A 114,481-nucleotide genomic window follows, 5' to 3' on the forward strand; every position below is an offset into this window, starting at 1 on the left:
CACATGCCCGCGCTGCACCAGCTTTTGCAGCACATGGCGGCCGATGAAGCCCGCTCCCCCGAACAGCGTGACGATCCCGCTCATGCCCTGAGCCCCCGGTTATCCACATGCTTGGATATAGTGCTGAAATTTCTTCGCGCACCCCGTATTGACGCATCCCGCCCACCCCTTTATCCACCCGTTCACCGCACTGTGCCCAGGTGGCGGAATTGGTAGACGCGCTGGCTTCAGGTGCCAGTGGCCGCAAGGCTGTGAAGGTTCGAGTCCTTTCCTGGGCACCACTTGCGCGTTTCTCTTACAGGAGAACGCGAACGTGGTTCAAACAAGCTTCCAATCCGGTGTGACTATTCATCTCCATCAGGGCGACCTACCGCCTGATGTGGATTTTGGCGACATGGTCGCGGTGGATACCGAAACCATGGGCCTGGACCACCGCCGTGACAGGCTGTGCTTGATCCAACTCTCATCCGGCAATGGCATCGTGCATCTGGTGCAGTTCGTACCGGAGCGGCTGGGTGGCCGTGGCTATGATTCGCCGAACCTGAAGGCGCTGCTGACCAATCCCGGCGTCCGCAAGCTGTTCCATTTCGCCCGCTTCGATCTGGCGGCCCTGCATGGCGCCTTCGGCATCGACGTGGCGCCCGCGCTGTGCACCAAGATCGCGGCCAAGCTGGTGCGCACTTTCACGGATCGCCACGGCCTGAAGGATCTGTGCCGGGAGCTGCTGGGCGTGGACATCTCCAAGCAGCAGCAGACCAGCGATTGGGGGGCGGCTAACCTCTCACCTGAACAGCAGGCTTACGCCGCCAGCGACGTGCTGCATCTGCACGCGCTGTGGGAGAAGCTGCGCGCCCTGCTGATCCGCGAGGATCGCCTGGAGCTGGCGGAGGCCTGCTTCCGTTTCTTGCCCGCCCGCGCCCGGCTGGACCTGATGGGCTACACTGACCCCGACATCTTCCAGCATTGAGTTACGGGGTCTGATTCCAGGCCCGGGCGAAGCTGCGCAGCCCTTCGAGGCTGACGTCGGAGACCGCCCACAGTGTCATGCCGTCCTGCTGCCAGCGCAGCAGATTGAAGCCTGACTGCTGGGAGCTGGTCTCCGGGCCACGATCGCCCGGCAGCACATACAAGTTGATGGTGTGCTGCATGCTGCGATAGGCCAGGGCCGCCACGGGGCGTCCTTCCAGCACATCCAGCCTGCCGCCCAACAGCGTGTAGCCCGCGGGCTCGCGCACGGGCGGGGCGTAGTCCAGTCGGCCGGTGAACCAGGGCTTCACCTGGTGCTGGTCCGACGCTCGCACATCCACCAGATGTTCCGCCTGTAGCGAGCGCAAATGCGCGTTGACCAGCTGCGATGTCATGTCCGGTGCGCCGCGGGGCAGAATGGCGAAGGCGGCCAGTGCGGCAGCCAGGGCGAACCCTGCCGCGAAGCCGGTACCGGTCCCCAGCCAGCGCCGCCGGGGCGCGGTGGCGGGGGGTGTCAGATTGCTCGCCAGCCGGGCCCGCAGCGCGTCGGGCGCGCGGTGATAGGGCAGGGCGCGCAGCCTGCCGGACAATCCGGACAGATCTTGCCGCAGCTGGGCGCAATCCTTGCAGTTCGCGGCATGGGCGGCCAGTTCGGCGGCGCGGCCGGCGTCCAGCTCGTCGTCCAGCTCCGCCTGGGCCAGCAGCCGGGCCTCGTCGCAATGCAGGGTCATGGTCTCGCCCCTCTCTCGATCAGCGCGCGCCGGGCGCGCCACAGCCGTGACATGACGGTGCCGACCGGCACGCCCGTCACACGAGCGATGTCCCGGTAGGGCATTTCCTCCAACTCTCGCAGCACCAGGCATTCCCGCAACTCCGCGGGCAGGGCCAGCAGGGCGGCCTCCAGCCCCAGGCGCTGCTGCTGGGATGACAGGGCGGCCTCCGGGTCCGGGGCAGGGTCGGTCAGCGGCACTATGTCGTCCCAGGGCACTTCGGCCTTGTCGCGCCGCTCCGCCAGCCAGGCATAGGCGCGGGTGCGGACAATCTGCAGCAGCCAGGCGCGCGGGTTATCGCCTCGCCAGGAAGCGGCGTAGCGCAAGGCGCGTTCCACCGCTTCCTGCACGACATCTTCCGCCGCCGCGCCATCACGCACCAGCCAACGGGCCAGATTGTGGGCGGCGTCCAGATTTTCCAGCAGGGACTGCCGTAAGGCGAGGGTCAAGCCGCCGCTCCGCTATCCAACCACGATACGCCCCTGCATGTGGGGATGCAGGGAGCAATAGTAGCTGTAGGTGCCCGGGCTGGCGAAGGTGAATTCGAACACCTCATCCGTGTCCAGGATGCGGGAGCGGAAGGCGCGCGGGTTGTCGGTGGAGACGACATTGTGAGGCGTGTCGTCCTTGTTGTTCCAGACCACCTTGGTGCCCGGCGCCACGCGCAGCTCACGCGGCGCGTAGTCGTGATCGTCGATGGTGACCGTGGCGGGCTGCTGGGCCTGGGCCATGGGAATGGCAGCCAGCAACGCGGGGGCGCTGGCGAGCAGGAAGCGGCGGCTCTGCATGGCTCAACCTTCCAGCGGAGAGCTGACCACGGCCAGCGCGGCCTGGTTCTGCACCCGCGTCACCCGGTTCACGCCCAGCAGCTTGCGCAGCTCGCCCGGCGGCAGGTCGCGGATCGGGCCGGCGCTGGGGCGGCTGCCCGGAGCCGGCTGCGGGAAGGCCGTGGACATGCCGGTGTGGAAGGCCACATGCCCCTCCACCTTCTGCATGGTCTGGTGGATGTGGCCGTTCAGCACGGTCACGCTGCCGAAGCGGGCCAGCAGGCGCAGCAACTGCGCGCTGTCCTCGGTGCCCCAGCCCCAGGGCTCATGCACCACCCAAAGCGGGATATGCGCGAACACCACGATGGGGGTGGAGGCGCTGCGGGCGGACAGGTCCTGTTCCAGGAAGTGCAGCTGCTGGGCGCCGATCATGCCCATCTTGCCCGCCTGCAGGTTGGTCACGTTGTTCAGGCAGATGAAGTGCACCCCGGCCTGATCGAAGCTGTAGAAACCGCCGGTGCGCGCCCCTTGCGGGAAGCGCTGGAAGAAGTCCTTCCCGTCATCCTCCACCACATCATGCTCGCCGGGGGCATAGTGCGTCTCGATGCCCGTGGCGTTGATGATCTGGGCGGCCCGGTCGAATTCGCCGGGGCGGGAGAGATGCGTCACATCGCCCGTATGCAGCATCATGGCGGGCCGGAAGCTTTTCGCCCGCTCCAGGGACTCCTGCAGCGTCACCGTCGGGTCGGGGTTGGGCGCCATGTTGAAGCCCAGATGCGTGTCGCTGATGTGCACGAAGCTGAAGCCGCCCTGGGCGCTTTGCGCATGGGCCTCTGGTGTGCCGAGCAGGCTGGAGCGGGGCACGCCCCCAGCCACGGTCCAAAGCAGGCCGGAACCGCCCCAGAGCATGCATTCCAGCGCATGCCGGCGGTCCTGGTTGGGAGTGTCGTCTTTCCGCATCGTGGGCTCCTCGGATGGGGTTCCGGGGAGATGACCGCGATGCGGCGGGGTTTATTCGCGGCGGGCGCGAAAAAACTTCAACGGCGCGCTTGGCCGCCCTGGATCCAGGCGCGCAGGCGGCCCAGCGCCTCGGTCAGCAGGGCGTCATTCTTGCAGAAGGCGAAGCGCACATAATGGTCGGGCGCGCTCGGCGCGGCGTAGAAGGCGCTATTCGGGATCGCCGTCACCTTCGCTTCTTCCGTGATGGCGCGGCAGAAGGCCACATCATCCCCGGTCCAGCCCAGGGGGCGGACATCGACGGTGATGAAGTAGGTGCCGCGGGTTTCCAGCACGCCGAAGCCCAGATCGGCCAGCCCCTCACGCATCAGGTCGCGCTTGGACTGCAGCGTATCGGCGAGTGTCGTGAAGTAGCTGTCATCCTTCGCCAGCCCCACCGCCACGCCGCGCTGCAGATTGGGTGCGGTGGTGAAGGTCAGGTTCTGGTGCGCCTTGGCCACATTGGGCTGCAGCACTCGGTCGCAGGTGATGTAGCCCACCTTCCAGCCGGTCAGGTTGAAGGTCTTGCCGGCGCTGCCGATGCGCATGCAGCGCTGGCGCATGCCGGGCACCGACATCAGCGGGCGGTGCTTCCAGCCATCGAAGATCAGGTGCTCATACACCTCGTCGCAGATGGCGTAGCAGTCGTGCTTGCGCACCAGTTCGGCGATGAAGGCCAGCTCGGCTTCGGTGAACACCTTGCCGGTGGGGTTCATCGGCGTGTTGAACAGGATCGCCTTGGTCCGGGGCGAGAAGGCCGCGGCCAACTCCGCGCGCGGCAGATCCCAATGCGGCGGCTGCAGGCGCACCAGCTTGGGCACGGCGCCCAGCAGCCGTACCGTGGGGACATAGGTGTCATACAGCGGCTCAAGGAGCACGACTTCGTCACCCGGGTTCAGCACGGCCATCAAACAGGCAGTGATGGCTTCGGTCGCGCCGGAAGTGACCACAACCTCGGCACTCGGATCCACCTGAATGCCATAGAAACGTTCATTGTGGGCGGCGACGGCCTGGCGCAGTTCCGGCACGCCGGTCAGGGGCGGATACTGGTTGCGGCCGTCCTTCAGCGCCGCGGCGGCGGCGTCGATCACATCGGGCGGCCCGTCGTAATCCGGGAAGCCCTGGCCCAGGTTGATCGCGCCATGTTCGGTCGCAAGCGCGCTCATCACGGTGAAGATCGTGGTGCCGATGCCCGAGAGGATGGTGTTCTGGGGACGACTCGCGGGGCTGTTCGGCGCTGCTTCAGACATGGTGGTTCCGGGGGTTCCTGGATGCGGCCGGGTATTTATCGGGCGCGATGGCTGGCTGCGCAAGAAGGGGCCAGCGATTGCCCATTTTGTGGGCTGCCCGCGTAAGATCCAATCATTCCAGCGCGGTTTCGCGGAGCTAGTCACCACCCCCCGGATTGTGGCCTACTGCACTCCCATGCCATGAGTGCTCGCCCCAAGGTGCATTTGCGTGGCGGGCCAACATTCCGGAAACGCCCCGGCAAGACAGGACGCGATGAAGAAGATCGAAGCCATCATCAAGCCCTTCAAGCTCGACGAGGTGAAGGACGCCCTCCACGACATCGGCCTGCAAGGGCTGACGGTCGTCGAGGCCAAGGGTTTCGGGCGCCAGAAGGGCCATACGGAGCTGTATCGCGGCGCCGAATACGTGGTGGACTTCCTGCCCAAGGTGAAGATCGAGGTGGTGTGCGACGACGCACTCGCCGAGCGCGCCATCGAGGCCATCATGGCCGCCGCCCGCACGGGCCGCATCGGCGATGGCAAGATCTTCGTCTCCACCATTGAGGAAGTGATCCGCATCCGCACCGGCGAACGGGGCGAGGACGCGGTCTGACCCATTCCGGGCGTCCCGGTCGGGGCGCCCAGAACTTTGCCGCGCCGGCTGGGGAGAGCGTCCCGGGCCAGGATCGAGGCAGCGGCGGATATCCGCCGGAACCATCTCACTGGGACGCTGACTAGCAGGAGACCCTCATGGCGAAGAAGCCCAACGACGCCGTTGCCAAGGTCATGGAAATGATCAAGGAGAACAGCGTCGAGTACGTTGACCTCCGGTTCACCGACCCCCGCGGCAAGTGGCAGCACACGGCACAGCACGTGTCCACCATCGAGCCCGAGGTGTTTGAGGAAGGCTTCATGTTCGACGGTTCGTCGATCGCTGGCTGGAAGGCGATCAACGAGTCCGACATGATCCTGATGCCGGATGCGGGCTCCGCCTGCATGGATCCGTTCTCGGCCAAGCCGCAGCTGATCCTGTTCTGCGACATCTATGAGCCCTCGACCGGCCAGCGCTACAACCGCGACCCGCGCTCGACCGCCAAGAAGGCCGAAGAGTACCTGAAGAGCACCGGCATCGGTGACACCGCCTTCTTCGGCCCCGAGGCCGAATTCTTCGTGTTCGACAACGTGAAGTTCGGCACGGGCGGCAACTACGGCATCTACAAGCTCGAGAGCATCGAGGGCCCCGACGCCGGCCTGAAGGACTTCCCGGAAGGCAACATGGGCCATCGCCCGGGCGTGAAGGGTGGCTACTTCCCGGTGAACCCGGTTGACAGCGAAGTCGACCTGCGCGCCGAGATGCTGTCCACCATGATCGAGATGGGCGTGCCCGGCGAGAAGCATCACCATGAGGTGGCGCAGAGCCAGCACGAGCTCGGCACGAAGTTCGGCACACTGGTGAAGCAGGCCGACTTCATGCAGATCTACAAGTATGTGATCCACAATGTGGCCCACAGCTACGGCAAGTCCGCCACCTTCATGCCGAAGCCGATCTACGGCGACAACGGCTCGGGCATGCACGTCCACCAGTCCATCTGGAAGGGCAACAAGCCGGTGTTCGCGGGCAACGGCTATGCCGACCTGTCCGACACGGCGCTGTACTACATCGGTGGCATCATCAAGCACGCGAAGGCGCTGAACGCCTTCACGAACCCGTCCACCAACTCCTACAAGCGCCTGATCCCGGGCTTCGAGGCCCCCGTGCTGCTGGCCTATTCGGCCCGCAACCGTTCCGCCTCCTGCCGCATCCCCTACGCGACGAGCCCCAAGGCCAAGCGCGTGGAGGTCCGCTTCCCGGATCCGACGGCGAACCCCTACCTCGCCTTCGCCGCCATGCTGATGGCCGGCCTCGACGGCATCAAGAACAAGATCCACCCGGGCGAAGCCATGGACAAGGATCTGTACGACCTGCCCCCCGAGGAGCTGAAGGGCATCCCGACGGTGTGCGGTTCGCTGCGTGAAGCCCTGGGCGCGCTGGCTGCCGACCATGACTTCCTGCTGGCTGGCGACGTGTTCTCGAAGGACCAGATCGAGAGCTACATCGAGCTGAAGTGGCAGGAAGTGTATCGCTTCGAGCACACCCCGCACCCGGTCGAGTTCGAGATGTACTACTCCTGCTGATCCCTTCCGGGACCAGAAGACAGAAACCCGCCGGAGCGATCCGGCGGGTTTTTTGTTGCCTGTTCCGCCGCACGGTGTTCCATGCTAACTTGCATGCAAGAATAACGTCCGGGAGAGAACATCATGCGCCGCCGCGCCCTTATTGCGTCCGCATTGGCTGCCCCAGCGCTGGCACAGGCCCAGTCGCGCAGCATCACCATCATGTGCCCATTCGCCGCGGGCGGGCCCACAGACCTGATCTCCCGCCTGATGGCGGAATACATGGGGCCGCATCTGGAAGCGCAGATGGTGGTGGAGAATGTGACCGGTGCCGGCGGCACCATTGCCGCCGCCCGGGTGGCGCAGGCGCGCCCCGATGGCACTACGCTGTTGATGCATCATATCGGCCTGGCCAGCGCCGCCACGCTCTATCGCCGGCTGCCCTTCAATGTGGAAGAAAGCTTCGCCCCCATCGGGTTGGTCACCGAGGTGCCGCAGATGGTGGTTGCCCGCTCCGACTTCCCGGCGGCGAACCTGAACGAACTGCTTGCCAAGATGCGCAGCGAAGGCGACAAGCTGACCATCGGCCATTCGGGCCAGGGCAGCAGCGATCATCTGGCGGGCATGCTGCTGCAGCGAGAGGCCGGCACGAACCTGACCGCCGTCGGCTTCCGCGGCTCCGCCCCGGCCACCACGGAATTGATGGCCGGGCGCCTCGATCTTTATGCCGGCCAGGCCACTATCCTGGCGCCCTTGGTACGGGAGAACCGGGTGCGTGCCTTCGCCGTGGCCTCGGAGACGCGCCTGCCCGGCCCCGTGCTGGATGGTGTGCCCACCGCGCTGGAGGCCGGCCACGGCGACCTGACCATGAGCGTGTGGCACGCCCTCTATGCTCCGCGCGGCACGGATGAGGCTCTGGTGAACCGCTTCTCCGTTGCTTTGCAGCGTGCCCTGCAGGCCCCGCGTGTGATCCAGCGCTTCGCGGAGCTGGTGACGGTGCCGGTGGTGGCGGAGCGCGCCACGCCCGAATACCATCGCCGCTTCCTGGCTGCCGAGGTGGCGCGCTGGCGGCCCATCATCCAGGCCTCCGGCGCCTACGCGGATTGATTTTTGGCGTAAATCCGCGCGCTGCCCGGGTTGGCGCGCGGAGGTTCCGGCATTAGCCTCCGGCGCTCTTTTGCCTTTGAGGATAACGCCATGCCCGCCCTTGCCGACCGGCTCAACGACGTGAAGATGTCCGCCTCCGTGGTGATGGGGGTGAAAGCGCGGGAGCTCGCGGCCCAGGGCATTGAGGTGATCAGCCTCAACACCGGTGAACCCGATTTCCCGTCGCCCGCCCATGCCATCGAGGCCGCGCACAAGGCGGCGCTGGCCGGGGACACGAAGTATCCGCCGCAGGATGGTACCAAGGCGCTCAAGCTGGCCATCCAGAAGAAGTTCAAGCGCGACAACAACCTCGACTACGCGCTGGACGAGATCATGGTCGCCAATGGCGGCAAGCAGATCATCTTCAACGCCTTCATGGCCACGCTGAACCCGGGCGATGAGGTGGTGATCCCCGCCCCCTACTGGATCAGCTACGCCGACATGGCCAAGGTGGCCGGTGGCGTGCCGAAGACCGTGAGCTGCCCGCAGAACAACGGGTTCCGCTTGCGCGCCGAAGATCTTGAGGCGGCGATCACCCCCAAGACCAAGTGGGTGCTGCTGAACTTCCCGAACAACCCGACTGGCGCCGCCTGCTCGCGCGCCGACATGCAGGCCATCGCCGATGTGCTGCTCCGCCACCCTCATGTGTGGGTGATGACGGACGATATGTACGAGCACCTGATCTATGACGGCTTCGAATTCTGCACGATCGCCGAGGTGGAGCCGCGCCTGAAGGACCGGGTGCTGACGGTGAACGGCGTGTCCAAGACCTATGCCATGACCGGCTGGCGCGTGGGCTTCTGCGGCGGCCCGAAGGCGCTGGTGAAGGGCATGATCAACATGCAAGGCCAGGCGACCAGCGGCATTTCCACGGTCAGCCAGGCTGCCGCGGTCGCCGCGCTGGAAGGCCCGCAGGATCTGGTGGCGGAGCGCCGCGAGGAATATCGTGCCCGCCGCGATCTGGTGGTGGAGCTGCTGAACGGTGCCCCGGGCATGATCTGCCATAAGCCGGAAGGCGCTTTCTACGTGTTCCCGGACATCGCGGGTTGCCTGGGCAAGACCTCGGCGGGTGGCCGCAAGATCGAGAGCGACACGGATTTCGCCATGGCGCTGCTCGAGGAGAAGTATGTGGCCACCGTGCAGGGCGCGGCCTATGGCATGAGCCCCTATATCCGCATCAGCTACGCCACGGACCGCGAGACCCTGCGTGACGCCTGCATCCGCATTCAGGAGTTCTGCAAGGGTCTGTCGTGACCATCCGCGCCGGGCAGGATGCGGATGCCGCGCACTACATTCGCCTGATCGGCGACGCCTGGGCGGAATTCCCGGGCGTTGTCTTCGATGTGGATGCGGAACTGCCGGAACTGCACCATCTGGCGAGCTGGTTCGAAGGGCAGGGTGGGCGCGTCTGGCTGGCCGAAGGGCCGGACGGCGTGCCCCAGGGCATGGTCGGCGTGCGCCCGCACGGCTCCGACCAGGCCTGGGAAATCTGCCGCATGTATGTGGACAAGGCGGCGCGGGGCACGGGCCTCGCGCATCGCCTGTTGGACCAGGCCGAAAACCACGCGCGTGAGCAAGGCGCGGAGCGGCTGATCCTCTGGACCGACACTCGCTTCGCCGGAGCGCACAAGTTCTACGAGAAGCGGGGCTTTGTCCGGCAGGGGGCTATCCGGATCCTGGATGACCTCTCGAAATCCCTGGAGTTCCGCTACGCCAAGCCGCTGAGCGGGCTGGTGGTGGATATCCTGGACGCCGCGGCCGCCACGAGCGTGGAGCTGCGGCTGACCGAGATCCTGATGGCCTGCGTGGAGGATGGCGCCTTCGTCTCCTTCTTGAAGCCGCTGGCGAAGCATGAGGCGCAGGCCTATTGGCGCCGGATCTCTGGCGAGGTGGCGGCGGGCGATCGTATCCTGCTGGCCGCCTGGCATGAAGGGCGGATCGCCGGCACGGTGCAGCTGCGGCTGTCCACGCCGCAGAACCAGCGGCATCGGGCGGAGATCGAGAAGCTGCTGGTGCATCCCTCGGCGCAGCGCCTGGGCATTGGCCGCCATCTGCTGCAACGGGCGGAGCAGAGCGCCCAGCGCCTGGGCCGCAAGCTGCTGACGCTGGACACGCGCGCGGGCGACAAGGCCGAGCCGCTCTACCGTGCCCTGGGCTGGACGGAGACCGGGCGTGTTCCGGGCTATGTCATGGATGAAACCGGGCGCGTCTTCGACACGCTGTTCTTCCACAAGACCCTGCCGGTTTAGGCCGACAGGAACTCCAGCTTCTCACCCTCGAATACGCCGCAGGTCAACGGGCCGCCGAACACGGCGCCCGTGTCCAGGTTGACCCGGTTGCTGTGGCGTTCGGGGGTGCGGCCCCGCGTGGGGGTGTGGCCATGCACCACCACCACGCCGTGCTCCGCCTCGCTGTCCAGGAAGGGACGGCGAATGCGCAGCAGATCCTCCGGATCCTGCTCGTCGATCGACACGCCGGGGCGGATGCCCGCATGCACGAACAGATAGCCACCTTGCCGGTGGCTCAGGCGCAACTGGCGCATCCAGGCCACATGCTCGGTGGGTGGGCGCCAGGCGGTGCGGGGGCCCGCCGGGTCCAGCCCCCAGCTGCGCAGCGCGGCATCGCCGCCATAGGCCAGCCAATCGGCGCAGGCGGCCCCTTCGCCCTCCATGGCGGCCAGGGCTGTGGCTTCGTGATTGCCCTTCAGGAAGATGCTCGGCAGGTCGAAGCGCATCAGGGTGCGCACCACGCCCGCGCTGTCCGGCCCGCGGTCGATGTAGTCACCCAGGTGCACCACCAGCGGGCGGGCGATGGGATAGGCCTTCAGATCCGCGCGGATGGCCGCGTGCAGGGCCTTCAGCTTGTCCAGGCAGCCATGGATATCTCCGATGGCATAGATGCGTTCACCACGCGGCAGCATGCGTTCCGTTTACCCGTTTCCTGCGTTGCGGCCACGGGGCCGCAAGCAGGGCGTGCTGTCAACAGGGCTCAGCGCGCGGAGGCGCTGGCCTCGCTGCGGGTGCTGCCGGCGCGTTGCGCCAGGGCGGCGGCCATGAACTCGTCGATCTCGCCATCCAGCACCGCGTCCGGATTGCCTTTTTCGAGGTTCGTCCGCAGATCCTTCACCAGCTGATAGGGCTGCAACACATAGTTGCGGATCTGATGGCCCCAGCCGATGTCGGTCTTGCCGGCTTCGATGCCGTCGCTGATGGCCTCGCGCTTGCGCAGTTCCAGCTCGTACAGGCGCGCCTTCAGCATATCCATCGCGATGACGCGGTTGCGGTGCTGGCTGCGGTCCTGGGTGGAGGCCGCGACGATGCCGGTCGGGATATGCGTGAAGCGCACGCCCGATTCCGTCTTGTTCACGTGCTGCCCGCCAGCGCCGGAAGCCCGGAAGGTGTCCGTCTTGATGTCGGCCGGATTGATCTCGATCTCGATCTTGTCGTCGATCACCGGATAGACATAGACGCTGGCGAAGCTGGTCTGGCGGCGGGCGGCCGCGTCGAAGGGGCTGATGCGCACCAGCCGGTGCACGCCCGTTTCGGTCTTCAGCCAGCCGAAGGCGTTGGGGCCGCTGATCTGTAGCGTGGCCGACTTGATGCCGGCCTGCTCGCCTTCGGATTGCTCGGTCAGCGTCACCTTGTAGCCGCGCATCTCGGCCCAGCGCATGTACATGCGCAGCAGCATCTGGGCCCAGTCCTGGGCCTCGGTGCCGCCGGCGCCGGCGTTCACTTCCAGATAGGCATCGTTGGGATCGGCCTCGCCGGACAGCAGGCTCTCGATCTCACGCCGCTTGGCTTCGGCGGCCAGAAGCTGAAGATCGGCCACGGCCGCATCGGCGGTCGCGGTGTCTTCTTCCATCTCGGCCAGCTCGATCAGTTCCAGCGCGTCGCGCACGTCCTGTTCAAGCTTGGTCACGCCATTGATCTGGGTATCCAGCCGCGTGCGTTCCCGCATCAGCTTCTGGGCCTGATCGGCATTGTTCCAGAGGGTAGGGTCCTCCGCCCGAGCGTTCAGCTCCTCGAGGCGGCGTGTTGCGGCATCCCAGTCAAAGATGCCTCCTCAGCAGGGACACCGAAGCGGTGATCTGCTCGTGCAATTGTGTGGCGTCTGCTCGCATGATCGGCGGTGTATGCGGCCTGGGGGCCGGCAGGGCAAGGGGGCAGAGCGTGAGCCCTGCCCCCGAACACCTGTTACTTGCGCCACCAACCGCCGCGCTTGGGGGCGGTGTCGCTGGCGCTGATCACCTTGGGCTGCACCAGCGTGGCGGAAACAGCCTCCGCTTCCTCCAGCGGAGCGGCCGCGGGCGGCAGCGGAGCGACAACCGGGGCGGGCGCGCTGGCCGGCACCGCCGATTCCGTCACGGCCAGCACCTTGGGCTGCACCGGCGGCGCCACGAGGGGCTCGGCCGAAGCGGATTCCACGGCGGCGGGGGCTGCGACCGGTGCCTTGGCGACCGGCGCGGGCGCCTCAACCACGGGGGCGGGAGCAGTGACCGGAGCAGGCACGGGGGCCGGCACCGGGGTCACCGGACGGCTGGCTGCCTGTTCCGCCGCCAACTCGGCCGCTTCCATGGCCGCCATGATGGGGTCCACGGAATTGGCGAACGGGTCGGCCGGGGTCGGGCCCTGCCAAGTGGGGCGAGGCTCGGGGCGAGGCGCAGGGCGAGGCGCAGGGCGAGGCCGCTCAGGTGCAGCGGTCACCACGGGGGCGGCAGCGACCTCGGTTTCAGGGGCGGGTTCGCCAGCCTGGGCCTCGGTGTCAGCACCTTCCTCGCTCCGGCGGCGGCCGCCACGACGGCCGCGGCGGCGACGGCGCGGGCCATCCTCACCGAAGCTGTCATCGGGGGCGGCCTCGGCGGCGGAGGCTTCCTCGGCCTTGTCCTCCTCGGCGTTGTCCTGCGATTCCTCGCCTTCCTCGGCCTGCGTGTCCTCCGTGCTGGAGGCTTCGGCGCCTTCGGACGGGCCCCGGTCGTCACGGCCGCGACGGCGGCGACGGCGACGGCGGCGGCGGCCCTCGGCTTCGCTCTCGGCGCGCTCCTCGGCCGTGGTCTCGACGGCGGCCTCGGTTTCTTCGGCAACTTCCTCGGGCAGCACGTCCTCAGCCACAGGCTCAGGCGCATAATCCATGCGTACGGCGCTGGCCGGGCGGTCCTCCAAGGGGCGGGTTTCCGTGGCGCGCAGGCGCTCGATGCGCAGCAGGGTGGCGCCGGTCAGGGTGTCATCCACCCCGAACTGCACCGTCATGCCGAAGCGCTCCTCGATCTGGCTCAGCCGCTCGCGCTTGCGGTTCAGCAGATACATCGCGATCTCGGGTCGCACATGCACCAGGATCTCGGCGGCGCGGCGCTTGGCGCCTTCCTCCTCGATCGCGCGCAGGACATGGATCGCGGCACTTTCCGGGCTGCGGACCAGGCCGCGGCCGGCGCAATGCTCGCAGGTGACGAAGGTCTGCTCGATCAGGCTGGGACGCAGGCGCTGGCGCGACATCTCCAGCAGGCCGAAATGGCTGATCCGGCCGACCTGAATGCGGGCGCGGTCATTGCGCAGCGCATCCTTCAGGCGCCGTTCCACCGCCGTATCGTGCTTGGAGGACTCCATGTCGATGAAATCGACGACGATCAGCCCCGCCAGGTCCCGCAGGCGCAGCTGCCGCGCGATCTCGTCCGCGGCTTCGAGGTTGGTGCGATACGCCGTGTCCTCGATGTTGCGCTCACGCGTCGCGCGGCCCGAGTTCACGTCGATGGCGACCAGCGCCTCGGTCTGGTTGATGACCAGATAGCCGCCGGACTTCAGCTGCACCGTGGGCGAGTGCATCGCATCGAGTTGCTGCTCCACCCCGAACCGGGCAAAGAGCGGCATCGGGCCTTCGCGATAGGCCTGAATCTTGCGGGCGTTGTCCGGCATCAGCATGCGCATGAACTCGCGCGCCTGCTGATAGGCGTCCTCGCCATCGACCACGATCTCCTCCACGTCCCGGGCGTACCCGTCGCGGATGGAGCGCTTGATGAGGTCGGCTTCCTCATAGATCAGCGCGGGGGCGATGGATTGCAGCGTGCGCTCGCGGATATTGTCCCACAGGCGCAGCAGATACTCGCAATCCCGCTTGATCTCGGGCTTGGGCCGCTGGGCGCCGGCGGTGCGGACGATCAGGGACATGCCATTGGGCATGTCCAACTCGTCGATCGCCTCACGCAGGCGGCGCCGGTCGGAGATGGAGGTGATCTTGCGGGAAACGCCGCCGCCGCGCGGGCTGTTGGGCATCAGCACGGAATAACGGCCGGCCAGCGAGATGTAGGTGGTGAGTGCGGCACCCTTGCCGCCGCGCTCCTCCTTCACGACCTGGATCAGCAGGATCTGCCGGCGGCGGATGACTTCCTGGATCTTGTAGTTGCGCAGGAATTTCGGCGGCACACGGCGGGAAGGGTCCTCGGAGGGGCCTTCGTCATCCTCTTCCTCGTCGGAAGGGGCGGCCTCGGCTGCCGGGGCCTCGCCGATCACCTCGGGCGGGGCCATGTCCTGCTCGACGGATTCGACACCGGCAGCCGCATCGGCGGTGGTTTCCGCGGCGGGGGCGGCTTCGGCCGGCAGTTCGGGGGCGACAGGTTCCGCGGCTTCGGCGGCCAGGGCAGCTTCCAACCCGACCTCTACAGTGCGGCGCTGTTCGGCGATGGCGGCCTTGCGGGCGCGGCGCTCGGCGGCGCGGGCTTCGGCCCGCTCCTCTTCCTCGGCGGCCTCGCGGGCCTCGGCTTCCTGCAACTCGACCAGCTTCTGCCGGTCCGCGACCGGGATCTGGTAGTAGTCGGGGTGGATTTCGCTGAAGGCCAGGAAGCCATGGCGATTGCCGCCATACTCAACAAAGGCGGCCTGCAGGCTGGGTTCCACCCGGACCACCTTGGCCAGGTAGATATTGCCCTTTAGCGGGAGGCGATGGGCCGCTTCGAGGTCGAATTCCTCAAGGCGCGACCCATCCAGCACCGCCACGCGGGTTTCCTCCGCGTGGGATGCGTCGATCAGCATCCGCTTGGTCATGACAGTAATGCTCCGGGCCCCGCAGGCGCGTGGGCGCTCTACCGGGGCGGCATGGGGTCTCGGAAACCGAGAAGGACCGGCAATGTGTCGTCGGGCAAGCCATGGCGGCGTTGCGCAATCCTTGTTCTCGGGCGGCGCGGCCTTGGGGGGTTGCCCCGGTCCGTACCGGATCACTCGCGCCCGGCCGCGATCAGCGCGACAAGGCGCTTCATGCGGTGTAGCGATGGCAACCAACGGCCCTTCAGCCACGAGAAGGTGGGTGGGCGGGCCGCGGGTGCGTGAACGGGGCGCCTGCTTGGCGGCTCGCGGCAAAATCGGGTTGGCCAAATTTCGGCCGGACCCAGAAGGCCGCGGGCGGCACGGACACCCCCCCGATCCGGGGCGGGCGCCGAGGCCAGCTTGCGCCCTGCGGTTGCATCGCCGGGCCACTCACCATAACAGCGTGCCGCGCCCCCGCAAGGGCCTGATTCCGGGGCACCCCGGGGGAGGAACTCCATTCGGGGGCGGGCATGCGAACAAAGCGGGTGCAAACAGCGGCCCGGCGGCATAATATCCAGGCAGCGTATCGGGGGATGCGCGACCACTCAGGGGACCGGTGCCCGCCATAGGGGTGCCGGATGGTGCAGGGTTTCATGACAGGCGATCCGACATGGTCGCGCAGGGTGTTTCTGGGTGCCGCGGTGGCTGGCGCCGCTCTGGTGCTTGGCTCGCCATCGATGGCCGCTGGGGCGCAGGATGCCCGTAAGCCGGGCGCGCCCTCCCGGAACCGCCGTCCTGCCCCTGCGCCCGCATCGCCGGCCCCTTCCATCCGCGCGGCCTTGCCGCTGGTGGTGCTGGACCCTGGCCATGGCGGCCGGGACCCAGGGGCCACCGGCCGCAACGGCACGGAGGAAAAGCGGATCGTGCTGGCAGTCGCGCAGGAGCTGCGCCGCCGGCTGGAAGCCGCCGGCCGCTGCCGCGTGGCCATGACCCGCACGCAGGATCGTTTCATCCCTCTGGCCGGGCGTGTGGCCTTTGCCCGGCAGCGTGATGCCGCGCTGCTGCTGTCCATCCATGCCGACAGCGCGCCCACGCGGGAAGCCCGGGGTGCCAGCATCTACACATTGTCCGAGACCGCTTCCGACCCCTTGGCGGCCGCCCTGGCCCGGCGGGAGAATCTGGCCGATCAGGTGGGTGGGTTGCGCCTGCCTTCCGTGACGCCCGAGGTGCAGCGCATCCTGCTCTCCCTGATGCGGGATGAGACCCGGCAAGGCAGCGAGCGGATTGCCCGCACCACGCTGGCCGCGATGAACGGGGATGTGCCCTTGCTGGTGAACCCGCATCGGCGCGCGGGTTTCGTGGTGCTGAAGGCGCCGGATGTTCCCAGCGCCTTGGTGGAGCTGGGCTTCCTCTCCCATCCGGTGGATGAGGCGGCGTTGAACCGTCCGGCTTGGCGTGCCCGTCTGGCGGATTCACTGGCTGACGGCATCCATGCCTATCTGGGGCGGCGCGTCGTTACCTGAGCGGCGCTCCCATTTTCCCGGCAGATTCAACGGTGATCTGCGAGAATAGATGATGAACTATGGCGCCGGGCATCCTATCTGGCGTTGCCATGGACCGCTTTCATGAACTGCTGGTATTCCGCCGCACTGTGGAGGTGGGAAATGTCACCCACGCCGCGGAGCAACTGCATGTCAGCCAACCCGCTGTCTCCCGCACCCTGGCCAATCTGGAATCCCGTCTGGGGGTCGAGCTGTTGCGCCGCAGCAAACGCGGCGTTTCGGTCACCGAGGCCGGGCAGGACTTCTATCAGCAGGCGGTAGAGATTCTCGACCGGCTGGATGAGGTGGAAACCGGCGTTGTCGCCCGGCGCGGTTCACTGTCAGGCAATATCCGCCTGGCGACCACCACCATGATGTTCACCGATGTGCTGGCCCCGGTCATCGCCGGCTTCACGGCGCTGCATCCGGACGTGACGGTTGAAAGCCTGCTGGGCACCCAGGCGCTCGACCTGTCGGCCACCAATATCGATCTGGCCGTCAGGGGGGGCCGCCCCGGCGGGCAGGAGCTGGTGGTGCGCAAGCTGGGGGTGGTGGAAATCGCGCTCTATGCTTCCCCCGCCTATCTGGCGCGGCATGGTACGCCCGAAACCCCGGAGGATCTGGCGCGCCACCGGTTGATTGGCGGTACACTCGATAGTGGACGTGGTTACTGGCAGCTGGAAGCCGAGGCGGAAGCTGGGGTGGGCATGAGCCTGCCGGTGAACGTGCACCATCGTGCGGATGAATTGCTGGGTGCCATGGCCTTGGCCCAGGCCGGGCTCGGCATCACGCTGGCTCCGAAATACGGCGCGGCCACCCGCGGCTTGCAGCGGGTGTTGCCGGGTTGGCGGGCGGCGGGGCCCCCGGTCTTTCTCGTCTGGCCCTCCATCCGGCACATGCCGGCCCGGGTGCGGGCGCTGGCGGATACGCTGATCGCCGAACTGCCCGCGCGTCTGCGTGGCATCCGCCCTACGGCAGTCGCATCATAACCCCAGCGTATGATGTGGATGCGCAGGCTCGATTGGAGAGTCTTTTCGTGGAGGTGCATCTGTCTCTCAACGCCGGGCGGCAAGGGCCGCCTCGCCACAGAGAACCGAGACCCAGACCATGAACCGCATCGCTTTCGCCGCCGCCGCCATCAGCCTGATGGCTTCCGCCCCCGCCTTCGCCCAGCAGGCGCCCCGCCTGGAGGGCGACTTCGCCAGCCAGCATGTCGTCTATGACGACGCCTATCGCGGCAACATCGTGGGCGGCGGCCCCGTGACCATCAGCCGCATCGACCAGGGCCGGCCGGTGCTGAGCTACTCCATCCAGGGCCCCGCGCAGCGGGGCATCGCGGGCCAGGTGCCCGTGGTGCAGAACGTCGGCGGCCGTGACCGCACGGTGTGGGTGCCCAGCCGCGGCTGAACCTTCGGCTGGGGCGGCTCTCCCTCCCCCCCAAGCCCCGGCCCTTGAGCCGCCCCTCGCAGGAGGGGCGGCTTTTTTGTGATGGCGATGCGACTTGTCATCAATGCCGATATAAACATATCCTTATGTTATGTCGGTCCTGCGCGAGCAGGCCAAAAGGGAATGCCGTGCGGGGCGCTGCCCTCAGTCGGTGGCTGCCCCAGCAACTGTCGGCGTGAAAGCGCCGGCCCTAGGCCCCATCCAGGGGCAGGCCACTGCGCTGCAACGCGTGGGAAGGTCGGGCCGGAGCGCGGGGTAACCCGCATCGCGCAAGCCAGGAGACCTGCCGGCATCGGTGACCCGCCGCGTGGTTGTTGAGCCATGTGGGCAGCGCCGCAACCTTCAGCCCGGGCTGGGTGCACCGGGTGCCGGAGAATGACAGGCGATGACCATCGCAACCAATCTGGGCTACCCGCGTATCGGGCCCCGCCGGGAACTCAAGACTGCCCTGGAGGCCTTCTGGGCGGGGACGGAAAGCGAAGCCGATCTGCGCGCCACCGCCGCCAGCCTGCGCGCCGCCGCCCGCCGCGGGCAGCAGGGGGCAGGCATTGGGCATGTGCCCAGCGCCGATTTCGCCTTCTATGACCATGTGCTGGAAACCGCGGCCGCCTTTGGGGCAATCCCCGAGGGCCATGGCTGGGATGGCGCCTCGGTACCCTCGCTGGCGACCATCTTCTCGATGGCTCGTGGCGCGCCGGACGTGCCGGCCATGGAAATGACCAAGTGGTTCGACACGAATTACCACTACATCGTGCCGCGCCTGGCTGCCGGACAGCGCTTTAAGCTGGTGTGGAACCGCTGGGCGGAAGCCGTGGCCGAAGCCTACGCCGCCAATATCCGCACGCGCCCTGTGCTGCTCGGCCCGGTGTCCTTCCTGCTGCTGTCCAAGACCGACGATGGTTCGGACCCACTGGCGCTGCTGCCGGCCCTGCTGCCCGTCTATGCCGAGGCGCTGCGGGGCATCGCCCAGGCAGGTGCCGCCTGGGTGCAGTTGGATGAGCCCTGCCTGGCCACTGATCTCTCCGCCACGGCACAGGCAGCCTATCCGGTGGCCATGCGGGCGCTGGCCGATGCGGCGTCCGGCCTGAAATTGCTGCTGACCAGCTATTTCGGCCCGATGCGGGAGAACCTGGAACTTGCCGCGAGCCTGCCGGTGGATGGCTTCCATCTCGACCTGGTGCGCGGCGCTGCCGATTTGGAGCCCGCGCTGGAGCTGCTGCCGCGTGAGGCCTGGCTCTCCCTGGGGCTGGTCGATGGCCGGAATGTCTGGCGCACCGATCTGCGCGCCGCGCTGGGCACCGCGCGCCGTGTGGCGGAGGCAGGCTTTGGTGCGCGTCTGATGATCGCGCCCTCCTGCTCGTTGCTGCACGTCCCGCACAGCCTGAAGGGTGAGACCGCGCTGGACCCGGCACTGCGCCGGCGCCTGGCCTTCGCCGAGGAGAAGCTGGCCGAGATCGCCGCCCTCGCGCGCGGCCTGGATGAAGGGGAGAAGGCGATCGCCCACGCCCTGGCCGAATCCGACGCCGTGATCGCGGAGGCCGCCGCCGATGCGCGGCTGCATGATGCGGCGGTTTCGGCGCGCCTGACCGCCCTGACCCCGGCGATGGAAAGCCGCACCCCTTATGCCGAGCGGGCCGGGCTGCAGCGCAGCGCCCTGAATCTGCCCTTGTTGCCGGTCACCACCATCGGCTCCTTCCCGCAGACCGCTGAATTGCGCCGCATGCGCGCGGCCCATGCGAGGGGCGAGTTGTCGCGCGAGGATTATGAGGCGCTGCTGCGCGGCCTGATCGCGCAATCCGTGCAGTGGCAGGATGAAGCCGGGGTGGATGTGCCCGTCCACGGCGAGTTCGAACGCAACGACATGGTGAAGTATTTCGGCGAGCAGCTGTCCGGCTATGCCTTCACCAAGCATGGCTGGGTGCAGTCCTATGGCAGCCGCTGCGTGGCGCCACCGATCATCTGGGGCGATGTCTCCCGCCCCGCCCCCATGACCGTGCGTTGGGCCGAATACGCGCAGTCGCTGACGGACAAGCCCATGAAGGGCATGCTGACCGGCCCGGTGACCATGCTGCAATGGTCCTTCCCGCGCACCGATATCCCGCGTGAGGTGATCTGCCAGCAGATCGCGCTCGCCCTGCGGGATGAGGTGGTGGAGCTGGAAGCCGCCGGCATCAAGATCATCCAGATCGACGAGCCGGCCTTCCGCGAAGGGCTGCCGCTGCGTGCCAGCGAGCGCGAGGATTATCTGCGCTGGGCGGTGGCCTGCTTCCGCCTCTCGGCGGCCGGGGTGCGGGACGAAACGCAGATCCACACCCACATGTGCTACAGCGAATTCAATGACATCATCGGTGCCATCGCGGCGATGGACGCCGATGTGATCTCGATCGAGACCGCGCGCAGCGACATGGAATTGCTCCATGCCTTCGAGGTCTTCGCCTATCCGAACGAGATCGGGCCGGGCGTGTGGGACATCCACAGCCCGCGCGTGCCCGATGCGGCGGAGATGGCGCGGCTGCTGCGCCGGGCGGCGGAGCGCATCCCGGTGGAGCGGCTGTGGCTGAACCCCGATTGCGGCTGCAAGACGCGCGGCTGGCAGCAGGTGAAGCCCGCGGTGGAGAACCTGGTGCAAGCGGCGCGCGGGTTGCGGGCCGAACTGGTGGTGCCGGCCTGATCCTGTTCCGGGAGGGGTTAGCCCCTCCCGGGCTCAGCCCGGCATGGCGCCGCTGGCGCGCAGCCGGGCGCAAGTCTCGACGCCCAGGATCGCCTCATTGTGCTCCCCGAGCTTCGGGGCCGGGCGGGCCAGAATGGTCGGCGTGGCGGAAAGCCTGGGCACATGCCCCACCATGGGCAGCATGCCGCCCGGCATCTCGTCATCCGGCACTTCGATCAGGGCCTCGCGCTCGGCCACATAGCGGTCCTGCTCCAGGCGTTGCGTGTCCATGATGGGCCCGATGGTCACGCCGGTGCGGTCGAAGTGTTCCAGGTTTTCCGCCAGCGTGCGGCTGGCCACGAACTCCGCCACGATGCCGTCCAGCTCATCGATGTTCTTCAGCCGGGCCGGGTTGTTGGCGAAGCGCGGGTCTGTGATTAGCTCCTCACGCCCGATCGAGCGCAGCAGCTTTTCCGTCATGCCCTGGGTAGAGGCCGACAGGCACACCCAGCCATCGTCGCTGGTGCGATAGGCGTTGCGGGGCGCGGTGTTGGTGCTGCGGCTGCCGGTGCGGGGCTTCAGCTTGTGGGTGACGCGCCAATTGGCCATCTGCGGCTCCAGCACCGCGAAGATCGGCTCGAACAGCGACAGGTCGATCACCTGGCCCTGGCCGGTCATCTCCGCGTGGCGCAGCGCGATCATGGTGGAGCCAGCGCCATACAGCCCCGCATAGGCATCGCCCATGAACATGGGCGGCAGCACCGGCTCACGGTCCGCGAAGCCGTTGATGGCGGCAAAGCCGGAATAGCCTTCGACCAGCGTGCCGAAGCCGGGCTTGTGGGAATAGGGACCGGTCTGCCCCCAGCCGGACACCCGCACGATCACCAGCTTCGGGTTGATCGCCAGCAGGGTTTCGGGCGCCAGGCCCATGGCTTCCAGCACGCCGGGGCGGAAGCTTTCCACGAAGATGGCGGCTGTGGCGGCCAACTCCTTCAGCGTGGCGATGGCTTCCGCATGGCGCAGGTTCAGCGTCACCGAGAACTTGTTGCGGCAGATGGTTTTCCAGCTGGTCTCGATGCCGCCCACGCGCCAGGCGCGCAGCGTGTCGCCCTCGGGCGGCTCGATCTTGATCACCTCGGCGCCGTGGTCGCCGAGCACCTTCGTCAGCATGTTGCCGGCGACGAGGCGGGAGAGGTCCACCACGCGCACGCCATCCAGCGCGCCGCGGGCTTGGGGGTCGAAGCTGTGCTGTTTCATTCTGCCCTGATGTTGGCCCGGGTCGCGACATCGCGGAAGCGGGCGATCTCCGTGCCAAGTTCCTGCTGATAGCTGGCGGCATTGCTGAAGGCCGGGCGCGCGCCTTCCGCGGCATAGATCCGGGCCACGTCGGGTTCGGTCAGCGCATCGCGGATCGCTTCCTGCAAGGTGGCGGACAAGGCGGGCGGCAGGCCGCGCGGGGCGAGCAGCCCCCACCAGATGCTGGCCGTGAAGTCGATGCCGGTGGCGGCCTTCACGGTCGGCACCTCCGGGCCGCCGGGCAGGCCGCCTTCGTCGGTATAGGCCAGGCTGCGAACGCGGTTTTCCCGCACCGCCGCCGAGGCCGAGGCGATGGTCGTGATCAGGAGCTGGATATGGCCGGCGATCAGGTCCGTCACGGCGGGCGGCATGCCGCGATAGGGCACATGGTTCAGCCGCACGCCGGCGGCCAGGGCGAATTGCTCGGTGGTGAAGTGGTTGATGCCGCCGGGGCCGGAGCTGCCGTAATCCGCGCGCCCCGGATTGGCGCGCAGATAGGTGATCAACGCGCCGATGTCGCGCGGTGGGAAATCCGGGTTGGTCAGCACGATGAAGGGGGCGCGGGCCAGCAGGGCCACGGCCTCGAAGCTGCGCTCCGCATCATAGGGCGTGCGCTGCACCACGGCGGAGGCCGCGAAGCTGGAGGAGGTGACCATCAGCGTGGTGCCATCGGGCGCCGATTGCGCGACCTGGCCCGCGCCGATGGCGCCGCCAGCCCCCGGGCGGTTTTCCACCACCACGGGCTGGCCCAGGCGCGGCGTCAGCTTTTCCGCCAGCGGCCGCGCGATCACGTCATTGGAGCCGCCGGGCGGGAAGGGCACCACGAGCCGCACGGGGCGGGTGAACTGGGCCTGTGCCAGACCCGGGGCGAAAGCGGGCGCGGCCAGAAGCCCGCCCAGCAGGACGCGACGATGCATGGATGTTCCTCCGTTCCATGCATCATGCCGCGCCCGCGCGCGGGTGACGACCCCTTTAGGCGGCCCCTGTTTAGGCGGCCTTGGCCTGCCGGCGGCGCTCGGTCAGCACGAACTCGGTGTAGCCGTTCGGCTGCTCGGCACCCTTCAGCACTAGGTCCAGCGCACCCAGATAGGCCGGGCCGTCAAAGCCCGGCGCCATGGGCGTATAGGCCGCGTCGCCGGCATTCTGGCCATCCACCACGGCCGCCATGCGCTGCATGGTTTCGGTCACCTGGGCCTCGGTCACGACGCCATGCTTCAGCCAGTTGGCGATATGCTGGGCGGAGATGCGCAGCGTCGCGCGGTCCTCCATCAGCCCGACATTGTTGATGTCCGGCACCTTGGAGCAGCCGATGCCCTGGTCCACCCAGCGCACGACATAGCCGAGGATGCCCTGGGCGTTGTTGTCCAGCTCCTGCTGGATCGCCTCGGGCTCCCAGTTGGTCTCGACGGCGACGGGCACGCTCAGCAGGTCTTCCAGCTTGCCGCGGCGGCCGCCAGCGGCGATCTCGGCCTGACGTTCCTGCACGTTCACCTGGTGATAGTGCAGGGCATGCAGGGTGGCGGCCGTCGGGCTCGGCACCCAGGCGGTGTTGGCGCCGGCCTTGGGGTGGCCCACCTTCTGCTCCAGCATCGCGGCCATGGCGTCGGGCATGGCCCACATGCCCTTGCCGATCTGCGCCACGCCGCGCAGGCCGCACAGCAGCCCTACATCGACGTTCCATTCCTCATAGGCCTTGATCCAGGCCGTACCGCGCATGTCGTTCTTGCGGATCATGGCGCCGGCTTCCATCGAGGTGTGGATCTCGTCGCCGGTGCGGTCCAGGAAGCCCGTGTTGATGAAGGCCACCCGGTGCTTCGCCGCGCGGATGCAGGCCTTGAGGTTGACGGTGGTGCGCCGCTCCTCGTCCATGATGCCCATCTTCAGCGTGTGGCGCTCCAGGCCCAGCGCGTCCTCCACGCGGGTGAACAGCTCCTCGGCCCAGGCCACCTCGTCTGGCCCATGCATCTTGGGCTTCACGATATAGACGCTGCCCATGCGGCTGTTCAGGCGCTTGCCCTTCACGTCATGGATGGCGATGGCGGCCGTGCAAATGGCGTCGATGATGGTTTCCGGCACCGGGGCGCCATCCAGCGTCACGGCATCGGTCATCATGTGGTGGCCCACATTGCGCACCAGCATCAGCGACCGGCCCGGCAGGGTCAGGGTGGAGCCATCGGGGGCGGTATAGGTGCGGTCGCCGTTCAGCTTGCGGATCAGCGTGCGGCCGGATTTTTCGAAGGCCGCTTCCAGCGTGCCCTTCATCAGGCCCAGCCAGTTGCGATAGACCGCGACCTTGTCGGCAGCATCCACCGCCGCGACGCTGTCCTCGCAATCCTGGATGGTCGTGATGGCCGATTCCATCACCACATCCGCCACCCCGGCCGGGTCGTCCTTGCCGATCGGGTGGTCGCGGTTGATCACGATCTCGGCGTGCAGATTGTTGTGGCGCAGCAGGATGGTGTGCGGCGCCGAGGCATCGCCCAGATAGCCAGCCAGGGCATCGGCCGCCTGCGGGCGGGTCACCACGCCGGAGGCCAGGGTCACGCTCAGCGCGCCATCGACAATGGCATAGCCCGCCGACTGCGTGTGGCTGCCGGTCACCAGCGGCGCGATCTCATCCAGCACGGCGCGGGCGCGGGCGATGACCAGCGCGCCGCGCTCGGGGTCATAGCCGCCGGGCTTGCGCTCGCCGGGGATGGCATCGGTGCCGTAGAGGGCATCATACAGGCTGCCCCAGCGGGCATTGGCAGCGTTCAGCGCATAGCGGGCGTTGGAGACGGGAACCACCAGCTGCGGCCCGGCGATGCGGGCGATCTCGGGGTCCACCTTGGCGGTGTCCACGGCAAAATCCTCGCCCTCGGGCAGCAGATAGCCGATCTCGCGCAGGAAGCGGGTATAGGCCTCGGCGTCGATGGGCTTGGCCGGGAAGGTGCGGTGCCAGGCATCGATCTTGGCCTGCAGCGCGTCGCGCACCGCCAGCAACTCGGCGTTGCGGGGCGCCATCTCCCTCAGGATCGCGGCCGTGGCTGCCCAGAAGGCGTCAGCCTCGATGCCCGTGCCGGGCAGGGCTTCCTCAGCCATGAAACGGGCCAGCTCATCGGCCACCTGGATACCGTGCAATTCGGGCATGACCTGCCTCCCCCACAAACCTTGCCGCATTAAGCGCAAAGAGAGGCGCGGCCAAGGGGTTGCGTGTGCACTCTCATGGAGGAAGCATGCATGTCACAGGAGAACGCGCATGAGCTTCACGCCCGCCGAACATGTCAGCCAGAACTGGCAGATCCGTAAGCCAGCGGCGAGGGGCCAGGGCGGCATCGTCGCCAGCCAGTCCCGGGATGCGGCCGAGGCTGGGCAGCATATCCTGCGGGCCGGCGGCACGGCGGCGGATGCGGCGGTGGCCATGGCCTTCGCTCTTGCGGTGGTGGAGCCCTGGAACAGCGGCTTGGGCGGTATCGGCTTCACCCAGGTGATGAAGCCGGGCGGCACGCCCGAGACCTTCGATTTCGGCCCGGTGTCCCCGCGCGGCCTGGACCCCTCTGCCTATCCATTGACTGGCAAGGTCGCCTCCGACCTGTTCGGCTGGCCCGAGGTCGTGGGGGATGTGAACATCCACGGCGCCAAGAGCTTCGTCATCCCCTCCGCGGTCGCCGGCTACAAGCTGCTGCTGGAACGCTATGGCCGCCTGCCGATCAGCGAGATTCTGGCCCCCGCCGTGGCGCTGGCCAAGCGGGGCCTGTCCAAGGACTGGTTCACCACGCTGAAGGTGGCGTCCAGCGCACATATCCTGAAGCTGTATCCTGAATCCGCGCGGATCTATCTGCCGGGCGGCATGCCGGTGGTCGGGCCGTATCAGGGCTCGCCCGGCTATTTCCGGCAGGGCAGGCTGGCCGACACGCTGGAACGGCTGCAGCACGCTGGCCTCGACGATTTCTACCATGGCGACATCGCGCGGGAGATCGTGGCCGATGTGCAGGCCATGGAGGGCTTCCTCTCCGCCGAGGATCTTTCGCAGTGCGAGGCCCGCGTGCTGCCCGCCCTGCTGCGCGAATGGAAGGGCCGGACGCTGGCGCTGGCCAATGGGCTGACGGCCGCGCCCACCCTGCTGGAAGTGCTGAACCAGATGGAGAAGGTGCCCTATGGCGCCGTGCCGGATGCGGCCTGGTATGCGGCGCTCGCCCGGGCCATGCGGGCTGCCTATGCCGACCGGCTGGCGGGGCTGGGGGATGCGGAACCGGCCTCGGCCGAGAGCTGCACCACGCATCTGACCGTGGCCGACAAGGACGGCATGATGGTGGCCATGACCACCACGCTGCTGAGCAGCATGGGCAGCCGCACTGTGCTGCCGGGCACCGGCATCCTGATGAACAACGGCATCATGTGGTTCGATCCGCGGCCGGAGGCGAAGAACGCCATCGCCCCGAACAAGCGCCCGCTGTGCAACATGTGCCCGGTGATCGCGCTGAGGGATGGCGCGCCGGAGATCGCGCTGGGGGCCTCCGGCGGCCGGCGCATCATGGCCGCCGTGTTCCAGATGTACTCCTATGTGGCGGATTTCGGCCTGGACCCGGAAGCGGCGGCGCATCTGCCCCGCCTGGACGTGAGCGCGCCCGAGGGCGTCACCGCCGACCGCCGCCTGGGCCCCGAGGTTCTGGCCGCGCTCGCCGCCGATGCCGAGGTGGTGGATGTGGAGCACGCGACCATGCCGGTGAACTTCGCCTGCCCGAATGTGATCACCCAGGGGCCCGCCGGCCGCGTGGGGATCACGGATGTGATGTCCCCCTGGTCCGCGGCGCTCGCGGAGTGATCGGGCTCAAGGAGGAAATCGTCCTGCTGACGCTCGAGGATGGCTCGGGTGAGGTGCTGGGCCGCCAGGGCCCGGCGGCCGCACTGGCCTTGGCAGGTGCCGTGCTGATGGAATTGTCCCTGCTGGGCCGGGTGGACACGGACCGTGAGCGCCTGCTGCTGCCCAGCGCAGCACCCACCGCCGATGCGGTGCTGGATGAGGCATTGCGCGCGCTGTCGCTGGACCCGCCCGCGAATACGGGTTTCGCCCTGGCCGCCCTGGCCCGGGGCGATGCCGAACGCCGCGCCGCCCTGCTGGAGAAACTGGTGGCCGAGGGCCTGCTGTGGCGGGAGAAGGGGGGCTTTCTGCGCCTGTTCTCCACCCGCTACCCCAAGGCGGCGGGCCGCGAGGAAGTGGCGGCGGTACGGGAGCGCCTGCGCGCCCTGGTGCTGGGCAGTGAGATTCCGGAGCCGCGCGACGCGCTGCTGCTGGGCCTGGCGCGGGCCACCGGCCTGCTGCCCCTGCTGTTCAGCGCCGAAGAGCTGGCCGCGAGCCAGGGCCGGCTGGAATTGCTGGTGCAGGTCGAGGCACTGAACCGCAGCCTGGCCCAGGCGGTGGCGGATGTGCTGAGCGGGCGGCTGCGCGCCGCCGGCTCAGCCTGACGCCGTTCAGGCCGGCAGCATGCCAACGGCGCGGTAGACGGCCGGCAACTCCCGCATCGTGCGCTCTATATGGGCGGTGTAGGCCGCCGTGCCACGCGTGAAGGGGCCGAGGTTCAGCCGGTTCAGCAGCACCAGATGTTCCGGGTCCTCGGCGGCCTTCAGGAAGGCGGCCTCGAACAGCGCGGTCAGGGCGGGGGCCATGCCGTGCGGCGCGATGAAGCCGCAGGGCAGGTCGGTGACGACGTCGAAGCCCTGTTCGCGCGCCGTCGGCACATTGGGCCAGCGCGGGAAGCGGGCCTCGGCCGCGATGCCGAGGCAGCGGAAGGTGCCGCCGTCGATCACGCCCGCCAGCGCGCCCAGCGCGTCGTAGACGAGGTCCACGTCGCGGGCCATCACGGCGTTGATCATCTGCCCGCCGCCGGCGAAGGGCACGAACAGGAACTTGCTGTCCGTCCGGTGCTCCAGCACGCGCAGGCCGAAGGGCGGGTTGGCCGGGGTGCCGCCGCCGGCGACCGAGACCGTCTCCGGCCGGGCCTTCGCGCGGGCCACCAGATCGGCCATGTCGCGGATCGGGCTGTCGTTCATCACCGCCCAGCCGAAATTCAACGTGCCGGTGGCGGCGAGATAGGTGAAGTCCTTCACCGGGTCATATTGCACCGGCTGGGTGATGGCGATGCGCACGGAGGCATCGGTGATGCCCGCGATCACCGCGCCATCCGGCCGCTGCGTCTTCAACCAAGCCATGGCGACGGCGCCCGAGGCGCCCGCGCGGTTCTCCACCACGATGGACTGGCCCAGATGCCGGGCGGCGATGGGCGCGATCCCGCGCAGATAGGTGTCGGTGGTGCCGCCCGGCGCCCAGGGGCAGATCAGCCGGATCGGGCGGTCCGGCAGCAGGGATTGCGCGCCGGCCGCGAGCGCGGGCAGGGCAAGGCCGGAGGAGAGCAGCAGGCGGCGCTTCATGCGGGGATTCCTTGTGCGGTCAGTTCGGCGCAGGTGACGAAGCGGGCGCCATGCACTTCACGCGCGCGCTCCAGCAGGCGCAGCAGCACGGGCAGGCGCGCTTCCCGCGCCAGGCCTATATCGGCGCGCGGGTGCAGCGTGAGGCAGGCATAGCCGGCGGCGGGCAGCAGCGCGTCCAGTTCCTCTAGCAGGAAGGCCTCGGCGCGGGATTGGGTCAGGCGGCGGCGGAAATGCGTCGCGTCGCACAGCCCCTCGCTGAACGGCAGCGCCACCATGCCGGGGCCGCCATCGGGGCCGAGGTCATAGGGCGCGTCATCGTCCACCGCGCTCGCCTCATACCGGTAGCCGAGGCGGTGCAGGGTGGGGATGGTGGCCGCCGACAGCGTGCCGGTCGGGGCGCGGAAGCCGATCGGCGCGCGGCCCGCGTGGGCGGTCAGCGCGGCGTGGCTTTCTTCCAGCAGCGCCGCTTCCTCGGCGGGGGCCAGGGACATGTGGTCCTCGAAGGCGCGGCCGTGGGCGGCGATCTCATGGCCCTCAAGCACGCAACGGTCGAACAGCGCCGGAGCTTGGGCCAGCTCATAGCTCGGCCAGAAGAATGTCGCCTTGACCTCCAGCGCCTTGAACACGTCCAGCAGCCGGGCGATGCCGCGATGATAGGCGTATTTCCCATGCGCGAAGCGGCCGAACAGGGCGGAAGGCGGCTCCACCGCGGCCTCGGGCCCCTGGCCATGGACGTTCACGGTGATGGCGAGAACGCGGCTCATCGGCGCCACTCCTGCGGCTGCGCGAGGCAATGCCGCGCGAGATCCTTCAGCGTCAGGAAACGCACGCCCGGCAGGCGCTTCGCCTCCGCCAGGAAGGCATCGACCACGGCGGCACGGGCCGGAATGCCGGAACCGAAGCCCGAGCGGGGATGGTAGGTGAGGTGCAGATAGCCCGCGCCGGCATGAATGGCGTGCAGTTCCTGGATCCAGTTCTCCAGCACCTCGGCGGCCAGCGCCTGGCCCTCGCGATAGGCGGGCACATCGTCCAGCGAGACGGTGTTGTTGGGCAGGACGATCATCTCTTCGCTGACCGCGCCACCCACCGTGGCGAGATAGGGGGTGTCGTCGTCCTTTTCCGAGGCATCATAGATGTAGCCGAGGCGGCGCAGCGTCGGCAGCGTCAGCGCGGATTTGCGGCCCGAAGGCGAACACCAGCCGACCGGGGCCTCGCCCACGCAGTCGGACAGGATCTTGTGGGTGCGTTCCAGCAGCTCGGGCTCGGCATCGCCCAGGTCCCAGCCCTCATGCACATAGCCATGGGCGCCGATCTCGTGACCGGCGGCATGGACCTGGCGCATCAGGTCCGGCGCGATCTCCGCATCATAGCCGCACATGAAGAAGGTGGCGGGCACGCCGTGGCGGGCGAGGATGTCCAGATGGCGCGGAATGCCGCGCTTGATGGAATAACGGCCGCGGCTGTGGATGCCGAGGGGCACCTGTTTGCGCCCCACCTCCAGAGCGGGGCCATCCATATGGACGGTGACGCTGATGACGCAGCGGGCGCCATCGGGCCAGGCGGGCTTTTTCGCGGCCAGGCCGCGCAGCAGGTCTTCGCGCAATGTGGTACTCCCAACACGCGAAAACTGCACTTTCGTGACTCAAAGTGCAATAGCGTTTAAGTGGGAAGGCGGCGCCCATTCCAGGACAGTGCCGCGGTGCCGGCCAGGTGGCGGTGCATGCGCTCCGCGGCCTCGGCCCGGTCGCCCGCGGCCAGCGCGTCCAGAATGCCGAGATGCTCGCTGGCGGAGACGCGCACGCGCTCCTGCCCACGCTGCCAGTCGTAGTTGGAGAAGCGGCGAAGCTGGTTCTGCTGCTCGATCGCCTGGGCGATGAAGCGGTTGCCCGAAGCCTCCGCCAGGCCCAGGTGAAAGGCGGCGTTGGTTTCGAAAAAGGCCACGGGGTCCGTCCCGCCCCAATCCCGGGACAGGAAGGCCTCGTGCCTGTCGCGCATGTCTTTCGCCCAGCCTGGGGGCAGGACGAAGCCGGCCTCCATGATCGCGGCGGGTTCCAGCAGCAGGCGGAAGCGATAGGAGGCGGCGCGGTCCTCCGGCGATGCATAGCCGGGCGCGAAACGCCAGCCATGCCCCCGGTTGCGCGTGACGGCGCCCAGTTCCGCCAGGCGCCGCATGGCGTCGGACACCACGGCGCGGCCCAGCGCGTAGCGGGTCTGGAGCTGGCGCTCGGAGACTTCCTCCTCCAGCTCGCCCAGCCGGCGGTCGCGTGCCAGGCGCATGATCAGGGCGTCCGTCGCGTCCGGTGCGCCCTCGCCCCCCAGGCGGGCCGGGTCGAGCCCCGGGTTGCGCAGCAGCAGGGTGCGCCCGTCGCTTTCGACCACGCCCAGCGATTCGAGCAGTGTCATGGCGCCCGCGACCGGCGTGCGGGAGACGCCGAGCTCCTTGGCGAGCGCGAGGCGCGACAGGCGTGCGCCGGGGGCGGCGCCCTGGCTCTGCCAGCGCAGCAGCATGTCCCGCGCCAGGCTGCGATGCAGGGCGGGGGTATCCGAATCCAGGGGCTTGGCCATCAATTGCTCTCTGTGCCACCATAATGCAGCAGAAGCCAGGAGTTTGCCATGACCAGCGCCGCCGCCGAACCCTTCCCCCTGCTGGAACTCCATGGTGCGCCCGAGGCGCGCGGGCGCCTCTATGGCCAATTGGCCAAGGACCGGGTGCACAAGTCGCTCGGCCATTACGGCGCGCAGTTGAAGGGCAATGGGTTGGATGCGGAGGGCGTGCGCGCCATGGCCCGTGCCTTCATTCCCCGCATCGAGGCCTTCGAGCCGGACTATGTGGCCGAAATGCGCGGCATCGCCGAGGGCGCGAATGTCGAACTCGCGGATATCGTGCTGGTGAACTGCCGCACCGAAGTGCTGCAGCTGGCCAAGCGTGCCGCCAAGCCCGCCGAGCCCGATGGCTGCACTGGCGCTATCATCATGCCGGAGGCCAGCGCCGACGGCGCGCTCATCCACGGCCAGAACTGGGACTGGAAGAGCGAGTGCGCTGAGACCGGCGTCGTGCTGCGCATCCGGCGCGAGGACGGGCCGGATATCCTGACCTTCGTCGAGGCCGGCGGCCTGGCCCGCTGCGGGCTGAACGGGGCGGGCGTGGCCGTCACCGCCAACTACCTGGAAAGTGACCGGGACTACAGGCAGGAGGGCATTCCGCTGTCCCTGCTGCGCCGGAAGATCCTGGAGCAGGAGCAGGTGGCGCTGGCCTTCCGCGCGATCTACTGCACGCCGAAATCGGCCTCCAACAACCTGATGCTGAGCCATGCCTCGGGCTTCGGCATCGATGTGGAATGCGCGCCCGACGAGAGCTTCCCGCTGGAACCCGAGGGCGGTTTGCTGGTGCATTCCAACCATTGGCTCAGCCAAGTGGCGCTGGGCAAGCTGAAGGACATGGGCCTGCAGGGCACGCCCGACAGCATCTATCGCGCGGCCCGGGTGCGCGCGGCGCTGGAGGCCCGGCGCGGCAAGCTGACCATCGACGACATGCGCGCCGCCTTCTTCGATGATTGGCAGAGCCCCTGGAGCGTCTGTCGCCCGCCGCGCATGAACCTGGGCGGCAACCTCTCGGCCACGGTGGCGATGATCCTGATGAAGCCGGGCGAGGGGTTGATGGAAATCGCGCCGCTGCCCGCGCTCAACCGGGAATTCACCCGGTATGAACTGAAGCCCGGCGCGATCAAGGCCGCGGCGGAGTAGGCGCCGCCGCCGATCAGAAGGCCGCCAGCATCACCCGCAGCGCCGCGCAGTCCGGCGCGGTGGGGTTGCCGGCGGCCATCTCGACCGGGCCATAGCCATAGGTGACGAAGATGGCCGGGATGCCGGCGCCGCGCGCAGCCATCATGTCGTTCATGTGGTCGCCGATCATCACCGCGCGGCCCCCGCCGGCGGCCCCCATGGTGTGCAGCAGATGCGCGGGGTCGGGCTTGCGGGTGGGGAAGCTGTCGCCGCCGCCGATGGCGCGGAAATGCTCCGCGATGCCCAGCTTGGCCAGCAGGGCGCGGGCCGGCTTCTCGGGCTTGTTGGTGCAGACGGCCATGCGCCAGCCCTCGGCCGACAGATGCGCCAGCAGTTCGGGGATGCCGGCGAAGACGGTGGTCAGGGTGCCGCCTTCCAGGTCCGGGTCCTCCAGGAAGGCGGTCAGGGCGGCTTCCTCGAAGGGGCGCTGGTGCCAGGCGAAGCCGCGTTCCAGCAGCACCCGGGCGCCATCGCCGATCATGCGGGTGACATCGGGCAGGGGGATCGGCGGCAGGTCGCGCAGGGCCATCTGGCGGTTCAGCGCGGCGGCCAGGTCCCGGGCGGTGTCCACCAGGGTTCCGTCCAGGTCGAAGATGGCAAGGCGTGTCATGGGCATTCCGCAGGATGGGGGCGCAACCTAGCCGTGCCGCCGCTGCCCGGCCAGCCATCGGGGCCAGCGCCTGAGGGCAGCAATACGTAATTTATCTTCATCCCCCTGGGGGTTGCGGTGCTGGGGCGGCCTGGGGCACCCATGGGCCATGGCAGCTGCAGTGATCCTGGCCGCGGGAATGGGCACCCGCATGAAATCCGCCCTGCCCAAGGCGATGCACCCGCTGGGTGGCCGCCCGATGCTGACGCATCTGCTGGCCTCGGTGGCGGCGGTGTTCGACCGTGTCGTGGTGGTGGTCGGCCCGGGGATGGAGGCGCTGGCGAAACTGGCCGCCCCGCACGCCACGGTGGTGCAGGAGGAACGCCTGGGCACCGCCCATGCCGCCCGGATGGCAACGCCCCTGCTGGAGGGGTATGCCGGCGATATCGCCGTGCTGTATGCCGACAACCCACTGATTTCAGGGGCCACCTTGCGCCGCCTCGTGTCCGCCAGGCAGCAGGCCGGGCTGGCCATGCTGGCCATGCGTCCGGCCGACCCCGCGCGCTATGGCCGCGTGGTGACGGACGCGGCGGGCGATGTGCAGCGCATCGTCGAATGGAAGGATGCGACGGAGGCCGAGCGCGCCATCGGCCTGTGCAATGCCGGCGTGATCTGCGCCGAGGGGCCTGCCATGCTGCGCTGGCTTTCCGAGGTCACGAACGATAACGCCGCCGGCGAGTACTACCTGACCGACGTGGTGGCCCTGGCCGCCGCCGGCGGCCGCTGCGTGGCGGTCGAGGCGCCGGAGGCTGAACTGGCCGGCATCAACAGCCGCGCCGAACTCGCCGCCGCCGAGGCCCGGCTGCAGGCGCAATGGCGCACCGCCGCGCTCGATGCCGGCGTGACGCTGCTGGCGCCGGAGACGGTGTTCTTCAGCCATGACACGGTGCTCGGCCCGGATGTGGTGGTGGAACAGAATGTGGTGTTCGGCCCGGGGGTTCGGGTGGAAAGCGGCGCCTGGGTGCGGGCCTTCAGCCATCTGGAGGGCTGCCTGGTGCGGCCGGGCGCCATAGTCGGCCCCTATGCCCGGCTGCGGCCCGGCGCGGATGTGGGCGAGGGCGCCCATGTCGGCAATTTCGTGGAGCTGAAGGCGACGACCCTGGGCGCCGGGGCCAAGGCGAACCATCTGAGCTATCTGGGTGACGCCAGCGTGGGCCCGGGCAGCAATATCGGGGCCGGTACCATCACCTGCAATTATGATGGCGCGAACAAGCACCGGACCCGGATCGGGGCGGGGGCCTTCATTGGTAGCAACACAGCCTTGGTGGCCCCGGTGACGGTGGGCGATGCGGCGCTGGTCGCCGCGGGTTCCACGATTACCGAGGATGTGCCGGCGGATACGCTGGCCCTGGCGCGGGGGCGCCAGGTGAACAAGCCCGGAAGGGGATTCCGGGGGAAGGGGAAGTGATGAGCGAATTGTTCCTGCCGTCCGGCCGCCGGAGCGCCGCATAATGTGTGGAATCGTTGGGGTTATCGGCACGGCGCCTGCCGCGCCGCGCCTGCTGGATGCGCTGCGCCGCCTGGAATACCGCGGCTATGACAGCGCGGGCATCGCCACGCTGGTGGACGGCAAGATCGAGCGCCGCCGCGCCGAGGGCAAGCTGGGCCGCCTGGCCGCCGCGCTGGAGGCCAATCCGCTCGCGGGGCTGACAGGCATCGGCCACACCCGCTGGGCCACCCATGGCGGCCCCACGGAGCGCAACGCCCACCCGCATGCCACCGCCCGCGTGGCCGCCGTCCACAACGGCATCATCGAGAATTTCGCCGAGCTGCGCGCCGAGCTGGAAGCCGCGGGCCAGGTCTTCCAGTCCGACACGGACACGGAAACCGTGGTGCAGTTGCTGGACCTGCTGCTGGCCCAAGGCATGGAGCCGGAGGCCGCCGCCCATGCCGCGCTGAAGCGCCTGCATGGCGCCTTCGCCATGGCTTTCCTGTTCGCAGGTCGGCCTGATCTGCTGATCGTGGCGCGCCATGGCCCGGCGCTCGCCATCGGGCACGGCGATGGCGAGATGTATGTCGGCAATGACGCGCTGGCCCTCGCCCCGCTGACCCGCCGCATCACCTATCTGGAGGATGGCGACTGGGCGGTGCTGTCACCCACCGGCGTGCGCTTCATGGACATGTCCGGCCGCGTGGTGCGCCGGCAGGAGAAGCCGACCCAGGTCTCTGGCGCCATCACCGGCAAGGGCAACCATCGCCACTTCATGGAGAAAGAGCTGCATGAGCACCCGGCCGTGCTGGGTGACACGCTGCGGCAGTATCTGGAACCGGCCTCGCGCACTGTGGCGCTGCCGGCGCTGCCCTTCGATGCGGCGCGCATCCCCAGCCTGACCATCACCGCCTGCGGCAGCGCCTTCCTGGCGGGGCAGGTGGGGAAATACTGGATCGAGCAATATGCCCGCGTGCCGGTCGAGGCCGATGTGGCCAGCGAATGGCGTTACCGCGATCCGCCGTTGCCCACGGGCGGTGCCGCTATCCTGGTCAGCCAGTCCGGCGAGACGGCGGACACGCTGGCCGCGCTGAAGCTGTTGAAGGAGCGCGGGCAGTCCACGCTCTCTGTCGTGAATGTGCCCGAGAGCAGCATGGCCCGGCTGGCCGACGCCGCGCTGCTGACCGTGGCCGGGCCCGAGATCGGCGTGGCCTCCACCAAGGCGTTTACCGCGCAGCTGATGGTGCTCGCCTGCCTCGCGATCGGCATGGGCCGGGCGCGCGGCACGCTGGATGACGCGATGGCGGCCCGTCTGACCGCCGCGCTGCTGGAAGTGCCCGAGCACGCCGCCGAGATCCTGGAACGCGACCAGGAAATCCAGGCCCTGGCCGCCGAGGTGGCCAAGGCGCGTGACGTGCTGTTCCTGGGCCGGGGCGCGCTGTACCCCATCGCCATGGAAGGCGCGCTGAAGCTGAAGGAAATCAGCTATATCCACGCCGAGGGCTATGCCGCCGGCGAGATGAAGCACGGCCCCATCGCGTTGATCGACGATGCGGTGCCGGTGATCGCGTTGGCGCCCTCTGGCCCGCTGTTCGAGAAGACGGTGAGCAACCTGCAGGAGGCCGCGGCGCGCGGTGGCCGGATCATGGCCTTCACGGACGCGATCGGCGCCCCGGTGCTGCGTGGCTTCGCGGAACATGTGGTGGAACTGCCGGTGGTGGATTCCTTCGCGGCACCCATCCTGCACGCCATTCCCGTGCAGTTGCTGGCCTATCACGTCGCGGTGCTGAAGGGCACGGATGTGGACCAGCCGCGCAACCTGGCCAAGAGCGTGACGGTGGAATGATCGCCCCGGCCGAATGGCCGCGCGACCTGGATGTGGTGCGCGGCCTGTTCCGAGAATACGCGGATGGTCTTGGCTTCGACCTGGGTTTCCAGGGTTTCGAGGAGGAGCTGGCCGCGCTGCCGGGCAAATACATCCCGCCCGGCGGCCAGGTCCTGCTCGCCCGGGATCAAGGCGAGGCCGTGGGCATTGTGGCCCTGCGACCCGTGGAGGGCCGCACGGGCGAGATCAAGCGGCTCTATGTCCGCCGCTCCGCGCGCGGCGGGCGCTGGGGCAGGCGGCTTGTGGAGGCGCTGTGCGCCGAGGCCCGTGCGCTGGGCTACACACGCCTCTGCCTCGACACGCGCCCCCGCATGGAGACAGCGGTGGCGCTCTATACGGATCTCGGCTTTCGCCCGACCGAGCCCTATGTCTTCAACCCCTATGATGACGTGATCTACCTGGCGCTCGACTTGTGAGGCGCGGCACATGGAGGCAACCTGCCGGGAAACCGGAGGACCCCCATGGCCTACGCTATCCTGGCGCGCGACGCCGCCGACCCGTCCCTGCGCATGAACGCCCGCGGCCGTCACCTGGAGGTGATCACGCGCTGGATCGCCGAGGGGCGCATGGCCTTCGGCGCCCCGCTGTTCGACGCCGCCTTTCAGCCCGCCGGCAGCCTGATGGTGCTGAACGTGCCGGATGAGACGCATGTGAAAGAATATATCAGCGAGGAGCCCTTCGCCCAGGAAGGCGTCTGGGCCAGCTTCGATGCGCTGCCCTTCGCCATCGCTCCGCTGCCCTACCGCCCGCTGCCGCAGCCGGGTGCGCCGGTGGCCAGCACCCGCACCCATACCATCACGATCGGCTGGGATGCCGATGATGCCGAGGCGCCCGCCCGGCGCGCAGCCGTGCGCCCCGCCCATTTCGCCCGCGTGCAGGATGCGGCGCGGGATGGGCTGCTGGTTCTGGGCGGTGCCATCCTGGATGGCCGGGGCACCATGCGCGGATCCATCGCCATCACGGCCCACCCCTCGGATGCCGAGGCGGAGGCCTGGTGGGCCGAGGACCCCTATGTGACCGGCGGCGTGTGGCAGCGGTTGGAACGCTGGGGCACGCGCATGGTGGGCCTGCCCTACCACCCGCTGCCGGGCACCGAAGCCTAGGTCCAATCGACATTCAGGTTCGGGAGGCGGCTGGCTGGGGATTTTTCGCGCCAGGGAGGAAGAAGCCGCCGCCAATGCTGGGGCATTGGCAAGGGTTCTGACGCTGCTGGCGTGGAAAAGCACCGCCAGACGCACCCGCAACTTGATTGTCGATTGGACCTAACCCTGGGGCAGCCGCACCACGAAGCGGGCGCCCAGCACCTTGCCTTCCGCATCGCGCCGGTTGTCGGCGCTGATGCGGCCGCGCAGGCCCTCCACGATCTGTTTGCTGATCGACAGGCCGAGGCCCGAGTGGTTGCCGAAGCGCTCGCCCTGCGGGCGCTCGGTATAGAAGCGGTCGAAAATGCCGCTCAGCTTGGCCTCGGGGATGCCGGGGCCCTCGTCCTCCACCTGGATCTCGATCTCCTGCCCCACGGCGCGGCCGCGCAGCCATACCCTGCCTTCGGGCGGGCTGAAGGAGAGGGCGTTGCCGATCAGGTTGCGGATCACCTGCACCAGCCGGTCCTCGACCGCGAGCGCCATCAGCGGCCCTTCCGGCAGTTCCGGCACGATGGTCGGGTCGTGGTCCTTGCGGGTGGTGTTGTGCAGTTCCGCCAGCACCGACAGGATCATCGAGACATCCACCGGTTCCGGCACCGTGCGGCTGAGTTCGGCATCGACGCGGGAGGCATCGGCAATATCGCCGATCAGGCGGTCCATACGCGTCACGTCATTGGCGATGATTTCCAGCAGTCGCTTCTGGGCGTTGGTGTCCTCGATGCGGCGCAGCGTCTCGATGGCGGACCGCACGCTGGTCAGTGGGTTCTTCAGCTCATGCGCCACATCGGCGGCGAAGCGCTCATTGGCGTCGATGCGTGCCCACAGGTCTCGGGCCGCACGCTGCAGATCCCGCGCCAGGATGCCGATCTCGTCACGCCGGGCCAGAACATCCTCGGGCACGCTGCCCTGGCGGCCCTTGCCCTGACGCATGTCGGCGGCGGCTGTCGCCAGGCGCAGGATCGGGCTGGCCAGGGTTTGCGCCAGATACAGCGACAGCGCCGTGGTCAGCGCCAGCGCCAGCAGAAACAGCGCCAGCACCGAGAGCCGGATCTCGAACAGGCGCTGGTCCACCTCCCGCGCCTCCCGCGTCAGCAGCATGATGCCCACGCTCTGCCCGCCACGCCGGGCGGGTTCGGCGACACTGACCAGCAGCCGGCCTTCGGGCGTGCGGCGGATATAGGGGGTGACGCCGCCTTCCAGCGCCATGCGCAGCTCCTCGCGCCGGTCGGGGCCGAGGGCGGGCTGCCAGTCGAAGCTGTCGGCGTCATTGGCGGTATCGACCACCACGGAGGTCCGGGCATTGCGCGGCAACAGGCGCAGCAGCCGCTCATACAGGCCGGACAGGCTGGTGGACAGCACGGAGCGCTGGGCGGGCGGTGGCAGGGGCTCGGCGACCACGGTGCCGCCGGAACCCTCCCGCACGCGGCTGTCGGCCACGACGAGGCCGGTGATGTCGAAGATGCGCGCCTGGGTGTTGGCCGAGGGCTCCACCAGCCGGCGCAGCAGCGGGCGGGCCAGTTCCGGCACCAGGATGGCGCGGTCGTTTTCCACCCGCACCGCGGCTTCTCCGATCGCGCCGGCATAAATGCGGGCCTGGGTGCGCAGCGCCTCCACATCGGCGGCCAGCAGCCCGTTCTGGTACTGATCAAGATAGAGCAGGGCGGCGGCCAGCAGGGCCGGCGGCAGCGCATTCATCAGCAGGATGCGCCGCAGCAGCGGCGAGACCCAGCGCCGTCGCCGGGGCTTTTCCCCGAGTGTCGCTGGAGTTTGCGGCAGGGTGGCGCCGTCGGGCATGGGTCAGCGCCTCGCGGAAAGCTGGATTTGCGCCATGATGCCACGCGCCAGGCAATCATGCAGCCGGGCCAGGGTGGCGGCGCGGGCCTCGCGGGGGGCGCGTTCCATGTCCAGCACCCCATCCTCGGCCCATTGGCGCATCCAGTCCCACCGGCGGAGTAGGGGCACGGCCTCGGTGGCGGCGGTCAGGCGCATGGCGTCGCGATAGGCATCGATATCGGCGTTGGCGCGCAGGAAGCGGCTGAATTGCGGGTCCATCACCATCACCTCGGCTCCTCCGGCGCGCAGCCGGGCGATGCCGGTGGTCAAGGTGTCCGTCATCGCCTCGATGGGCAGCCCGCGCACGGCTTCCACCGTGCCGGTCTGCCATAGGACCAGATGCGGGCGGAAATCAGGCAGCAGAGGCGCCAGCAGGGCCAGGATCTCCAGCGCATTGGCACCGCGGCGGCCGCGTGCCTCCACCCGCACGTCCAACCCCGGGTAGCGTTCGCGCAGCAGCGCGGCCAGGCGCTGGGGATAGGCGCTTTCGGGGGGGGCGGCCTCCACGCTGGCGCTGCCGCCGACCAGCACGCGGAATTCCGGGCCGCGCAGGGCCCGCGGCAGCCGGGGCTGGGTGGTGGGGTCCAGCAGGTCAGGCGGCACGTCGCAGCTGTTCGCCCAGGCGGGGGCGGCCCACAGCATCAGCAACAGAAGGGCCCAGCGCGGCATCATCAAGCCGTATCCGTGGCGGGCGCGGTGGGCAAGGGTTTCCGCGTGCCCGAGACACGCCGGTCGTACCAGCGGGAGGTCCAGGCCACCCCGGCCATGGCGCCAAGGCCCGCCAGGTTCACCGCCAGCTGCATGGTGCCGCGGTCATTCTCCTCCAGCGCCAGCCGGCCCAGGAAGGACAGGAATATGCCCGCGCAGAACACCGGCAGGGATTGCTGCCCCAGCAGGATGAACAATCGCCCGGGCGCACTGCCCAGCAGCCGGGCCCCGCGTGGCAGCAGATGCGCCGCCAGATAGGCCATGGCCAGCAGCGAGAGGAGCCGCAGCGGATGCAGGGCGGTCTTGTCCACCCCGTCCAGGAAGGTGGACCAGGGGCCGGGCAGTTCGGCCAGCCAATCCGGCGCGTGCCATACGGCCAGCATGGCGGCGGCGCAGGGCAGCAGCAGCAGGGTGCAGAGCGCCGCCCCCCAGCCGCGCCAAGGCAACAGGATGGGGGTGCCGCCGTGCGGCGCATACCCCACGACCACGCCGCACATGTATAGAAACTGCCAGGCGAAGGGGTTGAAGAACCAGCCCTGCCCATTGCTGGCGGGCAGGTTCAACCCGGTCTGCCGTGCTAGCGCATACAGCCCGGCCGACAGCGCCAGCAGCAGCCAGGGCCAGCGCATCAAGGGCATCACCAGCGCGAACATGGCCATCAGCGCCACATACAGCGGCAGGATGTTTAGGAAGGCCGGCTGGAAGCTGAGCAGGAGGGCCTGCAGCAAGGCCTGATAGGGATCGGCCCCGAAGGCATCCATCTGCAACTCGTCCAGATAGGCGCCGCGATCCAACCGCGCGGCGGAGACGCCGACCTGCGCGGTGAACACCACGAACAGGAAGATGTGCGCGACGTAGAGCGTGCCCACCCGCCCCAGCACGCGGGCGGCGGCGAAGACCCATCCCTCGCGTTCCATCTGGCGGCCATAGGCGATGCCGCCGGCATAGCCGGCCAGGAACACGAACAGCTCCGTCGCGTCCGCGAAGGCAATGTTGCGCAGGGTGAACCAGCCCAAGGCATTGCCGGGCACATGGTCGATGAAGATGAACCACAGGGCGATGCCACGGAACAGGTCCGCGCGCAGATCCCGTGTCGTGCCGGCCATGGGCTGCATGATGGGTATGTAACCCAGCCGCGCGGGACATGATACCGGCTTGCGCGGCTCGCCCGGCTGGCGCATGCGGCGGGCATGAACACGGCGAATGATCTGGTGGCGCGCGGTGCGCAACGGCACAAGCAAGGCAAGGTGCAGGAGGCGGAGGGCCTCTATCGCCGGGCCCTGAAGCTGAACCCGAACCACCCTGATGCCCACAACCTGCTCAGCGTGGCGCTGCGCGCGCGCGGCGCGGTGGCGGAGGCCCTTGCGGCCTCCACCCGGGCGGTGGCGCTGGCCCCGGGCCATCCGCTGATGCTGGCCAATCATGGCGCGGCGCTGGCCGAGGCCGGACAATTGCCGGAGGCCATCACAGCCATGCAGCAATGCCTGGCCCTGGCGCCCGGCGATGCCACCACCTGGCGCAATCTGGGCCAGGCCCTGGCCGCCGCCGGCCGCCCGGCCGATGCGGTGGGGCCGCTGACCACCGCGACCCAACTGGCCCCCGCCATGGCCGAGGCTTGGCTGGCCCTAGCCCATGCCCAGCGTGAATCGGGCAATGCCTTCGCCGCCCGCGCCCCCGCGGCCCGCGCCCTGGAACTGTCCGGCCGCGACAAGGGCATGGCCGAGCAGGCCCGCTTCCTGCTCGCGGCGCTGGGCGAGGCCGAGACCCCCGATCGCGCCCCCGCCGCCTATGTGCGCCAGTTGTTCGATACCTTTGCCCCCCGCTTCGATGCGGAGCTGGAAGGCAAGCTGGACTACCGCACCCCCGCCTTGCTGGCCGAGGCCCTGCTGGCCGCCGGCATTCCGGCGGAGGGCGTGCTGGATGTGCTGGACCTGGGCTGCGGCACCGGCCTGTCCGGCGTGGCCTTGGCGCCCTTCGCCCGCCGGCTGGAGGGGGTGGACCTCTCGCCCCGCATGCTGGAGGCGGCACGGGCCCGCAACCTGTATGCCGCGCTGCATGAGATGGATCTGCTGGCCTTCCTGCCGCGCAAGCCGGCGGCCTGGGACATTATCGCGGCCGCCGATGTGCTGAACTATCTGGGCGATCTGGCCCCGGTGCTGGCCGCCATGCGCGCGGCCCTGCGTCCTGGCGGCACCATCGCCTTCAGCCTGGAGACAGGCGAGGCCGTGCCCTTCGCCCTGGGTGAGGGCATGCGCTATCGCCACAACCCCGCCCATGTGCTGGGGCTGGCCGAGGCTGCGGGGTTGAACCTGCTCGCCCAGACGCCGGTGACCTTGCGGCAGGAGCGTGGGCAGCCGGTCGCGGGGGCGCTGCTGCTGCTGCGGTGTTGACGGCGGGGCAGATCCGGGCACACGCTTGCGCACCGGCCCGTCAGAGGCCGGGCCAGGAAATGCCAGAGAGGTTCCCATGCCCGATATCGGCTCTCCAGACTCCTTGCGTGTGACACCCTTGCATCCGCATTTCGTCGCGCGGGTGGAAGGGCTGGACCTGCGCCATCCCTTGACCCCCGCTCAGTCCGCCTGGGTGGAAGCTCAGATGGACCGCCATGCTGTGCTGGTCTTTCCCGCTCAGGATCTGACGGACGAGCAGCAGGTGGCCTTTGGCGAGAATTTCGGCCCGATGGAGGCCGAGACCGCCAGCGTGGAGGTGCATAGGCGCCGCCTGGGCCATGGCAAGATGAACGACATCTCAAACCTGGATGAGAACGGCCGGTTGCTGGCCGCCGATGACCGGCGCCGCATGTTCGCCCTGGGCAACCGGCTGTGGCACAGCGACAGCAGCTTCAAGGCGACCCCTTCCAAATACTCGCTGCTGCATGCTCGGCTGATCCCACCCGAGGGAGGTGACACCGAATTCGCCGATATGCGCGCGGCCTGGGATGCGCTGCCGCCCCGCACGCAGGCGAAGCTGCAAGACCTGGTTTGCGATCATTCGCTGATCTTCAGCCGCGGCCTGCTGGGTTTTGGGGAGTTCACCCCCGAGGAACGGGCCCGCTTCGAGCCAGTGCCGCAACGGCTGGTCCGCCGCCACCCGGGCAGCGGGCGGAGGGCGTTGTTCCTGGCGTCCCATATCGGCCGTATCCAGGGCTGGCCGGTACCCGAGGCGCTGGCCCTGATCCGGGACTTGCAGGAGCATGCGACCCAGCGGCAATTCGTGTACCGGCATGCCTGGAGCACGCATGACCTGGTGATGTGGGACAACCGCTGCACCATGCACCGCGCGACGGCCTTCGAGGACAAGGAATACCCGCGCGATATGCGGCGGGTGACCATCGCGGGGGTGTGTCCCAGCCTGGCGGAAGCGGTCTAACCGGCCGCGCCAAGTTCCTCCGGCGTAGCGGCCACGCGTTTCGCCCGGAGCCAAGCGGAAAACCCCGGTGCCGACGTCACGACGCAGAACGGGATGGCCACGACCAGCCCGAGCGCCCAGGGCGCCAGCCACGCCCAGGCCGCTATGGGCACCAGCGCGAAGCACAGCGCGCCGAACAGCGTGTGCGGCCACAGCAGCCGCGCCGCATCGCCCCAGCCCACGCCGCGATCGGCCCGGTTCTGCGGCGCCCAGCCGCGCAGCCGGCGGAAGGGCAGCACCGCCAGGAACAGGGCCTTGTTGAAGGTGCTGATGGGGTCCAGCAGCGTCGTGAACACCAACTCGGCCAGGGCACCGCGCAGAAAAGCCCCCCGCCCGCCATAGCGTGCGGCCAGGGCCGGTTTGGCCATTACCTCCAGATAGCCGCACAGCTTGGGCGCGTGGATGCAGGCCCAGCAGGCCAGCATGGCGGCGAACAGCGTCGGGCCGCTGGTGCCGGCGCCGCCGCCGGTGGCCGCGTTCAGCACGGCGAAGACCAGCGTCAGTGTCCACAAGGGCGTGCCCGCGAACAGCAACATCGCCTGCACCAGTTGCCAGCGACCCAGCCAGGTCAGCTTGGGCAGTTTCAGCAGCGCCCAGTACTGCATGTTGCCCGCGCCCCAGCGCATGTCGCGGGCCATGAATTCCGGCAGGGCGGGCGGGTTGCCCTCCATGCTGCCGTCCTCGGCCGGCAGGGCCATCACCTTCCAGCCCGCATGGGTCAGTCGGGTTGCCTCCACCTGGTCATGGCTGAGGATGGGGCTGCCGTCGGGCAGCGGTTCCAGCCGGGCGTGCTGGCGGAATGGGGCGATGCGGATGATGGCGTTGTGCCCCCAGTAGGGACCTTGTTCCGCCTGCCACCAAGCCTGGCCGGTGGCCCAGGCCCGCATGCCCGCCCGCATGCCGAACTGGAACAGGCGCGGAAAGGCGGCACTGGCCGGCCGGCCCACGATCAACTGCTGCACAATGGCCAGCTTCGGATCGGCCTCCATGACGGCCACCAGCCGCAGCACTGCGCTGGCGGTCATTTCGCTGTCCGCGTCCAGGCACAGCATGAACTCCGCTTCGCCCGCATCGCGGTCCAGGAAGTCCATCACATTGCCGGCCTTGAAGCCGGTATTCCGGGCCCGACGGCGGTAATGCGCGCCTGGGATGGTGCGGATGGCGGCTTCCTCGGCGATGGCGGCGGCCATGTCCTGGGTGTCCGACAGGAACCATAGGGTGAAAAGCGCTTCCGCCTTGGCCTCGGCCAGCCCGCAGATCAGCCGGCGCAGGGGGGGCAACACTTCGGCCATGTCCTCGTTGCGGATGCAGACGGCTATGACGGTGTGGCCGGCGGGCAGGTCAGGGCGCACCCGGGCCAGCGCGGGCAGCACGGCCCGGGGCGCGTCGCGGGACCCCAGCAACAGGGCCAGTCCGATCATCGCATTGGCACCGCACAGGGCCGTCCAGGGCGCGGTGCCGGCGAAGGCCAGCAGCGTCAGCCATTCCCAGACGGTGAAGCCGCCAGCCGCCATCGCACGGGCCACCAGCGCCACCAGCCCCACGGCCAGCAGCAGCACCAACAGGAAGAAGACACCACGTCGCACAGCCACCATGCCGCTCACATAGTGTCTTCCATGCATGATGGCGATTGCCCGGGTGACAAATCCTGCCCGAAGCGCCATGACATGAGGCAGAGGAAATCCAAGAAGGCTCACATATGTCCGGTAGCCACAGCACCTTACCGCCCGACATGGACCCGAATTCGGTCGATGCCGAAACCGCGGAGCGTCTGACCCAGCTGATCGAGAGCGAGGAGGGGGCCACCAACAATTTCAAGGGATGGCTCGGCTACGCCGCCGTGGGCATCGCGGTGGCGATGTCGCTGTTCCACCTCTGGGCCGCCTGGGACATCGTGCCCACCACCACGCTGCGCTTCGCGCATGTGGGTTTCACGCTGGTGCTGGGTTTCCTGCTGTTTCCGGCCGCGCGGCGGTTCCGTCATCGCTTCATGCCCTGGGATTGGGCACTGGTCGCGGCGGGTATCTATGTCACCTGGTATCTGATCTCGGGCGGCGACGACCTGCAGGACCGAGTGATCTTCCCTGAGCCCATGGACATCGTTGTCGGCTGGCTGCTGATTGCCCTGGTGCTGGAGGCCGCACGGCGCGCCACCGGCTGGGTGATGCCGGTGGTGGCCATCGCCTTCATCCTCTACGCCTTCTTCGGCAATCACCTGCCCGCGCCCTGGACACATCGGGGCTATGACGCGGAACGGCTGGTGCCGCACCTGTCGATCACGCTGGAGGGTATCTTCGGCTCGGCGGTGGATGTCTCGGCGACGCTGATCATCCTGTTCACCATCTATGGCGCGATCCTCTCGGCCAGTGGTGCGGGCAAGTATTTCGTGGATTTCAGCTTCGCGGCGACGGGCGGCAAGCCGTCCTCGGCGGGGCGCACGGTGGTGCTGTCGGCCTTCCTGCTGGGTGGGCCTTCGGGCTCCGGCGTGGCCACCACGGTCACGATCGGCACGGTCGCCTGGCCGCTGATGCGCCAAGTGGGCTACCGCGCCGATGACGCGGGCGGGCTGCTGGCAGCGGGTGGGCTAGGGGCGATCATCTCGCCGCCCATCATGGGGGCGGCGGCCTTCCTGATCGCGGAATACCTCAAGATCAGCTACCTGGAAGTGCTGCTGATGGCGGTAGTGCCCACCGTGCTCTACTACGCGGGCCTGCTGTTCATGGTGGAGCTGGACCAGCGCCGCATCGCGGCCCGCGGCGGCAACCCGAATGCCGCCAAGGGCATTGCGGTGGAAAGCGTGGGCGCGATGTTCCGGCGCGGCTGGTACCATTTCACCAGCCTGATCGCGATCATCGGCTTCATGGCCTGGGGCTATTCCGCCACGCTGTCCGTGCTCTACGCCATGCTGCTGGCGGTGGCGCTGTCCTTCCTGTCCAAGGAACACGCGCTGTGGCCGCGCAAGCTGATCCGCACCCTGGCGGATGGCGCCAACCAGTCGATCGGCATCGCGGCCACCTGTGCCTCCGCCGGCATCATCGTGGGCTGCATCACGCTGACGGGGCTGGGGCTGAAGTTCAGCGACATCGCTATCCAGGCGGCGGGCGGGTCGCTGGTCGTCACCGCCATCTATACGGCGTTGATCGTGTGGGTGGTGGGCCTCGCGGTGCCGGTGACGGCCAGCTACATCATCTGCGCCGTGGTGGCCGCACCGGCGCTGATCAAACTGGGCGTGCCGGACTACGCGGCGCATATGTTCGTCTTCTACTACGCGGTCCTGAGTGAAGTTTCACCGCCGACGGCGCTCAGCCCCTTCGCGGCGGCGGCGATCACGGGTGCCGGGCCGTACCGCACCACGCTGATGGCTTGGAAATACACGCTGCCGGCCTTCATCTTGCCCTTCATCTTCGTGACCGACCCGGAGGGCGTGGGCCTGCTGCTGCGGCCCACCGCCAGCATGGGCTGGACCGATGTGGCCTGGCAGATCTTCCTGGCCACCGCGGGCCTGGCGGCGCTGGCCGCCGCCGCCCAGGGTTTCGCGCGCCACGCCCTGGCTGTGTGGGAGCGCGCGGGGCTGACGCTGGTGGGCCTGCTGCTGCTGTTCCCGGCCCTGTTCGAGGCGGCGCTGAGCCTGCCATACCCGCATCTGTGGGGTGTGGCCGCCGGCACGGCTTTCCTGGCTTGGCAGATCCGCCGGCCCGAGCCATCGCTGGCCTGAATAATAGTGGAGGGGCCTGTCAGGCCCCTCCAGCCAGCAGTCGGGCGAATTTGGAAAACAGGGAGTTGCCGGGGCGCGCAGGAGGCGGTGCGGTCTCCCTCACCCGTTCCGCGGCCCGGTGTGCCAGCCAAGCCTGATGGCATGCGCCGATTGCCTCATAGAGCCGCAGATACACCGCGCGCTCGAAATGCAGGTAGATGTCGCGGTTCACCTCGGCGATGTCGCGGATCAGCGCGGCGGACTCGATGAAGGCGACATTGGGCCGCCCGGCCCCGGCGGCCCTGAAGGCGTCGTTGAGCGCCTTCTGCGGTCCCACATCGGTTTCCTGCCCGTCGCCCAGATTGAAGCGGTGGTTCGGCAGGATGACCACCAGCAATGCATCCTCCGGCACCGCGGCCAGGATCGTTTCGTAGTGCGGGCGGAAATCCTCGATGCTGCCGAAGGGGATCTGGTCGAACTCGCGCGCCAGCAGGCCGGTGATGGCCTGGTGCAAGGCCGCCCGTTCCGGTGTGCGGGCGGCGTGGCCGGGTTGTAGCACGTCCCGCATGCCGATCGGGCAGCTGAAGCCGCTGCCGCGGTGCCGATAGGCCGCCAGCGCCGCATCGGCCGCCGGGCAATACACGATCAACGTGCCCGGCGGGCCAGGATCGAACGCGGCCGTCCGGTAGAACCCGTCATCCATCCCCAGTTGATGCGTCAGGCGCCGTTCATCCTCGGTCAGTCCTCGCAGGGCGTAGCTCAGCATCATGCTGTGGTTGCGGTGCAGGTAGAGCGCCTCCTCCGGCGTCACGACCTCCATCGCCACGTGCTCCGCCTCGGCGCGGAAGAAATGCTCCAGCACCTCAAGCTCGCAGCCGCCGCGGATGCGTACCTCCCCGAACCGGTGGGCCTGGGTTTCTGAACCTTCCTCCGTGCCCGGCACGTTGATCCAGTCCACCGCGTCGCGCGGGTCTGACAGCACCTCGCCCACGACATGCAATTGCGGCCGGCCCAGCAACTCATAGATCCATTGCTCCACCCCCATGCCGAGGATGCGGCAGGAAAAGCAGAAATGGCGCAGCCGGGGCTGGCCCCAGGTGACCAGCCCCTCCAGCATGAAGAAGCCCACGATCCCGTAATCGCCGTAGCGGTCCTGAACCGAGATCAGCCCGGCGCGGGCGTAATAGCGCCCGGCCTGCTCGCGCAGTGCGGCCCGCGCGGCGTCGCGGTCGTCGGGCAGGCGTTCCTTGGTGAAGTTGAGCTGGTTGGTGCGGTTGATCAGTTCCACCGCGCGGTCGATGTGCGGTTCGAAATCATGCAGGATGGAAACGCATATGCGGCTCTGGCGCAGGAAATCCTGGCTGCTGCCGCCGGCGGCCCGCATCTCCTGCTGCTTCTGTTCCAGCAGCTTGTATTGTCGCAGCCGGGTCAGCGCGCTGTCGTCCTTGCCACGGAAGGCCGGGTGATCGAGGAACGCCGCGATCATCGACTCGTCGGCCAGCTGGATGCCGGGCACCGCATCAGCCACCTGGGCGCGGTTGCCGGGGTGGTCGTCCACGAACAGCACACTCGCCGGCCGCAACTGCACCGCCTCGATGATCTCGGCCACGCGCTCGCCCTTGGGCCGCCAGTCCACGCTCGGGAAGATGAAGTAGTCCCACAGCCCGCGTGCCGACAGGATGTCCCGCACCGGGGCCAGGTCGTTCTTCGAGCAGATGGAACTCATGATGCCACGCTCGGCCAGCGCGACCACCAGGTCGTGATGATCCTGCCTGTAGGCGATGCCACCCTCGGTCAGGGTGCCGTCCCAGAACGTCTCGTCGAGGTCCCAGACGACCAGCCGCACGTCATGGAACATGGATCCGGACCCTCGCCTATGCTGCGCCATGGATATCATGGGGTGAAGGACAGGGCGCGGCAAAGGGCGATCGGCTGCCATAACCGTTCGGTGAGGGGAGAGGGGCTTCTCCTGCCCAGGCCGGGATGCAGGAACGCAGATGTCGCATCTGGTCTGATGGCCCCGGCTGGCGTATCCATCGGGGGATGCGTTTCCTGATCCCTGCCGTGACGATGCTGGCTGCCTTGGCCGTGGTGCCGGCGGCTGTCTTGCCTGCCTGGGCACAGAACCGTGCCCCGCAGGGCCCGCGTGCCCTGGGCACCTACCAGGGCTGGACAGCCGCGACCCATACCGAGAATGGCCAGAAGATCTGTTTCGCCTTCACCCGCGCCACGCGGGCGGAAGGCGTGCCGGGCCGCACCACCCAGAATGTGACCCTGATGGTCACCCATCGCCCGCAAGGGCGTGACCAGGTGGCGGTGCGCAACGGCTTCACGCATGGGCGCGGCGCCGAAGCGCGACTGATCATCGCCCAGACCGACCTGCCCGCCTACACCAGCCGCGACAGCGCCTTCCTGCGCGATGGCCGGGCCGCCGTGGGCGCCATGCGCGGTGGCCGGGAGGCGATGCTGCGCTCGCCGGGGCCGAATGGGCGTGGCCAGGCACAGGACATCTTCCCGCTGGCCGGTTTCGCCGCGGCCTATGATGCCATCAGCCGCGAATGCCCGGCGGCGGCGGCACCCGCCCCAGCCCCGGCGGCACCCGCGCGGCGATGAGCGGCACGGCGCCCCACCCCCAGGGCCACAAGGCCTTTCCCACGGCACCGCGCCCGCTCTCACCAGAGGCCTTGCTGAACGAGGAGGAGCGCGGCCGCATCCTGGCCAAATCCGCCCTGTTCGCGCCGCCCGAGGCGAAGCTGCCGGATGGCCGTACCGATCTGGTGGGCCTGTCGCGTGAGGAACTGGCGGCGGAAATGGTGGCGATGGGCGAGAAGCCCTTCCGCGCCAAGCAGCTCTGGCACTGGATCTATCATCAGGGTGAGCGGGATTTCTCCCGCATGTCCACCATTGCCAAGCCCTTCCAGCAGAAGCTGGCGGAGCGCTTCGTGATCGGCCGCCCCGAAATCGGCACCGAACAGACCAGCAATGACGGCACCCGGAAGTGGCTGTTTCGCTTCCGCGACGCCCAGCAGGTCGAGACGGTCTATATCCCCGAGGACGATCGCGGATCGGTCTGCATCTCCACCCAGGTGGGCTGCACGCTGTCCTGCTCCTTCTGTCACACAGGCACCCAGAAGCTGGTGCGCAACCTGGGCGCCGCCGAGATCGTCGGCCAGTTCATGGCCGCGCGGGACAGCTATGGCGAATGGCCCACCCCCAAGGGCGGCGGCGAGGATGATGACGGCCGGCGCCTGTCCAACATCGTCGTGATGGGCATGGGTGAGCCGCTGTACAATTACGAGGCCGTGCGCAAGGCGCTGACCATCGTGATGGACCATGAGGGCATCGCCCTGTCGCGTCGGCGGATCACGCTGTCCACCTCGGGCGTCGTGCCGGTGATGGACATCTGCGGTCAGGAGCTGGGCGTGAACCTGGCGGTGTCCCTGCATGCGGTGCGCAACGACCTGCGGGATGTGCTGGTGCCGCTGAACCGCAAATACCCGATCGAGGAGCTGCTGGCGGCCTGCCGGCGCTATCCGGGTGTCTCCAATGCGCGGCGCATCACTTTCGAATACGTCATGCTGCGCGGCGTGAATGACAGCGCGGCCGAGGCTCGGGAACTGGCGCGGTTGCTGAAGGATATCCCGGCCAAGGTGAACCTGATCCCGTTCAACCCCTGGCCGGGCAACGACTATCAGACCAGCAAGCCCGAAACGATCCGCGAATTTTCCGAGATCCTGCTGGCCGCGGGCATTTCCAGCCCCGTGCGCCGGCCGCGCGGGCGGGACATCCTGGCCGCCTGCGGGCAGTTGAAGACCGCTTCCGAACGCGAACGGCGCGCGTGAGCACGGCGCCCCGGGTCAATATCTGGCTCATTGCCCTGGCGGGCTTCGCCTCGGGCATCGGGATGCGGATGGTGGACCCGCTGTTGCCCATGATCGCGGGGGATTTTCGCGTTCCCACGTCTCAGGCGGCGATCCTGATCGCGGCCTTCCAGTTGACCTATGGCGGCAGCCAGCTTGGCACCGGGCTGATCGGCGACCGCTTCGGCAAGCTGCGGCTGGCGGCGCTATCGCTGGTCAGTTTCGGCATCGTGTCGATCCTGGGCGAATTCGCCACCGGCCTCGACGAGCTGGTGTGGATGCGCATGGCGGCGGGGCTGGCTTCCGGTGCCGTCATCCCCATGCTGATGGCCCATATCGGTGACACGGTGCCGTATCAGGAGCGCCAGGCGGTGCTGGGCCAGTTCCTGATGGGCAATGTGATGGCCCAGCTGCTGGGTGGCCCGCTCTCCGGGTTGATCGGTGAGAATTTCGGCTGGCGCGGCACCTTCATCACCTTCGGGTGCTTCACGGCGGCGATCGGGCTGGTGCTGATGGCGCTGCTGGGCCGGGCCATGTGGCAGCCGATGAGCAAGGGCGGCCCCGGCGGCTTCGCGGGCTATGCGCAGCTGCTGCGCAGCCCCTCCGCCCGGCGTTTGATGCTGGCCGCGGCGCTGGATGGCGCGCTGCTGATGGGGGGCGCCTTTCCTTTCATTCCCTCCTTCCTCATTGAGGATTTCGGGCTTTCGGCCGGCTTGGCGGGGCTGATCGTGGCCAGCTTCGGCCTGGGGGCGCTGACCTATTCGCGCATGGCGCGGCGGCTGGTGGGGCGGCTGGGCGAATCCGGGCTGCTGCTGACCGGCGGGCTGGGGCTTGCGCTGTGCCTGTTCGTCACGGCCGCCGCGCCGCACTGGGGCGTGATCCTGGTGGCGGAGATGGCGTCGGGCTTCCTGTTCTATTCCTTCCACGGCGTGCTGCAGGCCCGCGGTACGGAAGCACTGCCCGAGTCGCGCGCCACCAGCATGGCGGCCTTCGCCATGTCCCTGTTCCTGGGGCAGACGGTGGGGGCGCTGGTCTTCGCCAGCGTCATGGCAGCGGCGGGGTATCGCGTTGCCTTCGCCCTGGCCGGGCTCGGCATGGTGGCGGTGGCCTTCTGGGCCCGGCGGGCGCCTTCGCCCGCCGGATAACGGCGCCTCAGGCTTTCGTCTTCAGCAGGTCCCGGATTTCCTCCAGCAGCGCCTCGCTCTTGGTGGTCTTGGCGGGTTTCGCGTCTTCCCGGACCTTCAGCGCCGTCAGCGCCTTGATCATCCAGAACACCGCGAAGCCCACGATCAGGAACTTGATGATCGCGTTGATGAACTTGCCCACGGCCAGCACGGCGGCGCCGCCCTGGCGGGTCAGTTCCAGGCTGGGCTGGCGCTCACCGGACAGCACGACGAAGACGTTGGAAAAGTCGATTCCACCGATCAGCAGGCCGATGAGCGGGTTCAGCAGGTCTTCCACCGCCGAGGAGACGATGGCGGTGAAGGCCGCGCCGATCACGATACCCACGGCGAGGTCGATGACATTGCCGCGCAGGATGAAGGCCTTGAATTCCTTCAACCAGGCGGGTTCCGCGATCGCGAGGCGGGAGGAAGGTGGGGTGTCGCTCGGCATGGTGGACCTTTTGCGTGATGGCTTCTGTTTCTCAGCCTAACGCAAGGGCTTGCGCGTCGGGAAGCTTTCCCATGACATCAACTGCAATGACCGTGCCCATCATGACCAGTCACATCACCTTCCTCTACGCCGAGAAGCCGGAGCCTTGCTGGGACTTCTACGAGGCGGTGCTGGGCCTGGAAGTCGTCCGCGACCAGGGGCGTGTTCGCATCTACGCCTTGCCGGGCGGCGGGTATCTGGGGCTATGCGAAGCGCGCGCACCGCGCCTGGCGCCCATGGAACGCCAGGAGGGTTCCGTGATGCTGACCCTTCTGGTGTCGGATGTGGCCGCGTGGCATGCGCGCCTGGCGGCCCATGGCGCCTCCCAGCCCGAGATATCCGAGGCTTACCGGATCGAGCACTTCTTTCTGTGCGACCCGGCAGGCCATGTGATCGAGGTGCAGCGCTTCCTCGATCCGCTACCCCAGCAGGCCTGACAGCACCCGCGCCGTATAGTCCACGACGGGAATCACCCGGCCGTAATTGATGCGTGTCGGCCCGATCACCCCGATCGCGCCCAGCACCTTCTCCGGCCTGCCGCCTGGGCCGCTGCCGGGCCCGCCCAGGATCGGCGCCACCACCATGGACAGGCCGGCGGAGCTGAACAAGGCATTCTCCGCCCCGATGAAGATCTGCACGCCCTCACCGCGCTGGGCCATTTCCAGCAGGCGCAGCGTGGCTTCCTGGGCTTCCAGCCGCTCGAACAGGGTCTGGATTTCCTGGATTCGGGCGATGTGGTCCAGATTTTCGAGCAGCCTGGCTTGGCCCCGCAGGATCAGGCTGCCGCTTCCCTTGCCGCTGCCGCCCGCCAGTGTGCCCAGGCCAGCCTCGACCACCTGATTGGTCAGGGCGTCCAGGGCGGTGCGGTTGGCCGAGATCTCCTCGCCCACCAGGCTGCGCAGCTGGTCCAGCGTGTGGCCGGTCAGGCGGGCATTCAGATAATTGCCGGCCTGCACCAGGGCTGAAGGTGGCAGGCCGGGCGGTGTCTCGATGACGCGGTTTTCCACCTGCCCGTCGGCGCCGACCAGCACCACCAGCGCCCGGCCGGGGCCCAGCGGCACGAACTCCACATGGCGCACGGCGGCGTCGGATTTCGGTGCCACCACCATGCCCGCCGCCCCCGCCAGGCCGGAGAGCATCTGGCTCGCTTCCGCCAGCGTGTCCTGCAGGGATCGGCCATGGGCGGCGCAGCGGGCGGAGATGGCCTCGCGCTCCAACTCCGTCAGGTCGCCGAATTCCAGCAGGCCATCGACGAACAGCCGCAGACCGCGCTCCGTCGGCAGTCGCCCGGCGGAAGTGTGGGGGGCATAGATCAGCCCCGCCTCCTCCAGATCGCTCATGACATTGCGGATGGAGGCGGGGGAAAGCCCGAGCGGCAGCCGGCGCGACAGCGTGCGGCTGCCCACCGGTTCTCCGGTCTGGACGTAAAGTTCCACCAGTTCCCGCAGGATCAGGGTGCTGCGGTTATCGAGAGCGGTGCCGGCGGGGGATGCCATGAAGGGCCCCGCGTCGGCCCGAAGCCGGGGCGTGTGCATGGCACAAATGTAGGGAGCTTACCCCCAGTCATGCAAACGCCATGTGCGAATGGCCGATGATGCGTGAGGGGTGGGCTATGCAGCGGCGCGCGCTGGGGTAGCGTGTGCGCCTCGTCGAGGGAGACACAAGCCTATGGATCGCCGTGCCATCCTTGCCGCACCCGCGCTGTTGCCAGCCATGGCCGCCCTGACGGGCCGGTCAGCGCAAGCCCAGGCGCCCCGGATCGTCACCGAGGAATTCATGGTGCCGACCGGCGATGCCGGCATTGAACTGTTCCTGCGCAACAAACGCTCTGAGGCGCAGACCACCTTCACCCCGGGCCGCACCCTGCTGATGGTGCATGGGGCGACCTATCCGGCCAGCACCGCCTTCGACCTGCCACTCGGTGGCCTGTCCTGGATGGACTACATCGCGGGCCGGGGGTTCGATGTCTGGATCCTGGACCTGCGTGGCTATGGCCGGTCCAGCCGCCCGCCGGAAATGTCGCAGCCGCCGGAGGCGAATCCGCCGCTGGTGCGCGGTGAGCAGGCGGTGGCCGACATCGCCATCGCTAGCCGCTTCATCCGGGAAAAGCGTTCGATCCAGAAGCTGCAGCACCTGGGCTATTCCTGGGGCACGGCGCTGATGGGCCGATTCGCGGCCGAGAACCCGGCCGTGATCGAGCGGCTGACGCTGTATGCCCCGGTCTGGCTGCGGCAGAGCGCTTCCCTGGCGGACCCGGGCGGGCAGCTTGGCGCCTATCGCTGGGTGACGCAGCAATCCGCGCGGGAGCGGCGTGGCGCCGGCGTGCCGGAGGCAGCGCGCGCCAATCTGGTGCCGCCCGGCTGGTTCGAGCATTGGGCCGGGGTGACCTGGGCCACTGACCCGGAAGGCCTGCGCCGCAACCCGCCGGCCCTGCGCGCGCCCAATGGCAGCGTGGCGGATGGCCGGGAATTCTGGGCCGCCGGCCGCGCCTTCTACGACCCCGCGAAGATCACCGCGCCCACCTTGCTGGTGCTGGGCGAGTGGGATCAGGATACGCCCCCCTACATGGCGCAGACCCTGTTTCCCTTGCTGACCGCGAGCCCCGGCAAGCGGTTGGTGATGCTGGGCGAGGGCACGCATGGCATGTGGATGGAACGCAGCCGCGGCGCGCTCTACCAGGCCGTGCAAGTCTTTCTGGAAGAAGCACCCGCGGCATGAAGAACATGTTGCGCTGCGGGCGTAATGATTTCCAGGAATGCGATTGACGTAATTTCATGTGTTGATCGATGGGATGGCAGACATTTCCCGCATCCGGCCGCATGGCGGCACCGTAGTGACACGGTGCCGCCACGATTGGACGGCAACCAAGTGTCAGGCGGACTAGCCTAGCCCGTCCCCACAAGCTGGAGGATGTCACTCCCATGATTCGTCGCTTTGCCATGGCCGTCCTGGCCACAGCCGTTTTCGCCTTGCCCGCCGTCGCGCAGTCCAACAACCCTGACTTCCGGTTGGTCAACCGCACGGGCACGACGATCAACGAGCTCTATGTCTCGTCCTCCGCCAACGCCAATTGGGGGCGTGACCGCCTGGGCCAGAATGTCCTGCCCTCGGGCCAGTCCTTTATGGTGGTGCTGCCCGCCGGCCAGTGCGTGAACGACATCCGCGTGGTGTTCGACAATGGCCGCTCGCAGGAGCGCCGGCAGGTGAACACCTGCGAACTGACGGATGTGACGTTCCAGTAGAGCTATCGGGGTGGCCTGGTTTCCGGGCCACTCTCACGCGATCGGGCGATGCCGCCCGGCCGGAAGCACGTTACCAATCGGCCCATCATCTCCCACAAAAGGATGTCTCAGATGATCCGTCGTTCCATCCTGGCTGGCCTGGCTGTCGCCGGCTTTGCCCTGCCCGCCGCCGCGCAGTCCGATAATCCGGATTTCCGGGTGAACAACCGCGGCGCCATGCCCATCAACGAAATCTATGTATCGTCCTCGGCCGACCCCAACTGGGGCCGCGACCTTCTGGGCGAGAACGTGCTGCCCGTGGGCAATGCCTTTCTGGTGCAGTTGCCCGCCGGCCAGTGCGTGAACGATATCCGCATCGTGTGGTCCAATGGCCAGGCGCAGGAACGCCGTCAGGTGAACACCTGCAGCCTGACGGATATCGCCTTCCCGTGAGGCACCGGCCCGCGTCAGGCGCGGGCCCGTTCAGCCCAGGGCGTATTCCCGGACCGGCCCCTGCCGGTCCGCCACTTCGCGGATGATCTTGCGCCGCACGGCCGGTTCGAAGGCCTCGAAACCCTCGGCCACCATGACGAAGGCGCCAGGGCCGCCGATCACGCGCTCCTGGTAGTATTCGTCCAGCGGTTGCATCTGCATCAGGCCCGGGGGCGGGGGCGAGCGGTCTAGCACCGCCAGCCCGTTCAGGATGATGCCCTTTTCCAGCGCTTCGCCGCGCGCCAGGCTGATATCGCGGCCGGAATTGTTCACCCCGTCGCCCGAGATATCCACCACCCGCCGCGTGCCTTCATAGCCATCGCCGAACAGGTTGGCGGCGAAGTCGATCGCGCCGGAGATCGAGGTATAGAGATGCGTGCGGCGCGGGGCAGCGTCGATCGCCTGGGCGAAACGCTCGCAATCCGCAGCGGAGGACAGGCGCATCCAGGGCACCAGATGTTCCTGGATGTTCCAGTCGCTCCATGTAAAGAAGGTGCAGGCGATGGAACCCACCGGGCCGCCGGTGAAGGCCTCGATCATGCGCGCGTCGCGGAAGGCGGCGGCATAGCCGTTGAACTGCATCTCCTGCTCCTCCGCATCGACGGAGCGGGAGACATCCACGGCCAGGACCAGTTCCACATCCACCGGCTCCGGCGCCGAGACACTGGCGCGGGCAGGGCGGGCGGACAGCAGGGCCGGGGCGGCCAGCAAGGCTGAACCGGCCAGAAACAGACGACGGCGCATACGAGCCCCTTTTCAGAAACGGCCCGTGCGGCATTCACTCCCAAGACTCGGGCGGGAAGCTGCGTGGGGCCATTTCGGCGACACGACAGGTTTCCTGCCCTAAGGCTTCCATATGGCTGCAACGCGGATGTCACGCAAGGGGAATTTTATTGCAGTGCAGCATAAACCTTTCGGAAGGTGCGTAAAGGCTAGGCTGATCCTGGAAACCGGCTTCCTAAGCGTGTGGTTTCCGGTGCATTAATCAAGTTGGGCAGTTGCAAACAGGAGGCAGCAGGGCGGTATGCAGCGCGAGATCGCCAATGTGGCTGCCGCCTGCGCTTTGCAGGGCTTCCGGTACATGGCGTTCCCGCCTGTCAGTTTCGAGGCGCCGGAGCTACCGGAACCCGAAGCGGAGCCTGTGGCCGAACCGGAATTGCCGATCGAACCGGAAGCTTCGCCGGTCCTGGTGATGGAGGCCCAGGGCGCACCAGTGCCGGCGCCGCCAGAACCGCCGCTGCCTCTGTCTGAGCCAGCGGCGCCATTGCTGGTCACACCCCCCGCCGTGCTGACCATCCCTGAACTTCCCTACCCGCAGCCTGCCCCGGTCCCGGTGCGGGAGGTAGCCAGGCCCCGCCCCGCCCCCAATTTCGCGCTGCTGGCCGAAGTGTCGGCCGAGATCCGCCGCAACCAGAACGGATAAGTCCCGCATGCCCTTGATCGCCGTGGCCTCTCCCAAAGGGGGGGGTGGCAAGACCACTCTGACCGCGCATCTGGCGGCCCTGCTGGCGGCAAAGGGCTATCGCGTGCTGGCCATCGACCTGGACCCGCAGAATGCCCTGCGCGTCCATCTGGGCATTTCGATCCGTGATGAGGCAGGGTTTCTGGCCCATATCACGGAACGACCCAACTGGCGGCAGAGCCTGCGCCATACGGAATTCGGCGTGCAGTTGCTGCCACACGGCGCGGCCGATCCGGCGGAGGTGCTGGATATCGCCACCGCCCTGGCGCAGGACCCGAGCCTGCTGGCGGAGCCTGTCCGCGATATGCTGCGCGACCCCGACCTGCTGGTGCTGGTGGACAGCCCGCCTGGCCCCAGCGCCGCGCTGGTGGCGTTGTACCCGTTGATCGACCACATGCTGGTGGTGCTGCTGGCTGATGGCGGCAGTGCCAGCCTGATACCGCAGATCGTTTCCGGCCGGTTCATGGGGCGCGGCAGCATGATCCAGCGCCTCGCCGAGAAATCCATGGTGGTCATCAACCAGTTCGAGCGCGGCGCCGCCCTGCCGGAGGCGGTGCTGGACCTGGCCACCCGCTCGCTGGGTCACCGACTGCTGGGCGTGGTGGCGCGCGACGCCCAGGTGATGGAGGCACTGGCCAGCAAGCGCCTGCTGACCGATGGCGCCCGCGGCGCCGCTGAGGACATGGCCATCCTGACCGATTCGCTGATCCGCCGCGCCAGCCTGCGCAAGCCGGGTGAGAAACGCTCGGGCTTCAGTGCCCTGGACGAATGGGGGGCATGAGGCGGTGATCCACGCGCTTTCCCCCTTCCAGTTGACCAAGAAATGGCTGGCGATCACGGCCGGATTGGTGCTGGCACTGGCCTTCGTCACCCTGCCCATGGAGGCCGAGGGCCAGGCCTGGCTGACGCTGGGCGGCATCGCCGTGTTCCTGGTGCTGAACCGCTACACCTCCCGCAAGGTGGGCCTGGTGCTGGTGTTCGTCTCCATCACCGTCACCGCCCGCTATCTGTATTGGCGGCTGACCGAGACGCTGGAATTCGAGACGGCGCTGCAGGCTTTCCTGGGCGGCGCGCTGTTCCTGGCGGAACTCTACGCTGGCGTGCTGATGGCCTTGAGCTATCTGCAGACCGCTTGGCCGCTGAACCGCAAGCCTGTGCCCCTGCCGCCGGACCCCAGCACCTGGCCCACGGTGGATGTCTATATCCCCAGCTACAATGAAAGCCTGGATCTGGTGCGCCCCACCGTGCTGGCCGCCATGAACATGGACTACCCGCGCGACAAGATGAACGTGTGGATCCTGGACGATGGCCGGCGCCCGGAATTCCGCGCCTTCGCCCAGGAAGCCGGCTGCGGCTACATCATCCGCCCGGACAATATCGGCGCCAAGGCCGGCAACCTGAACCACGCGATGCGGCACACCAATGGCGAGTTCATCGCCATCTTCGACTGCGACCACGCGCCCACACGCGGCTTCCTGCAATTCACCCTGGGCTGGCTGGTGCGCGACCGGCGCATCGGGCTGGTGCAGACGCCGCACCATTTCTACAGCCCTGATCCCTTCGAGCGGAATCTGGCCCGTCAGCGCCCGGTGCCGAATGAGGGCCTGCTGTTCTACGGCGTGATCCAGCAGGGCAACGATCTGTGGAACGCATCCTTCTTCTGCGGCTCCTGTGCCGTGCTCCGGCGTACTGCGCTGGAGGAAGTGGGCGGTGTGCCGCATGAGACGGTGACGGAGGACTGCCACTGTTCCTTCCGCATGCAGCAGAAGGGCTGGCACACGGCCTATCTGCGCGTGCCCCTGGCCGCGGGCCTGGCGACGGAGCGCCTGGCGCTGCATATCGGCCAGCGCATGCGCTGGGCGCGCGGCATGATCCAGATCATGCGCACGGAGAACACGCTGTTCGCCCGCAACCTGAAATGGGCGCAGCGCTTCTGCTATTTCATCGCGGGCTTCGGCTTCCTGTTCGCCATCCCGCGCCTGATCTTCCTGACCTCGCCGCTCGCCTTCCTGTTCTTCGGGGAAAGCGTGATCGCGGCCAGCCCGCTGGCCATCATGGCCTATGCCGGCAGCCATTTGTTCCACGCGGTGGCCACCACGGCGCGGTTGAATGGCCGGCATCGCCACAGCTTCTGGTCCGAAATCTATGAGGCATCGCTGGCCGTGCCCTTGCTGCCCGTCACGCTGCTGACGTTGTGGGACCCGCGCAAGGGCAAGTTCAACGTGACCGACAAGGGCGGCGTGCTGGAGGCAGGCTACCTGGACCTCAAGGCCGTCGCGCCGAACCTGGTGCTGCTGGTGCTGCTGTTCATCGGCTTTGGCATCGGCATCCACGGCACCATCGTCTCGGAGACGGACAGCCTGGATTTCCGCGCCTATCTGCTGAACACCATCTGGGCCGGCATGTGCCTGGTCCCCCTCTCGGCCAGCGTGGCGGTGGGGCGGGAGCGGGAGCAGATGCGCATCCGCCATCGCGTGGATACCGAGATTCCCGTCGATCTGACGCGCGCCAACGGCGGCACCCTGCGGGGTGACTGCACCAATCTTTCCCTTTCCGGGCTTTCCATCTCTCTGGAACGCCCGTCCGATCTCTCCGAGGAGGAGATGCTGGAGGTCGCGCTGCACGTGACAGGTGAAGTGATCACGCTGAGGGCCCGCGCCGTGCGCGTGCTGGAGCACATGGTGTATCTGCGCTTCCAACTGTCGGGCGTGGCCGAGGAGGCGGCGATCGCCCGTGCCTTCTTCGGCCGTCCGGATGCCTGGCTCTATTGGGATGACTGGCCCGAGGACCGGCCGCTGCGCTCCCTGGCCAATGTGGTGCTGGCGACGGCGGATGCCGTGGTGCGGCGTTACCGCTTCGGCATCACCAAGGTGTCCCGTCCCGCTGCCCCCGCAGCCAGTGCCGCCGCCGCGCAGCAGGCAGCGCGCGTCACGGATGTGGTGCGGCCCCGGGCGCACACCCGCATGGCCGCGGGCGTGCTTCTGGCACTGCTGGCTGGCGCAGGCACGGCCCAGGCTCAGGCCTCCGCGCAGAACCCCGTGGTGGCGCCCTCCGGCAGTATCGCCTTGCCGCCTGCCTTGAACATCCCCGAGCCCCCGCGCGGCGCCAATGCGCCCGAGCCCACCCTGCCGGAGGGGGCGCGTATCGTGACCCGCACCCTGCGGGAGCTTGGCCTGTCCGGCCCCATGCAGTTGCGTGGCCTGGCGGATCTGCAGGGCGTGCTGTTCGGCCTGCGCGCCGATGAGGTGGTGACGGAGGCGCGGCTGAGCGTGACCGGCGGGGCCTCGGCCGCGCTGATCCCCTCCATGAGCCAGATCGCGATCTCCCTGAACGAGCAGTTCGTGGGCAATATCGCCATCGATCCGGTGCGGCAGGGCTTCGGCCCGCTGGAATTCCCGCTGGACCCGTTGTTCTTCGCCGAGGTGAACCGGCTGAATTTCCGCTTCACCGGCCGCTACACCATGGAATGCAACGACCCGCTGTCGGGCTTGCTCTATGCCACGGTGTCGGATCTTTCGACGGTGCGCCTGCGCATCGAGCGCATCCCCCCCACCCGAGACCTCGCCCGCCTGCCGGAGCCGCTGTTCGACCGCCGCATCCTGCGCGGTGCGTTGAACCTGCCGATGGTGATCCCGGAAGCGACAGGCCCGGCGGGCTTGCGGGCGGCGGCCATCACGGCTAGCTGGTTCGCGGTCCAGGCCGACTACCGGGGCGCGCGCTTCCCGGTCGAGCGCGGCCTGACGCGCCGGGGCGACGCCGTGGTGATCGCCGCCGGCGCCGACACGGTGCCGGGGCTGAGCCTGCCGCGCTTTGAGGGGCCGACCCTGGCGGTCGTGGCCCATCCCAACGACCAGTTCGGCACGCTGCTGGTGGTGGGCGGCCGAACCGAGGCAGAGACCGCGATCGCGGCCCAGGCGCTCGTCGCCTCCCGTCAGGCCCTGGCCGGTGAGCTGGTCCGGGTGGCCGCGCCGCAGATCGCGCCGCGCCGCCCCTATGACGCGCCACGCTGGGTGCGCACCGAGGCCCCGCTGCGGATCGGCGCGATGATCGACCGGGCGGAGCTGACGGCCAGCGGCTACGCCCCGGGGCCGGTGCGGCTGCCGCTGCGCACCGCGCCGGATCTCTACACCTGGCGCGGCCGTGGCTTCCCGGTGCGGGTGGGCTTCACCGCGCCGCCGGGCCCGGTGATCGATGTGGCCACCTCGCGGCTCGATGCCGCGGTGTCCGGCACCTATCTGCGCAGCTTCCCCCTGGCCGAGCCCCCGGGCGTGATGAGCTGGGTGCTGGACACGCTGCATCAGCAGCTTGGCCTGGGTGGGGACATGCGGCGCGGCCGCTTCGCCATCCCGCCCTATCTGCTGCTGGGGCAGGACGAGTTGCAGCTGCGCTTCGACATGCGCCCCATGAACCGGGGTGAGTGCGCGGCGGTGCCGGGCGATGTGCGCGCCACCATCGACCCCGAGAGCACCATCGACATGACGGGCGCGCACCGCTTCGCGCGTCTGCCGAACCTGGGCTTCTTCAGCTCCTCGGGCTTCCCTTTCACCCGCATGGCGGATCTGTCGGAGACCGCCGTGGTGCTGCCGGAGCGGCCCAACGCGGTGGAGACCCAGGCCTTCCTGGATGTGGTGGGGCAGCTGGCCGCCATCACCGGCCTGCCGGCCACGGGCATCCAGGTGGCGCCTAGCAATGGGTTGCGCAACCTGGCTGATCGAGACCTGCTGGTGATCGGCACGCTGGGCCGCCAGCCGGCCCTGGCCACGCTGCTGCGGGACAGCCCCGTGCGGCTGGAGGGTGAGCGGCTAAGCCTCGCCCTGCCGGATTCCCTGCAGTATCTGCGCACCGCCTTGTGGGATGCTCCGAGCGTGGCGGAGCGCAGCCGTGCCGTGGCCTCGGTGAATGAGGCCGGTGGCGAGGGGCTGGGCGTGTTGATTGGCGCGCAGAGCGCACTGGCGGCCGGGCGCAGCGTGGTCGTCATCAGTGGCGCCACGCCGGCGGCGATCGGGTCCATGGTCTCCGCCCTGCGGGACCCGGACCTTCTGCCGCGTATCCAGGGTGACACGGTGCTCCTGTCCGGTGGGCAGATCAGTTCCTATGCGGTGGCGGAGCCGTATTGGGTGGGCCATCTGCCCTGGTGGCTGTGGCCGCAGCATTGGGCCGGGCAAAATCCGCTGCGGGCGCTGCTGATCCTGTTCGCTGCTGGGGTTCTGTTAGGGGTTCCGGCCTATTGGAGCCTGCGTCGCCGTGCGCTTTCACGGTTGCGGGCGCGGGACCATGCGTGAGATGAGAATGGCATGAGGGGAATGCGGCGTTACGGGCCGATCATGGGGGGGGTTGTCGGGCTCGCGGCCGGAGTGGCTGCGGGCATGCCTGCCCACGCACAGCCCGCGGTTGCCGAAGCCGCCGCTCCGGCCAGCCCCGTGACCATCCTGATCCGGCAGGCTGAGCGCTGGCTGGCGCAGAATCGTTCCGATTTGGCGGCGAGTGCGATCGAGCGCGCGTTGTCGGCCGAACCGCGCAACGGCACGGCCTTGGCCCTGGCCGCACGCATCGAGGCGGCGCGGGAGAACCGCACCGCCGCTGCCGCCTATGAGGCCCGGTTGCGCGAAGCGGGCGCCACCCCGGAGCAGCGGGCCCAGGCCGAAAGCGCCGTGCGGGGCGCATCCATTGATCGCGCGGCGATCGAGCAGGCCCGTGCCTTGGCGCGGGATGGCCGCAATGCGGAGGCCGTGCAGCGCTACCGGGCCGCCTTCGGCTCCGCCGGGCCGGTGGAGCCCTATGCGCAAGAATACTACGCCGTGCTGTCCGGCACCGAGAGCGGGCGCGGTGAAGCCACTTTGGGCCTGCAGCGCCTGGCCGAGCAGCCGGGGGCCTCGGCGCGCAGCCGCCTGGCCTTCGCGCAGAACCTGACCTTCAGCGCAGCGTCCCGCGCGGAGGGCATCCGCCGCCTGTCGCAACTGGTGGAAAACCCCGAAGTGGGCAGCGATGCCCGGGCCGCCTGGCGCCAGGCGCTGGTCTGGTCGGCCAGCGATTCGTCCACGGCGCCGCAACTGGAAACCTATCTGCGCCGCTTCCCCGACGATGCCGAGATCCGCGCCGCCCGCGCCGCCGTCCCGGCCCCCGCCGCGCCCGACCCGGGCTTCGCCGCCCGGCGGGAAGGGTTCGAGCGGCTGGAGGGCGGCGGCCTGCGGGATGCCACGCGCCGGTTTGAAACGGCGCTGGCCGCAAACCCCAATGACGCTGATGCATTGGGTGGCCTCGGCATCGTGCGCTTGCGTGAGGGCAAGCCGGCCGAGGCCCGCACCCTGCTGGAACGCGCTGTGGCCGCGGCGCCCGACCGCGCGCAGCAATGGCGAGGCGCGCTGGATGGCGCGTCCTATGGCTTGGAACTGGCGGAGGGGCGTGCCGCCCTGCGCCGAGGGCAATTGGATGATGCGGACAATCTTCTCCGCTCCGCCCTGCGGCGAGAGGTGCAGGACCGCACCGATGCCGAATCCGCCCTGGGTGAATTGCTGCTGCGCCGAGGCGATCCGGCGGCGGCCGAGCAGCGCTTCCGCACCGCGCTGGCACGCCGCCCGGGCTTTCCGCCCGCGCAGCAGGGCTTGAACCAGGCCCTGCGTGCCCAGGGCCGCCCCACTGAGGGGCCGGTGCGCGCCGTGGCCTCTGGTCCCGCCGGTGACGCCGGTGGCTTCGCGCCCACGGGCGGCGAGGCCGGGCGCCTGCGCGCCGAGGCCGCCCGCAGCGATGACCCGGGCGTGGCCGCCGCGCTGCTGCGCCAGGCCAGCGAGATGGCGCCCGCCGATCCCTGGATCAAGCTGGATCTGGCCCGTGCCCTGCGCCGCCAGGGCCGCGCCGCCGAGGGCCGCATGCTGGTGGAGGACCCCGCCGCGCGGTCCGGCCGCCGCGACGACCTCTACGCCGCCGCGTTGTTCGCCGATGAGGATGACCGCGCTGGCGATGCCGAGGCATTCCTGGCCCGCATCCCGCCTGGCGGCCGCACGCCGGACATGGCGCGGCTCGCCGCCCGGCTGCGTGCGCAATCCGAGGTGCAGCGCGCCGTGGCGCAGCTTGCGGGCCGCACCGGTACCGCCGCGCGTACCCAGCTGCTGACGCTGGCGGCACGGCCGGATCCCTCGGGCGGCACCGGCGCCGCCGTGATCCGCGCGCTGGGCAATGCCAATGACCGGATCGGTGCCGCCGAGGCCGCCCGTGTCGCGGAGGCCGCGAACCGCAATGCCGGGGCTTCCCTGCGCCTGGCCCTGGCCGGCGCGCTGTTGAGCGCGGGGCTGGAGAGCGAGGCCGCCGCCCTGGCCGATTCCGCCGAGGGTGCGAACCCCAACGCCGAGCAACGGCGGGACATCGCCAGTATCCGGTCCGGCATCGCCATCCGGTCCTCCGACCGTTTGAACGGAGAAGGCCGGCAGGCCGCGGCCTTCGAGCAGTTGCGCCCTGTGCTGGAGCGCGACCCGGAAAACCCCGATGCGCGGCTGGCCCTGGCGCGCCTGCACCAGAATGCCCGTCAGCCCGCCGAGGCGCTGCGCATCGCGGAGGCCGTGCTGGCCCGCAACCCGCGCGACATCCCCGCCCGGCAGGGCGCGATCGACGCCGCCGTCGCCCTGCGTGACCGCCCCCGCGCCGAACGCCTGCTGGCCGAGGCACAGGAGCTCTCCCCCCGTGATTCCCGGGTGACGCTGATGGAGGCCCGGGTGGCGCGCGCCTTCAACCAGGAAAGCCGAGCCCTGCGCGCGCTGGAACTGGCCGGGCAGCAGCGCCGGGCCGAGCTGGGCCGGCCGACCGGCACCGGCCTTGCCTCCGCGGCGAGCCCCGGCACGGCTTCTGGCGGGTTGCAGAACCCGTTTGCCAGCGCCAGCACGCCCTTGCAGCAGATCAGCACCACCGCCGTGCCCGCGGACCCGGTGGCGCGCGAGATCGCGCGCGAGACGGCCTCCTTGCAGGAGCAACTGTCCTCGCAGGCCACGGCCTCGGCCGGGTTCCGGCAGCGCTCGGGCCAATCCGGCCTGGACCGGTTGCTGGAGGTCTCTGCACCCGTGAGCGCCGAGATCACCCCGGGCGGCATTGGCGGGCGGCTGACCACCACGGTGACCGGGGTCTCCCTGCAGGCGGGCAGCCTGTCGGCCAGCCGCCGGGTGCAGGATGGCTATGGCTCCAACGCCGCCTATGGCAGCAGCCAGTCGCCGCGCGGCACCGCCACGGGCGTGATGCTGGGGCTGGCCTATCAGCTGGGCGATTATTTCCGGATGGATCTCGGCTCCAGCCCGCTGGGCTTCGCCTATGGCACGCAGGTGCTGGGCGGGTTGGAATTCGCGCCCACCATTGGCGGCAATGTGCGCCTGCGCGTGACGGGTGAGCGGCGTTCGGTAACGGACAGCCTGCTGTCCTGGGCTGGGCAGCGCGATGCCATCCAGGGCCGGCATTGGGGCCAGGTGACGCGCAGCGGCGGCCGGGCGCAGATCGAGGTGCCGGTGCGGGCCGGCTATGTCTACGCCGGCGGCGGCTACAGCATCTATGAAGGCCAGGGCGTGGCCGACAACAACCGTTTCGAGGCGGGGGCGGGGTTCAGCTATCCCTTCATCTCCAGCCCCGACGGTACGCTGACGGGCGGGCTGGACCTGGTCTATTTCGGCTTCGAGCGGAACCTGCGCTTCTTCACCCTGGGCCAGGGCGGCTATTACAGCCCGCAGAGCTTCGCCGCCCTCAACCTGCCGGTGGATTACCGCAGCACGCTGGGCGATCTGCGCTATCGGGTGGGGGCCACGGTGGGTTACGCGGCGTGGCGGGAATCCTCATCGCCGATCTTCCCGACCGATTCGACGCTGCAATCCCAGGTCGAGGCTCGGGCGCGGACCGACAGCACCGTGCTGTCGCGCTATGCCGGGCAGAGCCGGCAGAACTTCATCGCCAATCTGCGGGCGGATCTGGATTACCCCATCACCCCAGCGATGAATGTGGGCGCCAGCTTCCGCTACGACAAATCCGCGAATTGGGATGAGACGCGGGTGCTGATGCGGCTGAGCGGGCGGTTCTGAGGGGGGCAGGCTCCCCCCTCCCGGTTTACCTATTCCGCCGTGATCCGATTTTCCCGCACCAGTTGGGCCATCAGGTCGCGCTGCCCGGTGACGAATTGCGCAAAGGCCGCCGGCTCGCTGCCCAGCCCGAAAGCCCCCAGGGCTGAGAGCCTGTCCTGCACCCGGGAATCCGCAAGGGCCGTCTTCGCCGCTTGGTAAATGGCCTGTATGGCGGGGGTGGGCAGTCCCGCAGGCCCATACAGCCCATTCCATTCATTCAGTTCGTAGTCAGGATAGCCGGATTCCGCGATGGTCGGCACGTCGGGCACGGAGGAAACGCGTTCCTTTGAAGTCACGGCCAACGCCTTCACCCGCCGATTGCGGATCAACTCCACCGAGTAGGGCACGGTTCCGAGCGTGAAGGTCAGCGCGCCGGACAGCAGATCGGGCAGTGCCGCCGAGCCGCCGCGGTAGGGCACATGGGTCGCCTGCACTCCAGCGCGGGCCAGCATGAGCACCGTGGCCATATGCGGCGCCGTGGCATTGCCGGCGGAGCCGTAGGGCAGGCCGGGTTCGCGCTTCAGCATGTGGATGAGGTCAGCCAGCGTGTTGGCGCGGGAGCTGGCGGGCACCAGCACGATCATCGGGATGACCGAGACCTGGCTGATATAGCTGAAGGCGGTGCGGTAATCGAAGGGCAGGTCCCGCAGCATGGCCGGGTTCACCACATGGGCCGAGGCGTCGCACATCAATGTGTGCCCATCGGGTTCGGCGCGCGCCACCTCATTGGCGCCGATGGAGCCGCCGGCGCCCGGGCGGTTTTCCACGACGATCGGCTGGCCCAGCGTGTCGCCCATGGGGCCCGCGAGCAGGCGGGCCAGCGTGTCCGCCCCGCCGCCAGGGGTATAGGGCGCGATCAGCCGGATCGGGCGGCTGGGACGCCAGGCGGGTTGGGCGCTGGCGGATACGGGTGTCGCGGCAAGACCGGCCATCAAGGCGCGGCGGGAAAAATGGATCATGCTTCCTCCGGTGGGCGGGCTCTGCGGCCCGTCCTCGTGTCGTGGTTCAGGCGAAGCCGAACAATGCCTTGGGCGTGTCCAGCAGAATGGTCCGGCGCTGGGCGGCATCGGGCACCCAGGCGGAAAGATCGTTCAGGCAAGCGGCGTAGCTGCGGCCCTCCTCATGCGAGATCCAGGGCCAATCGCTAGCCCAGAGCAGACGTTCCGCCCCGCCGGCCCGCAGCATGGCCTGGGCCAGGGCGGCGGGATCCTGTTCGCCCAGCCGGTAGGGGGCCGACAGTTTGACCCAGCACCGCCCCGTGCCCATCGCGGCCAGCACCGCCCGGAAGCCTGGGCAGTTGAGCCCGAGCGCCGGGTTCGGTGCCGCGAAATGGTCCAGCACGATGTCCACCCCGCTGGCCAGCGCATGGGGCAGCACGCCGGGTAGCAGCGGGCCCTCCAGGAAGATTTCTAGGTGCAGCCCCGCCTCTCGCGCCGCGGCGAACAAGGCCTGATATTCCGGTGAGGCAGCGTCCGGGCGGGTGGTGCGCTTGGTCCAGTTCAGGCGGATGCCGGCGATGCCCTGGGCCTTCAGCGCCGCTAGCTGCGCCACGCTGGCGCCGGGGGCGACGTTGGCGGTACCACGCAGTCTAGTGGGATATGCCGCCAGTGCTTCCAGCAGCAGGGAATTGTCGAAGCCATAGAAGCTGGGGGCGGTGAGCACGCCATAGCCCAGCCCATGCGCATCGAGCAGGGTCAGAAATTCCTGTGGTTCCACATCTCGGGCGGGTTCGGAATGGCGTTCAGCGGACAGGGCGCGGCCCCTGCGCATGACATGCGCGTGGGTGTCCACGCCGCCCATGCCAAGGGTGGACGTTTCGTGCATCTGGCTTCTCCTGAGGACCAAGTTAGGGCAATTGGTTTTGCTGGATCAAAATGGAATTTACGCGGCTTTTTGATAGGTTTTTCCAATGCCTCGCTACACCCTGGCCCAGTTGGAGGCCGTGACCTGGATCGCGCGCCTTGGCAGCTTTCACGCGGCTGCCCAGCATCTGGGCATCACCCAGCCCTCGATTTCCCAGCGCGTGCGGGAGTTGGAGGCGGCCCTGGGCCATGCCGTGTTCCTGCGGAGCGGGGCCGGCGCCCGGCTGACCGAGGCCGGCGAGACCGTGCTGCGCTATGCCGAGCGCGGCCTGGATGTGCTGGGTGAGATGGAGCGCCGGCTCTCCTCTGGCGATCCGTTGACGGGCACGCTGCGGCTGGGGGCCAGCAACGCCGTGGCGCTTTCCTGCCTGCCTGCCATATTGGCGGCGTTGGAGGCCACCTATCCGCGGCTGAACGTGGCGCTGACGGTACAGAACAGCGCCGTGCTGGCGCGCTTGTTGGATGCGCGGGAGCTGGACGTGGCCTTCATGGCCGAGGAGGTGGTGGAACGCCATGTCCGCATGCGCCGGGTGGCGCTCTGCGACGTGGTCTGGATGAGCAGCCCCGCCAGGCCTCTGGCGCCGGAGACGCTGCGCCCGGCTGATCTGATGGGCAGTCGCATCATCACTTTGCCCGAGCCCTCGCCGCTGCACGGCATCACCCAGGAATGGTTCGCGCAGGAGGGGCTGCGTCCGCCCGCCTTCGCCACCTGCAACGATATGGCGACAGTGCTGCGCCTGATCGCCGGCGGGGTAGGTATGGGCATTGTGCCCCTGGGTACGGCCGGGCCGGAACTACAGGCGCGGCTGGTCCAACCCTATCGTGCCAGACCCGAACTGCGACCGCTGGTGATCTGCGCCGCGCATCAGGACAGCGCGCGCGGGGCCGGGCTGGAAGCGATCCTGCGCCTGGGGGAGGAGATGATTGGCAGCAGCCCGTATTTCCGCCGGGTTGGGCGTGGTTGAGATGGGGGCTCTGCGCCCCTGGCGGTTCCAACCTGTCCCGCTTTCGCGCATATGGGGCCGCTCATGAGCCTCACGACCGCCGATTTCGATTATCTGTTGCCGGACCACCGCATCGCCCAGCGCCCCGCGCGCCCGCGCGATGCCGCGCTGATGCTGGATACGCGCGCGCAGCCCTTCGCGGATCGCGGCGTGCTGGACCTGCCGTCCCTGCTGGACCCGGGCGACCTGCTGGTAGTGAACGACACACGGGTGATCCCGGCTAGGCTGACCGCCCGGCGCGGCCAGGCGCGGGTCGAGATCATGCTGAACCGCGCCGAGGGGAACGGCATCTGGCACGCGCTGGTCCGCAACGCCCGCCGCCTGAAGGCCGGCGACACCATCGAGATCGAGGGCGCGCCCATCACCGCCCGCGTGGTGGAGGACCCGGAGGAAGGCGCCGTGCGCCTGGATTTCGGCCCCGATGAGGAAGCCCTGGCCGCCGCGCTGGACCAGGCCGGGGAAATCCCGCTGCCGCCCTATATCCAGCGCGAGCACGGCCCGTTGGCCGAAGACGCCTCCGATTACCAGACTCTGTTCGCAGAGCGCCCGGGTGCCGTCGCGGCCCCCACGGCCAGCCTGCATTTCACGTCCCGGCTGATGGCGGCGCTGGAGGCTCGGGGTGTGCGCCGTGCGACACTGACCCTGCATGTCGGTGCCGGCACCTTTCTGCCGCTGCGCACCGACAACCCGGCCGAGCACAAGTTGCACGCCGAATGGGGCCAGATCACGCCCGAGACCGCGGCCCTGATCAACGAGACCCGCGCCGCGGGCCGGCGGATCGTGGCGGTGGGCACCACCGTGCTCCGCCTGCTGGAAACGGCGGCGACCGGGGATATCGCCCGGCCGCTGCAGCCCTTCCAGGGGCTGACGCGCATCTTCCTGCTGCCCGGCCACCGCTTCACCACCGCCGATCTGCTGATGACCAATTTCCACCTGCCCAAATCCACCCTGCTGATGCTGGTGGCGGGTTTTTCCGGGCTGGAGCGCATGCGCGCCGCCTATGCCCATGCCCTGGCGGGGCCTTACCGGTTCACCTCTTACGGCGATTCCTCGCTCTGGGTGCGGGCATGACACTCTCCTACACGCTGGCGGCCACCGATGGCGGCGCACGCGCCGGCATGCTGCACACCGCCCATGGCGAGGTGCCGACCCCCGTCTTCATGCCCGTCGGCACCGCTGGCACGGTGAAGGCCATGACGGCGGATGCCGTGCGTAGCACCGGTGCGCGCATCGTGCTGGGCAACACCTATCACCTGATGCTGCGCCCGGGGGCTGAGCGGGTCGGGCGCCTCGGGGGCCTGCACAAGTTCATGGACTGGCACGGGCCGATCCTGACCGATTCCGGTGGCTTCCAGGTCATGAGCCTCTCGGCGCTGCGGAAGATGGACAAGGATGGCGTCACCTTCCAGTCGCATATCGACGGCTCGAAGCACCGCCTGACGCCGGAGCGTTCGATCGAGATCCAGCACCTGCTGGATGCCGATATCACCATGAGCTTCGACGAATGCACGCCCTATCCGGCGACGCATGAGCAGGCGGCGAAATCCATGCGCCTGTCGATGGACTGGGCGGCGCGCGGGCGCCGCGCCTTCGTGGAACGCCCGGGCTATGGCCTGTTCGGCATCGTGCAGGGCAGCACCTATGCCGATCTGCGGGCCGAGAGCGCCGCCGCGCTGATCGGCATCGGCTTCGAGGGCTATGCCGTGGGCGGCCTGGCGGTGGGGGAGGGGCAGGAGGCGATGTTCTCCACCCTCGACTTCACCACCCCGCTGCTGCCCACGGACAAGCCGCGCTACCTGATGGGCGTCGGCACGCCGGACGACATCATCGGCGCCGTGGCGCGCGGCATCGACATGTTCGATTGCGTGATCCCCACCCGGTCGGGCCGCATGGGCCGCGCCTATACCAGCCGGGGCGTGCTGAACATGCGCAATGCCCGCCATGCGGAAGATCCCTCGCCGCTGGACCCCGAATGCGATTGCCCGGCCTGCACGAACCACAGCCGTGCCTATATCCATCACCTGATCAAGGCTGAGGAGATGCTGGGCCCCATGCTGCTGACCTGGCACAATATCCGTTACTATCAGCGCCTGATGGCGCGGCTGCGGGAGGCGATCCTGGCCGGCCGTTTCGCAGAGGAAGCCGCCGCCATCCGCGCCGGCTGGAGCACCCCCGCATGAGCAAGCGCCCCCGCAGCACGCAGACCGAGACCGCCGGGCTGACCCAACTCGGCCAGGCCAGCAGCCTGCCGGCGAGCCCCGACCAGGCGGTGCTGGAACGCGTGCCCAACCCGCACCCCGACCTGTCCTATTGCATCCGCTTCGCGGCGCCGGAGTTCACCAGCCTGTGCCCGCTGACCGGCCAGCCGGATTTCGCGCATCTGGTCATCGACTATGTGCCGCGCAAATGGATCGTGGAGAGCAAGTCGCTGAAGCTCTACCTCGGTGCATTCCGCAACCATGGTTCCTTCCACGAGGCCTGCACCATGGATATCGCGTTGCGGATCAAGGAGTTGCTGACGCCGCGCTGGCTGCGTATCGGGGGGTACTGGTATCCGCGCGGCGGCATCCCGATCGACGTGTTCTGGCAGAGCGGCGAGCCGCCCAAGGGCGTCTGGATCCCGGACCAGGGTGTCGCGGGGTATCGCGGCCGGGGCTGAGCCCCGAGACAAGCGGATGATATTCGCCTGAGGCCCCGCCGGCCCGATTGCGGCCGGGCGCAGGCATCGCCATGGTCGGCCGCCCGAAGGAAGGACGCCCATGGAATACTCGCGCCGCTTCAAGTTCCTGGTCTGCGCCCCCGTCTTTGATGAGAGCGATCTGGAGGGCGCGCGGCTGCATGACATCATCGCGGAGATCGAGCAGGACGGCTATCAGGTCGCCCGCGCCCGCCGTGACGATGATGCCGAGCTGGTGGTCCGCACCGACGCCGCCATCGGCTGCGTGGTGGTGGATTGGGGCAAGAAGGGGCTGCAGGGCAAATCCGCGGCGCTGATCTCCCTGATCCGCAAGCGCGGCCTGGAGGTGCCGATCATCGTGCTGGTCCGCCGGCATCGTCTGCAGGACATCCCGGTGGAGGTGCTGGACGATGTGGACGGCTACATCTTCCTGGCCGAGGAAACTCCGGATTTCATCGCCAAGAACCTGATCAGCCGGCTGCGGCAATACGCGGATTCGCTGAAGACCCCCTTCTTCGGGCGGCTGGTGGACTATGCCGAGGAAGGCAACCAGCTCTGGACCTGCCCGGGCCACAATGGCGGCGTGTTCTACCGCCGCAGCCCGATCGGGCGCATCTTCGTGGAGCATCTGGGCGAGGCGGTGTTCCGCGACGACCTGGACAATTCCGTCCTGCAGCTCGGCGATCTGCTGACGCATGAGGGCCCGGCCTTGGCCGCCGAGCGCGAGGCCGCCAAGATCTTCGGCGCCGAGCGCACCTATTTCGTGCTGAACGGCACCTCCTCCTCCAACAAGGTCGTGCTGCAGGCGCTGCTGGCCGAGGGCGACCTGGTGCTGTTCGACCGCAACAACCACAAGGCCGCGCATCACGGCGCGCTGATCCTGGGCGGGGCCATCCCGGTCTTCGTGGAGACGGACCGGAACGCTCACGGCCTGATCGGCCCGATGTACGCCGCCGCGCTGGATGAGACCGCGCTGCGCGACGCCATCCGCAGCAACCCGCTGGTGACGGACAAGGAAGCCGCCGACCGTCCGCGCCCCTTCCGCTGCGCTGTCATCGAGCAGTGCACCTATGACGGCACCATCTACAGCGCGGAGGAGATCATCGCCCGCATCGGGCACCTCTGCGACTACATCCTGTTCGACGAGGCCTGGGCGGGCTTCATGAAGTTCCACCCGCTGTTCAAGGGCCGCTTCGGCATGGGGCTGAAGCTGGGGCCGGACAGCCCGGGCATCTTCGTCACCCAATCCACCCACAAGCAGCTCGCCAGCTTCTCCCAGGCCAGCCAGATCCATGTGCGGGACAGCCATCTCAAGGGCCAGCGGCGGCAGCTGAACCACCATCGTTTCAACGAGATGTTCCTGCTGCACGCATCCACCTCCCCCTTCTATCCGCTGTTCGCCTCGCTGGATGTTGGCGCGCAGATGATGAAGGGGAAGTCGGGCGAGGTGCTGTGGGACGACACCATCCGCCTGGGCATCGAACTGCGGAAGAAGCTGCGCGCTATCCGCCGGGAGATCGGGGAGAAGGAGAGCGACCCCGCCCGCCACTGGTTCTTCGAACCCTTCGTGCCCGATCAGGTGGACGGCACGCCCTGGGAGGAGATCCCGACCGATCGGCTGGCCAGTGACCCCGGTTGCTGGGAGCTGAAGGCGGGGGCAGGCTGGCACGGCTTCCATGACGTGCCCACGGGCTTCGCCATGACGGACCCGAACAAGCTGACCCTGCTGACCCCGGGCTTCGACCGCACCACCGGCGAATACGCCGCGCACGGCATCCCGGCGCCGGTGGTGGCGGAATATCTGCGCCAGAACCGCATCGTGCCGGAGAAGAACGACCTCAATAGCCTGCTCTTCCTGCTGACCCCCGGCGTGGAGAGCAGCAAGGCGGGCACGCTGCTGAGCCATCTCGTCACCTTCAAGAAGCTGCATGACGAGAACGCGCTGCTGGATGACGTGATCCCCGCCTTCGTGGCCAGGCGGCCGGGCGTCTATGCTGGCCGGCGCCTGCGCGACCTGTGCGCCGAGATGCACAGCTTCTACCGCGCCGCGGGCACCAGCCTGCTCCAGCGCCGGCAGTTCCGCGCCCAGCACCTGCCGGAGATGGCGGTGACCCCGCAGGATGCGGTGAAGGAAATGGTGCGGAACAGGGTGGACTACCTGCCGCTGGACGAGCTGCGCGGCCGCATCGCCGCCACGCTGTGGGTGGTGTACCCACCCGGCATCGCCACCATCATCCCCGGCGAACGCCTGACCGAGGCCGCCCAGCCCATGATCGACTACCTGAAGGTGTTCGAGCGGGGCGCCAACCTGTTCCCTGGCTTCGAAAACGAGGTCCAGGGCGTGTATCGGGAGGTGGGGCCGGACGGGAAGGTGCGCTTCCATACCTATGTTCTGGGCGAGTAATCCCCCGCCATCCTGATGGGTAGCGGGGGGTGGAGCCCCCGCGCCTGCGCAACCCCCGCTGGCATTTCCCCGCGCCTGGGCGTAAAGCCCCCTTCATGCAGCCGGCATTCCCCCGCAAGGCCGAAATTTCGCGCGACACGGCCGAAACGCGCATCCGCGCCCGCATCAACCTGGACGGTACCGGCCAGGCTGAGATCGCGACGGGTATCGGATTCCTCGACCACATGCTGCACGCGCTCGCGCGTCACAGCCTGATCGACATGGCCGTGGAGGCCGATGGCGACCTGCACATCGATTTCCACCACACGACCGAGGATGTGGGCATCGTGCTGGGCCAGGCCATCCGGGCCGCCCTGGGCGACAAGCGCGGCATCCGCCGCTATGGCCAATGCCTGCTGCCGATGGATGAGGCGCTGGCGGAGTGCGCGCTCGATATCTCCGGCCGCCCCTTCCTGCATTGGGAGGTGCCATTCGCTTCCCCCAAGGTGGGCGGGATGGACACGGAGCTGTTCGAGGAGTTCTTCCGCGCCTTCGCCATGCAGTCCGGCATCACCCTGCACATGACGCTGCGCCATGGCCGCAACACCCACCATGTGGCCGAAGCCTGCTTCAAGGCCCTGGCCCGCGCCCTGCGGATGGCCGTGGAGCAGGACCCGCGTATGCCGGGAGCCGTGCCCTCCACCAAGGGCGTGCTGGAGGCCTGATGCGCCCCTTTCTGCTGCATCTCCCCCCCGCGGCCTCTGGCCGGCCGGCCCTGCTGTTAGCGGAACGCTTCTGCTGGTGGGGGCTGCTGTTGGGGCCGCTCTGGCTGCTGCGGCATCGCATGTGGTGGCAAGCTGGCGTGATGCTGGTGCTGATGGTCGTGCTGCCCTGGCCGGGCGCGCTGGCGCTGCATGTGCTGCTGGGTTTCATCGGTATCGACCTGCGCTCCGGCGCGCTGCAGCGGCGCGGCTGGAAGCTGGAGGCGGTGGTGGTCGCGCGCGATGAAGCCACGGCCCTGCGCCGCCTGCTGGGCATCCGCCCCGGTCTGGCGGGGGCTTTCGCGCCATGATCGTCGCGGTGGTCGATCCCGGTTCGGGCAATCTCGCTTCGGTGCGGCGCGCCATCGAGCACGCCGCCGGCATGGCCGGGGTTGCGACCGAGGTGCTGGTAACGCGCGACACCGCTGACGTGGCGCGGGCGGACCGCGTGGTGCTGCCGGGGCAGGGCGCCTTTGCCGCCTGCCGCCATGGCCTCGCGGCCCTGCCGGGCATGGAGGCCGCTCTGGCCGAGCATATCGGGCCCCGTGCCCGTCCGCTGCTGGGTATCTGCGTGGGCATGCAGCTGTTCGCGGAGCGTGGCCTGGAACATGGCGTGACCCAGGGGCTGGGCTGGCTGCCTGGTGAGGTCGCGCCGATGGACCCGCGCGGCCCTGATGGCGCCCCGCTGCCCTTGCCGCAGATGGGCTGGAACCGGTTGGAGATCCGCCAGCCGCACCCCCTGTTCAGCGGCTTGGCGCCGGAGGCGCACGCCTATTTCGTGCATTCCTATGCCTGGCGCGGCGGGCTGGAGAGCGATCTGCTCGCCACCACCGATTACGGTGGCCCGGTCACGGCCGTGGTGGGGCGGGCGAATATCGCCGGCACCCAGTTCCATGTGGAGAAGAGCGGCCTGACCGGCCTGACCATCCTGGCCAATTTCCTGGGCTGGTCGCCGTGAGGGACGGACTACCCCACCTGACGGCGGTGGAGCGTTGCGAGGCCCTTACCGACCAGGACATCGCCGATCTGACCGAGGCCACCAACGCCGCCATCATCGAGGGTGGCGGCTTCGGCTGGCTAGAGCCCCAGGGTCAGGGGATGCTGGAGCGGCACTTTCGTGGCGTGCTGGCCATCCCTGACCGGGAACTGTTCCTGGCGCGGCTGGATGGCCGGGTGGTCGGCAGCGCCCAGCTGGTGCGCCCGCCACGGAACAATGAGGCGCAGGGCGCCACCGCCCAGCTGACCCACGCCTATATCGCGCCCTATGCGCGCGGCCATGGGCTGGCGCGAGGGCTGGTGCGCCACGCTGAGGAATGGGCGCGCGCCGCCGGCTTCTGGGTGCTGAACCTGGACGTGCGCGCCAGCCAGGAAGCCGCGATCCAGATCTTCGAGGGGCTGGGCTACACGCGCTGGGGCACCCATCCGGCCTATGCCCGGGTGCGGGGGCAGCTCGTGCCCGGATACTATTACTATAAGGTGCTGGATTCCGCCCGGCGCCGCGGGAGCAACTGATGTTCACACTCTATCCCGCCATCGACCTCAAGGGTGGCCAGGTGGTGCGCCTGAAGCGCGGCGAGATGGCCGACGCCACCGTCTATGGCCAGGACCCGGCGGCACAGGCCGCTGCCTTTTCGGCGCAGGGCTTCACCTGGCTGCATGTGGTGGATCTGGACGGGGCCTTCGCCGGCAAGCCGGCCAATGTGGCGGCGGTGCGCGGCATCCTGGCGGCGGCGGCGATGCCGGTGCAGCTGGGCGGCGGCATCCGCACCATGGAAACGGCGGCGGCCTGGATCGAGGCCGGGGTGGCCCGCATCATCCTGGGCAGTGTCGCGGTGAAGAACCCGGCCTTCGTGCGCGAGGCATGCCATGCCTTCCCGGGGAAGGTCGCGCTGGGTATCGACGCGCGCGGCGGCATGGTGGCCACCGAAGGCTGGGCCGAGGTGAGCGACATCCCCGCGCTGGATCTCGCGCGGCGCTTCGAGGATGCGGGGGCGGCCGCCATCATCTTCACCGATATCGACCGGGACGGGATGCTGGGCGGCAGCAATGTGGAAGCCACCCGGGCCCTGGCCGGGGCTGTGGGCGTACCCGTGATCGCCTCGGGCGGTGTGTCCGGGCTGGAGGAGATCGCGCAGCTGCGCGCCGCGCCGGAGGGAATCGCCGGCGCCATCCTGGGCCGCGCCCTGTATGATGGCCGCCTGATCCCCGCCGAGGCGCTGGCGGCGGCCGGCACTTCCGCCCGGGTGTGATTCTCTCTTTGGCGTGAGCGTGCCCGCACTGCGACATGTGGCAAACGAGCCACAGTGTCTCAGGGATGTCGCGGCGGGTGCATGAGGGCGGTTGCCCATTTAACAATCAAAAGCCAATAGTTCCTCCGGACCCGGGTGTGACCAGTCATTGGTCGTGCGATGGGGGGCACTACCAGGTGGCGGTTCGCCGACGCCGGGGTGGGTCAAGGGAAGTGGTCGGGCAACCGGCCTTTGAGGAGGTTTTACATGCGCAAGATCCTGTTGGGCACGACGGCAGTCGTTTCCGCGGCCTTCGGTGCCGCGGTGGTGACCCCCGCCGCCGCCCAGGAAGCGCCGACGGTTCGCCTCGGTGGCTCTATCCAGGCCTATTATGGCTACATCCAGCAGAGCGGTCAGCAGAACGATCCGGGCACCAATACCCTGGCTCCGGGCGTGACCGGTGGCGGCGTTGGCACGACCGTGAACGGCACGACTGCCGCCACGCAGAGCTACGCTCGCCTGAGCAAGAACGACATCATCACCGTTCCGGCGCTGAACGTGCAGGTCAATGGCAAGCTTGCCAACGGCCTGACCTACGGCGGCGTGATCGAGATCGGCTTCAACAGCATCGAAGGCCGTCAGATCGGCCAGGCCCGCGCCAGCGTCGGCCGTGGCGCCGCGGTGGTGGACGAAGCCTACATCTTCCTGGCGCATCCGCGCTTCGGTCAGGTGCGCTTCGGTGACGAAGACGGCCCGCTCGGTGGTCTGATGAACTCCGGCTGGGTGACCGGCTTCGGCACCGGCGGCGTGTTCGGCGTGTGGGAAAACTTCCAGACCCGTCAGGCTGGTAACCGCACCCAGACCGCTCCGGGCGGCATCGGCGACAGCTCCAAGATCGTGTATCTGTCCCCGCAGTTCTTCGGCTTCGACTTCGGCGCCTCCTACGCCCCGAACTACGGCGTGCTGGGCCAGACGGGCTGCCCGAACAACGTGGCCTCCGGCTACTGCGATCGCGCCTACGCCTATCGCGGAGCCACCTCCGTGGCCATCCCGGCGGCCGGCCCCGAGTTCGCGTCTCGCCGTGGCGAGTATCAGGTGGCTGCTCGCTATCGCGGCACCTTCGCTGGCGTGGGCGTGTCCGCCACCGCCGGTTACCTGGGCTCGGGCGTCGCTCGTGACCTGACCGACGCGAACCGCCAGGTTCGTACCCTGAGCGGCCTGAACGTTTGGCAGGTCGGTGCGCAGGCCAGCTACCAGGGCCTGACGGTTGGCGCCGCCTACCTCGTGGGTGACTTCAACTACTTCTGGGGCAACAGCATCCGTGGCGATCGCTCTGGCGAGCAGGTGACCTTTGGCGCGAGCTACACGGCTGGCCCGATCACCGTGGGTGCGAACGCCTACTCCGCCCTCGTGGCCGGTAGCTCGGGCTTCGCCTTCAACTCCGCCACTGGCGCGCTGACGCAGAGCCCCCGTGGCATGCAGCGCCGTTGGGGCATGAGCGTTGGCGGCAACTACCGCTTGGCGCCGGGCCTGGATCTGATCGCCGAGTACGTGCACCACTCGATCCGTCAGCAGGGTGTGGACCTCGACTCCGGCCGCGCCGGCACGCAGAGCCGCTCCTTCAGCGACGTGTTCATCGTGGGTTCCCGCCTGGCCTTCTGAGGCCAGCGAGACTTCCGATCGAAGTGTTACAGGGGCGGCAGGGAAACCTGCCGCCCCTTCTCTTTTGGCTGAACAAAGGCTACACGAGGCGGCATGATCCGCACGGCATCCGCTCTCGCCCTCGTTCTCCTCGCCACCGGCTGCGGCAATAGCGGCCGCTTCGTGGAAAATGAGGAATACGGTACCAACAACCAGCGCGAACTGATCCTGCGCCAGACCGGTGGCAGCACGCGGGATGCGGGTTTCATCCTGTTCGGCACCGATCGCGGCCGCGATGCGCGGGAAGGCCTGGCGGCCTCCGGTGCCACGGGCGTCTCGGTGAACGCCTATCTGTGGCGTGCCTCGCTCGAAACCCTCAGCTTCATGCCGCTGGCCAGCGCCGACCCGGCGGGCGGTGTCATCATCACCGACTGGTACACCCCGCCCACCGCCGGCGATGAGCGTTTCAAGGTGACGGCCTATGTGCTGACGCGCCAGCTGCGCTCCGACGGGGTGCGCGTGCAAGTGTTCCGCCAGGTGCAGCGCAACGGCCAGTGGGTCGATGCCCCGGCCACGGGTTCCACGGGCAGCGAGTTGGAAGACCGCGTGCTGTCCCGCGCGCGTGAACTGCGCAGCCAGACGGCGGCTTCGGGCCGCTAAACCGACGGCAGCCGGAAAAACCCCGGCTCCGATGGCGCTTCCGCGAAAGATTCTTCGATAGCGTCCACGCGCGCGGCCACGGGGCCGCGCCGGCAGGCCAGTAGCACCGCCGCCACCGCAGGCTCCGGTCCGCAGAGCAGTGCCTCCACCCGGCCATCCGTGCGATTGCGCACCCAGCCTGCCAACCCCTCGGCGCGGGCGGCATTCACCAGCCATTCCCGATAGCCCACGCCCTGGACTAGGCCGCTGATCAGCAGGTGGCGCGCCTTCACGGCCGCACCAGTTCCAGCAGGCGCGCGGCTTCGGCGACCTCGGCGGCGATACGCTGGCGGCGGGCGGCGGTCTCGGCGTCCAGGCCCCAGAATTCTTCCTGGAAATGCTCGTCCACCAGGGAAATGCGGTGGGCTTCGGCGGCATCCAACGCGCCATGCGTCAGGGCCAGGGTCAGGACCAGGCTGCCCAGCGCGGGCACCAGCACGCCCATGGCGGCCAGTTCCTCCGGCGCGCGGGCGGCGACGGCACGCGCCAGTGCGGCGCGCGACGATTCGGGCTGGGTCACGTGCAGGATGCCGGTGCCTGTCAGCAGCGGGGCGTCCAGCACCTGTGCGCTCCATTCCAGCCAGGGATCCCATTCGGCGGCCTGGATCGCGGCCAGCTTGCGGTCCTCGGCACGGTAACAGAGCAGGTCCGTGCCGCCATAGGCGGCCAGCCCTTCCACCATGGCGGTGGGGTCGGGCGCGATGCGCTCCGCGGCTGTGCCGACCAGGCGGGTCAGCGGGATATGCTCCATCGAGAAGTCGCCGCCTTTCTTCCCCCCGGCGCTGCGCCATTCCTCGGCCACGGCCTCCGCCAAGGGGCGGGTGCGGGCATGGATGGGGGCGCCGCCGGGCAGGCGCACGGGCCGGCCATCCAGCAGAATGGCCAGGCCCTGGTCGGCCTCGGCCACCGTCACGTCATCCCAGAAGCGTTTCATCGACCCAGAAACCCTCTCAGCAAATCCTGAACCTGTGGCGCGCGCTGTTGCTGCTGCGCGGGCGCCGTCTGTTGGGCGGGTGCATCGGCCGGCGCCTGAGAGGCGGGAATGGTTCCCGCCCGCCCGCCACGGGCCACCGGCAATGCCTGCGCGCAGCCCGGCATGGCGGGGGCGGCGGCCCCACCCTGCTGGGCGCCACCCAGCAACTGCCCGGCGATGGCGCCCAGCCCGGGCGCCAGCCGGTCCGCCTGCTGGCCGATCTGGCTGGAGGCCGCGCTGCCGATCATGGCCGTCGTGTCGAAGCGCGGGTTGGCCAGGGTGCCGCCCATGGGCACCGGGGCACGCACCCGCAGCCCGCCCGAAACCCCGGGCACCGGCAAGCGCAGATCCGTGTTCAGCCGCATCGACACCGCTTCGTCGCGCAGGCTGACCTGCCCTTGCCCCGCCACCTTGCCCAGGCCGCTGTCGATGAAGAAGGTGCGGCTCTGCGCGATGCCTGCCACCACGTCGAAGCGCGTGGCGATGCAGGCGATACCGACTTCCTCAGGCACGGCGCCTTGCAGGTTCTGCGGCAGGGAGTTCCGCACCGTAGCCGCCCGCACCTGGCCGTTCACCAGCGCCAGCCCCACATGCCCCACGGCGCCCGCCGCGATGGTTCGGGTGGTGCGGCCGGAACCGCGCAGTTCCACGTCGATATCCGCATGGCCCGTCACGGGGGCGGCGATACCGAAGGCGCCCAGCATGGGGCCGACCTCCACCGCGTCCGAGCGGACGGAAAGCTGCAGTGCCGGTACCTCCCCGGCATCGTCGGCAGCCAGGCGCAGGGCCAGCCGGCCGCCGGGCAGGGTGATGCCCAGCGGGTCGATCCGCAGCCGCGCATTGGCCAACTGCAGCCCGCCCTGCACGTCGCGATATTCCCGGCCATTGGCGCGCAGCACGGCCACGGCGAAGCGCAATTCCGCCTGGGCCAGTTTCAGGAAGGACAGGTCCACCGGCATGTCCGGGATCATCCGGCCATCCGAAGGCGCCGGGGCGGCCGCGCTGGCCTGTGGCGCGGGCCTGGCCGAGGCCCCCGTCGGCGCGGGCGCCAGGTTGGCGCGCATCGCATCCACATCCAGCCGGCTCAGGGTGATCTGGCCTTCCAGCCGGGGCGGCATGCTGCGCAGCAGGTTCAATTCGCCCTCGCCCGCCAGGGCCCGGCCCTCGGCACGCAGGGCCGACATTTGCACGCCTTCGCTGAACATGGCGCCGCGTTCGGACAGGCGGGCCGAGAACGTCCCGGCGGTGGGCGATTCCAGCCGCAGGTCCAACGCCACGCCTTCGCCGGTCAACGGCTTGGCCACCTGGCCAGCCACGCGCAGCCGCTGGCCCATATGCTCGCCATTCAGTTCCAGCGGCAGCGCGCCGCCCGACAGCACGGGGCCGAGCGGCCCCATCGTGCCCGCCAGGGTCAGGGCCTGGCCATCCCGCGTGCCCTCCAGCGCCAGCCGCAGGGGCTGGTCCATGGCGGGCATGGTGATTTCCAACTTGCGCAGGACGACACCTGGGGCCGGTTCGGCGCCCGCGACGGAGAGGTTGAGCCCCTCGGCGCGGGGCAGGGCGGTGCCGCTACCCGAAACCCGCCCGCGCAGCGTGATGCCGTTGACCGGCGGCAACGCCACGCCGGCCAAGGGCGACAGCCGTCGCAGATCGGGCACCTCGGCCTCGATCTCCAGCAGGTAATCCTGCAGGCCGCGCGGCTCCCGCATCTCGCCGCGCAGGGAGAAGCGGGCGCCGCCCGCCTCGACCCGGCCCGTGACCGGCCAGGCGCCGCCCGGCTGGCCCATGGCCCGGGCCAGCGAACCACCGGACAGCGAGAAGCTCACCGGCTCCTGCCCCCACAGCAATTCACCCTCGGCCGAGAGGTTCCCCTCGCCCGAGGCCTGGAGGCGCCGCAGCGAGACGCCGCCCTGCGGCGCGCCAGGGAAGATCAGGGAGGCGTCGCGGATCTCCACCGTGCCCAGCTCGATCGGCGTGGTGCGGCTGCGTTCGGCCGCCGGGGTGGCCGGGGCCTGGGCCGTGCCCGGAGAGGCCGGGGTGGTGAAGCGCCAGTTCGGTTCCCCGCCCACCACTTCCAGCACGATCTCCGGCCGTTCCAGCACCAGCCGGTGCAGGGCGATGCGGCCCGAGATCAGCGGCAGCAATTTCAGTTGCAGTTCCGCGCGCCCGACGGAGACCATGTTCTCGCGGCTGCCGCCGGGCAGATTGCCCAGCGCCGCGTCACGCACCTCCACCCGGGGTGTCAGGCCCAGGCCCAGCCGCATGGCGCCGATCGTCACGCGGCGGCCCGTGGCGGCCTCGGCGGCGGCCAGGATGCGGGGGCGATAGGCCTCGATGTCCAGCGTGGCCAGGAACACGGCAAGGCCGCCGATCGCCAGGACCAGCACGCCCGCCACACCGATCAGGATGCGCTTCAGCATGGTTCAGCGCCTCCAGCGCGGTTTCGGCGGGGTGGGGTTGGGGAAATCGAAGAAGCGGAAGGTTTCCACCATGTGCGGCGGCAGGCCGGCCGCGACCTCCAGCACCCCGCCCTCGGGGTGCGGGATCGTGAGGGCCCGGGCATGCAGGTGCAGCTCATGCGGCAACTCCTCCAGATGCGCGTCCTCGCCGCCGTATTTGCCGTCGCCCAGGATGGGGCATTTCAGGGCCTCCGCGGCGTGCACGCGCAGCTGGTGGGTGCGGCCGGTCAGCGGGCGCATTTCCAGCAGGGCGACGCGGCGCTTGGCCACTTCCAGCATGTCGTAGTCGGTGATGGCGAATTGGCCGGCCTTGTCGGCGGGCTGGGCCACCACGGTGCGCTCGCCGCGCGGCCCGCCCTCACGCTTCAACGGCAGGCTGATGCGCCCGCCTGGGTGCTGGGGCTGGCCCACCACCACGGCCCAATAGGTCTTCTTGGCATCGCGCCCGCGGAAGGCATTGGCGAGCGCCGCCGCCGCGGCGGGGGTGCGGCCCAGCACCAGAACGCCCGAGGTGTCCTTGTCCAGCCGGTGCACCAGCTTGGGGCGCTGGTCATCGGCGGCCAGCGCATCCAGCAGCCCGTCCACATGGCGGATGATGCCCGGCCCGCCCTGCACCGGCAGGCCATGGGGCTTGTTCAGCACGATCACGCTGGCATCCCGGTACAGCACCAGGGATTCCATGAAAGCGATGTCCTCATCGCTCACCCTGGGGCGGATCGGGGCGGGGGTCATCGGCATGGGCGGCACGCGCACATCCTGGCCGGATTCCAGCCGGGCGCTGGCTTCCACCTTCGCGCCATCGACACGGATCTGGCCGCTGCGCAGCATCTTCTGCAACGCGCCCTGGGTCAGGGCGGGATAATGGCGCCGGAACCAGCGATCGAGCCTGATGCCGGCATCGCCGGGCTGGACGGTAATATTCTGAACACTCATGCCCCATCATAACCGGTTTTCGATCCGCCATGCATGCGCCGCGCGGATATCACTTGCGCGCCGTGTGTCCCGGGGGCACCTGTGCTGCATCGGAGGATAACATGACGTTCATTTCCCGCCGGGCCCTGCTCGCCGCGCCCGCCTTGCTGGCCGCTCCCGCTTTCGCCCAAGGGGCATGGAGCCCCACGCGCGCCATCCGCCTGATCGCGCCCTATTCCCCGGGCGGCGGGGTGGATACCACGGCGCGGCTGCTGGCCGGCCCCATGGGGGCGGCGCTGGGCCAGCCCGTGGCGGTGGACAACCGCGCGGGGGCCGGCGGTTCGCTGGGAGCGGCGGAGCTGGCGCGCTCGGCGCCCGATGGCCACACCATCATGGTGGACGCCATGGCGCATACCGTGAACCCGGCGCTGCTGCGCAACCTGCCCTTCAACTACGCCACGGCCTTCACGCCCATCAGCCAGGTGGTGGTGCTGCCGCAGATCATGATCGTGCCGCTGTCCGCCCCCGCGCGGAACCTGCAGGAATATGTGGGCCATCTGCGGGGCCAGCAGGGCGCGCCCTATGGGTCCTCCGGCAATGCCACCGCGGCGCATCTGGCCGGGGCACTGCTGTGCCAGCGTGCCGAATTGCGCATGGAGCATGTGCCCTATCGCGGCGGCACCGCCGCCATTCCCGATGTCATCGCCGGCAACCTGGCCTTCGCGTTCGGCACCGTCTCATCCTCGCTGCAACTGGTGCGGGATGGGCGGGTGAAGGCGCTGGGCGTGACCACGGCACAGCGCATCGCCTCCCTGCCTGACGTGCCGACCATCGCCGAGCAGGGTTTTCCCGGCTTCGAGCTGAATGAGTGGAATGGCCTCTACGCCCCGGCCGGCCTGCCGGAGGCAGCGACCGCGCGGATCTATCAGGCCATGCAGGCCGCCCTGGCCGATACCGCTGTGAAGGCCCGGCTGGAGGCGCTGGGCGCCATGCCGCTGGGCACGCCGCCCGCCGAATTCGCCCGCTATGTCACCGAGCAGCGCGCGGCCATGGCGCAGCTGGTGCAGGAGGCTGGGATCGAGGCGGGTTAGATCATCATCCGATCAGATGGGGCATCTGATCGGGCCAAGACGATCGGGAGGACAACCGATCTAGCCGCCGCCGAACCAGGGCTGGTTCACCAGCCCCCGGTCCAGCCGCTCCGCCGCGCCCTCGACGGCGGCGGTCAGGCCCGGTTCGGCGTAATACACGCCGCGCACGTGCAGGCAGTGCGCGATGCCGCGCAGAAAGGCCTCGGTCAGTGCCGGATCGGGGGGGGGCGCTTCCCAGAACTCCTCCAGCCTGCCGGTGTGGGTCAGGCCGGGGACACGGTAGATGGCATCGCCCTGCGCATGCACGGGGCGGCCCAGTTGCAGGGCGCGGATGCCTACGGTGCTGTTCACCGTCACCACGCCCTGTCCGGTCAGGATCAGGTCATCCAGCACGCCGATGCCCACATAATGCACCCGGCCCTTCACGCCATGGCGGGCCGCCATGCGCCTGATCCGGGCTGGCCAGCGTTTCAGGCCAGGGTCCAGCGGGTGCACCTTCACCACCAGATGGCCATCGTGCGGGGCGGAGCGGGCAAAGGCCTCGATGGCCTCCTCGATCGGGGTGTCCATATCCGGAAAGGGGCTGTAGGCGCGGATGGAGTAGTCGGTTTCCATCTGCATGGCATAGAGCCAGAAGGGAGCCCCGGGGGGCATGGCTTGCAGCACGTTGCGCCGCACGCGCCGGGCCTCCACCTTGCGCATCAGCAAATGCCAGCCGGTGGCCAGATAGTTGGGCACCGGGTGGAATTTCAGGAAGCTTTCAAAATACGGAAAGGGCCAAGGGGCCAGGTTGGCCAGGTGAAAGGCCACATCCCATCGCGCCTGGCTCGGGAAATTATCCTCATAGCGTTTGGACCAGTCCACCGGCGGCAGGTCGCGTGCCAGTTCCAGTATGGCCTCCGGGTTTCGCGGGAAGCGGCTGTCCCGGTTCATGCCGTCCCGTTCCAGGATCACCCAGTCCGGCCGGATATAGCCGAAATCCGTCACCGTCACGGCCACGCCCCGCATGCGGGCGGCGGCGATGGCGATGCGGTGATAGGGGCGCTGCTCACCCAGCAGCACCAGGTCGGTGATGGCGTGCCTTTCCAGGAAGTCGGCGATGAAGGGGGGCCAATCCCGCAGCCGGTCGCGGAAATCCGTGGCGCGGCCCGGCCAGAACAGCCGGTCCCCCAGGCAGACATTGATGCGATGGATGACGTGGCCTCGGGTTTCCAGCGCCTGTCCCAGCCGCCAGAAGAAGGGCGAGATCGGTCCTTGCAGGAACAGGAAGCGGCGTTGGGCCATGGGGGGGCCTACCAACCGCCGGCGGGCGCGCGCAACGCCTGCCAGGCATCCCGCGTGCGCACCAGCCGCACGCCGGCTGCCCGGGCCTGGCGCAGCGCGGCGCGGTCCGGAAACGGGCAATAGGGCAACAGGCCGGGTGCTGGCCCGGGCGGGGCGGGCAGCCGGGCCAGGGCGTCCTCCAGCAGGGGAAGGGCCGCCAGGTGCAGCGCCCGGGCCGCGCCACTGGCGCTGGTGCCCGGCGGCAGCGGCACGGCGCGCTGGGCCAGCACCGCCCCGGCATCGATGCGCGGGGCCATCACATGCACCGAAACGCCCGTCGCACCCTCCAGCAGGGCATGAAAGGTGGGGATGGGGCCGCGATGGCGCGGCAGCAGGGAGGGATGCACATTCACCCCGCCGAGCGGTGGCAGCGCCAGGGTCTCGGCCGTCAGGATCTGGTCGAAATGGAAGCAGAGGATCAGCTCCGCTCCGCTTGCCCGGATGGCCGCGGCTGTCTCGGCCCCGTTCACATCCCGCACCCGGTGCACCGGAATGCCGTGGCGCCGGCAGAGGTCCGAGAGCCGGTTCCGCCGCCGCAATAGCCCGGGCAGAGCGAAATTCACCGCCAGATAGGGCAGGAAGCCCAGCCCGGAGCGCCGGACATGCCGCAGCATCTGCCCCACCATGCCGCCCATCGCCGGGCGATGCGGGTCACTGACGCCCAGCAGCGCGATCCGCCCAGGGTTCGCCGCCACGAAGTCATGCACCGCTTCGGCGTTCGCCAGGCTTTCCAGCGTGAAGAGGGCTAGGCGCACGCCGCCGACAGGGCCTCCAGCGTGTGGGCGATGTCGGCCTCCTGGTGCTCGGAGCTGAGGAAGAAGCGCAGCCTGGCGCCGCCTTCCGGCACGATCGGGTAGAGGATCGGCTGCACGTTGATCCCCGCATCGAACAGCGTGGCGGAAACCCGCCCCGCCTTGATGGAGGAACCCAGGATGACCGGCACGATGCCCAGGCCCGCCGAGGCCCCGACATCGAAGCCTCGCGCCCGGGCGCCATCCCGGAACAGGGTGGCCATGCGCTGCAGCTGCGTCACCCGCCAGGGCTCGGCATGCAGGATGCGCAGGCTCTCCAGCGATGCGGCGGCCAGCGCCGGCGCCATCCCCACCGAATAGACGAAGCCGGGGGCGGAATGCTTCAGGATGTCGATCAGCGCGGCGCTGCCGGCGATATAGCCGCCGCAGCCGGACAGCGCCTTGGAGAGCGTGCCCATCCAGATATCCACCCGGCGCGGGTCCACGCCCTGCTGTTCGAACACACCGCGCCCGGTGGCCCCCAGCACGCCGAGCGAATGGGCCTCATCGACCATCAGCCAGGCGTCATGGGCCTCCGCCATCTCCACGAAGCGGGCGATGTCGGGCATGTCGCCGTCCATCGAGTAGTGGCCCTCGATATAGATCAGCGCACGGGTGTGGCGGCGGCGCTGGGCGGCCAGTTCGCGTTCGGCCGCGCGCCAGTCATTGTGCGGGAAGGCCACGCGCTTCGCACCCGACAGGCGCATGCCCTCCAGCCCGGAATTGTGGGCCAGGGCGTCGTGCAGGATCAGGTCCCTCGGGCCCAGCAGATGGCCGATAACCGAGACATTCGTGGCATGGCCCGAGACGAATCCGAGGGAGGATTCCGTGCCGTAATGTTCCGCGATCGCGGCTTCCAACTCGGCATGGATGGGCCGCTCGCCGGAGGCGATGCGCGAGGCGGAGGCGGAGACGCCATACTGGTCGATCGCGGCCTTGGCCGCCGCGGTAACGCGCGGGTCCCCGTTCAGCCCCAGATAGTTGTAGCTGGAGAAATTGATCATCTCCCGGTTGCCGATGCGGCTGTGGCCGCCGGCCACGCCTTCATGCGGGCGGAAATAGGGGTTGGGGATGTCCATCTGCTCGCCGGCAGCACGGACCAGAGCCATGTCCCGTGCCACCGGCAGGGTGGAGAAATCCCGGCCTGGCGAGGTGGAACCGCGCGGGGTTTCCTTCCGCGCGAGGCGTATCAGCAGTGCGGCCCGGGCTGCGGCGGAAAGACCGGAAGGTTTCAACGACATGTGCTATCCGCAATAGGCGACGCGACGGAATGCGTCATCAGAGAAATTGTCGTTGTCTGTTCAAGTTGACGGGGTCAGACAACCCAACCGAGCGCCTTGATGGCCACCACCGCCAGCGTGCCGAGCACCGCCGTGGCAAACAGATTGCCCAGCAGGCACAACAGAATGCCCCAACCGGTCACCCGGCTGTCGTTTTCCACCACGCCCAGCGCCATGACGATATTGCCGAAGGCGGGCGGACCATTGGTGCCGGGCCCGGGGAGGATCAGCATGATGGCGGTATAGACGGTCAGCCAACCCACGAACTTGTCGGCCGTGTTGCCGGTGAAAGGGCCTGGGCGGGGCTTCACGTAATTCTCGATCCGCTTGATCCATTTGGACCCGCCATCGGACAGTCGCAGCAGGTCCGTGCGCTTGATGGATTGCCGGGCGATGAAGCGGGGCAGCTTCGGCACCCGCCGGCCCAGACCCATCTGCAGGCCCAGGATCAGCATGGGCAGTCCGAACACGCTGGCCATGCCCGGCAGCAGCGATGGCAGGCACAGCAACAGGATCAGCAGGCCGAAAGCGCGGTCGCCGAAAGCCTCGGCCATGTCACCCAGGGTGATGCGGTCCGCGGGGAAACGGGCCGCCACCTCCCGCACGATACGCGAGATCGGGGCTGTCTCATGTTCAGAAGCATGAGCAGTGTCAGGCCCATCAGGCGCGCCGTGGGGCGTTGTCATACCGTCCATACCAGGCTGATTGCCCCTTTTCTCAAGCGACCGTGAAACTCTCCATCACTGAGATGAACGATCCCCCCCGCCACGTCCAGCGGCAATTATGTGGCGCCGCCTGCCGCGCCGCGGGGATTGCTCCAGGATGGCAATCCCGGCACATGAGATGTCACGGAGGATTCGCCCCGCATGTCGATCGATCTCGAGATTGCCCGCAAGGCCACCTTGCAGCCCATCGCCGCCATTGCCGCCCGTGCCGGGATCGAGGCCGAGGCGCTGGAACCCCACGGGAAGTACAAGGCCAAGCTGGGGCTGGACTTCGTCGCCCGCGCCCGTGAGGAGCGCCCGCGCGGCAAGCTGGTGCTGGTGACCGGCATCAACCCCACCCCCGCCGGGGAAGGCAAGACCACCACCACGGTGGGCCTGTCCGACGCGCTGAACATGATGGGCACCAAGACCATGGTGTGCCTGCGCGAACCCTCCCTGGGCCCCTGTTTCGGGGTGAAGGGCGGCGCCACCGGCGGCGGCCACGCCCAGGTCGTGCCGATGGAGGACATCAACCTCCATTTCACCGGCGACTTCCACGCCATCACCAGCGCGCACAACCTGCTGGCCGCGATGCTGGATAACCATATCTATTGGGGCAACGCGCTGGGCATCGATAGCCGCCGCATCACTTGGCGCCGGGTGATGGACATGAACGACCGCGCGCTGCGCGGCCTCGTCTCCTCCCTGGGCGGGGTGAAGAACGGCTTCCCGCGGGAGGACGGCTTCGACATCACCGTGGCGTCCGAGGTGATGGCCATCCTGTGCCTGGCCGAGGATATCCTGGACCTGGAGGCCCGGCTGGGCCGCATCATCGTGGGCTATCGCCGTGACGGGGCCGCCGTGACGGCGAAGGACCTGAAGGCGGATGGCGCCATGGCGGTGCTGCTGCGCGACGCGCTCTCACCCAACCTGGTGCAGACGCTGGAGGGCAATCCGGCCCTGGTGCATGGCGGGCCCTTCGCCAACATCGCCCATGGCTGCAACAGCGTGATGGCGACCAAGCTGGGCCTGGCGCTGTCCGATGTGGTGGTGACGGAGGCGGGCTTCGGCGCTGATCTGGGCGCCGAGAAGTTCCTGGACATCAAGTGCCGGCTGGCCGGCCTTTCGCCCGATGCCGTGGTGATCGTGGCCACCATCCGCGCGCTGAAGATGCATGGCGGGGTGAAGAAATCCGATCTGGGCGGCGAGGATGTCGCCGCCGTGCTGCGCGGCATGAGCAACCTGGCGCGCCATCTGGAGAACATCCGCAAATTCGGCATCCGCCCGGTGGTGGCGCTGAACCATTTCACGTCCGACACCGATGCCGAGGTGCAGGCGGTGAAGGATGCGACCGCGGCCATGGGGACGGAGGCGGTGCTGTGCCGCCACTGGGCCGATGGCGGCCGGGGGGCGATGGACCTGGCCAAGCTGGTGCAGCAGCGGCTGGCGGCGGCGGATGCGGCGTTCACGCCGCTCTATGAGGATGACATGCCCCTGGCCGATAAGCTGCGCACCGTGGCGCGCGAGATCTACCGCGCCGACGATATCGCCCTGGGCGGTGGCGTGGCCGAGAAACTGGCCCGCTATGAGGCGCAGGGCTTCGGCCATCTGCCGGTCTGCATCGCCAAGACGCAGTACAGCTTCAGCGCCGATCCCAGCCTGCTGGGCGCGCCCACCGGGCACACCCTGCCGGTGCGCGACGTGCGGCTGGCGGCGGGGGCGGGTTTCGTGGTGGCCATCGCCGGCGATGTGATGACCATGCCGGGCCTGCCGCGCGTGCCGGCGGCCGAACATATCCGGCTGGATGAGGCCGGGATGATCGAGGGGCTGTTCTAAAGCCCGCCCAGCCAGCGCCGCTTGCCGCCTTTGACATGTTCTTCGCCCAGGCGGCGGGCGGTCTCGGGATCGCGGGCGCGGATGGCCTCGACCATCGCACGGTGCTCCGCGTTGCTGTCGCGCATATTGCCGGGCGAGGCCAGGGTGCGGCGGCGCGTCAGCAGGCTTTCCTTGACCAGCGACCGGTAGAGCGCCGCCGTGCGGGCATGCCCGGCCAAGTCTAGCATGGCCTCGTGGAAATCCAGGTTCTGCCGGTAGTAGCCGTTGGCATCGCCGGCCTGAATGGCGGCGTCCATGGCATCCACCCGGGCTTGCAAGGCGGCGATACCGTCCTCTGTCGCGCGTTCGGCCAGCAGGGCACAGCAGAAGCCCTGCAGCAGGGCCCGGGCGTCATACAGTTCCGCTTCCTCCCGGGCCTCCAGCCGCCGTACCGCCATGCCGCGATGCGCGCCGCCGGAGACCACCAGCCCCTCGCGCTCCAGTGCGCGCAGCGCCTCTCGCAGCGGCCCGCGTGAGGTGCCGAGGCGGTCGGCCAGGGCTTGCTCATGCAGGCGCTCGCCCGGCGGCAGGGTGCCATCCAGGATCATCGCCTCCAGCCGCGTGGTCAGTTGCGGCGCCAGGGCGCGGGCCAGCCTGTCGGGTGCGTGCTCCACCGGGCCAGGAAGCATGGGGCGGGCGTTTCGGTCAACAGATTGTTGACAACATGCCGACATGGCCGCAACTTCCGCCGCCGGGAACGCCGCAAAGGAGACGCCATGCTGCCGCTCGCCAATTTCAAGGTGCTGGACCTGACCCGGGTGCGCGCCGGCCCCACCTGCGTGCGGCAGTTCGCCGATTGGGGCGCCGATGTCATCAAGATCGAGATGCCGCCGGAACTGGCCGAAGGCGAAGGGCTGGGCGGCCCGCGTGAGGGCAGCGACTTCCAGAACCTGCACCGCAACAAGCGCGGCCTGACGCTGAACCTGAAATCGCCCGAGGGCGTGGCCGTGCTGAAGAAGCTGGCCGAGACCGCCGATGTGGTGGTCGAGAATTTCCGCCCCGATGTGAAGACGCGCCTGGGCATCGACTATGCCGCGCTGTCGGCCGTGAACCCGCGCCTGGTCTATGCCTCGATCTCCGGCTTCGGGCAGGACGGGCCCTATGCCAAGCGCCCGGGCTTCGACCAGATCGCCCAGGGCATGGGCGGGCTGATGTCCATCACCGGCGAGCCCGGTCGGGGCCCCATGCGGGTGGGCATTCCGGTGGCTGACCTCTGCGCCGGCATCTTCGCCGCCATGGGCGTGATGGTGGCGCTGCTGGAGCGCGAGCGGACCGGCAAGGGACAGTGGGTGCAGACCAGCCTGCTGCAGGCCCAGTCCTTCATGCTGGATTTCCAGGCCGCGCGCTGGCTGATGAATGGCGAGGTCCCGAAATCCGCGGGCAACGACCACCCCACCTCCATCCCCACCGGCGTGTTCAACACCCAGGATGGCGCGATCAACATCGCCACCACCGGCGGTGCCATCTGGGGCCGCTTCGCGGAGGCGATGGGCCACCAGGAATGGACCCAGGACCCGCGCTTCGCCACCGGCGGCGACCGCAGCAAGAACCGCCACGCGCTGAACGCCCTGATCGACGAGGCGACGCGCACCAACACCACCGCCTATTGGGTGGAAACGCTGAACGCCAAGGGCGTGCCCTGCGGCCCCATCAACAACATGCAGCAGTTGTTCGAGGATGTGCAGGTGAAACACCTGGGCATCGTGAAGGAGCTGGATGGCATCAAGTATCTCGGCCAGCCCTTCGTGCTGTCGGCCAATGACAGCCCGGTCACCCGCCACTCGCCCAAGGTGGGCGAGCACACGGACGAGATCCTGGCCGCCGCCGGCTACAGCGCTGACGAGATTGCTTCCCTTCGCAAGAACCAGGTGGTGTGAGAATGGACCTCGGTACCGACAAGATGCTGGCGCGCGTGGAGAATGGCATCGCGCGCCTGACCTTCAACAACCCGGAAAAGCGCAATGCCGTCTCGATGGAGATGTGGCAGGGCGCGGAGATCGCGGTGAAGGCCTTCGCGGCCGACCCCGCCGTGCGGGTGCTGGTGCTGGATGGGGCGGGGGGCAAGGCCTTCGTCTCGGGCGCCGACATCTCGAAATTCGAGAGCGAGCGCCAGGGCGAGGAGGCGGTGGCCGCCTATCAGGCGCAGACCAAGCGCGTGTATGACGCCATCGCCAGCTTCCCCAAGCCCACCATCGCGCAGATCGAGGGCTTCTGCATCGGCGGCGGCACCGCGCTGGCCGTCTGCTGCGACATCCGCATCTGCGAGGAAGGCAGCAACTTCGGTGTTCCTGCCGCCAAGCTCGGTCTGGGCTATCCGCTGGAGGGCATCCGCCGGTTGGTCGATCTCGTCGGCCTCTCCTTCGCGAAGGAGGTGTTCTACACCGCCCGCCGCTTCTCGGCCGCCGAGGCCGCCGGCATGGGGCTGGTGAACCGCGTGGTGCCGAAGGCGGAACTCGCGGCCTATGTGACCGAATACGCCACCATGATCGCGGGCAACGCCCCGCTGACCATCGCGGCCGTGAAGTTCATCGCCAATGAGGCGGTGAAGGACCGGGGCGCCGCCGATGAGGCGACCTGCGACACGATGGTGAAGGCATGCTTCGCCAGCGCCGATTATGTGGAAGGCCGCAAGGCGTTCCTGGAAAAGCGCGCGCCCAACTTCCAGGGGCGCTGAAATGGAGGAGGGGGCCATGCCCCCTCCATCCCGGATCAGGTCAGCTTCGCCTGGCCGATGTCGTAGATCACGTGGCCGGTGGTCTTCGCGTTGAACTTGCTGTCGATGTTCAGGTATTCGCTGTCGATCTTGCCGAAGTTCAGGCTGATGCTCTCGCTCGGGCGGTCACCGCCGGAGGAGATGCTGTAGCCGGAGATCAGCGTGTCGCTCAGAATGTACTTCTGATAGGACACATGCTTGCCGCTGGCGTCGGTCTGGGTCATCTCGATCTTGACCTCGACCGCCTTGCCGCCGATCGCTTCCTTCAGCAGCAGCGGCGAGGAGACGTCGAAGCTCTTGGTCAGCACGATTTCGCTGACGGAAGGAGCCGTCGCTTCGCGCTTGGAGCCACCGCCCACGCCCATGCTGATGCCGCGGCCCACGCCGAACTGGAAGGAGTTGACCTCGATCCATTCCTTGTGGGTTAGCTGCGTGGTTTCGCCCTTGATGGAACCGTACTTCAAAAAGATTGCCATGTGTTGAACTCCGCTCGCCGCGCCTCGGTTCCGGTCAGGCCCGCGGCGGGCGACTGGCCGGTGTTGCACTGTTGACGGGTTTCCCCGCCTCTCCCCCTGGCGGGCGGCCCCTGTTCCGGTGCCGCGCAGGGTAGCCCTTGCGCCATGCCTGCTCAGGCGATGGCGAAATCGAAATCTCCGGCATCGGTCAGTTCGACCTTCACGCTCGTGATGGTCTTGCCTTCGGCCAGCAGTTCCAGCACGCGGCCGGCCAGTTGCGGCAGCAGCGTGTTGTTCAGGATGTTCTCGATATTGCGCGCGCCGCTTTCCACCTCGCGGCAGCGCTCCACGATCGCCTCGGTCACGGCGGGGTCCACCGTGAAATCGGCATCGTAATTCTCCCGCAGGCGGCGGCCGATGCTGCGCAGCTTCAGCCCGATGATCTGCTTCAGGATATTGTCCGCAAGCGGGTAGTAGATGACGACATTGCAGCGGCCCAGGAAGGCCGGCTTGAACCATTTCAACAGATCGGGGCGCAAGGCCTCCCGCAACGCATCGGGCTCGGGCGCGGTTTCGGGGTCCGCGCAGAGCTTGGCGATGGTATCGGTGCCCGCGTTCGAGGTCATGATGATGACGCTGTTCTTGAAGTCGATGTCACGACCTTCGCCATCCTTCATGTTGCCCTTGTCGAAGACCTGGTAGAACACGTCCTGCACGGCAGGGTGCGCCTTCTCCATTTCGTCGAGCAAAATGACGGAATAAGGGCGACGACGGACCGCTTCCGTCAAAACTCCGCCTTCGCCATAGCCGACATAGCCCGGCGGGCTGCCCATCAGCAGAGCGACCTTATGTTCTTCCTTGAACTCGCTCATGTTGATGGTGGTCAGGTTCTGCTCGCCGCCATAGAGCAGGTCGGCCAGCGCCAGCGCCGTCTCGGTCTTGCCGACGCCCGAGGTGCCGGCCAGCATGAACACGCCGATGGGCTTGCGCGGGTCCGCGAGGCCCGCGCGGCTGGTGCGGATCGCCTTGGCGATGGCCTCCAGCGCATGGTCCTGGCCGACGACGCGCTCGTTCAACTTCTGGTGCAACAACTGCACGGTGCGCATCTCGTCGCCGCCCATGCGGCCCAGCGGGATGCCGGTCCAGGTCGCGACCACCTCGGCCACGGCCTGGCCGTCCACCATCGGGTGCACCAGGGGCTCATCGCCCTGCAGCGCGTGCAGTGCGCCGGTGGCGTCCGCCAGTTCGGCCAGATTGCCGACCGTGTCGGCCCCTTCCTCGGGCTTCTCCAGGGCGGAGCGCAGGGTGTGGATCTTCTCCACCAGCGCCTTTTCCTGGTCCCAGCGTTCTTCCAGTGCGGCCAGTTCGGTGCGGGTGGCTTCTTCCTCCGCTTTCAGGGCGGCGGTGCGCTTGGCGTGGTCGCCGCCGGTCGCGGCTTCGCGCTCGATGGCGCCCAGCTCCGTCTCGATCAGCGCCAGGCGGCGCATCCGGTCCTCGATCGGGGCTGGGATGGAGGCCTGGCTCATGGAGACCCGGGCGCAGGCGGTATCCAGCAGCGACACGCCCTTGTCCGGCAATTGCCGGGCCGGGATGTAGCGGGCGGACAGCCGCACGGCCTCCGTCACGGCCTCATCCAGGATGCGGACATTGTGGTGCTTCTCCAGCACCGGCACCAGGCCGCGCAGCATGGCGGAGGCCAGCGGCAGGCTCGGCTCCTCCACCTTTACGACTTGGAAGCGGCGGGTCAGGGCCGCGTCTTTTTCAAAGTATTTCTTGTACTCGGCCCAGGTGGTGGCGGCGATACTACGCAGCTCGCCGCGCGCCAGCGCAGGTTTCAACAGGTTGGCGGCATCGTTCTGCCCGGCCGTGCCACCCGCGCCGATCAGCGTGTGCGCCTCGTCGATGAACAGCACCACGGGCTGAGGGGACGCCTTGGCGCCGTCGATCACGCCTTTCAGGCGGTTCTCGAACTCGCCCTTCACGCTGGCGCCGGCCTGGAGCATGCCCAGGTCGAGCGCCATCAGTTTCACTTTCTTCAGGGCATCCGGCACGTCGCCCGCGGCGATGCGCAGGGCCAGCCCCTCGACCACCGCGGTTTTGCCCACGCCGGCCTCGCCGGTCAGGATCGGGTTGTTCTGGCGCCGCCGGGTCAGGATATCGACCATCTGCCGGATTTCGGAATCGCGGCCCAGGATGGGGTCGATCTTGCCGTTGCGCGCCTGGGCCGTCAGGTCGGTGCAGAATTGCTCCAGCGGGCCGGCCTGGGCGGGCTGCACGGTGGGGTCGGCCGGGGTGGCGGCTCCGCCGGGCGCGGGGGCCGTGGCGGCGGTGCTTTCCTCGCTGCCATCGGCCAGCTCGTTCAGCTTCTTGCGCACCACCTCGGCCGGGATGGCCAGCAGGCTGGGCGCGCTGTCCTTGACGATGCGCGACAGGCTGTCATCGGCCAGCAACGCCGCCAGCATGTAGCCGGAGCGGATCTTGCCCTGGTTGGCCTCCAGGCTGGTGATCAGCCAGGCTTCCTTGAGCCAGGATACGATGTCGGGCGACAGCGAGGGCGCGCGGGAATTGCCGGTTTTCAGCCGGTCCAGCCCGCGCGTCAGCTCGGCCACCACGCGGGCGGCATCGACGCCGGCATTGCGCATGATGACCGAAACATCGGACCCTGGATGCTCCACCAGGCGGAGGAGCAGGTGCTCCACCTCCACATTGTAGTGCGTGCGGGAGAGGGTGAGGCCGGCCGCCGCTTCGAGCTGGCGGCGCGCCAGCTCCGTCATGCGTCCGACGAGGGATTTCAAGTCAACCGCGACCATAACTGGCGTTACCTCCTGCCCGAATTCGACCCGCCCGCCCGCAATGCGTCACATGCGACGCCCTGCATGCGATACCGTAGCGACATCGGCGCATGGTGAGGCCCTCGTCCGTTGCATCCCGTTCACGAGATGGCAATCAGACGGGGCTGTCAGCCTTGTGCCGCGTTAGCTTGAACAAAGCGTTAGTGTGGCTCCAGTATCTCGTCAATCAATTATCCGGGAACAAATCCATTGCTCCGCAACATGAATGACAAGCTTTCATCAGTTGCGATGATGCGGAATACGAAGATTGCGATATGATGCGAGCAGTCACTTGTTCAGGGTTTCACAAAACCTCATGATGCTCCTCGGCATGCATTCCATGGAAACTATGATGCGTGCCGCTCCTGGGGGGTTGGCGCATGGTGGATAACGTTCTGGATGTGGATGCACTGCTGGCGCCCCTGGATGGGGACAGCGCCACGGGGTCCGACCTGCGAGAGGATTTCTCGCCCACCGCGCCGTATCGCGCGCTGCGGGATGCGCGTTCCGCCGCCCAGGCCGATGACCGTGCCCGCCGCTCCGCCGATGAGCCCGACACCACCGCCTCTCCCTTGTGGCGGGATGTGGTACGCATCGGGGTCGAGACGCTGGCGGGCGTTTCCAAGGATCTGGAGGTCGCGGGCTGGCTGACCGAGGCGTTGGTGCGCCAGCACGGGCTCGCGGGGCTCGTCACCGGGGCCCGGCTGCTGGACGGGCTGCTGGCGCAATACTGGGAGGATGTGTTCCCCCGCCCCGATGAGGAGGAAGGCCAGAGCTACCGGGCCTCGCTGCTCGAAGGGCTTTCGGGCGCGGACAAGGATGGGGTGCTGATCCAACCCCTGCAATCCATCGTGCTGTTCATGCGGCCCACGGGCCAGCCTTTCCACCTCTATGAACATGAGGCCGCGCTGGCCGCCGCCACCCTGCCGGAGCCGGATAAGCGCCAGGCCCGCTACGACCGCGGCGTGCTGCCGATGGACCGGCTGGAGGCCGAGGCCCACAGCGCCCGGGCCGCCATCGGCCGCACCCGGCAGGATATCCAGGCCGCGCTGGAGGTGTGGCGCGCGCTGGATGCCCGGGTGGAGGCGAGTTTTTCCTACCCCACCCCCTCGCTGCGGCGGGTGGCGGAGATTCTGGGGCGTGCCCTTGCGTTCGCGGAACGGTATGGCGACGCGGATGCGCCCGCCCCGGCCGAAGTGGAGGAAACGGCGCCCGTGGCCGGCGGGGCGCCTGCCGCCGCCGGCGGCGCGGCCCAGGGCGGGGTCGCGCTGGGCGGCATGCAATCCGCCGTCGCCAACCGCGAGCAGGCGCTGAAGCAACTGGAGCAGATCGCCGAATTCTTCGCCCGGACCGAGCCGCAATCCTTCCTGGCCTATACGTTGAAGGACGCGGTGCGGCGCGGCCGCATGGCCCTGCCCGAACTGCTGGGCGAGGTGCTGGCCGATGAGACGGTGCGCAACGCCATGCTTTCCGCCCTGGGTATCCGGGCGGAGAGTTTCCAGGAAAGCCAGGCGGAGGAGGGGTCTGATGGCTACAGCTGACCGTCTCCGCTCGCATTCCCGTGAGCGCGCGAACAAGGCGTTGACGCCCGGAATCGCGCGCAGTTACAGTTCGGTCACATATTCCAGCGTCTTACCCGCGCCCGCGACCAGGCTCAGCTTGGCCCGTGCGTATCGCCGCATCTGCGTTCCGGCCATCGAGGGTGATGCGCTGGCGCATTCCATCGCAACGATCATCGTTGGGGAGAGGTCATGTCGGATATCTATGGCAAGCTGACGCGCGTGCGGAAGCCGCGCGTACACATCACCTACGATGTGGAGCTGGACGGCGCGAAGATCGAGCGCGAGCTCCCCTTCGTGCTGGGCGTGATGGGTGATTTCGCGGGCGACAATTCCGCGGCGCAGAAGCCGCTGAAGGACCGCAAATTCACCCAGATCGACCGCGACAACTTCAATGACGTCATGAAGCAGATCGCGCCCAGCCTGTCCTTCCGCACGGAGAACACGCTGGCCGGCGACGGCAGCGAGATGGCGGTGAACCTGAAGTTCAACAGCCTGGAGGATTTCGAGCCCCAGCGCGTTGTGCAGCAGGTGGAACCGCTGAAGGCCCTGCTGGAAACCCGCGACAAGCTGCGCGACCTGCTCAGCAAGGCGGACAACTCCACCCAGCTCGAGGAGCTGCTGGAGGATATCCTGAAGGACAACACCAAGCTGCAGGCGCTCTCCTCGGAGCTGGGCCTGAACAAGCCGGAGGCGTGACGCCATGAGCGGAACCCAGTCCCAGCCCGCCGGCGCCGCATCCACCACCACGACGGAAGGCGAAGGCCTTTCCTTCCTGGAGCAGGTGATCGGCGCCACCCGCCAGACCGAGCGCGACCGCGCCGCGGAGCTGGTGAAGGCCCTGACCGAGGAAGCGCTGAAGGGCACCATCACCTTCAGCCGCAACCTGACCCAGACGATCAACAAGGCGATCGACGCGATCGACGACCAGCTGTCCAAGCAGCTGAACGCGATCATGCACCATGAGAAGTTCACCAAGCTGGAGGGCAGCTGGCGCGGCCTGCACTACCTGATCCAGAACAGCGAGACGGGCGAAGCGCTCAAGATCCGCATGCTGCAGGCTTCCAAGCGCGAGCTGAACCGGGACCTGACGCGGGCGGTCGAATTCGACCAGTCCAACCTGTTCAAGAAGATCTACGAGGCCGAGTTCGGCATGCCGGGCGGCACGCCCTATGGCGCGCTGGTCGGCGACTATGAATGGTCCGCCCATCCGGAGGATGTGGAGACGCTGAAGCTGATCAGCCAGACGGCTGCCGCGGCCTTCGCGCCCTTCATCTCCGCCGCGGGCTCGCAGATGTTCGGCTTCAAGGACTATCAGGAGCTGGCCAACCCCCGCGACCTGACCAAGATCTTCGAGACCGCCGAGTACACGAGCTGGCGTGCCTTCCGCGATACCGAGGAAAGCCGCTTCGTCACCCTCGTGCTGCCCCGCGTGCTGGCGCGCCTGCCCTATGGCGAGAAGACCAAGCCGCTGGAGGAGTTCAACTTCGAGGAAGCGCCGAGCGATGCCGATGGCACCGCCCGGGCGATGAACCACGAAGACTATTGCTGGATGAACGCGGCCTATGTGCACGCGGCGCGCCTGACGGACGCCTTCGCGCAATCCGGCTGGTGCACCGCCATCCGCGGCGCCGAGGGCGGCGGCAAGGTCAGCGGCCTGCCGACCCACGTGTTCAAGTCGGACGACGGCGATTCGGACACCAAGTGCCCGACCGAGATCGCCATCACCGACCGGCGTGAGGCCGAGCTGTCGCACAACGGCTTCCTGCCGCTCTGCCACTACAAGAACACCGACTATTCCGTGTTCTTCGGCGCGCAGACCACCCAGAAGCCCAAGAAGTACGACCGCCCGGATGCCACGGCCAACGCGGCGATCTCCGCCCGCCTGCCCTACATCATGGCGACCAGCCGCTTCGCCCACTTCCTGAAGGTGATGGCGCGCGACTGGGTGGGCCGGTTCATGGAGGCAACGGACGTCGAGGCCGAGCTGAACCGCTGGATCCAGAACTACGTGAACCCGATGGAGGGTGCCGGCCAGGAAGCGCGGGCGAAGTATCCGCTGCGCGAGGCGCGGGTGGATGTGAAGGAAATCCCGGGCAAGCCCGGCTCCTACAACGCCGTCGCCTATCTGCGCCCGTGGCTGCAGATGGAGGAACTGACCACCTCCATGCGCATGGTCGCGCGCATTCCTGAAAAGGCCTGAGCCCGATGCGCATTGATGGGGACGCATCAATGCGCCAAGGGATGCGGGGCACCATGCTGGGCGGCCGGTTCTTCGGCGGCTCAGCCCCGGTGGCGGGGGTGGCCGATTTCCTGGCCGAAACCTCCGCCGCCACCCTTCTGCGCCAATGGTTCGGCGATGCCGCGCTGCTGGCGATGCTGACCGGCCCCGACGCGCTGGAGGTTCTGCAGGAAGCGATCGACCGCGACATCGTGGCGATCGACGCGCTGCTGTCGCGCCAGCTGGACGCGGTGCTGCACAACGAGAAGCTGCGGCGGCTGGAGGGCTCCTGGCGGGGGCTGTTCTGGCTGGTCGATGGCTTCGTGCAGGACAAGCTGGTGAAGGTGCGGCTGCTGAATGCCCGCTGGGTCGAGATCTCCCGCGATTTCCAGCGCGCCAGCGAATTCGACCAGTCCGCCCTGTTCCGCATCATCCACGAACAGGAGTTCGGCATGCCGGGCGGCGAGCCCTATGGCATGCTGGTGGCGGATTACGAGGTGCGCCCCTCGCCCAGCGCCAGCCAGCCGGTGGATGACGTGCCGGTGCTGGAGCGGCTGGCGGAGGTCGGCGCCGCCTCCTTCTGCCCAGTGGTGCTGCCGGTGTCGCCGGAATTCTTCGGGCTCGATTCCTATCATGAGGCGCGGCCCGCCACGGCCTTCAGCGCCCTGTTCCGCGGGCCGGAGAAGCAGCGCTGGGCGCGGCTGGCGCAGCGTGAGGAAACCCGCTTCCTGGGCCTGGTGCTGCCGCGCACGCTGGGGCGCCGCCGCTGGGCCGCCGATGGCACCAGGGCAGACCGCTTCCGCTACTCGGAGGATGCCGGCCGGCCGGACCAGCGGGTCTGGACCGCCGCCGTCTACGCCTTCGCCTCGGTGGCCGCGCGCAGCTTCGCCCGCTATCACTGGCCCGCCGATGTGCGCGGCGCGGAGCCGGGCTGGGATGCCACGGGCGGCGTGGTGGAAACCCTGCCGCATGAGCGTTTCCGCGCCGACCCGCCCGGCCCCCCGCCGCGCCCGCCGCTGGAACTCAGCCTGACCGACGAGCAGGAGCGCGAGGCCGCCGATGCCGGGCTGATCGCGCTGTGCGGGCTGGAAGGCCTGCCGGAGGCGAGCTTCGGCGCGGCCCCCTCCATCCACCGCCCGCCGCGCATGACCAGCGAGGTGGCCAATGCCAATCAGCGGCTGTCGGCGCAGTTCAACAGCATGCTCTGTGTCTCCCGCTTCGCGCATGTGGTGAAGCTGATGGGCCGCGACATGGTGGGCAGCTTCCTGAACCCCGAGGATGTGGAAACCCGCCTGCAGGCCTGGCTGAACAGCCATGTCAGCGGGTTGGCGGGTGGGGGGGACGCTGCCTCCCGCTATCCGCTGCGCGATGCGCGGGTGGAGGTGCGGGAGCAGATCGGCAAACCCGGGATCTATGGCTGCACGGTCATACTGCAGCCGCATTATCAGCTGGATGATGTGGGAGCGTCCTTCCGGCTGCTGACTGAACTCACCGGCCCGCGCGAAGCGGCCTGAAGACAGGAAACGACCATGTCCCAAGACCCCGTGGGCGACGCCTTCAAGACCGGCGATCTGGCCGGCGCCATCGCCGCCGCCACCGTGCAGGTGAAGGCGCAGCCGACCGATTTCGGCGCGCGCTGGCTGATGGCGGAACTGCTGCTGATCAATGGCGAGGCCGAGCGCGCCGACCGCATGCTGGATGCCGTGATCAGCGACCAGCCCATCCCGACCGTGCTGGATTTCCGCACCGTGCTGCGGGCGGAGGTGATCCGCCAGCAGGTGTGGCAGGAAGGCCGCGCGCCGAAGTTCCAGGGCGATGACGCGACCCCCGCGCAGCAGGCCGCCCTGCGCGCCGCGGTGCTGGCCCGCACCGGCAACCCGGAGGAAGCCGAGGCCGCCGCCGCCGAGGCCGAGGAGCTGCGCCCCGCCATCCCCGGCGTGGCGGAGCTGGACGATGGCCGCACCATCGAATTCAACGATTTCCGCGACGGCGACGACATCTTCGGGCCGACGATCGAGGTGCTCACCACCTCCGCCACCCACATCCTGGTGCCGGTGGAGCGCATCGCCAGCCTGGAATTCGAGCCCCCCAAGCGCCCGCGCGACCTGGTGTGGCGCCGCGCCACCATCACCCTGAAGGACAGCACGGAGGGCGTGGTCTATATCCCCGCCATCTATTCCGTCACGCCCGATGCCTCCGCCGATGTGAAGCTGGGCCGCGAGACGAGCTGGAGCGAGGGCCCCGGCCCCGTGCGCGGCATCGGCCAGCGCGTGTTCCTGGTGGGCGAGGCGGATGTGGCGATCAGCGAGCTGAAAGCGCTGCGTTTCACGTGACACCATGAGCGACCGTCCCTCCAACCGCCCCGCGCCGCCCAAATCGGCCCCGCTCTGGGTCCGGCTTCCCCTGCTGGACCGGCTGATCGCGGATGCCGATGACGATGGCGCCATGCCGCGCTCTCCGCAGGAAGCGGTGGAGGCGCTGCGGCGCGCCGTGCGGCGTGACCTGGAGGCCCTGCTGAACGCCCGCCGCCGCCGCTGGCCCCTGCCGGAGACGGCGCCGGAACTCGCCACCTCGCCGCTGAACTACGGCATCCCGGATGCCACCGCCGGCAGCTATGCCCTGCAGGAGCGGCGGGAGGCGCTGGCGGCCGATGTGGAGGAAACCATCCGCCGCTACGAACCGCGCCTGCGCGCCGTGAAGGTGCGCATCGACGATTCCGGCGGGGAGCTGGAACGCCGGCTGAAGCTGCGGGTGGATGCCGTGCTGCGCAGCGACCCGGTGCCCGAGCCCGTCAGCTTCGAGACGGTGATCGAGGCGGTGTCCCACGAAGTGCGGGTGGCGGATCACGGATGAGCGAAAGCCTGCTGCCCTTCTACAACCGGGAACTCGCGGCGCTGCGGCGCCTGGCGGGGGAATTCGCCGCGGCCTCGGGCAAGGCGGCGGGGCGGCTGCGCATCACCGCCGACGGCACGGTCGATGACCCGCATGTGGAGCGCCTGCTGGAGGGCGTGGCCTTCCTCGCCGGTCGCGTGCAGCAGCGGCTGGAGGATGAGCTCCCCGAGATCACCGACGCGCTGTTGGAACTGCTCTCGCCGCATCTGCTGGCGCCGGTGCCCAGCATGGCGACCGTGCAGCTGGAACCCAAGCGCGAGGCGCGCGGCCCCGCCGTGGCCAGGCGCGGCACGCCGGTGGAAACCGAGCCGGTGCGCGGTGAGAGCCTGCGCTATGTCACCTGCCATGACGTGACGCTGTGGCCCATCACCATCGGCGCGGTGCGGATGATGGGGCAGCCGCTGGCGGCGCCGGCCAGCCCGCGCATCCAGGGCGCGCAATCCTGCCTGCGCATCACGCTGAATACCCAGGTGCCGGACCTGTTGTTCGCCCAGGTGGGCCTCGATGTGCTGCGCCTGCACCTGCGCGGCAGCGGCATGATGGGCCATGCGTTGCATGAGCTGCTGTGCACCGCCTGCATCGGTATGGCGCTGGCCGATGGCCCGAATGACCCGGACGCCACCTTCCTGCCGCCCGAACGCCTGCGCCCGGTGGGGTTCGAGCGTGAGGAAGCGGCGCTGCCTTGGCCCAACCGCGCCTTCGACGGCCACCGGCTGCTGACCGAGTATTTCGCCCACCCGGAGAAGTTCCTCTATGTCGAGCTGTCGGGGCTGGACGCGCGCACGCTGCGCCATGCCTCCAACAGCATCGACCTGTTCATCTATCTGAACCGCGCGGCGCCCGAGCTGGAGCGCATGCTGGAGCGCGACAACATCGCCCTGCATTGCACGCCGGTGGTGAACCTGTTCACCCAGCGCTGCGAGCCCATCGCGCTGGACGGCACCCAGACCGAATGGCTGGTGATCCCCGACGCCCGCCGGCCGCAGGGGCTGGAGCTGCACTCCATCCTGAACGTGCGCGAAAGCCGGCCGGATGGCGCGCGCCGGCATGTGCTGCCCTTCCAGCGCCTGATGCGGGAGGGCGAGGCCGAGGGCGACGCCGCCCCCATGCAATGGGTGGCGCTGCGCGGCCCCGCGCCGCTGCCGCTGACCGGCACCGAGATCCGGCTGATGCTGCGCGACGAGCGCTTCGACCCCCAGGCCCCGGCCGATGGGGTGCTGACCGTCACGGCGCTCTGCACCAACCGGGATTTGCCGGCGCTGCTGCCCTTCGGCGGCGGGCAGCCGCGGCTTTCCGTGGCCGATGCCAGTTGCCCGGCGCAGGCGGCGCATTGCCTCTCGGCGCCCACCCCCACCCTGCGGCCGCCGCTGCATGAGCGCGGGGCGTGGCGCCTGGTGTCCCACATGGCGCTGAACCATCTGGGCGTGACCGGCGGGCAGGACGGCGCGCTGGCATTGCGGGAGATGATGCGCCTGCATGACCTGCGGGACACGCCCGAAAGCCGCGCCGCCATGGCCGGGCTGGTGGCCGCCGAGGCCGCGCCGGGTGTCGCCCGCCTGCCGGGCCAACGCCCCGGCAGCTTCGTGCGCGGGCTGGAGGTGACATTCACCTTCGATGCCCAGGCCTGGCCCGCCCATGGGCTGTATCTGATGGGCTGCGTGCTGGAACGCTTCCTGGCGCTGCAGGTCTCGATCAACGGCTATGTGCGCAGCACCGCCGTGCTGCGCGGGCGCGGCACGGTGCAGGCGCGCTGGCCCGCGCGCAGCGGCACGCGGGTGCTGCTGTGAGCGATGAACCCGACCCCGACATGACGATGATGGTGCCGCGCCGGGAACAGCCCGCGGCCCCCGAGCCCGCCGTGCTGGACGCGGTGCTCGCGGCCGAACCCGCCCCGCCGCCGCCGCGTGCCCCGAGCCCCCGAGACCTGCTGCGCACGGCGCCGCAGCGTTTCGACCTGGACCAGGCGGCCTTCGTCGCGGGGTTCTCGGCGGGTCGGGATGTGGTGGCGCTGCCCTATACGGCGCCGGCCAATCTGGCCCTGCCGCTGGCCGAGGTTTCGGGCTTCGACGAGGCCACGCGCACCATCGGCGCGCCGCTGTTCGGGCTGGTGGGGCCGGGCGGGGTGCTGCCGCGCCATTACACCGCCACGGCCGGCGCCCAGCTGCGCCGCCGGCAGGATGCGCTGCCGAAGTTCCTGGAAATGCTGTCCCGCCGCTTCACCGGCATGTGGGTGCGGGCGGGGGCGAAATACCGCCCCGCGCGGGACCCCATCCCGGCCGAGCGCGCGCTGGACGCGGCCATCGGCATGGGCACGCCGGGCCTGTCGGGGCGGGTGGCGGCGGCACCCTCGGTGCTGCGCTATCACGCGGGCAACCTCTCCGCCCGCACCCGCAGCGCGGAACGCCTGCGCGCGATGCTGGAGGAGGAGATCGGCCGCCCGGTCGAGATCGTGGAATTCGCCGGCGGCTGGCTGCGCCTGCCGGAATCGGAGCAATCGCGCCTGGGCGCCGCGCATTCCCGGCTGGGGGTGGACATGGCGATCGGCGCGCGCGTGTGGGAGCCGCAATCGCGCTTCATCATCCGCGTGGGCCCCATGGGCCGCGCGCTGTTCGACCGCCTGCTGCCGGGCCAGCCGCTCTATGCGCGGCTGTGCTCCATGGTCCGCCTGTTCGTGGGGCCGGAGCAGGATTTCGCGCTGAACCCCATCCTGTCCCCCGACGCGCTGCCCGAGCCGGTGCTGCGCGGGGGCCCAGGAGGGGGCGCGGGAATGCGGCTCGGCCTGACGTCATGGATGGGGCAGACGGCGCCCCGCACCCGGCCGGTGCGCGACGCCATGCTGCGCCCGCCGCCATTCTGAGGATCATGTGATGACGGCCTGGAGCCAGGGCTATGTCGCCGACAGCCCCTATACCTTCTCCTATCAATCCGGGCTGGTGCCCACCCAGCTGAACATGGTCTGCGCCCTGATGGGCGTGGCCTGGCAGGTGCGGCCCGACCTGGTGGTGGCCGATATCGGTTGCGGCCGCGGCTATACGGTGAACACGCTGGCCGCCGCCAACCCGGGCTGGACGGTGTTGGGCCTGGACTACAACCCCGCCCATATCGCCGAGGCCGCCTCGCTGGCCGAGCGCGCGCGGATCGAGAACGCGGTCTTCGTCGAGGCCGATCTGGCCAGCATGACGGATGCCGAGATCGACCGCCTGCCGCCGCTGGACGTGGCCACCCTGCATGGGGTCTGGACCTGGGTGGGCGACCCGGTGCGGGAGGGCATCATCCGCCTGCTGGCGCGCCGGCTGAAGCCGGGCGGGCTGGTCTATGTCGGCTACAACGCGCTGCCGGGCTTCGGCCCGAACGCGGCCTTGCAGCGGCTGTTCCGCCATGCCTCCGCCGTGCAGCCCAGCGGCAGCGTGCGCGCCCGAACCGAGGGTGCCACCGAGATCGTGCGGCAGTTGCTGGAGACCAAGCCCGCGCACCTGCCCCTGACGCCGCTGCTGCAGGCCATGGTGGACAAGGACGACCGGCTGAACCCCGCCTATCTGGTGCACGAGCTGATGACCGAGCATTGGCGCCCGGTCTTCTTCGAGGATCTGGCCCAGGCGATGGGCCAGGCGAAGCTGCAATATGTCGGCAGCGTGACCCTGCATGAGAACATCCCCGACACGCTGTTCAGCCCGGAGCAGCGCGCGCTGTACGAGGCGACGCCCCCGGGCCCGATGCGGGAACTGGTGAAGGATATCTGCATCCAGCGCCCCTTCCGCCGCGATGTCTTCGCGCGCGGCCTGGTCCGCACCGATCCCGACCAGGCCGTCGATGACCTGGTGCTGGCCGCCAGCCTGGAACCGGCGGCCGAGCCGCCCAAGGTGAAGGTGCCGGTGGGCGAGGCCGAGATGGGCGCCGCCATGTGGGCGCCGATGGCCGAGGCCCTGCGCCAGGGGCCATGCCGGTTGGGTGATCTGCGCGCCCTGGCCCCCGGCCGCCCGCCCAACCCCGGCGAATTGCTGATGAGCCTGACGGGCGCGGGCCACACCCTGCCGGTGCTGCGCGATTCCGGCCCCACCCCGCAGACCGCCGCCCTGAACCGGCTGGTGGCGCGGGATTATGTGCTGGATGGCCGCACCGGCTCGCAGCTGGCCATGGCCTCGCCGGTGGCAGGCGCCGGCATGGCCTGCACCTGGCTGGAGCTGGCTGTCTCCGTGCAGCCGGAAAGTTCCGGCGGCGATACGCCCGATACCGGGGCCATGGCCGCCCGCCTGCTGGGTCCGCTGAACGAGGAGGATCTGGCCGAGGCCGCCGGTGTGATCGCCCGGATGATCCAGGATCGCCGGCCCGTCTGGCGCCGTTTCGGCATCATCTAGGGCGCAACACGTGAAGATGATCGCGCCGCATCACCGGGATGAGGGATGGCCAGACCCGAGTAGGGTTTGCTTTTCAAGGGCCTTCCTGTTTCCACTACACGAAGCGGAGAGCAGCCGCGGAGGAAAACAGCCTTGTCTGGCACCGTGAACGTCACGCAGTCGGAGCGGTTGCTGGAGATCGCCACGCCACTCGGCAAGGATGCCCTGGTCCTCAGGCGCCTGTCGGTGGAGGAGGAGATCGGCCAGCCCTTCACCATCACGGCCGAGGTGCTGTCCCAGGACATGGGCATCAGCCCCTCGGCGCTGGTGGGCAAGCCGATCACCTGCACCATCACCGCGGCACATGTGCCCGCGCGGCACTTCCACGGCATCGTCCGCAGCTTTACGCGGCAGGCGGCGATCGGGCGCGGCTATGCCGCCTATATGCTGGTGGCGGTGCCGCGGCTGTGGCAGCTCACCCGCACCTCCGACTGCCGGATCTTCCAGCAGAAATCGGTCAAGCAGATCTGCACCACCATCTTCGGCGAGCATGACGTGGCGCCGGTGCGCTGGGGCGGGTCGGTGCCCACCCAGCCGCGCAATTACTGCGTGCAGTTCAACGAGACCGACCTGACCTTCACCCGCCGCATCCTGGAGGAAGCGGGCTGCGGCTTCTTCTTCGAGCACAAGGCGGGCGACCACACGCTGGTGGTGTGCGGCGCCAATTCCGACTACCCGATGATCCCGGGCGAGGCGCAGGTGGTGCGCACCGACCATGGGCTGACCGGCACGCTCACGGCCTTCCAGCCGGAATCGGCGCTGCAGCCGGGCCGCGTCGCCACCCAGGATTTCGACGGGCTGAAGCCCGGCACCCCGCTGCGCGCCCAGGCCAGCACCCTGCTGAACAGCCCGGGGGCGGCGGGGTTCGAGATGTTCTCCTGGCCCGGCGGCCAGGCGGTGCAGCCGGAGGGCGATCTCTCCAAGCTGGGCATGGAGGGCTATGAGGCGCAGGCCGATGTCGCGAGTGCGGAGGGCACCGACCCCACCATCTTCGCGGGCGGGCGGGTGAAGGTGAAGGGCGGCATCGACGCCGCCGGCACCGCCACCTGGCTGGTGACCAAGGCGGTGCACCAGGCCTTCGACGAAACCCAGCTCGCGGGCGGGGGCAGCGCCGGCTATTCCTCCAGCCTCAGGATGATCGCGGCGGAGCGCGTGTGGCGCCCGCCCGTGATCCGGCCGCGCCCGATGATGCCGGGCCTGCACAGCGCCATCGTCACCGGCCCCTCGGGCGAGGAAATCCACTGCGACGAATACGGCCGGGTGAAGGTCCATTTCCTGTGGGACCGCGCGGGCAAGACCGACGACACCTCCAGCTGTTGGGTGCGCGTGATGCAGAGCGTGGCCGGCGCCTGGGGCGGCAGCTGGCAGCTGCCGCGCGTGGGCGATGAGGTGATGGTGGGCTTCCTGGACGGCGACCCGGACCGCCCGGTGGTGATCGGCAGCATGTACAATGCCGAGCACAAGCAGGTGCAGGGCCTGCCCGCCAACAAGACCCAGACCTGGTTCCGCTCGCGATCCAGCAAGGGCGGCGGGGCCAGCAACTACAACGAGGTCCGGTTCGAGGACAAAAAGGGCAGCGAGGACTTCATCCTTCAGGCGGAGAAGGACAAGAACGAGCTGGTCAAGAACGACCGCACGGAAAAGGTGGACGGCAAGCACACCGAGACGGTGAAGCTGGACCGCACGGCGACCGTCACCCAGGGCAATGACAGCCTGACGGTGAAGCAGGGCAACCACACCATGACCGTGGAGATGGGCAACATCGCGGAGAAGGCCTCGCTGGGGAAGATCGAGATCGAGGCGATGCAGTCCATCACGCTGACCTGCGGGCAGAGCAAGATCCACATGACGCCCGTGGGCATCACGATCGAGGCGATGCAGATCGATGTGAAGGCCCAACTCATGCTCAACACCCAGGGGATGATGGCCACCCACAAGGCGGACGCCATCATGACCATCCAGGGCGGCCTGGTGATGATCAACTGACATGAACGCACCGATCAACAAGCTGTCCGTGGCGCTCGACCCCCTGCTGCCCCGGCTGGAACTGGATGCCACGGGCGCGGCCCTGCTGGCGGGGGTGCCCGACGCCGCCCAGGGGGTGGAGTGCCTGGTGCGGGCCGGATGCTGGCCGGAGGCGATGCGCCTGATCGCCCACGCCCTGCCGAAGCGCGAGGCGGTGTGGTGGGGCTGCATGTGCGCCCGCGCCATGCCCAGCGCCGACAATTTGCCCGCGGACGCGGAGGCCGTGCAGGCCGCCGAGGCCTGGGTACGCCGGCCGGAGGACGCGCCCCGCCGTGCCGCCATGGCCGCCGCCCAGAAGGGCGGCTTCCGCAGCCCGGAGGCCTGGGCCGCCGTCGGTGCCTTCTGGTCCGGCGGCAGCATGGCGCCGGAGGGTGCGCCCGTGGTGCCGCCCGGCGAGCATCTGACCGGGGTGGCGGTGGTGGGGGCCGTGCTGCTGGCCGCCCTGCGCCACAGCCCGGAAAAGGCGCCGGAGCGCTACGCGCGCTTCCTGGCTTCGGCGCAGGATATCGCGGCCGGCGGCGCTGGCCGCCTGGAAGTGGAGCCGCCGCCCACTCGATAAGGGCGGCGAGGGTTGGAGGTTATGGTCATGGTGCTGGTTCTTTCCGTGGTGCGCTGCCCTGACCACGCGCTGCCCGAACAACGGCAGCTGCGCGGGGGGGAATGCGTGCTCGGGCGCGGGCCGCAGGCGGATTGGCAGTTCGACGACCGGGACCGCGTGATCTCCAAGAAGCACTGCGTCATCGAATACGCCTCGGGCGGCTGGCAGCTGCGGGACACTTCCTCCAACGGCACCTTCGTGAACGGCGCGCAGGAGCCGGTCGGCCAGGGCGCGCCCAAGGCCCTGTTCGATGGCGACCGCCTGCGCATCGGCGCGTGGGAGATCGAGTGCCGGGTGACGGAGGACAGCAATGCCTCCATCCCCACCGTGCAGCCCGGCAGCAATTGGGGCGACCCGATGGCCGAGCCGCTGTCGCGCCCCATCGTGGCGCCGGTGACGCATGGGCCCAGCCACGGCATCGGCGGCTTCCCCGAAAGCGGGCGCGGCCCGCTGCTACCTGATGACCTGGACCTGGGCTTCGATGGGCCGGGCGGGGGCAGCATGGCGGACCATGTGCCCAGCATCCATGACTCGCTGCGCGCGCCGCAGGCCCGCACGCCGGACCTGATCCCGGAGGATTGGGACAAGCTGCTGGACGGGCTTTCCCCCGCGCCGCAGCCCGATCCCTTCGCGCGGCCGTTCTCTGCCCCGCCAGCCCAGGTAGCCGCGCGCGCGCCAGAACCCTTTCCGCCCGCGGCGCCCATCCCTGACCCCTTCGCGGATGGCCCGCCGCCCGCTGTGATCGCGGACCCCTTCGCGGTGGCGCCCCCGCCCGCCGCGCCCTTGCCCGCGCCGCCGCCAGCACCACCCGCCGCGCCGGAACCCAGCCCCTTCGCGCCCCCCGAACCCTCCGTCTTCGCGGAGCCGGAACTCGACCAGCCCGCGCCCGCGCCCATGCCGGTGGCGGTGGCCCCAGTGGTGGTCCCAGTGCCCGCCGCCCCGCCGCCGGCGGGCGGGCTGGACGCCGCCCTGGCCCTGGTGCTGGAGGCCGCGGGCCTGCCCCCCGCCGCCCCGGGCACCGACCCGGCGCAGGTGCTGCGCGAATTCGGCGCGGGGCTGGCGGCCGCCATCGCGGGCACCCGCGCCCTGCTGATCGCGCGGGACGACGTGCGCCGCGAATTCCGCATTGAGCAGACGATGATGCGCGCCGCCGGCAACAACCCGGTGCGCTTCGCCGCCAGCGACCAGGCGGCGTTGCAGGGCGTGCTCTCCGCGCGGGGGCCGGGGGCGAAGGCGATCGTGGACACTTTCTCCGACCTCACCCGGCATCAGCTGGCCAGCATCGCCGCCACCCAGGCCGCGGCCCGCGCCATGCTCGAACGCCTGGCCCCGGGCCCGCTGGAGGAACAGGTGGGCGGCGGCGGCATCATCCCCGGCGTGCGGGAGAAGAAGCTGTGGGAGGCATACCGAAAGCTTCACGAACAGGTCACCGACCAGTTCGACGATGATTTCGACAGCGCTTTCGGCCGGGCCTTCGCCCGCGCCTATGAGGAAACGCTGCGCGGGGGCGGGTCGTGACCGCCCCCTTCATGAATTCAGGGGACGCCGCCGCGCCGGATTCCGCGGTAGTGATGGCGGTGACGGGGGAGTGGCTGCATGGCATGGCATGACAAGGTGGTGTGGCAGGAGGGGATGTTCCTCCGCGCCCAGCATTTCCAGCAGCAGGACCGGTATCTGGAACATCTGGTGCAGGACCGGGCCGCGCCCCTGCACCCGCACCCCTGGGGCGTCACCGAGATCGCGCTGGACCGCGACCTGCTGGCGGCGGGCAAGTTCTCGCTCTCCTCCATCGCAGGGGTGATGCAGGACGGCACGCCCTTCTCCGTGCCCGGCACCGCCGACCTGCCGGAGCCGCTGGACCTGCCGGAGGGCACCCGCAACCAGGTGGTCTATCTGTGCCTGCCGCTACGCAAGCCCGACGGCATGGAAGTGGCGGCGAATGAGACGGAGGACGCGACGACCGCGCGCTACTCCCTCTCGGGCCACACGGCGTATGACACGCATTCCGACCCCTCGCTGTCGGCGGAACTCGCGGTGGGGCGGCCGCGCCTGCGCTACATGCTGGAACGCCAGGAACGCGCGGCCTTCGCCTGCCTGGGCCTGGCCCGGGTGACGGAGGTGCAGGCCGACCGCCGCGTGCTGGTGGATGAGCAGTTCATCCCGCCCGCCCTGCGGGTGTCCGCCGCCACCCCGCTGTCGAATGTGCTGGCGGAGATGGTGGGCCTGCTCGGCCAGCGCGCGGAGGCCCTGGCGGCCCGCATCGTCCAGCCCGGCTCGCGCGGGGTGGGGGAGGTCGCGGATTTCCTGCTGCTGCAGGCCATCAACCGCTGGATGCCGCTGCTGGCGCATTACGCCGATGCCGGCAACCTGCACCCCGAGACCCTGTTCAAGGATTTCGTGCAGCTGGCTGGCGAGCTCGCCACCTTCACCGCGCCGGACAAGCGCGCGGCGTCCTATCCCGCCTATCGCCACGATGACCTGCAGCGCAGCTTCGCGCCGGTGATCGCGGATCTGCGCCGCAGCCTCTCGGCGGTGCTGGAGACGACGGCGGTCGAGATCCCGTTGCAGGAGCGCGCCTATGGCGTGCGCGTGGGCCCGATCACCGACCGCAACCTGCTGCGCGCGGCCCAGTTCGTGCTGACCGTGATGGCCGATGTGCCGGGCGAGCAACTGCGCCGCCACTTCCCCAACCAGGTGAAGATCGGCGCGGTGGAGCATATCCGCGAACTGGTGCAGGTGGCGCTGCCCGGCATCGTGGTGCGGCCCCTGCCGGTGGCGCCCCGCCAGCTGCCCTTCCACGCGGGCGCCACCTATTTCGAGCTGGATCGCGGATCGCCGCACTGGCAGCACATGCAGACCAGCGGCGCCTTCGCGATCCATGTCTCGGGTGATTTCCCGAACCTCCGTCTCAGCCTCTGGGCGATCCGCGCATGAGCGACAATCCCTTCGACGAGGATGGCGACGCCGACCGCACCCGGGTCGGCCGCCCCGCTTTCCAACCCGGGCAGAGCCAGCCGGCGGCGCCCCCAACGCCGCGCCCCGTGGCGCCGGCGGCCCCCGCCTTCGCGCCCACCCAGCGCCTGGGCGGAGAGGCCGGGCAGGTGCCGCTGGTGGGCATCGTGCCGCTGGCCGCCGCGGCCGCGCCGCTGCTGGAAATCCTTTCCCGCCTGGCGCAGGCAGGCGCCACCTCCAGCGCCAATGCCGATGAGCTGCGGGAGCGCGTGATGCGCGCCCTGCGCCAGTTCGAATCGGACGCCGCCGGCGTGGGCGCGAATGCGGAGGACATCCGCGCCGCGCATTACGTGATCTGCTCGGCGCTGGACGATGTGGTGCTGGGCACCCATTGGGGCGCGCAATCCAACTGGAGCGCGCGCTCCCTCGTCTCCACCATCCATGGCGAGGTGCGCTCGGGTGAGCGGGTGTTCGACCTGCTGTCGAACATGATG

General features: G+C 68.9%; 100 protein-coding genes, 1 tRNA gene and 1 riboswitch (2 of these 102 cut by a window edge). Of the genes, 62 read left to right on the plus strand and 39 right to left on the minus strand.

All coding sequences use genetic code 11. From position 1 onward, the window contains the following. Positions 1–84 carry the 5' end (the start) of a complex I NDUFA9 subunit family protein gene (locus GT007_RS04190; RefSeq protein WP_160120297.1) on the minus strand. It extends 825 nt beyond the left edge of the window, so only the first 84 of its 909 coding nucleotides appear in the window; it begins with the start codon at positions 82–84; its stop codon lies beyond the left edge, outside the window. Positions 85–194: 110 nt separating this feature from the next. On the opposite strand from GT007_RS04190, the gene GT007_RS04195 reads away from it, so the two are divergent. Both GT007_RS04195 and GT007_RS04200 read left to right on the plus strand, forming a co-directional pair. Then, positions 195–281, plus strand: a tRNA-Leu gene (locus tag GT007_RS04195). Positions 282–313: 32 nt separating this feature from the next. Next, entirely contained in the window at positions 314–967 is a 654-nt protein-coding gene (locus GT007_RS04200) for a ribonuclease D (protein WP_160120298.1), read from the plus strand. A gap of 1 nt (position 968) precedes the next feature. Here the strand turns inward: GT007_RS04200 and GT007_RS04205 are convergent, their stop codons facing one another. The 5 genes from GT007_RS04205 to GT007_RS04225 form a co-directional block, all read right to left on the minus strand. After that, a complete protein-coding gene (locus tag GT007_RS04205; protein WP_160120299.1) occupies positions 969–1,697 on the minus strand; it encodes an anti-sigma factor family protein in 729 nt (242 codons plus the stop codon). Then, positions 1,694–2,185: a sigma-70 family RNA polymerase sigma factor gene (locus GT007_RS04210; protein WP_160120300.1), complete on the minus strand. Its 492-nt coding sequence runs from the start codon at positions 2,183–2,185 to the stop codon at positions 1,694–1,696. The genes GT007_RS04205 and GT007_RS04210 overlap by 4 nt, the downstream gene beginning before the upstream one ends. Before the next feature lie 12 nt (positions 2,186–2,197). Beyond that, a complete protein-coding gene (locus GT007_RS04215; RefSeq protein WP_160120301.1) occupies positions 2,198–2,524 on the minus strand; it encodes a cupredoxin domain-containing protein in 327 nt (108 codons plus the stop codon). Between the two features lie 3 nt (positions 2,525–2,527). After that, the gene (locus tag GT007_RS04220) at positions 2,528–3,463 is read right to left on the minus strand and encodes a metallophosphoesterase family protein (RefSeq protein ID WP_160120302.1); all 936 of its coding nucleotides are present in this window, start codon (positions 3,461–3,463) and stop codon (positions 2,528–2,530) included. A 77-nt stretch (positions 3,464–3,540) separates the two neighbouring features. Further along, complete coding sequence (locus tag GT007_RS04225) at positions 3,541–4,749, minus strand: aminotransferase (protein ID WP_160120303.1); 1,209 nt, start codon at positions 4,747–4,749, stop codon at positions 3,541–3,543. 253 nt (positions 4,750–5,002) lie between these two features. Between GT007_RS04225 and GT007_RS04230 the strand changes: the two genes are divergently transcribed. The 5 genes from GT007_RS04230 to GT007_RS04250 all read left to right on the plus strand — a co-directional run bounded on the left by GT007_RS04230 (position 5,003) and on the right by GT007_RS04250 (position 10,277). After that, positions 5,003–5,341 carry a P-II family nitrogen regulator gene (locus GT007_RS04230; RefSeq protein ID WP_127785624.1) on the plus strand — a complete coding sequence of 113 codons (339 nt, stop codon included), beginning with the start codon at positions 5,003–5,005 and terminating at the stop codon, positions 5,339–5,341. Between the two features lie 137 nt (positions 5,342–5,478). Next, a complete protein-coding gene (gene glnA, locus GT007_RS04235) occupies positions 5,479–6,903 on the plus strand; it encodes a type I glutamate--ammonia ligase (RefSeq protein WP_160120304.1) in 1,425 nt (474 codons plus the stop codon). Positions 6,904–7,056: 153 nt separating this feature from the next. Further along, positions 7,057–7,989, plus strand: coding sequence for a tripartite tricarboxylate transporter substrate-binding protein (locus GT007_RS04240; RefSeq protein ID WP_236571496.1), 933 nt, complete (start codon positions 7,057–7,059; stop codon positions 7,987–7,989). Positions 7,990–8,079: 90 nt separating this feature from the next. Then, a complete protein-coding gene (locus GT007_RS04245; protein ID WP_160120306.1) occupies positions 8,080–9,282 on the plus strand; it encodes a pyridoxal phosphate-dependent aminotransferase in 1,203 nt (400 codons plus the stop codon). Continuing rightward, entirely contained in the window at positions 9,279–10,277 is a 999-nt protein-coding gene (locus tag GT007_RS04250) for a GNAT family N-acetyltransferase (protein ID WP_236571497.1), read from the plus strand. The genes GT007_RS04245 and GT007_RS04250 overlap by 4 nt, the downstream gene beginning before the upstream one ends. On the opposite strand, the gene GT007_RS04255 is transcribed toward GT007_RS04250, so the two are convergent. The 3 genes from GT007_RS04255 to GT007_RS04265 form a co-directional block, all read right to left on the minus strand. After that, positions 10,274–10,948, minus strand: a complete 675-nt coding sequence (locus GT007_RS04255; RefSeq protein ID WP_160120307.1) for a metallophosphoesterase family protein — start codon at positions 10,946–10,948, stop codon at positions 10,274–10,276. The two genes, GT007_RS04250 and GT007_RS04255, sit on opposite strands and share 4 nt — an antisense overlap. Positions 10,949–11,016: 68 nt before the next feature. Beyond that, positions 11,017–12,148 (minus strand): peptide chain release factor 2 gene (prfB, locus tag GT007_RS04260; RefSeq protein ID WP_160120308.1). Its coding sequence is split into 2 segments (ribosomal slippage): positions 11,017–12,078 and positions 12,080–12,148, totalling 1,131 coding nucleotides; the frame shifts between segments, so codons are not numbered across the junction. Between the two features lie 73 nt (positions 12,149–12,221). After that, positions 12,222–15,059: an Rne/Rng family ribonuclease gene (locus tag GT007_RS04265; RefSeq protein WP_160120309.1), complete on the minus strand. Its 2,838-nt coding sequence runs from the start codon at positions 15,057–15,059 to the stop codon at positions 12,222–12,224. Between the two features lie 827 nt (positions 15,060–15,886). On the opposite strand from GT007_RS04265, the gene GT007_RS04270 reads away from it, so the two are divergent. The 4 genes from GT007_RS04270 (at position 15,887) to metE (ending at position 20,696) form a co-directional block, all read left to right on the plus strand. Continuing rightward, entirely contained in the window at positions 15,887–16,561 is a 675-nt protein-coding gene (locus GT007_RS04270) for an N-acetylmuramoyl-L-alanine amidase family protein (protein WP_236571515.1), read from the plus strand. An 89-nt stretch (positions 16,562–16,650) separates the two neighbouring features. After that, complete coding sequence (locus tag GT007_RS04275; RefSeq protein WP_160120311.1) at positions 16,651–17,568, plus strand: LysR family transcriptional regulator; 918 nt, start codon at positions 16,651–16,653, stop codon at positions 17,566–17,568. A gap of 118 nt (positions 17,569–17,686) precedes the next feature. Beyond that, entirely contained in the window at positions 17,687–17,986 is a 300-nt protein-coding gene (locus GT007_RS04280) for a hypothetical protein (RefSeq protein ID WP_160120312.1), read from the plus strand. 117 nt (positions 17,987–18,103) lie between these two features. After that, a riboswitch (cobalamin riboswitch) is annotated at positions 18,104–18,330 on the plus strand. Positions 18,331–18,410: 80 nt separating this feature from the next. Then, positions 18,411–20,696 (plus strand): 5-methyltetrahydropteroyltriglutamate--homocysteine S-methyltransferase, encoded by a 2,286-nt coding sequence (gene metE / locus GT007_RS04285; protein ID WP_160120313.1) that lies wholly within the window; start codon positions 18,411–18,413, stop codon positions 20,694–20,696. Positions 20,697–20,729: 33 nt separating this feature from the next. Here the strand turns inward: metE and GT007_RS04290 are convergent, their stop codons facing one another. The 3 genes from GT007_RS04290 to GT007_RS04300 all read right to left on the minus strand — a co-directional run bounded on the left by GT007_RS04290 (position 20,730) and on the right by GT007_RS04300 (position 25,100). Then, positions 20,730–21,932, minus strand: coding sequence for a CaiB/BaiF CoA transferase family protein (locus tag GT007_RS04290; RefSeq protein WP_160120314.1), 1,203 nt, complete (start codon positions 21,930–21,932; stop codon positions 20,730–20,732). Beyond that, positions 21,929–22,888: a Bug family tripartite tricarboxylate transporter substrate binding protein gene (locus GT007_RS04295; protein WP_160120315.1), complete on the minus strand. Its 960-nt coding sequence runs from the start codon at positions 22,886–22,888 to the stop codon at positions 21,929–21,931. Before GT007_RS04295 ends, GT007_RS04290 begins: the two co-directional genes overlap by 4 nt. Positions 22,889–22,958: 70 nt before the next feature. Continuing rightward, a complete protein-coding gene (locus tag GT007_RS04300) occupies positions 22,959–25,100 on the minus strand; it encodes a malate synthase G (protein WP_160120316.1) in 2,142 nt (713 codons plus the stop codon). 109 nt (positions 25,101–25,209) lie between these two features. Here GT007_RS04300 and GT007_RS04305 point away from each other — a divergent pair, with 109 nt between their 5' ends. After that, positions 25,210–26,775 (plus strand): gamma-glutamyltransferase, encoded by a 1,566-nt coding sequence (locus GT007_RS04305; RefSeq protein WP_160120317.1) that lies wholly within the window; start codon positions 25,210–25,212, stop codon positions 26,773–26,775. Beyond that, positions 26,772–27,416 (plus strand): GOLPH3/VPS74 family protein, encoded by a 645-nt coding sequence (locus GT007_RS04310; protein WP_160120318.1) that lies wholly within the window; start codon positions 26,772–26,774, stop codon positions 27,414–27,416. The genes GT007_RS04305 and GT007_RS04310 overlap by 4 nt, the downstream gene beginning before the upstream one ends. Positions 27,417–27,422: 6 nt before the next feature. Here the strand turns inward: GT007_RS04310 and GT007_RS04315 are convergent, their stop codons facing one another. The 4 genes from GT007_RS04315 to GT007_RS04330 are packed head-to-tail and all read right to left on the minus strand — an operon-like array spanning position 27,423 to position 30,944. Continuing rightward, complete coding sequence (locus GT007_RS04315) at positions 27,423–28,379, minus strand: tripartite tricarboxylate transporter substrate binding protein (protein ID WP_160120319.1); 957 nt, start codon at positions 28,377–28,379, stop codon at positions 27,423–27,425. Further along, positions 28,376–29,143 (minus strand): polysaccharide deacetylase family protein, encoded by a 768-nt coding sequence (locus GT007_RS04320; RefSeq protein WP_160120320.1) that lies wholly within the window; start codon positions 29,141–29,143, stop codon positions 28,376–28,378. The genes GT007_RS04315 and GT007_RS04320 overlap by 4 nt, the downstream gene beginning before the upstream one ends. After that, a complete protein-coding gene (locus GT007_RS04325) occupies positions 29,140–29,982 on the minus strand; it encodes a polysaccharide deacetylase family protein (protein ID WP_201451788.1) in 843 nt (280 codons plus the stop codon). Before GT007_RS04325 ends, GT007_RS04320 begins: the two co-directional genes overlap by 4 nt. Before the next feature lie 56 nt (positions 29,983–30,038). Continuing rightward, entirely contained in the window at positions 30,039–30,944 is a 906-nt protein-coding gene (locus GT007_RS04330; RefSeq protein WP_160120321.1) for a GntR family transcriptional regulator, read from the minus strand. A 48-nt stretch (positions 30,945–30,992) separates the two neighbouring features. Between GT007_RS04330 and GT007_RS04335 the strand changes: the two genes are divergently transcribed. Beyond that, positions 30,993–32,123, plus strand: coding sequence for a C45 family autoproteolytic acyltransferase/hydolase (locus GT007_RS04335; protein WP_160120322.1), 1,131 nt, complete (start codon positions 30,993–30,995; stop codon positions 32,121–32,123). 13 nt (positions 32,124–32,136) lie between these two features. Here GT007_RS04335 and GT007_RS04340 read toward each other — a convergent pair whose 3' ends face one another. Further along, positions 32,137–32,772: an HAD-IA family hydrolase gene (locus tag GT007_RS04340; protein ID WP_160120323.1), complete on the minus strand. Its 636-nt coding sequence runs from the start codon at positions 32,770–32,772 to the stop codon at positions 32,137–32,139. A gap of 148 nt (positions 32,773–32,920) precedes the next feature. Here GT007_RS04340 and glmU point away from each other — a divergent pair, with 148 nt between their 5' ends. Genes glmU through GT007_RS04360 form a run of 4 tightly spaced genes read left to right on the plus strand, consistent with a single transcriptional unit; the run spans position 32,921 to position 37,228 of the window. After that, positions 32,921–34,219 (plus strand): bifunctional UDP-N-acetylglucosamine diphosphorylase/glucosamine-1-phosphate N-acetyltransferase GlmU, encoded by a 1,299-nt coding sequence (gene glmU / locus GT007_RS04345; protein ID WP_160120324.1) that lies wholly within the window; start codon positions 32,921–32,923, stop codon positions 34,217–34,219. A gap of 43 nt (positions 34,220–34,262) precedes the next feature. Further along, positions 34,263–36,086 carry a glutamine--fructose-6-phosphate transaminase (isomerizing) gene (gene glmS / locus GT007_RS04350; protein WP_160120325.1) on the plus strand — a complete coding sequence of 608 codons (1,824 nt, stop codon included), beginning with the start codon at positions 34,263–34,265 and terminating at the stop codon, positions 36,084–36,086. Next, positions 36,083–36,541 (plus strand): GNAT family N-acetyltransferase, encoded by a 459-nt coding sequence (locus tag GT007_RS04355; RefSeq protein WP_160120326.1) that lies wholly within the window; start codon positions 36,083–36,085, stop codon positions 36,539–36,541. The genes glmS and GT007_RS04355 overlap by 4 nt, the downstream gene beginning before the upstream one ends. A gap of 45 nt (positions 36,542–36,586) precedes the next feature. After that, complete coding sequence (locus tag GT007_RS04360) at positions 36,587–37,228, plus strand: YciI family protein (protein WP_236571498.1); 642 nt, start codon at positions 36,587–36,589, stop codon at positions 37,226–37,228. Positions 37,229–37,387: 159 nt separating this feature from the next. Here the strand turns inward: GT007_RS04360 and GT007_RS04365 are convergent, their stop codons facing one another. From GT007_RS04365 to GT007_RS04375, 3 genes are read right to left on the minus strand one after another with little or no spacing between them, the layout of a single operon-like run. Beyond that, positions 37,388–39,061, minus strand: coding sequence for a stimulus-sensing domain-containing protein (locus GT007_RS04365; RefSeq protein WP_160120327.1), 1,674 nt, complete (start codon positions 39,059–39,061; stop codon positions 37,388–37,390). Between the two features lie 3 nt (positions 39,062–39,064). After that, positions 39,065–39,772, minus strand: a complete 708-nt coding sequence (locus GT007_RS04370; RefSeq protein ID WP_160120328.1) for an SGNH/GDSL hydrolase family protein — start codon at positions 39,770–39,772, stop codon at positions 39,065–39,067. Continuing rightward, positions 39,772–40,914, minus strand: a complete 1,143-nt coding sequence (locus tag GT007_RS04375) for an OpgC family protein (protein WP_160120329.1) — start codon at positions 40,912–40,914, stop codon at positions 39,772–39,774. The genes GT007_RS04370 and GT007_RS04375 overlap by 1 nt, the downstream gene beginning before the upstream one ends. 84 nt (positions 40,915–40,998) lie before the next feature. Between GT007_RS04375 and GT007_RS04380 the strand changes: the two genes are divergently transcribed. Both GT007_RS04380 and GT007_RS04385 read left to right on the plus strand, forming a co-directional pair. Next, a complete protein-coding gene (locus GT007_RS04380; protein WP_160120330.1) occupies positions 40,999–42,198 on the plus strand; it encodes a tetratricopeptide repeat protein in 1,200 nt (399 codons plus the stop codon). A 76-nt stretch (positions 42,199–42,274) separates the two neighbouring features. Beyond that, complete coding sequence (locus tag GT007_RS04385) at positions 42,275–43,177, plus strand: TauD/TfdA dioxygenase family protein (RefSeq protein ID WP_160120331.1); 903 nt, start codon at positions 42,275–42,277, stop codon at positions 43,175–43,177. Here the strand turns inward: GT007_RS04385 and mdoH are convergent. Continuing rightward, positions 43,174–44,880, minus strand: a complete 1,707-nt coding sequence (gene mdoH / locus GT007_RS04390; protein WP_328798931.1) for a glucans biosynthesis glucosyltransferase MdoH — start codon at positions 44,878–44,880, stop codon at positions 43,174–43,176. The two genes, GT007_RS04385 and mdoH, sit on opposite strands and share 4 nt — an antisense overlap. A 35-nt stretch (positions 44,881–44,915) precedes the next feature. Here mdoH and GT007_RS04395 point away from each other — a divergent pair, with 35 nt between their 5' ends. Next, a complete protein-coding gene (locus tag GT007_RS04395) occupies positions 44,916–46,931 on the plus strand; it encodes a TRAP transporter permease (RefSeq protein WP_160120333.1) in 2,016 nt (671 codons plus the stop codon). A gap of 19 nt (positions 46,932–46,950) precedes the next feature. On the opposite strand, the gene GT007_RS04400 is transcribed toward GT007_RS04395, so the two are convergent. After that, positions 46,951–48,768, minus strand: a complete 1,818-nt coding sequence (locus tag GT007_RS04400) for an HAD-IIIC family phosphatase (RefSeq protein WP_160120334.1) — start codon at positions 48,766–48,768, stop codon at positions 46,951–46,953. A 185-nt stretch (positions 48,769–48,953) separates the two neighbouring features. Between GT007_RS04400 and GT007_RS04405 the strand changes: the two genes are divergently transcribed. The 3 genes from GT007_RS04405 to GT007_RS04415 are packed head-to-tail and all read left to right on the plus strand — an operon-like array spanning position 48,954 to position 51,915. Continuing rightward, a complete protein-coding gene (locus tag GT007_RS04405; protein ID WP_160120335.1) occupies positions 48,954–49,523 on the plus strand; it encodes an invasion associated locus B family protein in 570 nt (189 codons plus the stop codon). After that, on the plus strand, positions 49,520–50,752 hold the full coding sequence (gene rlmN, locus GT007_RS04410; RefSeq protein ID WP_160120509.1) for a 23S rRNA (adenine(2503)-C(2))-methyltransferase RlmN: 1,233 nt from the start codon (positions 49,520–49,522) through the stop codon (positions 50,750–50,752). Before GT007_RS04405 ends, rlmN begins: the two co-directional genes overlap by 4 nt. Continuing rightward, positions 50,749–51,915, plus strand: coding sequence for an MFS transporter (locus tag GT007_RS04415; protein WP_160120336.1), 1,167 nt, complete (start codon positions 50,749–50,751; stop codon positions 51,913–51,915). The genes rlmN and GT007_RS04415 overlap by 4 nt, the downstream gene beginning before the upstream one ends. Positions 51,916–51,922: 7 nt before the next feature. On the opposite strand, the gene mscL is transcribed toward GT007_RS04415, so the two are convergent. After that, positions 51,923–52,384 carry a large conductance mechanosensitive channel protein MscL gene (gene mscL / locus GT007_RS04420; protein ID WP_160120337.1) on the minus strand — a complete coding sequence of 154 codons (462 nt, stop codon included), beginning with the start codon at positions 52,382–52,384 and terminating at the stop codon, positions 51,923–51,925. Between the two features lie 101 nt (positions 52,385–52,485). On the opposite strand from mscL, the gene GT007_RS04425 reads away from it, so the two are divergent. Continuing rightward, complete coding sequence (locus GT007_RS04425) at positions 52,486–52,860, plus strand: VOC family protein (RefSeq protein ID WP_236571501.1); 375 nt, start codon at positions 52,486–52,488, stop codon at positions 52,858–52,860. Here GT007_RS04425 and hrcA read toward each other — a convergent pair. Continuing rightward, on the minus strand, positions 52,843–53,919 hold the full coding sequence (hrcA, locus tag GT007_RS04430) for a heat-inducible transcriptional repressor HrcA (protein WP_236571502.1): 1,077 nt from the start codon (positions 53,917–53,919) through the stop codon (positions 52,843–52,845). The two genes, GT007_RS04425 and hrcA, sit on opposite strands and share 18 nt — an antisense overlap. A 172-nt stretch (positions 53,920–54,091) precedes the next feature. Between hrcA and GT007_RS04435 the strand changes: the two genes are divergently transcribed. The 3 genes from GT007_RS04435 (at position 54,092) to GT007_RS04445 (ending at position 56,097) form a co-directional block, all read left to right on the plus strand. Next, on the plus strand, positions 54,092–55,141 hold the full coding sequence (locus tag GT007_RS04435) for an alpha/beta hydrolase (RefSeq protein WP_160120340.1): 1,050 nt from the start codon (positions 54,092–54,094) through the stop codon (positions 55,139–55,141). Positions 55,142–55,344: 203 nt separating this feature from the next. After that, a complete protein-coding gene (locus GT007_RS04440) occupies positions 55,345–55,665 on the plus strand; it encodes a hypothetical protein (protein WP_160120341.1) in 321 nt (106 codons plus the stop codon). 111 nt (positions 55,666–55,776) lie between these two features. Continuing rightward, positions 55,777–56,097 carry a hypothetical protein gene (locus GT007_RS04445; RefSeq protein WP_160120342.1) on the plus strand — a complete coding sequence of 107 codons (321 nt, stop codon included), beginning with the start codon at positions 55,777–55,779 and terminating at the stop codon, positions 56,095–56,097. A 30-nt stretch (positions 56,098–56,127) separates the two neighbouring features. Here GT007_RS04445 and GT007_RS04450 read toward each other — a convergent pair whose 3' ends face one another. After that, complete coding sequence (locus GT007_RS04450; protein WP_160120343.1) at positions 56,128–56,880, minus strand: DUF1194 domain-containing protein; 753 nt, start codon at positions 56,878–56,880, stop codon at positions 56,128–56,130. A gap of 280 nt (positions 56,881–57,160) precedes the next feature. Between GT007_RS04450 and GT007_RS04455 the strand changes: the two genes are divergently transcribed. The 4 genes from GT007_RS04455 to GT007_RS04470 all read left to right on the plus strand — a co-directional run bounded on the left by GT007_RS04455 (position 57,161) and on the right by GT007_RS04470 (position 66,645). Then, positions 57,161–57,559, plus strand: a complete 399-nt coding sequence (locus GT007_RS04455; RefSeq protein ID WP_160120344.1) for a hypothetical protein — start codon at positions 57,161–57,163, stop codon at positions 57,557–57,559. Between the two features lie 7 nt (positions 57,560–57,566). After that, a complete protein-coding gene (locus GT007_RS04460) occupies positions 57,567–58,379 on the plus strand; it encodes a cellulose synthase operon protein YhjQ/BcsQ (protein ID WP_160120345.1) in 813 nt (270 codons plus the stop codon). A gap of 31 nt (positions 58,380–58,410) precedes the next feature. Continuing rightward, a complete protein-coding gene (gene bcsA, locus GT007_RS04465; protein ID WP_160120346.1) occupies positions 58,411–62,880 on the plus strand; it encodes a UDP-forming cellulose synthase catalytic subunit in 4,470 nt (1,489 codons plus the stop codon). An 84-nt stretch (positions 62,881–62,964) separates the two neighbouring features. Continuing rightward, positions 62,965–66,645 carry a cellulose synthase subunit BcsC-related outer membrane protein gene (locus tag GT007_RS04470; RefSeq protein ID WP_160120347.1) on the plus strand — a complete coding sequence of 1,227 codons (3,681 nt, stop codon included), beginning with the start codon at positions 62,965–62,967 and terminating at the stop codon, positions 66,643–66,645. 29 nt (positions 66,646–66,674) lie between these two features. Here GT007_RS04470 and GT007_RS04475 read toward each other — a convergent pair whose 3' ends face one another. Both GT007_RS04475 and GT007_RS04480 read right to left on the minus strand, forming a co-directional pair. After that, positions 66,675–67,643 carry a Bug family tripartite tricarboxylate transporter substrate binding protein gene (locus GT007_RS04475; RefSeq protein WP_160120348.1) on the minus strand — a complete coding sequence of 323 codons (969 nt, stop codon included), beginning with the start codon at positions 67,641–67,643 and terminating at the stop codon, positions 66,675–66,677. Between the two features lie 46 nt (positions 67,644–67,689). After that, positions 67,690–68,508, minus strand: coding sequence for an amidohydrolase family protein (locus GT007_RS04480; protein WP_160120349.1), 819 nt, complete (start codon positions 68,506–68,508; stop codon positions 67,690–67,692). A gap of 85 nt (positions 68,509–68,593) precedes the next feature. On the opposite strand from GT007_RS04480, the gene GT007_RS04485 reads away from it, so the two are divergent. From GT007_RS04485 to GT007_RS04540, 12 genes are all read left to right on the plus strand, one after another. Then, positions 68,594–69,511 (plus strand): LysR family transcriptional regulator, encoded by a 918-nt coding sequence (locus GT007_RS04485; RefSeq protein ID WP_160120350.1) that lies wholly within the window; start codon positions 68,594–68,596, stop codon positions 69,509–69,511. Between the two features lie 63 nt (positions 69,512–69,574). After that, on the plus strand, positions 69,575–70,621 hold the full coding sequence (gene queA / locus GT007_RS04490; protein WP_160120351.1) for a tRNA preQ1(34) S-adenosylmethionine ribosyltransferase-isomerase QueA: 1,047 nt from the start codon (positions 69,575–69,577) through the stop codon (positions 70,619–70,621). Next, positions 70,618–71,730: a tRNA guanosine(34) transglycosylase Tgt gene (gene tgt / locus GT007_RS04495; RefSeq protein ID WP_160120352.1), complete on the plus strand. Its 1,113-nt coding sequence runs from the start codon at positions 70,618–70,620 to the stop codon at positions 71,728–71,730. Before queA ends, tgt begins: the two co-directional genes overlap by 4 nt. Further along, positions 71,727–72,209: a preQ(1) synthase gene (queF, locus tag GT007_RS04500; RefSeq protein ID WP_160120353.1), complete on the plus strand. Its 483-nt coding sequence runs from the start codon at positions 71,727–71,729 to the stop codon at positions 72,207–72,209. The genes tgt and queF overlap by 4 nt, the downstream gene beginning before the upstream one ends. 100 nt (positions 72,210–72,309) lie before the next feature. Continuing rightward, positions 72,310–74,631: an Orn/Lys/Arg family decarboxylase gene (locus GT007_RS04505; RefSeq protein WP_160120354.1), complete on the plus strand. Its 2,322-nt coding sequence runs from the start codon at positions 72,310–72,312 to the stop codon at positions 74,629–74,631. A 95-nt stretch (positions 74,632–74,726) separates the two neighbouring features. After that, on the plus strand, positions 74,727–75,335 hold the full coding sequence (gene hisB, locus GT007_RS04510; protein WP_160120355.1) for an imidazoleglycerol-phosphate dehydratase HisB: 609 nt from the start codon (positions 74,727–74,729) through the stop codon (positions 75,333–75,335). Further along, entirely contained in the window at positions 75,335–75,682 is a 348-nt protein-coding gene (locus tag GT007_RS04515) for a hypothetical protein (protein WP_160120356.1), read from the plus strand. Before hisB ends, GT007_RS04515 begins: the two co-directional genes overlap by 1 nt. After that, positions 75,679–76,329, plus strand: a complete 651-nt coding sequence (gene hisH, locus GT007_RS04520) for an imidazole glycerol phosphate synthase subunit HisH (RefSeq protein WP_160120357.1) — start codon at positions 75,679–75,681, stop codon at positions 76,327–76,329. Before GT007_RS04515 ends, hisH begins: the two co-directional genes overlap by 4 nt. After that, positions 76,326–76,883 (plus strand): GNAT family N-acetyltransferase, encoded by a 558-nt coding sequence (locus GT007_RS04525; RefSeq protein ID WP_160120358.1) that lies wholly within the window; start codon positions 76,326–76,328, stop codon positions 76,881–76,883. The genes hisH and GT007_RS04525 overlap by 4 nt, the downstream gene beginning before the upstream one ends. Next, a complete protein-coding gene (gene hisA / locus GT007_RS04530; RefSeq protein ID WP_160120510.1) occupies positions 76,880–77,620 on the plus strand; it encodes a 1-(5-phosphoribosyl)-5-[(5-phosphoribosylamino)methylideneamino]imidazole-4-carboxamide isomerase in 741 nt (246 codons plus the stop codon). The genes GT007_RS04525 and hisA overlap by 4 nt, the downstream gene beginning before the upstream one ends. 246 nt (positions 77,621–77,866) lie before the next feature. Beyond that, entirely contained in the window at positions 77,867–79,261 is a 1,395-nt protein-coding gene (locus tag GT007_RS04535) for a porin (protein ID WP_160120359.1), read from the plus strand. Between the two features lie 93 nt (positions 79,262–79,354). After that, positions 79,355–79,900, plus strand: a complete 546-nt coding sequence (locus GT007_RS04540) for a DUF3576 domain-containing protein (RefSeq protein WP_160120360.1) — start codon at positions 79,355–79,357, stop codon at positions 79,898–79,900. On the opposite strand, the gene GT007_RS04545 is transcribed toward GT007_RS04540, so the two are convergent. Genes GT007_RS04545 through GT007_RS04560 form a run of 4 tightly spaced genes read right to left on the minus strand, consistent with a single transcriptional unit; the run spans position 79,897 to position 84,304 of the window. Further along, the gene (locus GT007_RS04545; protein ID WP_160120361.1) at positions 79,897–80,172 is read right to left on the minus strand and encodes an acylphosphatase; all 276 of its coding nucleotides are present in this window, start codon (positions 80,170–80,172) and stop codon (positions 79,897–79,899) included. The two genes, GT007_RS04540 and GT007_RS04545, sit on opposite strands and share 4 nt — an antisense overlap. Further along, the gene (locus tag GT007_RS04550; protein ID WP_160120362.1) at positions 80,169–80,873 is read right to left on the minus strand and encodes an ATP12 family chaperone protein; all 705 of its coding nucleotides are present in this window, start codon (positions 80,871–80,873) and stop codon (positions 80,169–80,171) included. Before GT007_RS04550 ends, GT007_RS04545 begins: the two co-directional genes overlap by 4 nt. Further along, positions 80,870–83,332: an AsmA family protein gene (locus tag GT007_RS04555; RefSeq protein ID WP_160120363.1), complete on the minus strand. Its 2,463-nt coding sequence runs from the start codon at positions 83,330–83,332 to the stop codon at positions 80,870–80,872. Before GT007_RS04555 ends, GT007_RS04550 begins: the two co-directional genes overlap by 4 nt. A 3-nt stretch (positions 83,333–83,335) precedes the next feature. Next, entirely contained in the window at positions 83,336–84,304 is a 969-nt protein-coding gene (locus GT007_RS04560; RefSeq protein WP_160120364.1) for an RluA family pseudouridine synthase, read from the minus strand. A gap of 101 nt (positions 84,305–84,405) precedes the next feature. Between GT007_RS04560 and GT007_RS04565 the strand changes: the two genes are divergently transcribed. After that, positions 84,406–85,374: a Bug family tripartite tricarboxylate transporter substrate binding protein gene (locus GT007_RS04565; protein WP_160120365.1), complete on the plus strand. Its 969-nt coding sequence runs from the start codon at positions 84,406–84,408 to the stop codon at positions 85,372–85,374. 60 nt (positions 85,375–85,434) lie between these two features. On the opposite strand, the gene GT007_RS04570 is transcribed toward GT007_RS04565, so the two are convergent. The 4 genes from GT007_RS04570 to GT007_RS04585 form a co-directional block, all read right to left on the minus strand. Further along, positions 85,435–86,658 (minus strand): capsule biosynthesis protein, encoded by a 1,224-nt coding sequence (locus tag GT007_RS04570; protein ID WP_160120366.1) that lies wholly within the window; start codon positions 86,656–86,658, stop codon positions 85,435–85,437. 8 nt (positions 86,659–86,666) lie between these two features. Further along, complete coding sequence (locus GT007_RS04575; RefSeq protein WP_160120367.1) at positions 86,667–87,452, minus strand: formyltransferase family protein; 786 nt, start codon at positions 87,450–87,452, stop codon at positions 86,667–86,669. Beyond that, a complete protein-coding gene (locus GT007_RS04580; protein WP_160120368.1) occupies positions 87,443–88,729 on the minus strand; it encodes an aminotransferase class I/II-fold pyridoxal phosphate-dependent enzyme in 1,287 nt (428 codons plus the stop codon). The genes GT007_RS04575 and GT007_RS04580 overlap by 10 nt, the downstream gene beginning before the upstream one ends. A gap of 74 nt (positions 88,730–88,803) precedes the next feature. After that, positions 88,804–89,463 carry an exopolysaccharide biosynthesis protein gene (locus tag GT007_RS04585; RefSeq protein ID WP_408015530.1) on the minus strand — a complete coding sequence of 220 codons (660 nt, stop codon included), beginning with the start codon at positions 89,461–89,463 and terminating at the stop codon, positions 88,804–88,806. 171 nt (positions 89,464–89,634) lie between these two features. On the opposite strand from GT007_RS04585, the gene GT007_RS04590 reads away from it, so the two are divergent. Next, complete coding sequence (locus GT007_RS04590) at positions 89,635–91,308, plus strand: formate--tetrahydrofolate ligase (protein ID WP_160120370.1); 1,674 nt, start codon at positions 89,635–89,637, stop codon at positions 91,306–91,308. Here GT007_RS04590 and GT007_RS04595 read toward each other — a convergent pair. Then, positions 91,305–91,961: a GntR family transcriptional regulator gene (locus GT007_RS04595; RefSeq protein ID WP_236571504.1), complete on the minus strand. Its 657-nt coding sequence runs from the start codon at positions 91,959–91,961 to the stop codon at positions 91,305–91,307. The genes GT007_RS04590 and GT007_RS04595 overlap by 4 nt on opposite strands. Positions 91,962–92,063: 102 nt before the next feature. Between GT007_RS04595 and GT007_RS04600 the strand changes: the two genes are divergently transcribed. Both GT007_RS04600 and GT007_RS04605 read left to right on the plus strand, forming a co-directional pair. Continuing rightward, on the plus strand, positions 92,064–93,224 hold the full coding sequence (locus GT007_RS04600; protein WP_236571505.1) for a CaiB/BaiF CoA transferase family protein: 1,161 nt from the start codon (positions 92,064–92,066) through the stop codon (positions 93,222–93,224). Positions 93,225–93,226: 2 nt separating this feature from the next. Continuing rightward, complete coding sequence (locus GT007_RS04605) at positions 93,227–94,021, plus strand: enoyl-CoA hydratase (protein WP_160120373.1); 795 nt, start codon at positions 93,227–93,229, stop codon at positions 94,019–94,021. Between the two features lie 35 nt (positions 94,022–94,056). Here GT007_RS04605 and GT007_RS04610 read toward each other — a convergent pair whose 3' ends face one another. Together GT007_RS04610 and tssH are read right to left on the minus strand one after the other, a co-directional pair. Beyond that, complete coding sequence (locus GT007_RS04610; RefSeq protein WP_160120374.1) at positions 94,057–94,536, minus strand: Hcp family type VI secretion system effector; 480 nt, start codon at positions 94,534–94,536, stop codon at positions 94,057–94,059. A 152-nt stretch (positions 94,537–94,688) separates the two neighbouring features. Then, positions 94,689–97,289 (minus strand): type VI secretion system ATPase TssH, encoded by a 2,601-nt coding sequence (tssH, locus tag GT007_RS04615; RefSeq protein WP_457852333.1) that lies wholly within the window; start codon positions 97,287–97,289, stop codon positions 94,689–94,691. A 437-nt stretch (positions 97,290–97,726) separates the two neighbouring features. On the opposite strand from tssH, the gene tssA reads away from it, so the two are divergent. After that, entirely contained in the window at positions 97,727–98,887 is a 1,161-nt protein-coding gene (tssA, locus tag GT007_RS04620) for a type VI secretion system protein TssA (protein ID WP_160120376.1), read from the plus strand. 63 nt (positions 98,888–98,950) lie between these two features. Here tssA and GT007_RS22750 read toward each other — a convergent pair whose 3' ends face one another. Continuing rightward, complete coding sequence (locus tag GT007_RS22750; RefSeq protein WP_268894541.1) at positions 98,951–99,082, minus strand: hypothetical protein; 132 nt, start codon at positions 99,080–99,082, stop codon at positions 98,951–98,953. Positions 99,083–99,097: 15 nt separating this feature from the next. Here GT007_RS22750 and tssB point away from each other — a divergent pair, with 15 nt between their 5' ends. The 13 genes from tssB to tssL form a co-directional block, all read left to right on the plus strand. Continuing rightward, positions 99,098–99,604 (plus strand): type VI secretion system contractile sheath small subunit, encoded by a 507-nt coding sequence (tssB, locus tag GT007_RS04625; RefSeq protein WP_160120377.1) that lies wholly within the window; start codon positions 99,098–99,100, stop codon positions 99,602–99,604. A 4-nt stretch (positions 99,605–99,608) separates the two neighbouring features. Further along, on the plus strand, positions 99,609–101,108 hold the full coding sequence (tssC, locus tag GT007_RS04630; RefSeq protein WP_160120378.1) for a type VI secretion system contractile sheath large subunit: 1,500 nt from the start codon (positions 99,609–99,611) through the stop codon (positions 101,106–101,108). Between the two features lie 41 nt (positions 101,109–101,149). Further along, positions 101,150–102,640 carry a type VI secretion system contractile sheath large subunit gene (gene tssC, locus GT007_RS04635; RefSeq protein WP_160120379.1) on the plus strand — a complete coding sequence of 497 codons (1,491 nt, stop codon included), beginning with the start codon at positions 101,150–101,152 and terminating at the stop codon, positions 102,638–102,640. A gap of 15 nt (positions 102,641–102,655) precedes the next feature. Continuing rightward, a complete protein-coding gene (locus tag GT007_RS04640) occupies positions 102,656–103,459 on the plus strand; it encodes a type VI secretion system accessory protein TagJ (RefSeq protein WP_160120380.1) in 804 nt (267 codons plus the stop codon). Between the two features lie 4 nt (positions 103,460–103,463). Further along, positions 103,464–103,979: a type VI secretion system baseplate subunit TssE gene (gene tssE / locus GT007_RS04645; protein ID WP_160120381.1), complete on the plus strand. Its 516-nt coding sequence runs from the start codon at positions 103,464–103,466 to the stop codon at positions 103,977–103,979. Then, the gene (gene tssF, locus GT007_RS04650) at positions 103,976–105,805 is read left to right on the plus strand and encodes a type VI secretion system baseplate subunit TssF (RefSeq protein WP_160120382.1); all 1,830 of its coding nucleotides are present in this window, start codon (positions 103,976–103,978) and stop codon (positions 105,803–105,805) included. Before tssE ends, tssF begins: the two co-directional genes overlap by 4 nt. Beyond that, positions 105,802–106,875, plus strand: a complete 1,074-nt coding sequence (tssG, locus tag GT007_RS04655) for a type VI secretion system baseplate subunit TssG (protein WP_160120383.1) — start codon at positions 105,802–105,804, stop codon at positions 106,873–106,875. The genes tssF and tssG overlap by 4 nt, the downstream gene beginning before the upstream one ends. A gap of 10 nt (positions 106,876–106,885) precedes the next feature. Further along, entirely contained in the window at positions 106,886–108,373 is a 1,488-nt protein-coding gene (locus GT007_RS04660) for a class I SAM-dependent methyltransferase (RefSeq protein WP_160120384.1), read from the plus strand. A 132-nt stretch (positions 108,374–108,505) separates the two neighbouring features. Further along, positions 108,506–110,398, plus strand: coding sequence for a type VI secretion system Vgr family protein (locus GT007_RS04665; RefSeq protein ID WP_160120385.1), 1,893 nt, complete (start codon positions 108,506–108,508; stop codon positions 110,396–110,398). A gap of 1 nt (position 110,399) precedes the next feature. Beyond that, on the plus strand, positions 110,400–110,996 hold the full coding sequence (locus GT007_RS04670) for a DUF6931 family protein (RefSeq protein ID WP_160120386.1): 597 nt from the start codon (positions 110,400–110,402) through the stop codon (positions 110,994–110,996). Between the two features lie 27 nt (positions 110,997–111,023). After that, the gene (gene tagH, locus GT007_RS04675) at positions 111,024–112,553 is read left to right on the plus strand and encodes a type VI secretion system-associated FHA domain protein TagH (RefSeq protein ID WP_160120387.1); all 1,530 of its coding nucleotides are present in this window, start codon (positions 111,024–111,026) and stop codon (positions 112,551–112,553) included. A gap of 78 nt (positions 112,554–112,631) precedes the next feature. Continuing rightward, positions 112,632–113,969: a type VI secretion system baseplate subunit TssK gene (tssK, locus tag GT007_RS04680; RefSeq protein ID WP_160120388.1), complete on the plus strand. Its 1,338-nt coding sequence runs from the start codon at positions 112,632–112,634 to the stop codon at positions 113,967–113,969. Continuing rightward, positions 113,966–114,481, plus strand: the 5' end (the start) of a protein-coding gene (gene tssL, locus GT007_RS04685) for a type VI secretion system protein TssL, long form (RefSeq protein ID WP_160120389.1). Its footprint extends 882 nt past the window's final position; 516 of the gene's 1,398 nt are visible here — the first part of the coding sequence; its start codon is at positions 113,966–113,968; its stop codon lies beyond the right edge, outside the window. The genes tssK and tssL overlap by 4 nt, the downstream gene beginning before the upstream one ends.

This window comes from Rhodovarius lipocyclicus, from assembly GCF_009900765.1.
Lineage (GTDB): Bacteria > Pseudomonadota > Alphaproteobacteria > Acetobacterales > Acetobacteraceae > Rhodovarius > Rhodovarius lipocyclicus.

Coding starts and splice junctions, on each gene's coding strand:
- GT007_RS04205 (WP_160120299.1), bottom strand. CDS start 1,697: ATGACCCTGCATTGCGACGAGGCCCGGCTGCTGGCCCAGGCGGAGCTG.
- GT007_RS04215 (WP_160120301.1), bottom strand. CDS start 2,524: ATGCAGAGCCGCCGCTTCCTGCTCGCCAGCGCCCCCGCGTTGCTGGCT.
- GT007_RS04220 (WP_160120302.1), bottom strand. CDS start 3,463: ATGCGGAAAGACGACACTCCCAACCAGGACCGCCGGCATGCGCTGGAA.
- GT007_RS04225 (WP_160120303.1), bottom strand. CDS start 4,749: ATGTCTGAAGCAGCGCCGAACAGCCCCGCGAGTCGTCCCCAGAACACC.
- GT007_RS04230 (WP_127785624.1), top strand. CDS start 5,003: ATGAAGAAGATCGAAGCCATCATCAAGCCCTTCAAGCTCGACGAGGTG.
- glnA (WP_160120304.1), top strand. CDS start 5,479: ATGGCGAAGAAGCCCAACGACGCCGTTGCCAAGGTCATGGAAATGATC.
- GT007_RS04245 (WP_160120306.1), top strand. CDS start 8,080: ATGCCCGCCCTTGCCGACCGGCTCAACGACGTGAAGATGTCCGCCTCC.
- GT007_RS04255 (WP_160120307.1), bottom strand. CDS start 10,948: ATGCTGCCGCGTGGTGAACGCATCTATGCCATCGGAGATATCCATGGC.
- GT007_RS04265 (WP_160120309.1), bottom strand. CDS start 15,059: ATGACCAAGCGGATGCTGATCGACGCATCCCACGCGGAGGAAACCCGC.
- GT007_RS04275 (WP_160120311.1), top strand. CDS start 16,651: ATGGACCGCTTTCATGAACTGCTGGTATTCCGCCGCACTGTGGAGGTG.
- GT007_RS04280 (WP_160120312.1), top strand. CDS start 17,687: ATGAACCGCATCGCTTTCGCCGCCGCCGCCATCAGCCTGATGGCTTCC.
- metE (WP_160120313.1), top strand. CDS start 18,411: ATGACCATCGCAACCAATCTGGGCTACCCGCGTATCGGGCCCCGCCGG.
- GT007_RS04290 (WP_160120314.1), bottom strand. CDS start 21,932: ATGAAACAGCACAGCTTCGACCCCCAAGCCCGCGGCGCGCTGGATGGC.
- GT007_RS04295 (WP_160120315.1), bottom strand. CDS start 22,888: ATGCATCGTCGCGTCCTGCTGGGCGGGCTTCTGGCCGCGCCCGCTTTC.
- GT007_RS04300 (WP_160120316.1), bottom strand. CDS start 25,100: ATGCCCGAATTGCACGGTATCCAGGTGGCCGATGAGCTGGCCCGTTTC.
- GT007_RS04305 (WP_160120317.1), top strand. CDS start 25,210: ATGAGCTTCACGCCCGCCGAACATGTCAGCCAGAACTGGCAGATCCGT.
- GT007_RS04315 (WP_160120319.1), bottom strand. CDS start 28,379: ATGAAGCGCCGCCTGCTGCTCTCCTCCGGCCTTGCCCTGCCCGCGCTC.
- GT007_RS04320 (WP_160120320.1), bottom strand. CDS start 29,143: ATGAGCCGCGTTCTCGCCATCACCGTGAACGTCCATGGCCAGGGGCCC.
- GT007_RS04330 (WP_160120321.1), bottom strand. CDS start 30,944: ATGGCCAAGCCCCTGGATTCGGATACCCCCGCCCTGCATCGCAGCCTG.
- GT007_RS04335 (WP_160120322.1), top strand. CDS start 30,993: ATGACCAGCGCCGCCGCCGAACCCTTCCCCCTGCTGGAACTCCATGGT.
- GT007_RS04340 (WP_160120323.1), bottom strand. CDS start 32,772: ATGACACGCCTTGCCATCTTCGACCTGGACGGAACCCTGGTGGACACC.
- glmU (WP_160120324.1), top strand. CDS start 32,921: ATGGCAGCTGCAGTGATCCTGGCCGCGGGAATGGGCACCCGCATGAAA.
- glmS (WP_160120325.1), top strand. CDS start 34,263: ATGTGTGGAATCGTTGGGGTTATCGGCACGGCGCCTGCCGCGCCGCGC.
- GT007_RS04355 (WP_160120326.1), top strand. CDS start 36,083: ATGATCGCCCCGGCCGAATGGCCGCGCGACCTGGATGTGGTGCGCGGC.
- GT007_RS04360 (WP_236571498.1), top strand. CDS start 36,587: ATGGCCTACGCTATCCTGGCGCGCGACGCCGCCGACCCGTCCCTGCGC.
- GT007_RS04365 (WP_160120327.1), bottom strand. CDS start 39,061: ATGCCCGACGGCGCCACCCTGCCGCAAACTCCAGCGACACTCGGGGAA.
- GT007_RS04370 (WP_160120328.1), bottom strand. CDS start 39,772: ATGATGCCGCGCTGGGCCCTTCTGTTGCTGATGCTGTGGGCCGCCCCC.
- GT007_RS04375 (WP_160120329.1), bottom strand. CDS start 40,914: ATGGCCGGCACGACACGGGATCTGCGCGCGGACCTGTTCCGTGGCATC.
- GT007_RS04380 (WP_160120330.1), top strand. CDS start 40,999: ATGAACACGGCGAATGATCTGGTGGCGCGCGGTGCGCAACGGCACAAG.
- GT007_RS04385 (WP_160120331.1), top strand. CDS start 42,275: ATGCCCGATATCGGCTCTCCAGACTCCTTGCGTGTGACACCCTTGCAT.
- mdoH (WP_328798931.1), bottom strand. CDS start 44,880: ATGGCGCTTCGGGCAGGATTTGTCACCCGGGCAATCGCCATCATGCAT.
- GT007_RS04395 (WP_160120333.1), top strand. CDS start 44,916: ATGTCCGGTAGCCACAGCACCTTACCGCCCGACATGGACCCGAATTCG.
- GT007_RS04400 (WP_160120334.1), bottom strand. CDS start 48,768: ATGTTCCATGACGTGCGGCTGGTCGTCTGGGACCTCGACGAGACGTTC.
- GT007_RS04405 (WP_160120335.1), top strand. CDS start 48,954: ATGCGTTTCCTGATCCCTGCCGTGACGATGCTGGCTGCCTTGGCCGTG.
- rlmN (WP_160120509.1), top strand. CDS start 49,520: ATGAGCGGCACGGCGCCCCACCCCCAGGGCCACAAGGCCTTTCCCACG.
- mscL (WP_160120337.1), bottom strand. CDS start 52,384: ATGCCGAGCGACACCCCACCTTCCTCCCGCCTCGCGATCGCGGAACCC.
- GT007_RS04425 (WP_236571501.1), top strand. CDS start 52,486: ATGACCAGTCACATCACCTTCCTCTACGCCGAGAAGCCGGAGCCTTGC.
- hrcA (WP_236571502.1), bottom strand. CDS start 53,919: ATGGCATCCCCCGCCGGCACCGCTCTCGATAACCGCAGCACCCTGATC.
- GT007_RS04435 (WP_160120340.1), top strand. CDS start 54,092: ATGGATCGCCGTGCCATCCTTGCCGCACCCGCGCTGTTGCCAGCCATG.
- GT007_RS04440 (WP_160120341.1), top strand. CDS start 55,345: ATGATTCGTCGCTTTGCCATGGCCGTCCTGGCCACAGCCGTTTTCGCC.
- GT007_RS04445 (WP_160120342.1), top strand. CDS start 55,777: ATGATCCGTCGTTCCATCCTGGCTGGCCTGGCTGTCGCCGGCTTTGCC.
- GT007_RS04450 (WP_160120343.1), bottom strand. CDS start 56,880: ATGCGCCGTCGTCTGTTTCTGGCCGGTTCAGCCTTGCTGGCCGCCCCG.
- GT007_RS04455 (WP_160120344.1), top strand. CDS start 57,161: ATGCAGCGCGAGATCGCCAATGTGGCTGCCGCCTGCGCTTTGCAGGGC.
- GT007_RS04460 (WP_160120345.1), top strand. CDS start 57,567: ATGCCCTTGATCGCCGTGGCCTCTCCCAAAGGGGGGGGTGGCAAGACC.
- GT007_RS04470 (WP_160120347.1), top strand. CDS start 62,965: ATGCCTGCCCACGCACAGCCCGCGGTTGCCGAAGCCGCCGCTCCGGCC.
- GT007_RS04475 (WP_160120348.1), bottom strand. CDS start 67,643: ATGATCCATTTTTCCCGCCGCGCCTTGATGGCCGGTCTTGCCGCGACA.
- GT007_RS04480 (WP_160120349.1), bottom strand. CDS start 68,508: ATGCACGAAACGTCCACCCTTGGCATGGGCGGCGTGGACACCCACGCG.
- GT007_RS04485 (WP_160120350.1), top strand. CDS start 68,594: ATGCCTCGCTACACCCTGGCCCAGTTGGAGGCCGTGACCTGGATCGCG.
- queA (WP_160120351.1), top strand. CDS start 69,575: ATGAGCCTCACGACCGCCGATTTCGATTATCTGTTGCCGGACCACCGC.
- tgt (WP_160120352.1), top strand. CDS start 70,618: ATGACACTCTCCTACACGCTGGCGGCCACCGATGGCGGCGCACGCGCC.
- queF (WP_160120353.1), top strand. CDS start 71,727: ATGAGCAAGCGCCCCCGCAGCACGCAGACCGAGACCGCCGGGCTGACC.
- GT007_RS04505 (WP_160120354.1), top strand. CDS start 72,310: ATGGAATACTCGCGCCGCTTCAAGTTCCTGGTCTGCGCCCCCGTCTTT.
- hisB (WP_160120355.1), top strand. CDS start 74,727: ATGCAGCCGGCATTCCCCCGCAAGGCCGAAATTTCGCGCGACACGGCC.
- GT007_RS04515 (WP_160120356.1), top strand. CDS start 75,335: ATGCGCCCCTTTCTGCTGCATCTCCCCCCCGCGGCCTCTGGCCGGCCG.
- hisH (WP_160120357.1), top strand. CDS start 75,679: ATGATCGTCGCGGTGGTCGATCCCGGTTCGGGCAATCTCGCTTCGGTG.
- GT007_RS04535 (WP_160120359.1), top strand. CDS start 77,867: ATGCGCAAGATCCTGTTGGGCACGACGGCAGTCGTTTCCGCGGCCTTC.
- GT007_RS04540 (WP_160120360.1), top strand. CDS start 79,355: ATGATCCGCACGGCATCCGCTCTCGCCCTCGTTCTCCTCGCCACCGGC.
- GT007_RS04550 (WP_160120362.1), bottom strand. CDS start 80,873: ATGAAACGCTTCTGGGATGACGTGACGGTGGCCGAGGCCGACCAGGGC.
- GT007_RS04555 (WP_160120363.1), bottom strand. CDS start 83,332: ATGCTGAAGCGCATCCTGATCGGTGTGGCGGGCGTGCTGGTCCTGGCG.
- GT007_RS04560 (WP_160120364.1), bottom strand. CDS start 84,304: ATGAGTGTTCAGAATATTACCGTCCAGCCCGGCGATGCCGGCATCAGG.
- GT007_RS04565 (WP_160120365.1), top strand. CDS start 84,406: ATGACGTTCATTTCCCGCCGGGCCCTGCTCGCCGCGCCCGCCTTGCTG.
- GT007_RS04570 (WP_160120366.1), bottom strand. CDS start 86,658: ATGGCCCAACGCCGCTTCCTGTTCCTGCAAGGACCGATCTCGCCCTTC.
- GT007_RS04580 (WP_160120368.1), bottom strand. CDS start 88,729: ATGTCGTTGAAACCTTCCGGTCTTTCCGCCGCAGCCCGGGCCGCACTG.
- GT007_RS04585 (WP_408015530.1), bottom strand. CDS start 89,463: ATGGACGGTATGACAACGCCCCACGGCGCGCCTGATGGGCCTGACACT.
- GT007_RS04590 (WP_160120370.1), top strand. CDS start 89,635: ATGTCGATCGATCTCGAGATTGCCCGCAAGGCCACCTTGCAGCCCATC.
- GT007_RS04600 (WP_236571505.1), top strand. CDS start 92,064: ATGCTGCCGCTCGCCAATTTCAAGGTGCTGGACCTGACCCGGGTGCGC.
- GT007_RS04605 (WP_160120373.1), top strand. CDS start 93,227: ATGGACCTCGGTACCGACAAGATGCTGGCGCGCGTGGAGAATGGCATC.
- GT007_RS04610 (WP_160120374.1), bottom strand. CDS start 94,536: ATGGCAATCTTTTTGAAGTACGGTTCCATCAAGGGCGAAACCACGCAG.
- tssH (WP_457852333.1), bottom strand. CDS start 97,289: ATGACGGAGCTGGCGCGCCGCCAGCTCGAAGCGGCGGCCGGCCTCACC.
- tssA (WP_160120376.1), top strand. CDS start 97,727: ATGGTGGATAACGTTCTGGATGTGGATGCACTGCTGGCGCCCCTGGAT.
- GT007_RS22750 (WP_268894541.1), bottom strand. CDS start 99,082: ATGATCGTTGCGATGGAATGCGCCAGCGCATCACCCTCGATGGCCGGA.
- tssB (WP_160120377.1), top strand. CDS start 99,098: ATGTCGGATATCTATGGCAAGCTGACGCGCGTGCGGAAGCCGCGCGTA.
- tssC (WP_160120378.1), top strand. CDS start 99,609: ATGAGCGGAACCCAGTCCCAGCCCGCCGGCGCCGCATCCACCACCACG.
- tssC (WP_160120379.1), top strand. CDS start 101,150: ATGCGGGGCACCATGCTGGGCGGCCGGTTCTTCGGCGGCTCAGCCCCG.
- GT007_RS04640 (WP_160120380.1), top strand. CDS start 102,656: ATGTCCCAAGACCCCGTGGGCGACGCCTTCAAGACCGGCGATCTGGCC.
- tssE (WP_160120381.1), top strand. CDS start 103,464: ATGAGCGACCGTCCCTCCAACCGCCCCGCGCCGCCCAAATCGGCCCCG.
- tssF (WP_160120382.1), top strand. CDS start 103,976: ATGAGCGAAAGCCTGCTGCCCTTCTACAACCGGGAACTCGCGGCGCTG.
- GT007_RS04660 (WP_160120384.1), top strand. CDS start 106,886: ATGACGGCCTGGAGCCAGGGCTATGTCGCCGACAGCCCCTATACCTTC.
- GT007_RS04670 (WP_160120386.1), top strand. CDS start 110,400: ATGAACGCACCGATCAACAAGCTGTCCGTGGCGCTCGACCCCCTGCTG.
- tagH (WP_160120387.1), top strand. CDS start 111,024: ATGGTGCTGGTTCTTTCCGTGGTGCGCTGCCCTGACCACGCGCTGCCC.
- tssK (WP_160120388.1), top strand. CDS start 112,632: ATGGCATGGCATGACAAGGTGGTGTGGCAGGAGGGGATGTTCCTCCGC.